General features: G+C 71.6%; 78 protein-coding genes, 5 tRNA genes and 1 pseudogene. 60 read left to right on the forward strand and 24 right to left on the reverse strand.

What is annotated here, in order from left to right; all coding sequences use genetic code 11:
* Positions 1 to 187 precede the first annotated feature (187 nt).
* Both ACWCP6_RS28890 and ACWCP6_RS28895 read left to right on the forward strand, forming a co-directional pair.
* Positions 188 to 3,268 carry a helix-turn-helix transcriptional regulator gene (locus ACWCP6_RS28890; protein ID WP_450935511.1) on the forward strand — a complete coding sequence of 1,027 codons (3,081 nt, stop codon included), beginning with the start codon at positions 188 to 190 and terminating at the stop codon, positions 3,266 to 3,268.
* A 63-nt stretch (positions 3,269 to 3,331) separates the two neighbouring features.
* Positions 3,332 to 3,505 (forward strand): DUF6191 domain-containing protein, encoded by a 174-nt coding sequence (locus ACWCP6_RS28895; protein WP_450935512.1) that lies wholly within the window; start codon positions 3,332 to 3,334, stop codon positions 3,503 to 3,505.
* A gap of 9 nt (positions 3,506 to 3,514) precedes the next feature.
* Here ACWCP6_RS28895 and ACWCP6_RS28900 read toward each other — a convergent pair whose 3' ends face one another.
* Complete coding sequence (locus ACWCP6_RS28900; protein ID WP_450935513.1) at positions 3,515 to 4,660, reverse strand: PQQ-dependent sugar dehydrogenase; 1,146 nt, start codon at positions 4,658 to 4,660, stop codon at positions 3,515 to 3,517.
* Positions 4,661 to 4,834: 174 nt separating this feature from the next.
* Positions 4,835 to 5,833 (reverse strand): aldo/keto reductase, encoded by a 999-nt coding sequence (locus ACWCP6_RS28905; RefSeq protein ID WP_450935514.1) that lies wholly within the window; start codon positions 5,831 to 5,833, stop codon positions 4,835 to 4,837.
* Between the two features lie 92 nt (positions 5,834 to 5,925).
* Here ACWCP6_RS28905 and ACWCP6_RS28910 point away from each other — a divergent pair, with 92 nt between their 5' ends.
* From ACWCP6_RS28910 to serA, 6 genes are all read left to right on the forward strand, one after another.
* Positions 5,926 to 6,879, forward strand: a complete 954-nt coding sequence (locus ACWCP6_RS28910; protein WP_450935515.1) for a 2-hydroxyacid dehydrogenase — start codon at positions 5,926 to 5,928, stop codon at positions 6,877 to 6,879.
* A gap of 398 nt (positions 6,880 to 7,277) precedes the next feature.
* On the forward strand, positions 7,278 to 10,184 hold the full coding sequence (locus tag ACWCP6_RS28915) for a putative bifunctional diguanylate cyclase/phosphodiesterase (RefSeq protein WP_450935516.1): 2,907 nt from the start codon (positions 7,278 to 7,280) through the stop codon (positions 10,182 to 10,184).
* A gap of 284 nt (positions 10,185 to 10,468) precedes the next feature.
* Positions 10,469 to 12,328 (forward strand): acetolactate synthase large subunit, encoded by a 1,860-nt coding sequence (locus ACWCP6_RS28920; protein ID WP_450935517.1) that lies wholly within the window; start codon positions 10,469 to 10,471, stop codon positions 12,326 to 12,328.
* Positions 12,329 to 12,351: 23 nt separating this feature from the next.
* Positions 12,352 to 12,876: an acetolactate synthase small subunit gene (gene ilvN / locus ACWCP6_RS28925; protein ID WP_003997672.1), complete on the forward strand. Its 525-nt coding sequence runs from the start codon at positions 12,352 to 12,354 to the stop codon at positions 12,874 to 12,876.
* A 138-nt stretch (positions 12,877 to 13,014) separates the two neighbouring features.
* Positions 13,015 to 14,013 carry a ketol-acid reductoisomerase gene (gene ilvC / locus ACWCP6_RS28930; RefSeq protein ID WP_450935518.1) on the forward strand — a complete coding sequence of 333 codons (999 nt, stop codon included), beginning with the start codon at positions 13,015 to 13,017 and terminating at the stop codon, positions 14,011 to 14,013.
* A 427-nt stretch (positions 14,014 to 14,440) separates the two neighbouring features.
* Positions 14,441 to 16,042, forward strand: coding sequence for a phosphoglycerate dehydrogenase (serA, locus tag ACWCP6_RS28935; protein WP_450935519.1), 1,602 nt, complete (start codon positions 14,441 to 14,443; stop codon positions 16,040 to 16,042).
* Positions 16,043 to 16,114: 72 nt separating this feature from the next.
* On the opposite strand, the gene ACWCP6_RS28940 is transcribed toward serA, so the two are convergent.
* Positions 16,115 to 17,647: an MFS transporter gene (locus ACWCP6_RS28940; protein WP_450935520.1), complete on the reverse strand. Its 1,533-nt coding sequence runs from the start codon at positions 17,645 to 17,647 to the stop codon at positions 16,115 to 16,117.
* Between the two features lie 135 nt (positions 17,648 to 17,782).
* Here ACWCP6_RS28940 and ACWCP6_RS28945 point away from each other — a divergent pair, with 135 nt between their 5' ends.
* Complete coding sequence (locus ACWCP6_RS28945) at positions 17,783 to 18,379, forward strand: TetR/AcrR family transcriptional regulator (protein ID WP_450935521.1); 597 nt, start codon at positions 17,783 to 17,785, stop codon at positions 18,377 to 18,379.
* Here the strand turns inward: ACWCP6_RS28945 and ACWCP6_RS28950 are convergent.
* Positions 18,368 to 19,525, reverse strand: a complete 1,158-nt coding sequence (locus ACWCP6_RS28950; protein WP_450935522.1) for a PucR family transcriptional regulator — start codon at positions 19,523 to 19,525, stop codon at positions 18,368 to 18,370. The genes ACWCP6_RS28945 and ACWCP6_RS28950 overlap by 12 nt on opposite strands.
* A 202-nt stretch (positions 19,526 to 19,727) precedes the next feature.
* Between ACWCP6_RS28950 and ACWCP6_RS28955 the strand changes: the two genes are divergently transcribed.
* From ACWCP6_RS28955 to ACWCP6_RS28985, 7 genes are all read left to right on the forward strand, one after another.
* On the forward strand, positions 19,728 to 20,654 hold the full coding sequence (locus ACWCP6_RS28955; protein ID WP_450935523.1) for a proline dehydrogenase family protein: 927 nt from the start codon (positions 19,728 to 19,730) through the stop codon (positions 20,652 to 20,654).
* Between the two features lie 34 nt (positions 20,655 to 20,688).
* Positions 20,689 to 22,320 (forward strand): L-glutamate gamma-semialdehyde dehydrogenase, encoded by a 1,632-nt coding sequence (gene pruA / locus ACWCP6_RS28960; RefSeq protein WP_450935524.1) that lies wholly within the window; start codon positions 20,689 to 20,691, stop codon positions 22,318 to 22,320.
* Positions 22,321 to 22,481: 161 nt separating this feature from the next.
* A complete protein-coding gene (locus ACWCP6_RS28965; protein ID WP_450935525.1) occupies positions 22,482 to 22,760 on the forward strand; it encodes a hypothetical protein in 279 nt (92 codons plus the stop codon).
* A 118-nt stretch (positions 22,761 to 22,878) separates the two neighbouring features.
* A complete protein-coding gene (locus ACWCP6_RS28970) occupies positions 22,879 to 23,412 on the forward strand; it encodes a GNAT family N-acetyltransferase (RefSeq protein ID WP_450935526.1) in 534 nt (177 codons plus the stop codon).
* A gap of 346 nt (positions 23,413 to 23,758) precedes the next feature.
* Positions 23,759 to 23,890, forward strand: a complete 132-nt coding sequence (locus ACWCP6_RS28975; RefSeq protein ID WP_450935527.1) for a hypothetical protein — start codon at positions 23,759 to 23,761, stop codon at positions 23,888 to 23,890.
* A 303-nt stretch (positions 23,891 to 24,193) separates the two neighbouring features.
* Positions 24,194 to 25,234 carry a 3-isopropylmalate dehydrogenase gene (locus ACWCP6_RS28980; RefSeq protein ID WP_450935528.1) on the forward strand — a complete coding sequence of 347 codons (1,041 nt, stop codon included), beginning with the start codon at positions 24,194 to 24,196 and terminating at the stop codon, positions 25,232 to 25,234.
* Between the two features lie 248 nt (positions 25,235 to 25,482).
* On the forward strand, positions 25,483 to 26,568 hold the full coding sequence (locus tag ACWCP6_RS28985; RefSeq protein ID WP_450935529.1) for a branched-chain amino acid aminotransferase: 1,086 nt from the start codon (positions 25,483 to 25,485) through the stop codon (positions 26,566 to 26,568).
* Positions 26,569 to 26,674: 106 nt separating this feature from the next.
* On the opposite strand, the gene ACWCP6_RS28990 is transcribed toward ACWCP6_RS28985, so the two are convergent.
* Positions 26,675 to 28,114 carry a cytosine permease gene (locus tag ACWCP6_RS28990; RefSeq protein ID WP_450935530.1) on the reverse strand — a complete coding sequence of 480 codons (1,440 nt, stop codon included), beginning with the start codon at positions 28,112 to 28,114 and terminating at the stop codon, positions 26,675 to 26,677.
* A 187-nt stretch (positions 28,115 to 28,301) separates the two neighbouring features.
* Between ACWCP6_RS28990 and ureA the strand changes: the two genes are divergently transcribed.
* From ureA to ACWCP6_RS29030, 8 genes are all read left to right on the forward strand, one after another.
* A complete protein-coding gene (gene ureA / locus ACWCP6_RS28995; RefSeq protein WP_450935531.1) occupies positions 28,302 to 28,988 on the forward strand; it encodes an urease subunit gamma in 687 nt (228 codons plus the stop codon).
* Entirely contained in the window at positions 28,988 to 30,688 is a 1,701-nt protein-coding gene (locus ACWCP6_RS29000) for an urease subunit alpha (protein ID WP_450935532.1), read from the forward strand. Before ureA ends, ACWCP6_RS29000 begins: the two co-directional genes overlap by 1 nt.
* Positions 30,689 to 30,780: 92 nt before the next feature.
* Positions 30,781 to 31,812 carry an agmatine deiminase family protein gene (locus ACWCP6_RS29005; RefSeq protein ID WP_450935533.1) on the forward strand — a complete coding sequence of 344 codons (1,032 nt, stop codon included), beginning with the start codon at positions 30,781 to 30,783 and terminating at the stop codon, positions 31,810 to 31,812.
* A gap of 24 nt (positions 31,813 to 31,836) precedes the next feature.
* Positions 31,837 to 32,439 carry a TetR/AcrR family transcriptional regulator gene (locus tag ACWCP6_RS29010; protein ID WP_450935534.1) on the forward strand — a complete coding sequence of 201 codons (603 nt, stop codon included), beginning with the start codon at positions 31,837 to 31,839 and terminating at the stop codon, positions 32,437 to 32,439.
* A 127-nt stretch (positions 32,440 to 32,566) separates the two neighbouring features.
* On the forward strand, positions 32,567 to 33,856 hold the full coding sequence (locus ACWCP6_RS29015; RefSeq protein ID WP_450935535.1) for an MFS transporter: 1,290 nt from the start codon (positions 32,567 to 32,569) through the stop codon (positions 33,854 to 33,856).
* Between the two features lie 285 nt (positions 33,857 to 34,141).
* Entirely contained in the window at positions 34,142 to 35,752 is a 1,611-nt protein-coding gene (cimA, locus tag ACWCP6_RS29020; RefSeq protein WP_450935536.1) for a citramalate synthase, read from the forward strand.
* Between the two features lie 82 nt (positions 35,753 to 35,834).
* A complete protein-coding gene (locus tag ACWCP6_RS29025; protein ID WP_450935580.1) occupies positions 35,835 to 37,214 on the forward strand; it encodes a hypothetical protein in 1,380 nt (459 codons plus the stop codon).
* Between the two features lie 96 nt (positions 37,215 to 37,310).
* Positions 37,311 to 38,105 (forward strand): VOC family protein, encoded by a 795-nt coding sequence (locus ACWCP6_RS29030; protein ID WP_450935537.1) that lies wholly within the window; start codon positions 37,311 to 37,313, stop codon positions 38,103 to 38,105.
* A gap of 125 nt (positions 38,106 to 38,230) precedes the next feature.
* On the opposite strand, the gene ACWCP6_RS29035 is transcribed toward ACWCP6_RS29030, so the two are convergent.
* The gene (locus ACWCP6_RS29035; RefSeq protein ID WP_450935538.1) at positions 38,231 to 38,842 is read right to left on the reverse strand and encodes a YceI family protein; all 612 of its coding nucleotides are present in this window, start codon (positions 38,840 to 38,842) and stop codon (positions 38,231 to 38,233) included.
* A 329-nt stretch (positions 38,843 to 39,171) separates the two neighbouring features.
* Between ACWCP6_RS29035 and ACWCP6_RS29040 the strand changes: the two genes are divergently transcribed.
* From ACWCP6_RS29040 to ACWCP6_RS29060, 5 genes are all read left to right on the forward strand, one after another.
* Positions 39,172 to 39,693, forward strand: a complete 522-nt coding sequence (locus ACWCP6_RS29040) for a hypothetical protein (protein WP_450935539.1) — start codon at positions 39,172 to 39,174, stop codon at positions 39,691 to 39,693.
* 98 nt (positions 39,694 to 39,791) lie between these two features.
* A complete protein-coding gene (locus ACWCP6_RS29045; protein ID WP_450935540.1) occupies positions 39,792 to 43,691 on the forward strand; it encodes an endo-alpha-N-acetylgalactosaminidase family protein in 3,900 nt (1,299 codons plus the stop codon).
* Positions 43,692 to 43,801: 110 nt separating this feature from the next.
* Complete coding sequence (locus ACWCP6_RS29050) at positions 43,802 to 46,156, forward strand: polysaccharide lyase 8 family protein (RefSeq protein ID WP_450935541.1); 2,355 nt, start codon at positions 43,802 to 43,804, stop codon at positions 46,154 to 46,156.
* Positions 46,157 to 46,320: 164 nt separating this feature from the next.
* Complete coding sequence (locus ACWCP6_RS29055) at positions 46,321 to 47,913, forward strand: acyl-CoA carboxylase subunit beta (protein WP_450935542.1); 1,593 nt, start codon at positions 46,321 to 46,323, stop codon at positions 47,911 to 47,913.
* Positions 47,914 to 47,950: 37 nt separating this feature from the next.
* Positions 47,951 to 48,205, forward strand: coding sequence for an acyl-CoA carboxylase subunit epsilon (locus ACWCP6_RS29060; protein ID WP_450935543.1), 255 nt, complete (start codon positions 47,951 to 47,953; stop codon positions 48,203 to 48,205).
* 172 nt (positions 48,206 to 48,377) lie between these two features.
* Here ACWCP6_RS29060 and ACWCP6_RS29065 read toward each other — a convergent pair whose 3' ends face one another.
* The 8 genes from ACWCP6_RS29065 to ACWCP6_RS29100 form a co-directional block, all read right to left on the reverse strand.
* A complete protein-coding gene (locus ACWCP6_RS29065; protein ID WP_450935544.1) occupies positions 48,378 to 48,959 on the reverse strand; it encodes a GTP-binding protein in 582 nt (193 codons plus the stop codon).
* Positions 48,940 to 49,545: a DUF742 domain-containing protein gene (locus ACWCP6_RS29070; RefSeq protein ID WP_450935545.1), complete on the reverse strand. Its 606-nt coding sequence runs from the start codon at positions 49,543 to 49,545 to the stop codon at positions 48,940 to 48,942. Before ACWCP6_RS29070 ends, ACWCP6_RS29065 begins: the two co-directional genes overlap by 20 nt.
* A 93-nt stretch (positions 49,546 to 49,638) precedes the next feature.
* The gene (locus tag ACWCP6_RS29075) at positions 49,639 to 50,052 is read right to left on the reverse strand and encodes a roadblock/LC7 domain-containing protein (protein WP_039658182.1); all 414 of its coding nucleotides are present in this window, start codon (positions 50,050 to 50,052) and stop codon (positions 49,639 to 49,641) included.
* 10 nt (positions 50,053 to 50,062) lie between these two features.
* Positions 50,063 to 53,320: a nitrate- and nitrite sensing domain-containing protein gene (locus tag ACWCP6_RS29080; RefSeq protein WP_450935546.1), complete on the reverse strand. Its 3,258-nt coding sequence runs from the start codon at positions 53,318 to 53,320 to the stop codon at positions 50,063 to 50,065.
* 361 nt (positions 53,321 to 53,681) lie between these two features.
* Positions 53,682 to 54,257, reverse strand: a complete 576-nt coding sequence (locus ACWCP6_RS29085) for a GTP-binding protein (RefSeq protein WP_450935547.1) — start codon at positions 54,255 to 54,257, stop codon at positions 53,682 to 53,684.
* Positions 54,238 to 54,648: a DUF742 domain-containing protein gene (locus ACWCP6_RS29090; protein WP_450935548.1), complete on the reverse strand. Its 411-nt coding sequence runs from the start codon at positions 54,646 to 54,648 to the stop codon at positions 54,238 to 54,240. The genes ACWCP6_RS29085 and ACWCP6_RS29090 overlap by 20 nt, the downstream gene beginning before the upstream one ends.
* A gap of 118 nt (positions 54,649 to 54,766) precedes the next feature.
* A complete protein-coding gene (locus ACWCP6_RS29095) occupies positions 54,767 to 55,180 on the reverse strand; it encodes a roadblock/LC7 domain-containing protein (RefSeq protein ID WP_450935581.1) in 414 nt (137 codons plus the stop codon).
* A 9-nt stretch (positions 55,181 to 55,189) separates the two neighbouring features.
* Positions 55,190 to 58,933 (reverse strand): nitrate- and nitrite sensing domain-containing protein, encoded by a 3,744-nt coding sequence (locus ACWCP6_RS29100; protein WP_450935549.1) that lies wholly within the window; start codon positions 58,931 to 58,933, stop codon positions 55,190 to 55,192.
* A 576-nt stretch (positions 58,934 to 59,509) separates the two neighbouring features.
* Between ACWCP6_RS29100 and ACWCP6_RS29105 the strand changes: the two genes are divergently transcribed.
* The 9 genes from ACWCP6_RS29105 (at position 59,510) to ACWCP6_RS29145 (ending at position 63,586) form a co-directional block, all read left to right on the forward strand.
* The gene (locus ACWCP6_RS29105) at positions 59,510 to 59,695 is read left to right on the forward strand and encodes a hypothetical protein (RefSeq protein ID WP_450935550.1); all 186 of its coding nucleotides are present in this window, start codon (positions 59,510 to 59,512) and stop codon (positions 59,693 to 59,695) included.
* A gap of 126 nt (positions 59,696 to 59,821) precedes the next feature.
* Entirely contained in the window at positions 59,822 to 60,598 is a 777-nt protein-coding gene (locus tag ACWCP6_RS29110; protein WP_450935551.1) for a fumarylacetoacetate hydrolase family protein, read from the forward strand.
* Positions 60,591 to 62,111, forward strand: coding sequence for a glutamate--tRNA ligase (gene gltX / locus ACWCP6_RS29115; protein WP_450935552.1), 1,521 nt, complete (start codon positions 60,591 to 60,593; stop codon positions 62,109 to 62,111). The genes ACWCP6_RS29110 and gltX overlap by 8 nt, the downstream gene beginning before the upstream one ends.
* Before the next feature lie 133 nt (positions 62,112 to 62,244).
* Complete coding sequence (locus ACWCP6_RS29120) at positions 62,245 to 62,997, forward strand: HAD family hydrolase (RefSeq protein WP_450935553.1); 753 nt, start codon at positions 62,245 to 62,247, stop codon at positions 62,995 to 62,997.
* Positions 62,998 to 63,083: 86 nt separating this feature from the next.
* Positions 63,084 to 63,155 (forward strand) — tRNA-Gln (locus ACWCP6_RS29125).
* A gap of 21 nt (positions 63,156 to 63,176) precedes the next feature.
* Positions 63,177 to 63,249 (forward strand) — tRNA-Glu (locus ACWCP6_RS29130).
* 61 nt (positions 63,250 to 63,310) lie between these two features.
* Positions 63,311 to 63,383, forward strand: a tRNA-Glu gene (locus ACWCP6_RS29135).
* Positions 63,384 to 63,414: 31 nt separating this feature from the next.
* Positions 63,415 to 63,486: transfer RNA gene (locus tag ACWCP6_RS29140), tRNA-Gln, on the forward strand.
* Between the two features lie 27 nt (positions 63,487 to 63,513).
* Positions 63,514 to 63,586 (forward strand) — tRNA-Glu (locus tag ACWCP6_RS29145).
* 178 nt (positions 63,587 to 63,764) lie between these two features.
* Here the strand turns inward: ACWCP6_RS29145 and ndgR are convergent.
* Positions 63,765 to 64,481, reverse strand: a complete 717-nt coding sequence (gene ndgR, locus ACWCP6_RS29150; RefSeq protein WP_058942291.1) for an IclR family transcriptional regulator NdgR — start codon at positions 64,479 to 64,481, stop codon at positions 63,765 to 63,767.
* Between the two features lie 182 nt (positions 64,482 to 64,663).
* On the opposite strand from ndgR, the gene leuC reads away from it, so the two are divergent.
* From leuC to ACWCP6_RS29170, 4 genes are all read left to right on the forward strand, one after another.
* Positions 64,664 to 66,094 (forward strand): 3-isopropylmalate dehydratase large subunit, encoded by a 1,431-nt coding sequence (gene leuC / locus ACWCP6_RS29155; RefSeq protein WP_450935554.1) that lies wholly within the window; start codon positions 64,664 to 64,666, stop codon positions 66,092 to 66,094.
* 20 nt (positions 66,095 to 66,114) lie between these two features.
* Positions 66,115 to 66,708 (forward strand): 3-isopropylmalate dehydratase small subunit, encoded by a 594-nt coding sequence (gene leuD, locus ACWCP6_RS29160; protein ID WP_450935555.1) that lies wholly within the window; start codon positions 66,115 to 66,117, stop codon positions 66,706 to 66,708.
* A 295-nt stretch (positions 66,709 to 67,003) separates the two neighbouring features.
* Positions 67,004 to 67,231 carry an SCO5555 family protein gene (locus ACWCP6_RS29165; RefSeq protein WP_450935556.1) on the forward strand — a complete coding sequence of 76 codons (228 nt, stop codon included), beginning with the start codon at positions 67,004 to 67,006 and terminating at the stop codon, positions 67,229 to 67,231.
* Positions 67,232 to 67,382: 151 nt separating this feature from the next.
* Positions 67,383 to 68,033, forward strand: a complete 651-nt coding sequence (locus ACWCP6_RS29170; RefSeq protein WP_450935557.1) for an HU family DNA-binding protein — start codon at positions 67,383 to 67,385, stop codon at positions 68,031 to 68,033.
* 109 nt (positions 68,034 to 68,142) lie between these two features.
* Here the strand turns inward: ACWCP6_RS29170 and ACWCP6_RS29175 are convergent, their stop codons facing one another.
* Positions 68,143 to 68,346 carry a hypothetical protein gene (locus ACWCP6_RS29175; protein WP_450935558.1) on the reverse strand — a complete coding sequence of 68 codons (204 nt, stop codon included), beginning with the start codon at positions 68,344 to 68,346 and terminating at the stop codon, positions 68,143 to 68,145.
* Between the two features lie 42 nt (positions 68,347 to 68,388).
* Positions 68,389 to 69,024 carry a 2-phospho-L-lactate guanylyltransferase gene (gene cofC, locus ACWCP6_RS29180; RefSeq protein WP_450935559.1) on the reverse strand — a complete coding sequence of 212 codons (636 nt, stop codon included), beginning with the start codon at positions 69,022 to 69,024 and terminating at the stop codon, positions 68,389 to 68,391.
* A gap of 235 nt (positions 69,025 to 69,259) precedes the next feature.
* Here cofC and ACWCP6_RS29185 point away from each other — a divergent pair, with 235 nt between their 5' ends.
* From ACWCP6_RS29185 to ACWCP6_RS29195, 3 genes are all read left to right on the forward strand, one after another.
* Positions 69,260 to 70,105, forward strand: coding sequence for a lysophospholipid acyltransferase family protein (locus tag ACWCP6_RS29185; RefSeq protein WP_450935560.1), 846 nt, complete (start codon positions 69,260 to 69,262; stop codon positions 70,103 to 70,105).
* Complete coding sequence (locus ACWCP6_RS29190; protein WP_450935561.1) at positions 70,102 to 71,139, forward strand: NAD(P)H-dependent glycerol-3-phosphate dehydrogenase; 1,038 nt, start codon at positions 70,102 to 70,104, stop codon at positions 71,137 to 71,139. Before ACWCP6_RS29185 ends, ACWCP6_RS29190 begins: the two co-directional genes overlap by 4 nt.
* 133 nt (positions 71,140 to 71,272) lie before the next feature.
* Positions 71,273 to 72,448, forward strand: coding sequence for a D-alanine--D-alanine ligase family protein (locus ACWCP6_RS29195; RefSeq protein ID WP_450935562.1), 1,176 nt, complete (start codon positions 71,273 to 71,275; stop codon positions 72,446 to 72,448).
* 16 nt (positions 72,449 to 72,464) lie between these two features.
* On the opposite strand, the gene ACWCP6_RS29200 is transcribed toward ACWCP6_RS29195, so the two are convergent.
* Together ACWCP6_RS29200 and ACWCP6_RS29205 are read right to left on the reverse strand one after the other, a co-directional pair.
* Entirely contained in the window at positions 72,465 to 72,941 is a 477-nt protein-coding gene (locus ACWCP6_RS29200) for a DUF3515 domain-containing protein (RefSeq protein WP_450935563.1), read from the reverse strand.
* Positions 72,942 to 72,961: 20 nt separating this feature from the next.
* On the reverse strand, positions 72,962 to 73,195 hold the full coding sequence (locus ACWCP6_RS29205) for an Lrp/AsnC family transcriptional regulator (protein ID WP_388628105.1): 234 nt from the start codon (positions 73,193 to 73,195) through the stop codon (positions 72,962 to 72,964).
* 232 nt (positions 73,196 to 73,427) lie between these two features.
* Between ACWCP6_RS29205 and ACWCP6_RS29210 the strand changes: the two genes are divergently transcribed.
* Together ACWCP6_RS29210 and thiD are read left to right on the forward strand one after the other, a co-directional pair.
* The gene (locus tag ACWCP6_RS29210) at positions 73,428 to 74,393 is read left to right on the forward strand and encodes a thiamine-phosphate kinase (RefSeq protein WP_450935564.1); all 966 of its coding nucleotides are present in this window, start codon (positions 73,428 to 73,430) and stop codon (positions 74,391 to 74,393) included.
* A 2-nt stretch (positions 74,394 to 74,395) separates the two neighbouring features.
* Complete coding sequence (gene thiD, locus ACWCP6_RS29215; protein WP_450935565.1) at positions 74,396 to 75,211, forward strand: bifunctional hydroxymethylpyrimidine kinase/phosphomethylpyrimidine kinase; 816 nt, start codon at positions 74,396 to 74,398, stop codon at positions 75,209 to 75,211.
* Here the strand turns inward: thiD and ACWCP6_RS29220 are convergent.
* The 3 genes from ACWCP6_RS29220 to rpmB all read right to left on the reverse strand — a co-directional run bounded on the left by ACWCP6_RS29220 (position 75,169) and on the right by rpmB (position 80,022).
* The gene (locus ACWCP6_RS29220) at positions 75,169 to 76,428 is read right to left on the reverse strand and encodes an FAD-dependent monooxygenase (RefSeq protein ID WP_450935566.1); all 1,260 of its coding nucleotides are present in this window, start codon (positions 76,426 to 76,428) and stop codon (positions 75,169 to 75,171) included. The two genes, thiD and ACWCP6_RS29220, sit on opposite strands and share 43 nt — an antisense overlap.
* A gap of 122 nt (positions 76,429 to 76,550) precedes the next feature.
* Positions 76,551 to 79,652: an ATP-binding protein gene (locus ACWCP6_RS29225; protein WP_450935567.1), complete on the reverse strand. Its 3,102-nt coding sequence runs from the start codon at positions 79,650 to 79,652 to the stop codon at positions 76,551 to 76,553.
* A gap of 184 nt (positions 79,653 to 79,836) precedes the next feature.
* Positions 79,837 to 80,022 carry a 50S ribosomal protein L28 gene (gene rpmB, locus ACWCP6_RS29230; protein ID WP_003957616.1) on the reverse strand — a complete coding sequence of 62 codons (186 nt, stop codon included), beginning with the start codon at positions 80,020 to 80,022 and terminating at the stop codon, positions 79,837 to 79,839.
* Positions 80,023 to 80,264: 242 nt separating this feature from the next.
* On the opposite strand from rpmB, the gene ACWCP6_RS29235 reads away from it, so the two are divergent.
* From ACWCP6_RS29235 to mutM, 9 genes and pseudogenes are all read left to right on the forward strand, one after another.
* A complete protein-coding gene (locus ACWCP6_RS29235; protein ID WP_450935568.1) occupies positions 80,265 to 81,956 on the forward strand; it encodes a DAK2 domain-containing protein in 1,692 nt (563 codons plus the stop codon).
* Between the two features lie 185 nt (positions 81,957 to 82,141).
* A complete protein-coding gene (gene recG, locus ACWCP6_RS29240; RefSeq protein WP_450935569.1) occupies positions 82,142 to 84,370 on the forward strand; it encodes an ATP-dependent DNA helicase RecG in 2,229 nt (742 codons plus the stop codon).
* A 350-nt stretch (positions 84,371 to 84,720) separates the two neighbouring features.
* Positions 84,721 to 85,317 carry a 16S rRNA (guanine(966)-N(2))-methyltransferase RsmD gene (gene rsmD, locus ACWCP6_RS29245; protein WP_450935570.1) on the forward strand — a complete coding sequence of 199 codons (597 nt, stop codon included), beginning with the start codon at positions 84,721 to 84,723 and terminating at the stop codon, positions 85,315 to 85,317.
* A gap of 26 nt (positions 85,318 to 85,343) precedes the next feature.
* Positions 85,344 to 85,826, forward strand: coding sequence for a pantetheine-phosphate adenylyltransferase (coaD, locus tag ACWCP6_RS29250; RefSeq protein ID WP_450935582.1), 483 nt, complete (start codon positions 85,344 to 85,346; stop codon positions 85,824 to 85,826).
* Between the two features lie 129 nt (positions 85,827 to 85,955).
* Positions 85,956 to 87,008: a cell division initiation protein gene (locus ACWCP6_RS29255; RefSeq protein ID WP_450935571.1), complete on the forward strand. Its 1,053-nt coding sequence runs from the start codon at positions 85,956 to 85,958 to the stop codon at positions 87,006 to 87,008.
* Between the two features lie 208 nt (positions 87,009 to 87,216).
* Complete coding sequence (locus ACWCP6_RS29260; RefSeq protein WP_450935572.1) at positions 87,217 to 87,861, forward strand: YceD family protein; 645 nt, start codon at positions 87,217 to 87,219, stop codon at positions 87,859 to 87,861.
* Positions 87,862 to 87,863: 2 nt separating this feature from the next.
* Positions 87,864 to 88,037 (forward strand): 50S ribosomal protein L32, encoded by a 174-nt coding sequence (gene rpmF / locus ACWCP6_RS29265; protein WP_028802425.1) that lies wholly within the window; start codon positions 87,864 to 87,866, stop codon positions 88,035 to 88,037.
* Positions 88,038 to 88,056: 19 nt separating this feature from the next.
* Positions 88,057 to 88,827, forward strand: a pseudogene (gene rnc / locus ACWCP6_RS29270) (ribonuclease III); the annotation flags it as partial.
* Between the two features lie 1,068 nt (positions 88,828 to 89,895).
* Positions 89,896 to 90,756, forward strand: a complete 861-nt coding sequence (gene mutM / locus ACWCP6_RS29275) for a bifunctional DNA-formamidopyrimidine glycosylase/DNA-(apurinic or apyrimidinic site) lyase (RefSeq protein WP_450935573.1) — start codon at positions 89,896 to 89,898, stop codon at positions 90,754 to 90,756.
* Here the strand turns inward: mutM and ACWCP6_RS29280 are convergent.
* Positions 90,729 to 91,172 (reverse strand): winged helix-turn-helix transcriptional regulator, encoded by a 444-nt coding sequence (locus tag ACWCP6_RS29280; RefSeq protein WP_450935574.1) that lies wholly within the window; start codon positions 91,170 to 91,172, stop codon positions 90,729 to 90,731. The two genes, mutM and ACWCP6_RS29280, sit on opposite strands and share 28 nt — an antisense overlap.
* Positions 91,173 to 91,275: 103 nt before the next feature.
* Between ACWCP6_RS29280 and ACWCP6_RS29285 the strand changes: the two genes are divergently transcribed.
* Positions 91,276 to 91,869 carry a flavodoxin family protein gene (locus ACWCP6_RS29285; RefSeq protein WP_450935575.1) on the forward strand — a complete coding sequence of 198 codons (594 nt, stop codon included), beginning with the start codon at positions 91,276 to 91,278 and terminating at the stop codon, positions 91,867 to 91,869.
* Positions 91,870 to 91,894: 25 nt separating this feature from the next.
* On the opposite strand, the gene ACWCP6_RS29290 is transcribed toward ACWCP6_RS29285, so the two are convergent.
* Positions 91,895 to 93,352: a CAP domain-containing protein gene (locus ACWCP6_RS29290; protein ID WP_450935576.1), complete on the reverse strand. Its 1,458-nt coding sequence runs from the start codon at positions 93,350 to 93,352 to the stop codon at positions 91,895 to 91,897.
* Between the two features lie 129 nt (positions 93,353 to 93,481).
* Here ACWCP6_RS29290 and ACWCP6_RS29295 point away from each other — a divergent pair, with 129 nt between their 5' ends.
* The 3 genes from ACWCP6_RS29295 to smc all read left to right on the forward strand — a co-directional run.
* The gene (locus tag ACWCP6_RS29295) at positions 93,482 to 93,766 is read left to right on the forward strand and encodes an acylphosphatase (protein WP_450935577.1); all 285 of its coding nucleotides are present in this window, start codon (positions 93,482 to 93,484) and stop codon (positions 93,764 to 93,766) included.
* A gap of 382 nt (positions 93,767 to 94,148) precedes the next feature.
* Entirely contained in the window at positions 94,149 to 94,358 is a 210-nt protein-coding gene (locus tag ACWCP6_RS29300; protein WP_450935578.1) for a hypothetical protein, read from the forward strand.
* A gap of 217 nt (positions 94,359 to 94,575) precedes the next feature.
* The coding region (gene smc / locus ACWCP6_RS29305) for a chromosome segregation protein SMC (RefSeq protein ID WP_450935579.1) at positions 94,576 to 97,969 on the forward strand (3,394 nt) is incomplete at its 3' end.

Consider the following 97,969-nt stretch of genomic DNA (forward strand, 5'->3'; position numbering starts at 1 on the left):
TCCGTGCGGCGCGCAAGGCCAGCCGTGCCGCACGCCGGTCACCCGGCCACGACACCGAGGGGCCGGTGAGTACGTCCTCACTGGACCGGGCCCGCATCACGTCCGCCGCATGACCACCGCGCCGCCGGTGCACCATGAACGATTGCCCAAAGGGATAACCACTGGGACGGCGTCGGAACCGTGTGCGATGCTCGGCGACGTGGAGACCCGGTCCGTCAGCCCCGTGTTCGTCGGACGCACCGACGAACTGGGCACGTTGAACGACGCGCTCGCCCGCGCCGCAGGCCCCGTCCGGGAGCCCGGCGCGGGCGAGCCGCAGGCCCTGCTGCTCGGCGGCGAGGCGGGCGTCGGCAAGTCCCGACTGATCGAGGAGTTCCTCGACGGGGCGTCCCGCACGGGCGCCGTCGTGGCGCTCGGCGGTTGCGTGGAGATCGGTGCCGACGGCCTGCCCTTCGCCCCGTTCTCGACCGCGCTGCGCGCCCTGCGCCGCCGGCTCCCCGACGAACTCGCCGCCGCAGCGGAGGGCCAGGAGGAGGAGCTGGCGCGGCTGCTGCCCGAGCTCGGCGAGGCTCCGCGCAGCCGGCACGACGAGGAGGGCACCGCCCGCCTCTTCGAACTCACCGCCCGCCTCCTGGAGCGCCTCGCCGCCGACCGCACCGTCGTCATCGCCCTGGAGGACCTGCACTGGGCCGACGCCTCCACCCGCCACCTCCTCGCCTACCTCTTCCGCACCCTGCGCACCGGCCGCCTCGTCATCGTCGCGACCTACCGCTCCGACGACATCCACCGCCGCCACCCGCTGCGGCCCCTCCTCGCCGAACTCGACCGGCTGCGCACCGTCCGCCGGATCGAGCTCGCCCGGTTCAGCCGCGACGAGGTCTGCCGCCAGATGGCGGGAATTCTCGCCGCCGAGCCCGAACAGGACCTCGTCGACGACATCTTTGAACGCTCCGACGGCAACGCCTTCTTCGTCGAGGAGCTGGCCGTCGCCGCCCACGAGGGGTGCTGCACCGGCCTCACCGACTCCCTGCGCGACCTGCTCCTGGTCCGGGTGGAACGGCTGCCCGAGGACGCCCAGCGGGTCGCGCGGTTCGTCGCCGAGGGAGGCTCCACCGTCGAGCACGCCCTGCTGGCCGCCGTGTCCGGGCTGCCCGAGGACGACCTGATCGAGGCGCTGCGCGCGGCCGTCGGCGCCAACATCCTCCTCGCCACCCCCGACGACGACGGCTACCGCTTCCGGCACTCCCTGGTCCGCGAGGCCGTCAGCGACGACCTGCTGCCCGGTGAGCGCTCCCGGCTCAACCGCCGGTACGCCGAAGCCCTGGAGGCCGACGCGACGCTCGTCCCCGCCGACCAGCGCACCACCCGCCTCGCCAGCTACTGGTACCACGCGCACGACGCCGCCAAGGCGCTCCCCGCCGTACTGCGCGCGTCCGTGGAGGCCCGCCGCCGGCACGCCTACTCGGAGCAACTGCGGCTCCTGGAGCGGGCCATGGAGCTGTGGGACGCAGCCCCGGAGGACATCCGCGCGGAGCTGCGCCCCGTCGACTACGCCGAGGTCTACCCCTGCCCACTGCCTGAACGGCTCGCGGGCGCCTCCGGCGGCTGCGACCCGGCCACCACCCCGCTCGCCTATCTCGACCTGATGGCCGAGGCCGCCGTCGCGGGCCGCCTCTGCGGCGAGCGCGACCGCGCAATGAAGATCACGAAGCGCGCCGTGCGGCTTCTCGAGGACGGCAGCGACCCGCTGCGCGCCGCCTGGTTCTGGGTCCAGCGCTCCCGCCTCGTGCAGAACCAGGGCCGCGGCGACGGCTGGCAGGAACTCGCCACCGCCCAGGAGCTGGTGCGCGGTCTGCCGCCCTCCGAGGTGCACGCCGACGTCCTCGCCAGCGTCGCCGCCTGGTCCATGCTGCACGCCCCGGGACCCGAGACCCTGGCCGCCGCCGAACGCGCCGTGGAGTACGCCCGCATGGTCGGGGCGAGCGAGATCGAGATGAACGCCCGGCTCACCCTCGGCGGCCTGCGGGTCGACGCGGGCGACGTCGACACCGGCCTCGCGGAGATGTACGAGGTCAAGGACGCCGTCATCGAGCTGGGCACCGCCTCCATCGTCGGCCGCAGTCATGTGAACCTGCCCTCCTCGCTGGAGAGCATCGGCCGCTCCCGCGAGGCCGTCGACATCCTCCGCGCGGGCGTCCGGCTCACCCGCAGATACGGCCTGCGCGACGCCGAGGCCTGGGTGTGGGGCAACCTCTCCGAATCCCTGTACGCCCTGGGCGACTGGGAGGAGGCCGCCGAGGCCGCCGGCACCGCCCTGCGCACCGGCCACAGCGCCAAACCACAGGGCTCTGGCGCGCTCCGGCTCGCCCATCTGGCGCTGTCCCGCGGCAGCCTGGGCGATGCGGCCCGCCTGCTCGCCCTCGCACACGGGCACTACGGCACGCACGACCCCATGCCGCAGAACTCCCTGCCGCTGGTGCGCATCGCCCTCGGCATCGCGGCCGGGGAGGGCCGCATCCTCGACGCCCGCGACGAACTCGACCGGGCGCTCGCCGCCGGCTTCCCGCCCGGCACCCAGCGCTACGGCTGGCCGCTGCTCCTCGCCGCCGCCACGGCCGAGGCCGACGCCCGCGGGCTGCCGCTCGCCGAGCCGGGCCGCGCCGCCGCCCTCGACCGCATTCGTGGCGCCGCCAGGACCCTGGCCACCGGGGTGCCGCTGTGGGTCGCGTACGACCTGTGGGTACGTGCCGAGCTGCTGCGCGCCCAGGGGGACGGCACCCCCGAGGCGTGGCTCGACGTCGTCACCGCCTTCGGCCCGCTGGAGCGTCCTTTCGAACTGGCCTGCGTACGCCACCGCCTCGCCGAGGCCCTGCTCACCGCGTCGGGCGCCGACGAGGACCGCGAGCGCGCCGCCGAACTGCTGCGCCAGGCACGGGCGGTGGCCGACCATCTGGGGGCCCGGCCGCTCGCGGACTCCGTCGCCCGCCTCGCCCAGCGCGCCCGCCTCACCCTCACCCGCTGCGAGGCCCCGGCCGCGGACCCCGTGGAGCGGCTCGGCCTCACCGGCCGCGAGCGCGAGGTCCTCCGCCTGGTCGCCGCGGGGCGCACCAACCGCCAGATCGCCGAGCACCTCTTCATCTCACCGAAGACGGCCAGCGTCCATGTCTCCAACATCCTGGCCAAGCTGGGGGTCTCGGGACGGGGCGAGGCGGCGGCGCTGGCCCACCGGCTGCAGCTGTTCGCGGCCGAGCCGGTGGCCGGCAAGTGACGGGGGACGGTTCCGCGGCGGCGCCGTTACGCTGGAAACGAGGACTCGGCCTGGGGAGGCACCGTGTTCAACCTGATCGAGGAGCTGTTCGCACCGGGACGCAGGCACACGGACGAGGAGCGCAAGCGGCTGGAACTCACCCGCGTCGACCTCAACGACGGTGACCCGGGGCGGGGTCCGATAGACCTGTCGTCGGGCAAGGTGGTCGTGCGGATGCCGCCCAGGAGCCAGGAGTGAGCCCCCGGTTCACTTGACCCGGACCTCCAGGATCCGGTCGTCCCCCTTCACCGGTGTGCCGCGGCCGTCCGTCTCGCTCGTCGTGAGCCACAACCGGTCGCCGCCCGCGGACACGACGGTGCGCAGCCGGCCGTACGTGCCGTGCAGGAACGCCTCGGGCTTCGGCTTGCCCGTGACGCCCCGGACCGGGATGCGCCACAGACGCTGACCCCGCAGCCCCGCCATCCAGACCGACCCCTCGGCGTACGCGATGCCGCTGGGCGAGGCGTCGTCGGTGCGCCACTGCGTCACCGGGTCGCGGAAACCCGCCTTGCCCGCGATGCCCTCGGCCTCCGGCCAGCCGTAGTTGCCGCCGGGCACGATCCGGTTCAGCTCGTCCCAGGTGTCCTGGCCGAACTCCGAGGCCCACAGCCGCTTGTGCTCGTCCCAGGCCAGCCCCTGCACATTGCGGTGACCGTACGAGTACACGTACGAGGACGAGCCGAACGGATTGCCCGGCGCGGGGCGGCCGTCCGGCGTCATCCGCAGGATCTTGCCGCCCAGCGACTTCTTGTCCTGCGCGAGGCCCCGGTCACCGGTTTCGCCCGTGCCCGCGTAGAGCATGCCGTCCGGGCCGAACGCGATCCGTCCGCCGTTGTGGATGACCCCCTTCGGGATGCCCCGCAACACCGTGTTGGGTGCCCCGAGTTGGTTCCCCGCGGGCCGCTTCTCGTCGTACAGCATCCGCGCGATGCGGTTGTCCGACGCCGTCGTGAAGTACGCGTACACCATGTGGTCGGTGGCGTAGTCGGGGGAGAGGGCGATGCCGAGCAGGCCGCCCTCGCCGCCGGGGGCCACACCGGGTACCGCGCCGATCTCCGTCCGCTTGCCGGTCCTCGCGTCGACACGGAGGATCGTGCCCTGGTCACGGGACGACACCAGCAGATCGCCGTCCGGGAGCGGGGCGAGGCCCCACGGGGACGTCAGCCCGTCGGTGACCGTGCGCAGCACCTTGACGGAACCCTTGGCCGGGGGCGGCTGCTCGACCGGGGCGCCGGTGCCGCCCGGCGACGCGGTGGAGCCGGCCTTGGCGGGCGGCGCCGCCGGGGCTCCGTCGCCGGAGGAGCAGCCCGCGGCCAGGACCACCACCGCGGCCGTGACGCAGCCCGCTGCCATGGCTCGACGTCGCACTGTGTGTTCCCTTCGCCGCAGGGCCCCCACTCTTCTAACACCCCTGGCGCCGCCGTGGTTCCCCTTTCGGGCACGAGGCACCCGCAGGGAGGATGCGCCCGTGGCCCGCGGTAGTGCCGCCCGGCCCGCGCCCGTGGCGCGCGGTTGCGCCGTCCCCCGTCAGTCCCAGGATCCGCGCGCCCGCGGCAGCCCGGCGATCTCCGCCAGGTCCTGCTCCGTCAGCCGCACCTCCGCCGCGCCGGCGTTCTCCACCGCCCAGCGCTCCTGTTTGGTGCCGGGCACGGGCACCACATGGCGGCCCCGGGTCAGGATCCAGGCCAGCGCCACCTGGGCCGGGGTCACCGACTCGCCGTGACGGCGGGCCACCCGGCGCAGCCCGGCGACGACGGGCTGGTTCGCGGCCATCATCTCCGCGGTGAAACGGGGATGCCGTGCGCGGAGGTCGTCCGGCTCGAACCCCTCGCCGGGGGTGAGCGTCCCGGTCAGGAAGCCGTTGCCGAGGGGCATCGCGGCGAGGAAGCCGACACCGCGGGCCGCGCACCACGGCAGCAGCGCGTCCAGGGCCTCCGGCGACCACACCGAGAGCTCGGCCTGCACGGCGCTCACCGGGAACACCTGCTGCACCCGCTCCAGTTGACGGATCGTTCCGTCATACAGCTGCCGGCCGACCCGGCGGCCGCCCCGCACACCCATCGCACACAGCCCGAGCGACCGCACCTTGCCCGCCGCGACCAGCTCGGCCATGGCGCCCCACGTCTCCTCGATCGGTATCTCCGGGTCGGCCCGGTGCAGTTGGTAGAGGTCGATGACGTCCGTCTGCAGACGGCGGAGCGACGCGTCGCAGGCGCGTTTCACATAGCCGGGGCGGCCGTTGGCCACGATGTGCTGCTCGCCCACGAGCAGCCCGCACTTGGTCGAGACGAAGGCGTCGCGCCGCCGCTCCCTGAGCACCCGGCCGATGAGCAGCTCATTGGTGAACGGCCCGTACATGTCAGCCGTGTCCAGCAGGCTGCAGCCCCGGTCCAGCGCCGCGTGCAGGGCCCGGATCGACTCCTCGCCCCGCTGTCGCGAGCCGCTGTACGCCCAGCTCATCGGCATGCAGCCGAACCCGATCGCGCCCACCTCGAGTGTCGCCGCGCCGATCGTCCTGCGCTCCACCTGGCCGAACCCTCCCCGTACCCGTCCGCCTTCTCCGCGGCTCGACCAACCTAACCTCTGCAGGTCCGCGGCCTTCGCATTAGCCTCCTGACATGACTGCAGACGTATGGCTCCCCATCCCTCCGGAGGAGATCGACGGGCTTCCCGAGGGCTTCAACTACCGTCTTTGGAACGGGGGCGAGCACGGCGATCAGCAGCTCCCCGCCGACCCCGCGGACTGCGTCTTCTACACCGTGCCGTACATGCGCCCCCAGCCCGTGAAGGTGCGCCCCCTGGAGGGGATGGCGCACCTGGAGGTGGTCCAGACCCTCACCGCGGGGATCGACGACGTCCTGCCGATGATGGGATCCCTGCGGCCCGGCGTGCGGCTGTGCAACGCGCGCGGGGTGCACGAGACGAGCACCTCCGAGCTGGCGCTGACGCTGATCCTCTCCTCGCTGCGCGGCATCCCCGGGTTCGTGCGCGCCCAGGACCAGGGCAGGTGGGAGCCCGTCTTCCGGCCCGCACTCGCCGACCGCAGCGTCCTGATCGTGGGGTACGGCTCCATCGGCGCCGCCATCGAGGACCGGCTCGTCCCGTTCGAGGTGGCGCGGGTGGCGCGCGTCGCGCGCTCCGCCCGCACCACGGCGCGCGGCCCCGTGCACCCGCTCGCCGACCTGCCGGGGCTGCTGCCCGAGGCCGACGTGGTCGTCCTGTCCATCCCGCTCACCGACGCGACCCGGGGCCTGGTGGACGCCGAATTCCTGGCCAGGATGAAGGACGGCGCCCTGCTGGTGAACGTCGCCCGCGGCCCCGTCGTCGACACCGAGGCGCTCCTCGCCGAACTGGAGTCCGGGCGCATCACCGCCGCCCTGGACGTGACCGATCCGGAACCGCTCCCGTCCGGCCACCCGCTGTGGCACGCTCCCGGAGTGGTGGTCAGCCCCCATGTGGGAGGCCCTTCCTCGGCGTTCCTGCCGCGCGCCAAGCGCCTGCTCGCCGCCCAGCTGACGCGGTACGCCGCCGGGGAGGACCTGCACAACGTCGTCCTCACCACCGGGGTCTGACGACGGCTCCGAACGGCTCGAAAGACCGGCGGCGCATGCCGCGGGCACCGTCCGCATTCCCCCGAATGCGGCGCGTGTCCATATTGCGGCACGTGGTCACTCAGAGTAGAGGACCTATGTCCCTGAGTGACGAGACTGGTGTATCGTCCCGGACAGGGGCTGCGCCGCGGACCATCAGGCGCGGGGGCTGATACCGGACAGCGAGGGGGGCGACGGGCGATGCACGGCCTGTGGACGAACCATCCGACGCGGCGGGGACGCCGACGGCGACTCCTGCGCCCGCCGGCGCACAGGAGCCGGCATGTCACCCACACCACCCGCAGGAAGCACACCCACCCACGCCACCGCAGCCCTGGTGGGCACCAGGACCCGGGGGCGCCGCGGACCGGGGCGACTCCGTGAGTGCCCCCGGAGCGCTGCTGACCCGCCGCCCGTTCACCGGCGGCGGCTCGGGACTGGTGCGCCAGCTCGTGCTGGCCCTGGTGTGCGCGGCATACGCCGCCGGGGCGGCGTTCGGCTGGGGCTCGGAGCGCATCGCGCTGATCATGGGCGACTTCGGGCTGAGCGCCGCGGCGTCCGCGGCGGCCGTCTCGTGCTTCTTCTACGCGCGCAGCCGGCAGAGCCGCTTTCGACCCGCCTGGCTGCTCTTCGCGCTGTCCTCCGGCATGGCGGCGCTCGGGAACGGCGTCTGGGGCTGGTACGAGGTCGTGCTGCACCGCCCCGTGCCGAGCCCCAGCTGCGCCGACCTGTTCTTCCTGTGCTTCGCGCCGCCCGCGATCGTCGGGCTGCTCGTCCTCGCCAAGCGACCGGTCACCAAGGCCGGCTGGATCTGCCTCGCGCTGGACGCCTGGCTGATCGGCGGCTCGCTGCTGACGCTCTCCTGGAGCCTCGCCCTCGCGCACACGGCACGCTTCCAGGGCCAGAGCGTGGCGCACGCGGCGCTCTCACTCGCGTATCCGCTGCTGGACATCGCCCTGGTGAGCATGGTCCTGGCGCTGCACTTCAGGCGCACGGCGGTGAACCGCTCCGCGGTGAACACGGCGATCGGTGCACTCGCGCTGACCGTGATGTGCGACGCCCTGTTCACCTCGCCGCTGCTGCACGACAGCTACCGCTCCGGTCAGCTCCTCGACGCGGGCTGGTTCGCGGGATCCCTGCTCCTCGCGTACGCCCCGTGGGTGGCCCCGCGGCGCGGGCAGCCGGACGAGGCGCACGAGCGCGTGCCGCACGTCCCCCGGCAGGCGGGGGCCGGCCCCCAGGCCGCGCACGGGTCCGGGCGCACCGCCAACGGACTCGCGGCCCCCCGGCCCATCGCGGGCTCGCTCGCCGCCCTCACCCCGTATCTGGCCGCCGCCGTCTGCACCCTGGGGATCCTCTACAACCTGCTGAACGGCCACCGGGTCGACCGCGTCGTGCTCTTCACCGCCTGCACGGTCGTCCTCGCGCTCGTGGTGCGCCAGGGCATCATGCTGCTCGACAACATCACCCTCACCCAGGAGCTGGCGCAGAAGGAGAACCACTTCCGCTCCCTCGTGCAGGGGTCCAGCGACGTCATCATGATCGCCGCGCCGAGCGGGGTGCTCCGGTACGTCAGCCCGGCCGCCGCCGGGGTGTACGGCCGCGAGGCGGACGACCTCGTCGGCTCCGAACTCGCCTCGCTCATCCACCCCGAGGACCTGGGACGCGTCGTCCACGAGGTGCGCCGCTTCCTCGCCGCCAGCCCCGCCGAGGAGCCCACCATGCGGATCGAGTGCCGTTTCCGGTCCGGCGGCGGTCAGTGGCTGAACGTCGAGTCCACGGTCAACCGCCACCACGGCGGCCTCATCTTCAACAGCCGTGACGTCACCGAACGGGTCAGACTCCAGGCGCAGTTGCAGCACAACGCCGAGCACGACCCGCTGACCGACCTGCCCAACCGAGCCCTGTTCACCGAACGCGTCGGCCAGGCCATCGGCGGGCGCCGCTCCACCGACCGAGGCACGGCGGTGCTCTTCATCGACCTCGACGGCTTCAAGGCCGTCAACGACACCATCGGCCACCAGGCCGGCGACGAGCTCCTCGTCCAGGCCGCACGCAGGCTCCAGGACGCCGTCCGGCAGGGCGACACCGCCGCCCGGCTCGGCGGCGACGAGTTCGCGGCGCTCATCGTCGGCGACGGCGGCCGCGACCAGACCGCCCGCGAGCAGCACATCCACGAACTCGCGGACCGGCTGAGAATCACCCTCTCGCAGCCCTACGTGATCGACGGCAACGATGTCCGGGTCGCGGCATCCATCGGCGTCGCCTTCGCCGAGCCGGGGCTGACCGCGGGCGAGCTGCTGCGCAATGCGGACCTCGCGATGTACCGGGCCAAGGCCGCGGGGAAGGGCCGTGTCGAGCTGTACGCCCCCCAGATGCAGGCCGACGTCGTCCGCAGGACGGAGCTGGCCACCCGTCTGCGCACGGCACTGCACGAGGGAGAGTTCGCGCTGCTGCACCAGCCCGTGGTCAGGCTCGACAGTGGCCGGATCATGGCGGTGGCCGCCCAGGCCCGCTGGCGTTCGGCCCAGGGCATCCTGTTCACCCCGGCCGAGTTCCTGCGCGTGGCCGACCAGTCGGACGGCAAGGAGGGCCGCGCGGCCGAGCTCGGCCGGTGGACCTTCGAGAAGGCCATCGAGCAGGCCGCCGAGCGAAGGGGTACGGGCGACGCCGTACCCGTGGTCGTCCGGCTCGGGTCCCGCCGTCTCCTGGACCGCTCCCTGCCGATCGGCTCCGTCGAGGCGCTGCTGACCCGGTACGAGCTGCCCTCCGGCGCCCTCGTGATCGAGCTCTCGGACAGCGACCCCACGGTGCCCCTGGACGAGCTGGAGCGCCGTCTGGCCGCCCTGCGGCGGCTCGGCGTCCGGATCGCCCTGGACGCCTTCGGCAGCGGCTATGCGGCCATCACGGCGCTGCGGCGGCTCCCCGTGGACGTACTGAAGCTCGACCGGAGCCTGATCGAGGGCGTCGTCGAGTCCGCGCGGCTGCACAAGATCACCAACGGGCTGCTGCGCATCGCCAACGACCTGGGAATGTGCTCGGTGGCCGACGGAGTGGACCTGCCCGAGCAGGTGGCCGCCCTGCGGTCCATGGGATGCACCCACGGCCTGGGGATGGCCTTCTCCGGGCCGCTCGACGAGTACCGGCTGCGCCGGGCGCTGGCCGTCGGCTCGATCCCCGTGCCGCTCGGTCCCGCCGAGCCGGTCTTCGCGGGCGGAACCGCGGGAAGCTATCCCGGCGACACCCTGTTGCGTTCACATGATGAGACTCCCGTCCCACCCACTTGACACGCCCCAGGGGCCGGGGAGAGGGTCAGTGCCATGCGCACCCGAATTCTCGTACTTGGAAAGCGCGTCGGCTGAAGCCGGTCCGCCCGACGGACCCGGCAACCCGCACCGACGCGCTCCCCTCGCTTGCCTCACGGCACGAGGGGTTTTTTGTTGCACCGACACTTGTCAGACTTAGAACAAAACCGAGCAATTCAGACACTCGGCAGCTCAGCAGGACCCCCGCAGGACCCAGTACGACCGCAGTACCGAGATCGCACCACACCCTCAGCATCGAGAAGAGAATGCCGATGACCGAGCAGGCCACCGGGGCCCACCATCCGCAGCCGCGGCCCCGTTCCGGAGGACAGCAGTCAGCGTCCGTCGAGCACGTCACGGGTGCGCAGTCCCTCATCCGTTCGCTCGAGGAGGTCGGCGCGGAGACGGTGTTCGGCATTCCCGGCGGTGCGATCCTTCCGGCGTACGACCCGATGATGGACTCCCGGCGCGTCCGTCACGTCCTGGTCCGCCACGAGCAGGGGGCCGGGCACGCGGCCACCGGCTACGCCCAGGCCACCGGCAAGGTCGGTGTCTGCATGGCCACGTCGGGCCCGGGCGCGACCAACCTGGTCACGCCGATCGCGGACGCCCACATGGACTCCGTCCCGCTGGTCGCCATCACCGGCCAGGTCTCCTCGAAGGCGATCGGCACGGACGCCTTCCAGGAGGCGGACATCGTCGGCATCACCATGCCGATCACCAAGCACAACTTCCTCGTCACCAAGGCCGAGGACATCCCGAAGACCATCGCGGAGGCCTTCCACATCGCCTCCACCGGCCGCCCGGGTCCCGTCCTCGTCGACATCGCCAAGGACGCGCTCCAGGCGCGGACCACGTTCAGCTGGCCGCCGGCCATGGACCTGCCGGGCTACCGTCCGGTCACCAAGCCGCACGCCAAGCAGATCCGCGAGGCCGCCAAGCTGATCACCTCCGCCAAGCGGCCCGTCCTGTACGTCGGCGGCGGTGTCCTCAAGGCCCACGCCACGGCCGAGCTGCGGATGCTCGCCGAGCTCACCGAAGCGCCCGTCACCACCACCCTGATGGCGCTCGGCGCATTCCCCGACAGCCACCCGCTGCACGTGGGAATGCCGGGCATGCACGGTGCGGTCACCGCCGTCACCGCGCTGCAGAAGGCCGACCTGATCGTCGCCCTCGGTGCCCGTTTCGACGACCGCGTCACCGGCAAGCTGGACAGCTTCGCCCCCTACGCCAAGATCGTCCACGCCGACATCGACCCCGCCGAGATCGGCAAGAACCGTGCCGCCGACGTGCCGATCGTCGGTGACGCCCGCGAGGTCATCGCCGACCTCATCCAGGCCGTCCAGAAGGAGTACAGCGAAGGCCACAAGGGCGACTACAGCGCCTGGTGGCGGGACCTCAGCCGCTGGCGCGACACCTACCCGCTCGGCTACGACCAGCCCGAGGACGGCTCGCTCGCTCCGCAGCAGGTCATCCAGCGCATCGGCGAGCTCGCACCGGAGGGCACGATCTTCGCGGCGGGCGTCGGTCAGCACCAGATGTGGGCCGCCCACTTCATCGGCTACGAGAAGCCGGCCACCTGGCTGAACTCCGGCGGCGCCGGGACGATGGGCTACGCCGTCCCGGCCGCCATGGGCGCCAAGGCGGGGATGCCGGACCGCCCGGTGTGGGCCATCGACGGCGACGGCTGTTTCCAGATGACCAACCAGGAACTGACCACCTGCGCCCTGAACAACATCCCGATCAAGGTCGCGATCATCAACAACGGTGCGCTCGGCATGGTCCGCCAGTGGCAGACCCTGTTCTACAACCAGCGCTACTCCAACACGGTGCTGCACTCCGGCCCGGAGGCCACCGGCAAGGAGCCCAGCGCCGGCACCCGGGTCCCGGACTTCGTGAAGCTGTCCGAGGCGATGGGCTGCCACGCCATCCGGTGCGAGCGCCCCGAGGACCTGGACAAGGTCATCGAGGAGGCGAACTCGATCAACGACCGTCCGGTCGTCATCGACTTCATCGTCCACGAGGACGCCCAGGTGTGGCCGATGGTCGCCGCCGGCACCTCCAACGACGAGATCATGGCCGCCCGGGACGTCCGCCCCGACTTCGGCGACAGCGAAGACGACTGAGCGCGAAAGAGAGCCACGAACACATGTCCAAGCACACGCTCTCCGTCCTGGTCGAGAACACGCCCGGCATCCTCGCCCGGATCGCCGCCCTGTTCTCCCGCCGCGGCTTCAACATCGACTCGCTCGCGGTCGGTGTCACCGAGCACCCCGACATCTCCCGCATCACGATCGTCGTGAACGTCGAGGACCTGCCCCTCGAACAGGTGACGAAGCAGCTGAACAAGCTCGTCAACGTCCTGAAGATCGTCGAGCTGGAGCCGGGCTCCGCCGTCCAGCGCGAACTCGTTCTGGTGAAGGTGCGCGCCGACAACGAGACGCGCTCCCAGATCGTGGAAATCGTCCAGCTGTTCCGTGCCAAGACCGTGGACGTCTCGCCCGAGGCCGTCACCATCGAGGCCACCGGGTCAAGCGACAAGCTGGAGGCGATGCTCAAGATGCTGGAACCGTTCGGCATCAAGGAGCTCGTCCAGTCCGGCACGATCGCCATCGGCCGCGGTGCCCGTTCGATCACCGACCGGTCGCTGCGCGCCCTCGACCGGTCGGCCTGAGGCACGGACACCGCAGGAGCACGACCGGAAACGAGCGGTCGGCCCGCGTCGACCGCCCGTATTCCGAGACCCCGGAACTTCCCCGCCCCCTCCCGCCGTACGGTGGGACGCACAACCAGCACACCAAGGAGAACCCCAGTGGCCGAGCTGTTCTACGACGCCGACGCCGACCTGTCGATCATCCAGGGCCGCAAGGTCGCGGTCATCGGATACGGAAGCCAGGGCCACGCCCACGCGCTCTCGCTGCGCGACTCCGGCGTCGACGTGCGTGTCGGTCTGCACGAGGGCTCCAAGTCCAAGGCCAAGGCCGAGGAGCAGGGCCTGCGCGTCGTCACCCCGGCCCAGGCGGCCGAGGAGGCCGACGTCATCATGATCCTCATCCCGGACCCGATCCAGGCCCGGGTCTACGAGGAGTCCATCGCCCCGCACCTGAAGGACGGCGACGCGCTGTTCTTCGCCCACGGGTTCAACATCCGCTTCGGCTTCATCAAGCCCCCGGCCGGTGTCGACGTCGCCCTGGTCGCCCCGAAGGGCCCGGGCCACCTGGTCCGCCGCCAGTACGAGGAGGGCCGCGGCGTCCCGGCGATTGCCGCCGTCGAGCAGGACGCCACCGGCAACGCCTTCGAGCTGGCCCTGTCGTACGCCAAGGCGATCGGCGGCACCCGCGCCGGCGTCATCAAGACGACCTTCACCGAGGAGACCGAGACCGACCTGTTCGGTGAGCAGGCCGTCCTGTGCGGCGGTGCGTCCGCGCTGGTCAAGGCGGGCTTCGAGACCCTGGTCGAGGCCGGCTACCAGCCGGAGATCGCGTACTTCGAGTGCCTCCACGAGCTGAAGCTGATCGTGGACCTGATGTACGAGGGCGGCCTGGAGAAGATGCGCTGGTCCGTCTCCGAGACCGCAGAGTGGGGCGACTACGTCACCGGCCCGCGGATCATCACCGACGCCACCAAGGCCGAGATGAAGAAGGTCCTGGGCGAGATCCAGGACGGCACCTTCGCCACCAACTGGATGAAGGAGTACGAGTCCGGTCTGCCGAAGTACAACGAGTACAAGAAGGCCGACGAGGACCACCTCCTGGAGACCACCGGCAAGAAGCTGCGCAAGCTGATGAGCTGGGTCGACGACGAGGCCTGATCACGCACGGCAGGGGCCGCTCCCATCGGGGGCGGCCCTTCGTGCAGCCACCGCGCCCCCTTCGCGCAGCCCGCTGCGCCCCGTCGCGCGGCCGCTGCACCCCCTTTCGGCGGCCCGTCCGTATGCGGCCCCGGACCGCGTACCGGCCGGTCCGGATGCGCCCGGTGCGCCCGCCGCACGGGGTCGGCCCGGGACGTTCGGCCATGTCGTACGGCGGTTGCACCCCCGTGCGTCGGCTTGTCCACTCCGTAGCGCCACGGAAGAGTGATCCTTCCGTGGAGGCGGAAAACGGACCGGCGACCGCCACTACACTTCTCAACAACAACGCGTCAGGCCCACAGCGTCGTGCGTCTTCCACGCGGCCAGTACCCCTCCACCGCCAGCGGCCGTCGGGACGGCCGTCCGCAATGGACTTGTGAGGACTCACGTGAGCACTGCGTCAACGAAACCCGTCGTACTCATCGCTGAAGAGCTGTCGCCCGCAACCGTCGACGCCCTGGGCCCGGACTTCGAGATCCGGCAATGCAACGGCGCGGACCGGGCCGAGCTGCTCCCGGCGATCGCCGACGTGGACGCGATCCTGGTCCGCTCGGCCACCAAGGTCGATGCCGAGGCGATCGCCGCCGCCAAGCGGCTCAAGGTCGTCGCCCGTGCGGGTGTCGGTCTCGACAACGTCGACGTGTCCGCCGCCACCAAGGCCGGCGTCATGGTCGTGAACGCCCCGACCTCCAACATCGTCACCGCCGCCGAGCTGGCCTGCGGCCTCATCCTCTCCACCGCCCGCAACATCCCGCAGGCCAATGCCGCGCTGAAGAACGGCGAGTGGAAGCGCTCCAAGTACACCGGCGTCGAGCTGGCCGAGAAGACCCTCGGCGTCGTCGGCCTCGGCCGCATCGGCGCGCTCGTCGCGCAGCGCATGTCCGCGTTCGGCATGAAGGTCGTCGCGTACGACCCGTACGTGCAGCCCGCGCGCGCGGCGCAGATGGGCGTGAAGGTCGTGACGCTCGACGAGCTGCTCGAGATCTCCGACTTCATCACCGTCCACCTCCCGAAGACCCCGGAGACTCTCGGTCTCATCGGGGACGAGGCGCTGCACAAGGTCAAGCCGACCGTCCGCATCGTCAACGCCGCGCGCGGTGGCATCGTCGACGAGGACGCGCTGTACTCGGCCATCAAGGAGGGCCGCGTCGCCGGCGCCGGCCTCGACGTCTACGCGAAGGAGCCCTGCACGGACTCCCCGCTGTTCCAGTTCGACCAGGTCGTCTGCACCCCGCACCTCGGCGCCTCCACGGACGAGGCCCAGGAGAAGGCGGGCATCGCCGTCGCCAAGTCGGTCCGTCTCGCGCTCGCGGGCGAGCTCGTCCCCGACGCGGTGAACGTCCAGGGCGGCGTCATCGCGGAGGACGTCAAGCCCGGTCTGCCGCTCGCCGAGAAGCTCGGCCGCATCTTCACCGCCCTCGCGGGCGAGGTCGCGGTCCGCCTCGACGTCGAGGTGTACGGCGAGATCACCCAGCACGACGTCAAGGTGCTCGAACTCTCCGCCCTGAAGGGCGTGTTCGAGGACGTCGTCGACGAGACCGTGTCGTACGTGAACGCTCCGCTCTTCGCCCAGGAGCGCGGCGTCGAGGTGCGTCTGACGACCAGCTCCGAGTCCCCCGACCACCGCAATGTGGTGACCGTGCGCGGCACCCTGGGCGACGGCCAGGAGGTAGCCGTCTCCGGCACGCTGGCCGGCCCGAAGCACCACCAGAAGATCGTCGCCGTCGGCGAGTACGACGTGGATCTGGCGCTCGCCGACCACATGGTCGTCCTCAAGTACGCCGACCGGCCGGGTGTCGTCGGCACCGTCGGGCACATCCTCGGTGAGGCCGGCATCAACATCGCGGGCATGCAGGTCGCCCGTGCCGGTGTGGGCGGCGAGGCGCTTGCCGTGCTGACCGTGGACGACACGGTGACGCAGGGCGTGCTCGCGGAGCTCGCCGCCGAGATCGGCGCGACGTCGGCCCGCTCGGTCAACCTGGCAGCCTAGGACGCGGTACGCCGTCGGGGCCCGGGTCACCGTTGTGGTGACCCGGGCCCCGCGTCGTTCTGCCGAGCGCCGTCAGACGGTGGACCGCCGTAGCGTCGTCGCCGCGAAGACGGCCGCGGCCAGCAGCAGCATCACTCCGGCGACCGCCGCCGCGTGCATCCCGTTCGTGAAGGCCTCCCGCGCGGCCGTCACCAGCGCATCGGCGGCCCGTCCCGGCAGCTGAGGGGCGACGGCGAGGGCACCGCCCAGGGTCTCGTGGGCGGGGGCGGGGGCGGACGACGGGATGTCGTGGCGGAAGACCGCCGTGCCGATGGAGCCGAGCACGGCCATGCCGAGCGCCCCGCCGAACTCCTGGCCCGTCTCGAGCAGCGAGGAGGCGGCACCCGCCTGCTCGACCGGCGCGGCACCCAGCGCCAGGTCGGTCATCTGCGACATGACGGTGACGATGCCGGAGGCGAGCACACCCGCACCGGCGAGCACCACCCACAGCGAGTCCGTCCCGGCGAGGGCGAGCAGCCCGTAGCCGCAGGCGCCGACGGCGAAGCCGCCCGCGACGACGAGGGCGCGGTTGACGCCCTTCTGCACCAGTGCGGTGGCCACCGGGGCCGCGGCTCCGATCAGCACCGAGGGGAGCAGCCCCCACAGCGCCGCCTCCATCGCGCTCTTCCCCAGCACCGACTGGAGGTACTGCGTCGTGAAGAACGCCGAGCCCATCATCCCGAAGGCGGAGACGAGGTTGAGCGCGATCGCCGGAGCGAAGCCGTGGCCGCGGAACAGCGCGGGGGAGACCATCGGCGATGCGGCGGTGCGCTGGCGGTGCACGAAGAGGGCGGCGAAGACCAGGCCCACGACCACGGACAGCACGTACGACGTCCTGAAGCCCTCGGACGGGATCTCCTTGAGGCCGTAGACGACCGGCAGGACGGCCGCCAGGGACAGCGGCACGCTCAGCAGGTCGAAGCGGCCCGGAGCGGAGCTCTTGAACTCGGGGAGCAGGAACGGCGCGAGCAGCAGCAGGAGCGCCATCGCGGGCAGGTTGACCAGGAAGACCGAGCCCCACCAGAAGTGCTCGACGAGGACGCCGCTCATCACCGAGCCGAGGGCGATGCCGCCGGTCATCACGGCGGACCAGATGCCGATGGCCTTCGCGCGTTGCCCGTCGTCCTGGAACATGGTGCGGATCAGGCCCATGGTCGACGGCATCAGGGTCGCGCCGCCGATGCCGAGCACCGCGCGGGCCGCGATGAGCATCTCGGCACTGCCCGCGTACGCCGCGCAGACGGAGGCGGCGCCGAACGCGGTGGCCCCGATCAGCAGGAGCTTGCGGCGGCCGATGCGGTCGCCGAGCGAACCCATCGTCATCAGCAGGCCGGCCAGCACGAACCCGTAGATGTCGAAGATCCACAGCTGCTGGGTGCCGCTCGGCCTCAGGTCCGCGCTGATCGCCGGGACGGCGAAGTACAGGACCGAGACGTCCATCGAGACCAGCAGCAGCGGAAGCATCAGGACGCCGAGGGCGGTCCATTCCCTGCGGCCTGCCAGGGGTGCGGTGGTGCTCGTCGTGGGTGCGCCCGAACTGGTCGACGGCGCGGTGGTGTTCGTCATGAGGAGGACTGTACGGGCGTCTTAAACGCTTGTCTAGTACGTGTGTCTAAGACGATCGTGTGTGACGTCCGTATGGGACGAGCGTTTGAGACATGCGTATGGGACGGGCGTATGGATCGGCGGTAGAGTGCGCTCATGGGACACCGCGAAGATCTGCTGGAAGGCGCCAAGCGCTGCCTTCTGGAAAAGGGGTTCGTGCGCACGACGGCGCGCGACATCGTCAAGGAGTCGGGGACCAACCTGGCGTCGATCGGCTACCACTACGGGTCCAAGGACGCGCTGCTTGCGCAGGCCTACATCTCGCTCGTCGAAGGCCTCGGGGACACCTTCGGCGACGGGGCGGCCACCGGCGCCACGGCGCCCCCGGGTTCGCTGGAGCGTTTCCGTGAGAGCTGGGCGACCGTGATCGCGAGCTTCCCCGAGTCCCGCGCGATCTGGCTGCTCAGCTTCGAGTTCATCCTGCAGGGCGACCGCATTCCCGAGGTGCGCAGACTGCTCATCGAGGCGCAGGGCGAGGGGCGCGCGGGACTCATCCCGATGTTCACCGGTGTCCCCGAGACCGACCTCGACAAGGAGACGGTCGACACCGAGGGCCGCTTCTACCAGACGCTCCTCAACGGCCTGATGCTCCAGTGGGTCTTCGATCCGGACTCCGCGACCACCGCCGATCAGCTCACCGAGGGCCTGCGGCGGGTCATGGAGCGGGAGCGCGGCGCGGCGTCAGAGGCGTGACGCCTTGAGCGTCATATGGAGCAGCAGCCGGTCCTCGCCGTCGTCCAGGTCGAGGCCGGTGAGCTGCTCGACGCGGGACAGCCGGTAGTACAACGTCTGCCGGTGGATGCCGAGTTCGGCCGCGGCCCGGCCCGCCTGGCCCGCACGGTCGAGGAACACCTCGGCGGTGCGCGCGAGTTCACGATGGGCGGGGGTCAACAGGGTCCGTACGACGGGATCGTGGGCCGAATCGCCGGGCAGTGCCGTCAGCAGACGGTACGGCCCGATGGCCGTCCACTCCGCGACCGGGCCCAGGGCCGGCTCGGCCAGCGCGGCGCGCGCCGCGGCCGACGCCTCCTGCCATGCGGCGCCCAGTTCGCCGAGGCCACGGCGCGGCGCGGCGATGCCTGCCGCGGGCGCCCCGCCTCTGATGCGGGCCGCGTCCCGCAGCCGTGCGGCGGCGGCCACCGCGGGGGCGAGCACGTCCGCCGACCGCAGCCGCACCAGCATCGCCACGCTCTGCCCGGCGATGCCCCACGGCACCGTGCACAGTGCGTCCACGCCCGGCACCGTCCGCGCCGCCGGCGCGTCCTCCGGGTCCGCGCCGGGCCAGGGCGCCACACACACCACGGTGTGCAGCCCCTCCGCCCGCGACCCCAGCGCCGTGCGCAGCGCGGCGAGCGCCATGTCCTGCTGCCAGCCCCGCTCGGCCGTCAGCACCGCCCGGAACTCGCGCGTCAGGTCCGCGCCGGCCTGCGCCTCGTCCGCGAGCAGGGCACCGATCCGCGCGGCCACCTCCATCGCCGCGTCCAGCTGCCGGCCCGACGGTCCGGGGTCCGCGTCCAGCAGCCATACGTACCCGAGGACGACACCCCGATGGCGCACCGGCAGGCAGATTCTGCCCCGCACCACCCCGGCCTCCGGTGCCGGCGGAATGTGCACCGGGCCGGTCGCCCGGGTGATGCCGAAGCTCTCGAACCAGTCGCGGACGGCGTCGGTGGAGCGGCGGGTCAGGATCGAACGGGTGCGGACGGGGTCCATCGCCGAGTCGTCGTCGCTGTCGTGGGCGCCGAAGGCGATCAGCCGGAAATCCCGGTTCTCCAGCGTCGCGGGGACGCCGAGGAGCGCGGAGATCTCGTCGACCAGTTCCTGGTAATCGCCCTTCATGCGGAACATTCTGCGCCACCGCGAGGCCCCCTTCAGACAAATGTCTGAGATCGCGGACACGGATGCGTGACACCTGTCGATGGCCGAGGATCAGAGGGATCCTTAGGTTTCACGGTGGTTCTCCGTGCCGTACCCGGACTGTTCCCACAAGGACCCGTCAGCTCCGGTATCCGGCCTGTCCTTACTCCCGTGGAGGTGCCCCGTGCTGGGTCCCGTGATCCTCGCCGCCTCGCGCAGCGACAAGATGCGTCGCCTGATCTCGGCGGCCCCGGTCACCAAGCAGGTGGTCGACCGGTTCATCCCCGGCGAGACCGTGGACCAGGTCGTGCCCATCGTCGAGGAGCTGACCGGCAAGGGCCTCGAGGTCACCCTCGACGTCGTGGGTGAGGACATCACCACGCCGGAGCAGGCCACCGCCGCCCGGGACGCCTACCTGGAGCTCATCGGCCGTCTCGAGAGCCTCGGCCTCGGAGCCAGGGCCGAGATGTCCGTCAAGCTCTCCATGTTCGGCCAAGCGCTGGAGGGCGGCCACGAGCTGGCCCTCGCCAACGTCCGCCCCGTCGTCGAGGCCGCCGCCCGGATCGGCACCACGGTCACCCTCGACGCGGAGGACCACACCACCCTCGACTCGATGTTCGCCATCCACGAGGAGCTGCGGAAGGACTTCCCGCAGACCGGATGCGTGATCCAGGCCTACCTCTTCCGCACCGAGGAGGACGCCCGCCGCCTCGCCGCCGCCGGCAGCCGCGTGCGCATCGTGAAGGGCGCCTACAAGGAGCCCGCCTCCGTCGCCCACCAGGACAAGGCCGAGATCGACAAGGCGTACGTCCGGATCCTCAAGATCCTGCTGGAGGGCGACGGGTACCCGATGATCGGGTCCCACGACCCGCGCCTGATCTCCATCACCCAGGAGCTGGCCCGCCGCGCGGGACGCAAGCTCGACGACTACGAATTCCAGATGCTGTACGGCATCCGCAGCGACGAGCACCTGCGGCTCGCCGCCGAGGGCCACCGGATGCGCGTGTACACCGCGTACGGCACCGACTGGTACGGCTACTTCATGCGCCGCCTCGCGGAGAAGCCCGCCAACCTCATGTTCTTCGCCCGCTCGATGATTTCCAAGGGCTGAGCCCACCCCCGCTCGCAAAGGAGTAACGGAACCCATGGACGCTGTGACCCAGGTCCCCACCCCTGTCAACGAGCCGGTGCACGGTTACGCCCCGGGCTCCCCGGAGCGCGCCCGGCTCGAGGCCAAGCTCAAGGAGCTGTCCGAGAACCCGATCGACCTGCCGATGACGATCGGCGGCGCTAAGCGGATGGGTGGCGGCGAGGCCGTCCAGGTCGTGCAGCCCCACAACCACAAGTCGGTGCTGGGCACCTTCCGCAACGCCACCCAGCAGGACGCCCAGGACGCCATCGACGCCGCCCTGGCCGCCGCCCCGTCGTGGCGCGCGATGTCCTTCGACGACCGTGCCGCGATCATCCTGCGCGCCGCCGAGCTGCTGGCCGGCCCCTGGCGCGAGACGCTGGCCGCCTCCACGATGCTCGGCCAGTCGAAGACCGCCCAGCAGGCCGAGATCGACACCCCGTGCGAGCTCGTCGACTTCTGGCGCTTCAACGTGGCCTACGCCCGGCAGATCCTCGCCGAGCAGCCGCCGGCGAACTCCCCGGGCGTGTGGAACCGTCTCGACCACCGCCCGCTGGAGGGCTTCGTCTACGCGATCACGCCGTTCAACTTCACGGCCATCGCGGGCAACCTGCCCACCGCCCCCGCCCTCATGGGCAACGTCGTGGTGTGGAAGCCGTCCCCGACGCAGACGCACGCCGCCGTGCTGCTGATGCAGCTGCTGGAGGAGGCCGGTCTGCCCAAGGGCGTCATCAACCTGGTGACCGGCGACGGCATCGCCGTCTCCGAGGTGGCCCTGAACCACCGCGACCTGGCCGGTATCCACTTCACCGGTTCGACCAAGACCTTCCAGTACCTGTGGAAGACGGTCGGCACCAACATCGAGAAGTACCGCTCGTACCCGCGTCTGGTGGGCGAGACCGGCGGCAAGGACTTCGTCGTCGCGCACCCGAGCGCCGACCGCGCCGTCCTCAAGACCGCGCTGACCCGCGGAGCCTTCGAGTTCCAGGGCCAGAAGTGCTCCGCCACCTCGCGCGCGTACATCCCGGCCTCGATCTGGAACTCCGGCTTCAAGGAGGAGTTCGCCGCCGAGGTCGAGGGCATCGCCATGGGTGACGTCACCGACCTGTCGAACTTCATCGGTGCCGTCATCGACGAGCGCTCCTTCGCCAAGAACAAGGCCGCCATCGACCGCGCCGCCGCGGACGACAGCTGCACGATCGTCGCGGGCGGCACGTACGACGACGCGGTCGGCTACTTCGTCCGTCCGACCGTCATCGAGTGCACCGACCCGGAGAACGAGGTCTTCACGACCGAGTACTTCGGCCCGATCCTCGCCGTGCACGTCTACGAGGACGACGCGTACGACGAGATGCTCACCCAGATGGAGTCGGTGTCCGACTACGCGCTCACCGGTTCGGTCGTCGCGAACGACCGCGCCGCCGCCGCGTACACGATGGAGAAGCTGCGCTACGCCGCGGGCAACTTCTACATCAACGACAAGTCGACCGGCGCCGTCGTCGGCCAGCAGCCCTTCGGCGGCGGCCGCGCGTCCGGCACCAACGACAAGGCCGGTGCCCCGCAGAACCTGATGCGCTGGACGCTGACCCGTGCGATCAAGGAGACGCTGGTCGCGCCGACCGACTACTCCTACCCGCACATGGGCTGAGGCCGCCGGCGGGCCCGTGTGCCCGCCCCGGCGTCCGCCACCCCGAGTTCCCGCCCCCGCCCGGTCCCCCCAAGGCCGGCCGGGGGCGGTTTCCATGCCCCGGGCTTAGGCTGCTGACAGGGGCGGGATGGCGACGAAGGGGGCTCGGAAAGGAGGCGGCGATGCCTGGTTCCACGTTCCTCGGCCACGCCCACGGGGCCGACGCGATCGAGCACGGCGACGCGGTGCGACTCGCCGGCGTCCTGCACGAGATGGCTGCCCTGCTCGCCATGTCCGGGCCGAACCGGCTCACGGACGCACAGGTCGGCGCGTTGTGCGGGGGGCGGATGCACGACCGCGAGGAGTTCACCGCATGGGTGCTCCGGGTGGCGCGGGAGCTCGACCACAGGACACAGGAGGCGCGCGCGACGGGCCCGTCGGGCGCCGGTCCTTCGCGATAGCCGCGGGGCGGCGTACGGCACGGGACACGCGGGATCCGGACCGGACGGCCGAGCGGCGGGACCTGCTGCGCCCCCCGGGACCATGTCGCACCGGGCGGCCCCTGCCGATACTGGACGGATGACCTTCCGCCTGAACACCGTGCACACGGCCGACCTCGGCATCGGTGAACTCCGCGCCGTCCGGACCCTGGTGGACGAGGCCTTCGAGGGGGACTTCGGGGACGAGGACTGGGAGCACGGGCTCGGGGGAGTGCACGCCGTGGTGCGGTGGGGCGCGGACGTCGTCGCACACGGAGCCGTGGTGCAGCGGCGCGTGCTGCACCACGGCCGCTCGCTCCGGGTCGGATACGTCGAGGCCGTCGCCGTACGGGCCGATCTCAGGCGCCGGGGCCTCGGAGGCCGGGTGATGGGGGAGCTGGAACGGGTGATCGACGCCGCTTACGCGCTGGGTGCGCTGTCCGCGTCGGAGGCCGGAGCCCCGCTGTACGCGGGCCGGGGGTGGCGGGTCTGGCCCGGGCGCCTCGGCACGCTGGGCCCGGACGGCGTGGTCCCACTCCCCGAGGAGGAGGGCACCACCTACGTCAGGGGCGGCGCCGCCCTCGACCCGGAATCCGCGCTCCTCTTCGACTGGCGGGACGGGGATGTGCTTTAGAGGGTGTCCTGCCGATCATGCCGGGCGCGCCCGAGGTATCCGGCGGCCGCGGCCGGTCGGGTGATCACTTGTGCGTCGGCCGATGGCCGGAAGACCCCAGGTCCGGGCCGTTTCGAAGGCCGCGAGGGCGCGGTCCGTCTCAGATAGTAGGAAGTCCGAGTAATTGTGGAGACAGATGCTCGGTCCTCGCTTAGCTTTGTAGGAGCCGAACGTCTCGCTCGATCAAGCGAATGCGGTCGAGAGCAGGCGCCCTCAGGCAGGTGATCCCTGCGGCGCGCGCTCCCCGCTCTTCCGGCGTCTCGCACACCCTCGCCGTACTCCCGGATCCACTTAGGAGTCGATCACCATGCCCGAGACGACCGTCCGCCGCCGAGTCCGTCACACCTCCCGTATGACCGAGTCCGAGCGCAAGAACGCCGCCGCCGCCCTCCAGCGTGCCCTCGACCGCAGGGACAACGGCGGCGAGACCGGGCACTGAGCGGCCCGTCCACTCGTCGGACAGTCACGCGCCTCGCCCGATCCCGAAGCGGTCGGCCCGTCGGGGCGCACGTCCGGCCATGCCCGTCCGGCTGACGCCGGTACAGCCCCTGTTGGCGGGGATCTCGCCCCAACGGGGGCCGTACCCATGGGTGGAGCCAGGCCGGCGAAACCCCGCGCAGGCGACCCCGCCGCTCGTGGCGCGCCCGGCTCCCTGTGCGACCCCGCCGAGCCCACGTTCAAGATCCGTCCGAATGGCGGACGGCTCGTGTCATTCCCTGGAACACGGGAGTAGGGTGCCGACATGTCTCGCAGCATCAATCTCGCAGTGATCCCCGGTGACGGCATCGGTCAGGAGGTCGTGGCCCAGGGCCTCAAGGTCCTGAACGCGGTGCTACCGCAGGACGTGAAGCTGGAGACCAAGCAGTACGACCTCGGCGCCCAGCGCTGGCACCGCACCGGCGAGACCCTGCCGGACGCGGAGCTGGAGCAGCTCAAGCAGCACGACGCCATCCTGCTCGGTGCGATCGGTGACCCGTCCGTGCCGTCCGGCGTGCTGGAGCGGGGGCTGCTGCTCAAACTGCGGTTCGCCTTCGACCACTTCATCAACCTGCGGCCGAGCAAGCTCTTCCCGAACACCACGACTCCGCTGGCCGGGCGCCCCGACATCGACTTCGTCGTCGTCCGCGAGGGCACCGAGGGCCCGTACACGGGCAACGGCGGTTCGCTGCGCACGGGCACTCCGGCGGAGGTCGCCACCGAGGTCAGCGTCAACACGGCGTACGGCGTCGAGCGTGTCGTCCGTGACGCGTTCGAGCGGGCCAATGCCCGTCCGCGCAGGAAGCTGACCCTCGTCCACAAGAACAACGTCCTCGTGTACGCCGGCCACCTGTGGAAGAACACCTTCGACAAGGTCGCCCAGGAGTACCCGGACGTCACCACCGACTACCTGCACGTCGACGCGGCGACGATCTTCTTCGTCACCCAGCCGGAGCGCTTCGACGTCATCGTCACCGACAACCTCTTCGGCGACATCCTCACCGACCTCGCCGCTGCCGTGACCGGCGGCATCGGCCTGGCCGCGTCCGGCAACATCAACCCCACCGGCGCCTTCCCGTCGATGTTCGAGCCGGTGCACGGCTCCGCGCCCGACATCGCGGGCACGGGCAAGGCCGACCCGACCGCGACGATCCTGTCCGTCGCCCTCCTGCTGCGCCACCTCGGCTACGAGTCCGAGGCCGGCCGCATCGAGGACGCCGTCTCCGCCGACCTGGCGGAGCGCGACGGCACGCCGCGCACGACGGACCGGATCGGCGACGCCCTCGCCGTACGAGTAGCCGGCTGATCCGGCGGATTCATCGAAAGCCGCCGGAGCCCACTGGGCACCCCGGCGGCTTTTCGTATGCGGCGCCGGGTGCCACCATCGACCCCTGGGCCGCAATCACGCTGTTCCGACCACGGTCCCCCACGCGCGATAATCGAACGTGGGGCCGCGGAATGCAGGGAAGCTCGGACGTCCTAGCAGTTGACACCCCGTGTCGACGAAGGCGTGAGCGCGGTCCGTTCCAACCACACGGTGAAGGACAAGCACTCATGACGACGCCCACGATCGAGCTCAAGCCCTCCTCGCACCCGCTGTCCGACGCGGAACGCGAAGCGATCCTCGCCAACCCCGGGTTCGGCCGCCACTTCACCGACCACATGGTGACGATCAAGTGGACGGAGGGTCGCGGCTGGCACGACGCCCAGCTGGTGCCGTACGCGCCGCTTTCGATCGACCCGGCCAACATGACCCTGCACTACGCGCAGACCATCTTCGAGGGCCTCAAGGCATACCGCCGTCCCGACGGCTCCGTCGCCACCTTCCGGCCGGAGGCGAACGGCGACCGCTTCCGGGCCTCGGCCCGCCGGCTGGCCATGCCGGAGCTGCCGACCGAGCTGTTCGTCGCCGCGTGCGACGCGCTCGTCAAGCAGGACATGGCGTGGGTGCCCGCGGACGGCGAGCAGTCGCTCTACCTGCGGCCGTTCATGTTCGCCACCGAGGTCGGCCTCGGCGTGAAGCCCGCGAACGAGTACCTCTTCATCGTGATCGCCTCGCCCGCCGGGGCGTATTTCAAGGGCGGCGTGAAGCCCGTCTCCATCTGGCTCTCCGAGGACCGCGTGCGCGCGGTCCCCGGCGGTATGGGCGACGCCAAGACCGGCGGCAACTACGCCGCGTCGCTGCTCGCCCAGGCCGAGGCCGCACGCCACGGCTGCGAGCAGGTCGCCTACCTCGACGCCGTGGAGCACAGGTGGGTCGAGGAGCTCGGCGGCATGAACCTGTACTTCGTGTACGGCGACAAGATCGTCACCCCTGAGCTCACCGGCTCGCTCCTCGCCGGCATCACCCGCGACTCCCTCCTCACCGTCGCCCGCGACCTGGGCTACGCGTCGGAGGAGGGCCGCATCTCCATCGACCAGTGGCAGGCCGACACGGAGAACGGCAGCCTGACCGAGGTCTTCGCCTGCGGCACCGCGGCCGTGATCACCCCGGTCGGCACGGTCAAGCGCTCCGGCACCGAGTGGAAGCAGTCGGGCGGCGAACCCGGCGAGGTCACGCTGAAGCTGCGCCAGGCCCTGCTCGACATCCAGCGCGGTGTCGCGGAGGACAAGCACGGCTGGATGCACGCCATCGACTAGGAGCACGTTCCGGCGGTGCCGGGCGGCCGCAACCCGCCCGGCACCGCCGGAGACCCATGACCAGGGGATGTCCGTGCCGGTCACCCCTGGTCCACCGGGACACCCCCTAGGGCACCAGTGCGGCGCCGGCCTCCTCCGCGGCCTCGTCGGACCGCGGCGCCGCCTGCGGCACCCGCGCCGTGAGCGCCGCATAGGCCACTCCGCCCACCAGCCCCGACAGCAGGAAGCTGCAGTCGACGCCTCCCGTGAGGGAGAGCAGGGGGCCCTGGTACGAGGGGAGGGAGACGCCGAGCAGGCCGACGCCGGCGCCGAGCGCCCAGGACACGGTGGCCCGGGGGTTCCAGCCCGCCCGGTACCAGTACACGCCGCCCCGGGAGCGGCGGTTGAACACCTGGAGGGCGTCGGCGTCGTACCGGCCGCGGCAGCGCACGAAGCCGGTCAGCGTGATCACCGCCCACGGTGTACCGATCGCGGTGAGCAGCAGCACGAACGACGTCATGGCGTCCTGCGCGTCCCACAGGAAGTGCCCCACGAAGACGCAGACCGTGGCGACGACGGCCACGGCGCAGGTGGCCCGGGCACGTGACGCCCTCGGCAGGATGGCGTCGAGGTCGAGGCCCATGGAGTACAGCATCAGTCCGGCGTTGCCGACCGACCCGGCGGACGCGGAGAGCAGCAGCGGCACCAGGTACCAGACGGGCGACGTGCTCACCAGCGGCCCCGCGTAGTCCAGGGCGGAGCCCGCGGCGAAGGCCGTGAAGGTGCCGAACAGCTGGGGCACCAGCAGACCCGCGATCAGTCCCAGCCAGGAGGCCTTCAGGATGCTGCGCGAGGAGTGCCGGGCCGGCGAGATGTAGCGCGTGTAGTCGCCGAGCAGCGTGATGAACGCGACGGGGCCGCTGAGTCCGGCCGCGACGAGCGCGAGCATCCAGGTCGGCCAGAAGGACCCGAGCAGATAGCCGCCGGAGTCCGCCAGCGCACCGGTCGAGAAGTGCGGCGCGTAGGCGACGACGCCCAGGACGAGCAGGGCGGTCATGCCGATGGAGAGGACCTTCGACATCCTCAGCAGGACCCGGTAGCCGTACACGGCGCCCGCGACGGTGGCGCCGGCCAGCACCGCGTACACGAGGGCGTACGAGGCGCCGCCCACCGGCAGCCCGAGCATGCGGTGCAGCGTGCCGACCATGACGTCGCCGCCGATCCACACGGTCAGCGCGGTGTAGCCGAGCGCGAGCAGCAGGCCGACGACCGAGCCGACGAGCCGTCCGCGCACGCCGAACTGCGCGCCCGACGAGGTGGACAGGTTGGTGGCGGTGCGCAGCGAGATCAGCGCGAGCGGCGCGGTGAGCGCGGTGCCGAGCACCGTGCCCGCGACGATGGCGGTGACGGACTGCCACCAGTTGAGCCCGAAGGACGGGGGCAGCCAGCCGAAGATGATGACACCGAGGCAGAGGTTCGAGCCGAGCAGGATCGAGACCAGATCCCGGGGGCCGCTGGTGCGTTCCTCGTCCGGGATGGTGTCGACACCGCGAGTTTCTATCGCCATGGGGGGCCTTTGTCGCTCGACGACGGGGGAAGTTTAGAGCGATGTTCAATGTGACTTACTCAATCAGTCCCGTCAACGTTTCAGTGTTGTGAATCTCAGGGTGTGGAAGGTTAGAGTGACGTTCTAAGCGAGCGTGCGATGCGTTCGCGGTCAAGTCACGGACGTTCGGACACGGAGGTGTGGTGGCGTGCGACTGACCCCCACGGAACGCGACCGGCTGCTGCTCTTCGGGGCCGCCGAGCTGGCCCGGGCCCGTAAGGCCCGCGGCCTCCGGCTGAACGTCCCCGAGACCGAGGCGCTGATCGCCGACACGGTCTGCGAGGCCGCCCGCGACGGCGCCCGCCTCGCCGAGGCCATCGAGCGCGCCCGCTCGGTCCTCGGCCCCGACGACGTCCTGCCCGGCGTGGCCGACATCGTCACGGAGGTCCATGTGGAGGCCGTCTTCGACGACGGCTCCCGGCTCGCGGTCGTCTCCGACCCGGTCACGGGCAGCGGCCTCGGCTCCGACGCGCCGGGCGCCCTGCTGCCGGGACCGGAGCACGCCGACCCGAAGGCACGCGTGACGCTGACCGTCCGGAACACCGCCACCGTCCCGGTCTCCGTCACCTCGCACTTCCACTTTTTCGAGGCCAACCCGCGCCTCGACTTCGACCGCGCGTCCGCCTACGGCATGCACCTCGCGATCCCGGCCGGCTCGTCCCTGCGGTTCGGGCCCGGCGAGAGCGTCGACGCGGGGCTCGTGCCCATCGGCGGCGCCCGGGTCGCGATCGGTTTCGCCGGTCTTGTGGACGGCCCGCTGGACGCGCCCGGCGCGAAGGAAGAGGCCCTGCGGCGCGCGGCGGCCTGCGGCTATCTCGGAGCGGAGGCGAAGTGATGGACCCCTACGAGTACGCATCGGTGCACGGCCCGCGCGCGGGCGACCGCATCCGGCTCGGCGACTCGGGCCTGACCATCCGGGTCGAGTCCGACGCGCAGCGTTACGGCGACGAGTTCCTGGCCGGATTCGGCAAGACCGCGCGCGACGGACTGCACCTCAAGGCCGCCGCCGTCCGCGAGACCTGCGACGTGGTCATCAGCAACGTCGTCGTCATCGACGCGGTGCAGGGCATCCGCAAGGTGTCCATCGGCATCCGCGAGGGCCGCATCTGCTCGATCGGCCGGGCCGGCAACCCCGACACCCTCGACGGCGTGGACGTCGTCGTGGGCACCGGCACCTCGATCGTGTCCGGCGAAGGCCTGATCGCGACCGCGGGCTCCATCGACACCCACGTCCACCTGCTCTCCCCGCGCATCATGGAGGCCTCGCTGGCCTCCGGGGTCACCACGATCATCGGCCAGGAGTTCGGCCCCGTGTGGGGCGTCGGCGTCAACTCGCCGTGGGCGCTGAAGCACGCCTTCAACGCCTTCGACGCCTGGCCCGTCAACATCGGCTTCCTGGGCCGCGGCTCCTCCTCCGACCCGGCCCCGCTGGTCGAGGCCCTCGCCGAGGGCGGCGCCTCCGGCTTCAAGGTCCACGAGGACATGGGCGCCCACACCCGCGCCCTGGACACCGCACTGCGGGTCGCCGAGGAGTACGACGTCCAGGTCGCGCTGCACAGCGACGGGCTGAACGAGTGCCTCTCCGTCGAGGACACCCTGAAGGTCCTCGAAGGACGCACCATCCACGCCTTCCACATCGAGGGCTGCGGCGGCGGACACGTGCCCAACGTGCTCAAGATGGCGGGCGTGCCCAACGTCATCGGGTCCTCCACCAACCCGACCCTGCCCTTCGGCCGGGACGCGGTGGCCGAGCACTACGGCATGATCGTCTCCGTCCACGACCTGAAGACCGATCTGCCCGGCGACGCGGCCATGGCCCGCGACCGCATCCGGGCCGGAACGATGGGCGCCGAGGACGTGCTGCACGATCTGGGCGCGATCGGCATCACCTCCTCCGACGCCCAGGGCATGGGCCGCGCGGGCGAGACCGTGCGCCGCACCTTTGCCATGGCCGGCAAGATGAAGGCCGAGCTGGGGCCCCTTCGTCCCCATGACGGTGCGGCCGGCGACGGGGACGGCGACGACAACGCCCGCGTCCTGCGCTACATGGCCAAGCTGACCATCAACCCGGCGATCGCCCACGGCCTCGCCCACGAGGTCGGCTCGCTGGAGCCCGGAAAGATGGCCGACATCGTGCTGTGGCGCCCGGAGTTCTTCGGCGCCAAGCCCCAGATGGTCCTCAAGTCCGGCTTTCCCGCGTGGGGCGTCACCGGCGACCCGAACGCGGCGACCGACACCTGCCAGCCGCTCGTCCTCGGCCCCCTGTTCGGCGGCCACGGCGCGACACCCGCCGACATCTCGGTGGCGTTCGTGTCGCAGGCCGCGGCCGCCCTCGGCACCGACCGGATGCCCACCCGCCGGCGGCGCGTCGGTGTCCGCGGCACCCGCGGTATCGGCCCCGCCGACCTGCTGCTCAACTCGCGCGTCGGCCACGTCGACGTGCACGGCGACACCGGCCTGGTCACCCTCGACGGCGACCCGCTCCGCTCCGAACCGGCCGAGTCCGTATCGCTCAACCGTCTCTACTTCCTCTGAGGTCCGAGACCGCCCCGGAGGTCCGCACCCGGACCCCGACACCACCCCGGACACCACCCCGGACGCCCGCCCCCAGCCAAGGACGTATCCCCATGACCGCTGCCGCAGACGGCTTCCGCATGCCCGCCGAGTGGGCTCCCCACGAGCGCACCTGGATGGCCTGGCCCAGCCCCAACCCGACCTTCACCGACGACGAGGAACTGGCCGAGGCCCGCCGCGCCTGGGCGGACGTGGCCCGCGCGGTCCGCCGCTTCGAGCCAGTGACCGTGGTCTGCGCCCCCGGTGACTCGGCGCCGGCCCGTGACCTTCTCGGCGACGGCATCGAGACCGTCGAGCGCGAGCTCGACGACGCCTGGATGCGCGACATAGGCCCCACCTTCCTCACCAACGACCGCGGTGAGCTCGCCGCGGTGGACTGGACCTTCAACGGCTGGGGCGCCCAGGACTGGGCCCGCTGGGAGCACGACTCCAAGATCGGTGCGTATGTCTCCGACCTCGCCGGGGCGCGGACGTACACCTCCACGCTGGTCAACGAGGGCGGCGCCATCCACGTCGACGGCGAGGGCACCGTGCTCCTCACCGACACCGTGCAGCTCGGCCCCGAGCGCAACCCGCACTGGACCCGCGAGCAGGTCGAGGCGGAGATCCACGCCCACCTCGGCACCCGCAAGGCGATCTGGCTGCCCCGCGGCCTCACCGGCGACTACGGCCGGTTCGGCACCCGCGGCCACGTCGACATCGTCGCCGCGTTCGCCGGCCCCGGCACCGTCGTCGTGCACAGCCAGCCCGACCCGGCGCACCCCGACCACGAGGTGTGCAAGGAGATCGCCGGCATCCTCAGGAGCGCGACCGACGCCTGGGGCCGCACCCTGGAGGTCGTCGAGGTCCCCGCCCCCACCAAGCTGGTCGAGGACGGCGAGTGGGTCGACTACTCGTACATCAACCACTACCTCTGCAACGGCGGTGTGGTGCTGTGCTCCTTCGACGACGAGCGCGACGAGCTCGCCGCGGGCATCTTCCGCCGGCTCTTCCCCGAGCGGACCGTGACCCTGGTGGACGCACGTACGATCTTTGCCGGGGGCGGCGGCATCCACTGCATCACGCAGCAGCAGCCCAGGATGTGACCATGCACTGACGGAGGAGGGCGAATGGCCGGTCCGGCCCGCGCGCGGAGGAACGCGCCGCCGCGCGAGGAAGTGCTGGCCGCCGCGATGGCGATGATCGCCGAACGCGGTCTGGAGAAGCTCACCATGGCCGCGCTCGGCCGCGAGGTCGGCATGAGCAGCGGCCATCTCCTCTACTACTTCCGCTCCAAGGACGAGCTGCTGCTGCGCACCCTGGAGTGGAGCGAGGGCCGGCTGGGCGCCGAGCGCGGCCGGCTCCTCGCCGGCCGGGGCACGGCGCCTGAGCGCCTCGACGCCTATGTCGACCTGTACGTCCCCGACGGCCACCGCGACCCCCACTGGACGCTCTGGCTGGAGGTCTGGAACCGCTCCCTCAACGCCGACGAGGAGGGCCGCGACCGCCAGGCCGCGATCGAGGGCGCCTGGCACCGCGACCTGGTGGCCCTCGTCGCCGAGGGCATCTCGCGCGGCGAGTTCCGCGCGGTCGACCCCGACCGCTTCGCCACCCGGCTGCGGGCGCTCCTGGACGGCTTCAGCATCCACGTCGCGATCGGGCTGCGCGGCAGCGCCCGGGACCTGGCCCTCGGCCACGTACGGGAGTTCGTCGACGAGGCGCTGCTGCCGTGACCGCCGCCGCGCCCCGGTGCGGCCCCGCCCGTACGGCCCGCCGTGAACGCAACGCACGCAAGTACGCAAGATCGTGACGTCCCGCGTCCTTGTCGTGACGCAGTGCGCTCGGGCACCGTGACCGGTCATGGGACGACAGCAGTGGAAGAAGATCTGGGTCGGCTCGGCCGGCAACATGGTCGAGTGGTTCGACTGGTTCGTGTACGCCAGCTTCGCCACGTACTTCGCGGGAGCCTTCTTCCCCAGCGAGAACCCCACCGCCCAGCTGATGAACACCGCCGGCATCTTCGCCGTCGGATTCTTCATGCGCCCGGTCGGCGGCTGGCTCCTGGGCAGGGTCGGCGACCGCAGGGGCCGCAAGGCGGCGCTCACCCTCACCGTCACCCTGATGTCGGCGTCCGCGATCCTCATCGCGATCGCGCCGACCTACGCGGTCGCGGGCTACGGCGGCGCACTGGTGCTGCTCGTCGCCCGGCTCCTCCAGGGCCTGTCGGTCGGCGGCGAGTACGCGGCCAGCGCCACCTACCTCACCGAGGCGTCCGACCCGAAGAAGCGCGGCTTCGCCTCCAGCTTCCAGTACGTGTCGATGACCGCGGGGCAGATCGTCGGCCTCGGCCTGCTGATCCTGCTCCAGCGCACCATGTCCGACACCGCGCTGCACAGCTGGGGCTGGCGCATCCCGTTCGTCGTCGGCGCCCTGGGCGCGGCGGTCATCTTCTACCTGCGCCGCTCCATGCTGGAGACCGAGGTGTACGAGGAGGCCGCGGCCGGCGCGGACCGGGGCACGCTGCGCGCCCTGTGGGGGCACCGGCGCGAGGCCTTCCTCGTCATCGCCCTCACCATGGGCGGCACCGTCGCCTACTACACGTACACGACGTACCTCACCAAGTACCTCTCGAACTCCGCCGGCCTGTCCAAGCAGACCGCGACCCTGGTCTCCTTCTGCGCCCTGATCGTCTTCGCCGCCCTGCAGCCCGTCGCCGGGCGTCTCTCCGACCGCGTCGGCCGCCGTCCCCTCCTGATCACCTTCGCGGTCGGCTCCACCTTCCTCACCGTGCCGGTCATGACCCTGCTGGGACACGCGGACGGCTTCTGGCCGGCGCTCGGCCTGTCCCTGCTGGCGCTGATCGTGGTCACCGGCTACACGTCGATCAACGCCTGTGTGAAGGCCGAGCTCTTCCCCACGGGCATCCGGGCCCTCGGCGTGGCCCTGCCCTACGCCCTCGCCAACGCGCTCTTCGGCGGAACCGCGGAGTACGTGGCCCTCTGGTTCAAGGACGCCGGCATCGAGTCCGGCTTCTTCTGGTACGTGTCGGGGTGCGCGGCCGTCAGCCTGGTGGTCTACCTGACCATGCGGGAGACGAAGGACCTGGACCTGACCGAGGCCGGTACCCGGTCCGAAGTGCCCGTATCGTGAGACCGCCGTCCGCCGGACGCGGTCCTTGTGGCAAACTGCCGGACATGTTCGCCGTCGCCATGATTATGGGCAACAGCGCGCCGGTCCGCAGTGACCGCTGACCCGCGGAAGACAATCCGCGACAGCGGCACCGTGTCCCAGACCCGCGCGCAGACCTCTCGCATCCGCGAGGGGTCTTTTCGTTTCCCGGCCCACCTCGCCGGGGGCGGCCCGCACGCGATGATGGGGACAGGTGGATCCAGAAGAGGTTTCCGGAGCCACTCACTCGACAGGAGTCAGACAGCCATGACGAGTCCCGGCCACCAGGCCACCGACGACAGTTTCCACGTCTTCGACACGACGCTGCGCGACGGCGCGCAGCGCGAGGGCATCAACCTCACCGTCGCGGACAAGCTGACCATCGCGCGGCACCTGGACGACTTCGGAGTGGGCTTCATCGAGGGCGGCTGGCCGGGCGCCAACCCGCGCGACACGGAGTTCTTCGCCCGCGCCCAGCAGGAGATCACCTTCCGGAACGCGCAGCTCGTCGCCTTCGGCGCCACCCGCCGCGCGGGCGGCAGAGCCGCCGACGACCCGCAGGTGAACGCCCTGCTGAACTCCGGCGCCCCCGTCGTCACGCTGGTCGCCAAGGCGCACGACCGGCACGTCGAGCTCGCGCTGCGGACCAGTCTCGAGGAGAACCTGGAGATGGTCCGCGACACCGTCTCCTACCTCCGCGAGAACGGCCGCCGCGTCTTCGTGGACTGCGAGCACTTCTTCGACGGCTACCGCGCGAACCCCGAGTACGCCAAGGCCGTCGTGCGCGCCGCCGCCGAGGCCGGGGCCGATGTGGTCGTCCTGTGCGACACCAACGGCGGCATGCTTCCCGCGCAGGTCCAGGCCGTCGTCTCCACCGTGCTCGCGGACACCGGCGCCCGGCTCGGCATCCACGCCCAGGACGACACCGGCTGCGCCGTCGCCAACACCCTCGCGGCGGTCGACGCCGGCGCCACCCATGTGCAGTGCACCGCCAACGGCTACGGCGAGCGCGTCGGCAACGCCAACCTCTTCCCGGTCGTGGCAGCCCTGGAGCTGAAGTACGGCAAGAAGGTGCTGCCCGAGGGCTCGCTGCGCGAGATGACCCGCGTCTCGCACGCCATCGCCGAGGTCGTCAACCTGACGCCGTCCACGCACCAGCCGTACGTCGGTGTCTCCGCCTTCGCCCACAAGGCCGGCCTGCACGCCTCCGCGATCAAGGTCGACCCGGACCTGTACCAGCACATCGACCCCGAGCTGGTCGGCAACCGCATCCGGATGCTCGTCTCCGACATGGCCGGCCGCGCCTCCATCGAGCTCAAGGGCAAGGAGCTCGGCGTCGACCTCGGCGGGGACCGCGAACTGGTCGGCCGCGTCGTGGAGCGGGTCAAGGAACGCGAGCTCAACGGCTACACCTACGAAGCGGCCGACGCCTCCTTCGAGCTGCTGCTGCGCGAGGAGGCCGAGGGCCGGGCGCGCCGGTACTTCCGCACCGAGTCGTGGCGCGCCATCGTCGAGGACCGGCCCGACGGCACCCATGCCAACGAGGCCACCGTGAAGCTGTGGGCCAAGGGTGAGCGGATCGTCGCCACCGCCGAGGGCAACGGCCCGGTCAACGCCCTCGACCGTGCCCTGCGCGTCGCCCTGGAGCGCTTCTACCCGCAGCTCGCGAAGTTCGAGCTCGTCGACTACAAGGTCCGCATCCTGGAGGGCAAGCACGGTACGCAGTCCACGACCCGCGTGCTGATCTCCACGACGGACGGCACGGGCGAATGGTCCACGGTCGGCGTCGCGGAGAACGTGATCGCCGCCTCCTGGCAGGCCCTGGAGGACGCCTACACCTACGGGCTGCTGCGCGTGGGGGTCGAGCCGGCGGAGTAGGCCGCCGCGCCGGGGACCGGTCCGGCGGGCCGGAGATCCGGCACCGGTGTCCCGACTGCGTTAGCGTCGACACATGAGGCACATGCGCCCGGCGACACGACTCCTCACCTCGCTGTCCGGACTTCTGCTGGCCCTGTGCGCCGCGACCTTCACGGCGCCGGGGGCACTCGCGGTGCCCTCGGTCAGTGATGTGTCGACCGTGGCCGACGCCTTCAAGAAGGGACCCGTGTACGTCGATCCGGCGGCCTCGGGCCAGCTGTCCACGGCCCAGGCGGACGTGCTCACGAAGAAGATCAAGGACGCCGGCAAACCGGTGTTCGTGGCCGTGCTGCCCGCGGACTTCCCGAAGACCGACCTCTTCACCGACCTGCGCACCAAGACCGGCATCACCGGCGTCTACGGCGTCCGGCTGGGCGACGCGTTCGACGCCCGCGCCGATCACACCGTGATGTCGCGGCAGGCCGTGCAGAACCTGGTGGGCAGCGTGCAGGGCGAGCCCGCCGCCACCCAGCTGACCGACTTCGTCGACACGGCCGTCGGCACCGCGCGCGGCTCGGCCCCCTCCTCGTGGGGCGATGGAGGCGGCGGGGTGTCGACCGGCGCGTGGATCGGCGTGGGTGCCGTCGTCGTGGCGGGCGCCGCGGGTGTGTACGCGCTCTCGCGGCGCAACCGGCGCCGGCACGAGGAGGAGCAGCGCCGCGCCCTCGAACGGCTCCGCGTGGTCGTCGACGAGGACATCACCGCCTTCGGCGAGGAGCTCGACCGGCTCGACTTCCACCCCGCCGAGGCGGGCGCAGACGACGCGATGCGCGCGGACTACGAGCGCGCACTCGACTCGTACGAGAAGGCGAAGCAGATCATGGCGGAGGCCCGGCGCCCGGAGGACGTGCGCGGGGTGACGGAGGCCCTGGAGGACGGGCGGTTCTCGCTGGTGCAGCTCGCCGCACGCCGGGAGGGCCGGCCCCTGCCGGAGCGCAGGGCGCCCTGCTTCTTCGACCCGCGCCACGGCCCGTCGGTCGTCGACGCCGCGTGGACGCCACCGGGCGGCGCGCCCCGTGAGGTGCCGGTCTGTGCCGCCGACCAGGCGCGCATCGCCGACGGAGCCGAGCCGATGGTGCGCCAGGTGGACACCGACTACGGCCGCCGTCCCTACTGGGACGCGGGCCCGGCGTACGGCCCCTGGGCCGGCGGGTACTTCGGCGGCGGACTGCTCCCGGGCCTCCTCGTGGGAACCCTGCTCGGCAACCTGATGTCCAGCCCGTCCTACGCCGCCGACTACGGCGCCGGTTACGGCGACTTCGGCGGCCAGTTCCAGGGCGGCGACTACTCGGGTTCGGACTTCGACCCGGGCGACTTCGGGGGCGGCTTCGGGGGCGGCGACTACGGCGGGGGAGGGGACTTCGGCGACGGGGGCGGCGGCGACTTCGGCGGAGGCGGGGACTTCGGGGGCGGCAGCTTCTAGGAGCTTCCCCCGCGCGCGCGTTCGCCGCGCGGGGCCGCCCGGGGGTGGCTAGCGTGAGGATCCGGATCGTCCGTCGGACAGGAAAGGGTCACGGTCATGACCGCACCGCCGGAGGGAACCCCGTGCTGGGCCGATGCGATGTTCGGCGACCTGGAGGGGGCGAAGAGTTTCTACGGTGGCGTCCTCGGCTGGACGTTCGGCGAGTCGGCGTCGGAGTTCGGCAACTACACCGAGGCGTCCAGCGACGGCAGGGCCGTGGCCGCCGTGGTGCCGCCGATGCCGGGGCAGGAGGGGCATGCAGCCTGGTGCCTGTACTTCGCTTCGGCGGACGCCGCCGCCACCGCCGAGCGGATCCGCGCCCATGGCGGCGAGGTGCTGATGGGGCCGATGCAGGTCGGCGACTTCGGCTCGATGGTCCTGGCCCGCGACCCGAGCGGTGTCGCCTTCGGGGTCTGGCAGGCGGGCACGCACGAAGGGTTCCAGGCGACGGGCGAGCCCGGGACGTACTGCTGGGCCGAGGTCTTCACCCGGCAGCCCGCGAAGTCGGACGCCTTCTTCACCTCGGTGTTCTCGTACGGAGCCCAGCAGGTCGTGGACGACGCGGTCGACTTCAAGCTCTTCAGGCTCGGCTCGGACACGGTTCTGGGCCGGATGAGGATGACCGACGAGTTCCCGCCGGAGGTGCCGCCGTACATCAACGTGTACTTCGGCGTGGACGACTGCGACGCCGCGGTGCGGCGGGCCACCGAGCGGGGCGCGATCCTCAGGTTCGGGCCGATGGACAGCCCGTTCGGCAGGTTCGCGGCCCTCAGCGACCCGCAGGGCGCGGCGTTCTCGGTGATCGACCTCGGCACCACGAAGGGCGAGATGCCCCAGCTGAAGGACGCGTGACCCTGCCCGCGTGACCCGGGCCGCCGGGCCCTGCCCGCGGGACGAAAGAGGAGCGCGCCGCGTGTCCCTCGCGGCGCGCTCCTTCACGGGGGCGTAGCCCCTTCCAGCGGGCTCGGTCACCCGGCTCAGCCGGCGTTCTTGATCGCCGAGATGTCGAAGAGCAGCTTGATCTTGTCGGAGACGAGGACGCCGCCGGTCTCCAGCGCGGCGTTCCAGGTCAGACCCCACTCGGAGCGCAGGAGCTCGGCCCGGCCCTCGAAGCCGACGCGCTCGTTGCCGAACGGGTCCTTCGCGGAGCCGTTGAACTCCAGGTCGATGGTGAGCGGCTTGGTCACGCCGTGGATCGTCAGGTCGCCGGTGATGCGGTAGTCCTCGCCCAGGGCCTCGGCCTTGGTCGACCGGAACGTCATCGTCGGGAACTCCTCGGTGTGGAAGAAGTCCGCGCTCTTCAGATGGCCGTCACGGTCGGCGGAGCCGGTGTCGATGCTGTCCATCTTGACGTCGATGGAGGCGGTCGAGCGGGACGGGTCCGCCCCGTCCAGGTGCAGCGAGCCGGTGAAATCGAGGAAGGAACCCTTGACGTTGGTGACCATGGCGTGGCGTGCCACGAAGCCGAGGGCCGAGTGGGACGGGTCGATCGAGTAGTCACCGGTGAGGGCGGCGAGATCCGGGCTGACGGCGACCGGCGCGGTGGCGGTGGCGGTCTTCGTGTCGTTCCTGCGGCCGAAGAGACCCATGACGTGCTCCTTGGGGGACGCGCTACGGCCTTGCGCCGAAGCTGTTGAACCTTCAACGACATCGACGGTAAACCCATTCCGTACAAGTTTCAACCTTGAGCGATCCGTGGCGGAGCGACTACGCAGCGATGGGTCCCGTCGCCCTCTGGCAGACGCGCATGGATCTCGGGCACCATCTCCCTGCTCCGCCTGCTCCGCCTGCTCCGCCTGCTCCGCCTGCTCCGCCTGCTCCGCCTGCTCCGCCTGCTCCGCCTGCTCCGCCTGCTCCGCCTGCTCCGCCCGTACCGCCGTAACGGTCCCCAGCACGGTCACCAGCAGGAAGGACTCCCATGCGCCAGCGCAGCATCCTCCGCACGGTCCTGGCCGCTTTCACCCTCGTACTCGCCGCCCTCTTCGCCCCCGGGTTCGGAGTCGTCAGCGGCGCGACCGACGCCTTCGCCGTCACCAAGATCAGCCACGCCACCGCGACCTCGATGTTCCGGGACGTCGGGATCACCTGGTCGTCCTCCGGCAACTGCTCGGACCGGAACAACCCCACCTGCACGTCCTTCGACCAGCTCAACCTCGCCACCGCCCAGGGCGCCCAGACCCTGAAGCGGGCCAGCGGATGCGCCCTCGACATCACCGGCGGCACCGAGACCGGGCACGCGAGCGGCACGTACTCGCACTGGAACGGCTACAAGCTCGACTTCGCCAAGTACACCTGTGTCGGCAGCTACATCAAGAACACCTTCGGCTACATCGGGCTGCGGGGCGACGGAGCGCCGCAGTGGAAGTCCGGCTCCGGCAACATCTACGCGGACGAGGGCAGCCACTGGGACGTGACGTACTACAACTGCGGCGGCTGCTAGGGCCGGCTTGGACTTCCGGGTGGCGGTTCTTGGACTGCCGCTGTCCGGAAGGCCCAACTCCGTTGACCGGCCGGGGAGTACGCCGATACCCAGTCCCCATGTCGCGAAGATTCCTCCCCCACGGCCGGCTTCGGGAGCGCCGGGGCGCCTCCGGGGCGTGCGCGTTCCTCGCCGCCTCGTCCGCCGTGTTCGCCCTGGCGGTCACCGCGCCCCCGGCCACCGCGCTCCCCGTCGTATCGCCCGCCGCCTCCGCCGAGAGGGCGGAGGGGACCGTGATCGGCTCCGCCCGGCTCGCCGTCGCCGTGGCCGACGACTTCCCGCGCGTCCTGTCGTACACGGACCGCGCCACCGGCGCCCGCATCCTCGGCAGCACCCGGCCCGTCACCTCCGTCACGCTCAACGGCAAGGCGTACGACGTGCAGGCCAAGGGCTCCCCGCGGACCACGGCGTCGACGGCCGCGTACACCCTGACCTTCCCCGACCTGCCCGGAGTGGAGCTCGACGCGAAGCTGTCCGTCGCCGGGCGCGCCACGACGTTCAAGGTGACGGCCGTCCGCGACACCGGCACCTTCCGGGTCGGGACGATCGACATCCCGGGGCACGACCTCGTCTCCGTCGGCAGCACCGATGGCGGTGCCGCGACCGCCTTCACCCGCCTGAGCACCGACTCAACCGTCCCCACTGCCGACGTGTTCGCCGAGGTCACCGGGTCCACCGCCCCCGATGCCTCGCCCGTCGGGGCCTCCTACGCGATCGTCAACACCGGACGGCTCGCCGCCGCGGTCGAGTCCGACTCGGCGTACGACAAGCCGAGCGGCGCCACCGGAGGCGACCACGCCCGGTTCTGGCACCAGGCCCGCAAGGAGGCCGACGGCTCCACCCGGGTCGGCGTGTGGTCGGGGCAGTGGACCTACCGCGGTGACGGCGCGCCCGAGCCCGCCAAGGGCGACGACCTGCCCTGGGCGAAGGTCGTCGTCACTCCCGACGCCAACGACGACGGCACGGTGGACTGGCAGGACGGCGCCGTCGCCTTCCGCTCCATCGGGATCACCCCGCAGGGCGCCGGCCGGACGCCCGACCGGGTCATCACGCACATCCCGTTCAACTTCGCCAGCCAGGCCACGCACCCGTTCCTGCGCACCCTCGACGACGTCAAGCGGATCTCGCTCGCCACGGACGGGCTCGGCCAGCTGGCGCTGCTCAAGGGCTACCAGTCCGAGGGGCACGACTCGGCCCACCCCGACTACGGCGGCAACATCAACAAGCGTGCGGGCGGTCTGAAGGACCTGAACACGCTGTTGAGGAGCGGCCGCAAGTGGGGCGCCACCTTCGGTGCGCACGTGAACGCCACGGAGGCGTACCCCGTCGCACACCACTTCGACGACAAGCTCGTCGACAGCACCAAGCCGGGCTGGGACTGGCTCGACCAGAGCTACGCCATCGACCAGCGCCGTGACGTCGACAGCGGCGACCTCGCCCGCCGCCTCAAGGAACTCCGGGACGAGACGGACCCCAACCTCTCGCTGATCTACATCGACGTCTACTACACGCACGGGTGGACAGCCGAGCAGACCGCGAAGGCCGTACGGGAACAGGGCTGGGACCTCGGCACCGAGTGGAGCGACAAGTTCGAGCGGGAGTCCCTCTGGTCGCACTGGGCCAACGACCTGGACTACGGCGGGCCCGCCAACAAGGGCCTCAACTCGAAGATCATCCGGTTCATCCGCAACGGCGAGAAGGACGTCTGGAACAACGACCCCGTGCTCGGCCAGACCGCCATCGCCGAATTCGAGGGCTGGACCGGCGAGAACGACTGGAACGCCTTCTACGACAACGTCTGGCAGCGCGACCTGCCGGCCAAGTTCCTCCAGCACCAGCGGATCACCCGCTGGGACGGGAACGACATCACCTTCACGGGCGGGCTGCGCGGCACCGTCGAGGACGGCAGACGGACGTTCTACGACCACGGCCGCAAGGTCCTCGACGGCACCGCCTACCTGCTGCCCTGGGACGGCGGCAGCAAGCTCTACCACTACAACAAGACCGGCGGTACGACGAGTTGGGCGGTGTCCGGCACCTCCTACACCGTCTACAGGCTCACCGACAACGGCCGGGTGAAGACCGGCACGGTGCGCGCCGAGGGCGGCAGGGTCACGCTGAAGGCCGAGGCGAAGCAGCCCTATGTGCTCTACCCGGCGCACAGCACGCCCCGGGCCGTCGACCCGCACTGGGGCGAGGGGACCCCTGTCGCCGACCCCGGTTTCAACGACGCGGGGCTGCGCGCCTGGGACAGGACCGGCACGGTCCGGCGGGACACCGACGGCAACGGCCGCAACAGCGCCGCGCTGACCGGCGGCGCCGCGGCGGCCGTCGCACAGCGGGTGAGCGGACTGGAACCGGGCAAGCGGTACACCGCGTCCGCGTGGATCGAGATCGAGCCGGGCAAGGAGCGGCACACGACGCTGAGCGCCGGCGGCCGGTCGGTCGCCCTCGACCGGTCGACGCTGGATAACACCCTCGCGGCCAGTGACTGGCACAGCACGTACATGCAGCGGGTGAAGGTCGCCTTCACGGCACCCTCGAACGGCGCGACCACACTGGAGGTCCGGGCCGCCGGGGGGTCGGACGCGCGGGTGCGGGTCGACGACGTGCGGGTGGTCGCAGGAGCCCCGGCGGCCGAGCCGGGCACCGTCGTCTCCGAGGACTTCGAGCACGTCGACCAGGGCTGGGGCCCGTTCGTGAAGGGCGGCGGCGGAGGTGTCACCGATCCGCGCACCCACATCGCGCAGAAGCACGCCCCGTACACCCAGGCCGGCTGGAACGGGAAGCTCGTCGACGACGTCATCGACGGCGGCGAGTCCCTGAAGACCCACGAGGGCAACAACGGCCTCGTGTACCGCACCACCCCCGCCACCGTGCCCCTGAAGGCCGGACACGCCTACCGGGTCGCGTACGACTACCAGTCGAGCCATGCGGGTGCCTTCGAGTGGGTCACTGGCTACGACCGGATCGCCGGCGGCGAGGCGCGCAGCGTCGAGACCCGGCGCACCCCGATCGGGCAGCGGAGGACGACCGGGCACTTCTCGGAGGAGCTCACCGCAGGCTGCGGGGACACCTGGGTCGGACTGCGGATGCGGGACGACGCCCCGGACACGGCGGACTTCGTCCTCGACGACTTCACGGTCACCGATCTGGGTCCGGCACACGAGCAGCCGGCCTGCGCGACCCTGCGGCTCGATTCCGCCGCGGGCGCCCTGGAACCCGGTGCGGGGAACGAGGTCACGGCGACGTTCACCAACTACGAGGCGACCGCGGCCTCCGGCGTCTCCGTCGCCCTGAAGCTCCCCGACGGCTGGAAGGCCGAGCCGGACGGACCGGTCACCGTGGACTCCGTCGCACCGGGTGCGGAGGCCACCGCGACCTGGCGGGTGACGCCGCCCGTCGACGCCAGGTATCAGGCGTACACGCTGAGCTCCGAGGCCGACTACAGCGTGGACGGCAGCAAGCGCTCGCTGTCCGCCGACACGACGGTCCGCACCCTCCCGCCGCCGCCCACGGCGGACTCCTGGGCGAGCGACCTCGACTGGGTGAGCGCCGACAACGGCTGGGGGCCGGTCGAGCGCGACCTCTCCAACGGCGAACAGGGCGGCGGTGACGGTGCCCCGCTGAAGATCGGCACGGAGTCGTACGCCAAGGGGCTCGGCATGCACGCGCCTGCCAGGGTGCGGTACTACCTCGGCGGCCGGTGCGCCTCGCTGACGGCCGAGGTCGGTGTGGACGAGGAGGAGAGGACGAGCGGCAGCGTCCGGTTCAGCGTGCTCGCGGACGGTGCCGAGAAGGTGAGGTCGCCCGTGCTCAGGGGGACGGACGGCCCCTGGTCGCTGAGCGCCGACACCGGCGGCGCGAAGTACGTCGACCTGGTGGTCGACGACGGCGGCGACGGCAGCGGCAACGACCACGCGGACTGGGGGAACGCCCGCTTCCACTGCGGGGGTTGAGCCTCCGCGCGATCGCTGCGAAAGGCCCCGCCGTTCTGCGGCGGGGCCTTTCGTCTCCTCCTCCGCCCGAGGTGTAGACAGCGCTTTCTATCGCCTGATAGGTCATGCCCATGACTCCGAACCGCCGCACGTTCCTCATCGCCGCGGCCGTCGCCGCGGGTGTGCCCCTGCTCGGCGCCACCGGCGCCGCACATGCGGCCGCGCCCCGACCGGCCGATGCCGACGATGCCTACGACGCCCTTCGGCAGCGCTGGCTGGAGATCGCGCTCGGCACCGGCTACGACGCGTCCGCCGAGCCCTACGCCTCCCGCCTCAAGGAGACCGGCGACCTCGCCCGCGGCTTCCGCGCCACCATGGCGCCCACCCCGGACTCGCTGTGGCCCGGCTACGCCTTCGACCCGCCCGCGGGCATCACCCAGAGCTACACCCGGCTGTGGACGATGACCCAGGCCTACGTCCAGCAGGGCACCGGACTCACCGGGGACCCCGGACTCCTCGCGGACGTGGTGCGCGGTCTCGACCACCTCGCCGCCGCCGTCTACCACGCGTCGACCACCCCCTACGGCAACTGGTGGGAGTGGCAGATCGGCAGCCCCCGCCTGCTGATGGACATCGTCGCGGCGCTGTACGACGAGCTCACCGACGACCGGCGCGCCGCCGCCTTCGCCGCCGTCGACCACTTCGTCCCCGACTCCGTGCTCGCCGGCTACAGCGGCACGTCCACCGGCGCCAACCGCGTCGACCTGTGCCGGTCCGTCGTACTGCGCGGCATCCTCGGCCGCGCACCCGGCAAGATCGAACTCGCCCGCGACGCGCTCTCCCCGGTCTTCCCCTACGTCACCGAGGGCGACGGGCTCTACGCCGACGGATCCTTCGTCCAGCACACCTGGATCGCCTACTCGGGGACGTACGGGCAGGTCATGCTCGACGGACTCGGACGGCTCTTCGGATTGCTCGCGGGGTCGCAGTGGGCCGTCACCGACCCGGGCCGGCAGGTCATCCTCGACAGCGTCGAGCACGCCTACGCTCCGCTCGTCCTCGACGGCCTGGTGATGGACAGCGTCAACGGCCGTGCCATCAGCAGGGGATACCTGAAGGCCGACGACCGCCACGTCATGCGCTCCGACCACTTCCACGGACAGGGCCTCATCGCGGCGATGGCCCTGCTCGCGGACGGGGCGAGCACGGCCGAACGAGAGCGGTGGCACGCCAGGATCAAGGGCTGGATCGAACGGGACACGGTCACGCCGATCCTCGGCGCACCGCAGTTCGGCGTCGCCGACCTGGCCCGGCTGCACGCCGTCGCCGCCTCCCCTGCGCCGGCCGCGCCCGAACCCGTCGGGCACCGGCTCTTCGCCGCCATGGACCGGGCCGTGCACCGGGCCCCCGGCTTCGCCGCCGGCATCTCGATGTCCTCGGAGCGGATCGCGTACTACGAGTGCGGCAACGGCGAGAACCCGCGCGGCTGGCACACCGGCGCCGGGATGCTCACCTGGTGGGCGAAGGGCGTCCCGAGCGACCAGTACACCGACTGGTTCTGGCCGACCGTCGACTGGTACCGGCTGCCGGGCACCACCGTGTCCACCAAGCGGCTCGCCGACAGGGAGGGCGGCGAGTGGGGCGCGGCCAGACCACCCGTGCAGTGGGTCGGCGGCGTCACCGACGGCGTGTACGCGGCGATCGGGCAGGAGGTCAAGGGGCTCTCCTCGACGCTGCGGGCCCACAAGTCGTGGTTCTGCGCCGACGACGCGATCGTGTGCCTCGGCGCGGGGATCACCGCCACCGACGGGGTGCCCGTCGAGACCGTCGTCGACAACCGCAACCTCGGCGAGGGCGGCACCCAGGCCTTCACCACCGACGGCCGCGACCGGCCCCGCTGGGCGCATCTGGAGGGCCACGGCGGCTGGGTCCTCCCCGGCGGAGCCGCACTGCACACCCTGCGCGAGGACCGCACCGGCGCCTGGTCCGACATCAACACCACCAGCACCACCGAGCGCCGTACCCGCCGCTGGCAGACCCTGTGGCTCGACCACGGCACCGACCCCACCGACGCCACGTATGCCTACGTGCTGATGCCCGGCGCCTCACGGCGGGCCGTCGCGGAGCGGGCCGCCGATCGGCACTGGCTCACCGTGCTCGCCAACGACGGCGCCTGCCAGGCCGTCGCCATCGCCTCGCGCGGCCTGACCGCGGCCAACTTCCGCCGTGCCGGTACGGCGGGCCCGCTCACCGCGTCCGCGCCCGCGAGCGTGCTCGTACGGCGCGGGGGGCGCACCGCCACCCTCGTGGTGAGCGAGCCGCCGCGCACCGGGCGGCCCGTGGAGATCGTCTGGGACCGGCCGGTGCACCGGGTCACCGCCCATGACGCATCGGTCGAGATACTCGAAACGGGCCGTAGGCTTCGGCTGCGCGTCACTCCGGGGGATGCCTGTGTAAGCCATCGGTGTGAGTTGGCCATCGGATGACGAACACCCTCATGATTGTGTGACCTATACAAAGCCAAAGGGCCTTGAGCAGTCACATGGGCTGCACAGCGCCGCGGTTCTGTTCGGGGGTACCAGGAAAACGGGCCGGAGACTGTACGGAGTCGACGGCCCGTTTTCCTTGGTGGGCTTCGTAAGGTCGCTACATGACCGTTTTGGACGAGACCGCTTCACCCGGGGGCGAACCCACCGATGCGCGGGGCCGCGTCGCCGAACTGCACGCGATCCGTGCCGACGCCGTGCGCGGACCGAGCGAGAAGGCGACCGAGGCGCAGCACGCCAAGGGCAAGCTGACCGCACGCGAGCGCATCGAGCTGCTGCTGGACCCGGGCTCGTTCAACGAGGTCGAGCAGCTGCGCCGGCACCGGGCCACCGGCTTCGGCCTGGAGGCCAAGAAGCCGTACACCGACGGTGTCATCACCGGCTGGGGCACCGTCGAGGGCCGCACGGTCTTCGTGTACGCCCACGACTTCCGGATCTTCGGCGGTGCGCTGGGCGAGGCCCACGCCACGAAGATCCACAAGATCATGGACATGGCCATCGCGGCCGGTGCCCCGCTGGTCTCCCTGAACGACGGCGCCGGCGCCCGTATCCAGGAGGGCGTCAGCGCACTCGCCGGCTACGGCGGCATCTTCCAGCGCAACACCCGGGCCTCGGGCGTCATCCCGCAGATCAGCGTGATGCTCGGCCCGTGCGCGGGCGGCGCCGCGTACAGCCCGGCCCTCACGGACTTCGTGTTCATGGTCCGCGACACCTCGCAGATGTTCATCACCGGACCCGACGTGGTCAAGGCGGTGACCGGCGAGGAGATCACGCAGAACGGCCTCGGCGGCGCGGACGTGCACGCCGAGACCTCCGGCGTGGCGCACTTCGCGTACGACGACGAGGAGACCTGCATCGCCGAGGTGCGGTACCTGCTGTCGCTGCTGCCGCAGAACAACCGCGAGAACCCGCCCGTCGTCGACTCCGAGGACCCCGCCGACCGGCGCTCGGACGTCCTGCTGGACCTGGTCCCGGCCGACGGGAACCGCCCCTACGACATGGCCAAGGTCATCGAGGAGCTCGTCGACGACGGCGACTACCTCGAGGTGCACGAGCGCTGGGCGCGCAACATCATCTGCGCGCTGGCCCGTCTGGACGGCCAGGTCGTCGGCATCATCGCCAACCAGCCGCAGACCCTCGCCGGTGTGCTGGACATCGAGGCCAGTGAAAAAGCTGCGCGCTTCGTCCAGATGTGCGACGCTTTCAACATTCCGATCGTCACCCTGCTGGACGTCCCGGGCTTCCTGCCGGGTGTCGATCAGGAGCACGGCGGAATCATCCGGCACGGAGCGAAGCTGCTCTACGCATACTGCAACGCGACCGTGCCGAGGATCTCGCTGATCCTGCGCAAGGCCTACGGCGGCGCGTACATCGTGATGGACAGCCAGTCCATCGGTGCCGACCTCACCTACGCCTGGCCGACCAACGAGATCGCGGTGATGGGCGCCGAAGGTGCCGCCAATGTCATCTTCCGCCGGCAGATCGCCGAGGCCGAGGACCCCGAGGCCATGCGCGCCCGCATGGTCAAGGAGTACAAGGCCGAGCTCATGCACCCGTACTACGCGGCCGAGCGCGGCCTGGTCGACGACGTGATCGACCCCGCCGAAACCCGCGAGGTCCTCATCCGGTCCCTTGCGATGCTGCGCACCAAGCACGCCGACCTGCCGTCCCGCAAGCACGGCAACCCCCCGCAGTGACCCTGCGACTGGCTTCTCTCACGGAGACGACACGCCCATGAGCACGAGCACCCCTGCCGGTACGACCCCGGCACAGCCCGCTTCGCAGCCCTCCTCGACGTCCGGTGACTTCCTCCGGGTGGAGAAGGGCCACGCGGAGCCGGAGGAGCTCGCGGCGATAACCGCGATCCTCCTCGCCCGCGCCGCCGCCCGCCCCGCCGAGGTCGCCACCACAGGCGGTCACTCGAAGGCCGGCTGGCGCCGCCTCGAACGCACGCCGGGCTTCCGCGCCCCGCACAGCTGGCAGGGCTGAGCCCCGTCGCACACGTCAGGTCCCGGTTCCCCAGGGGGAGCCGGGACCTTTGTGTTCCGCCGCCCGGGCCGGGGGAGGGGCTCGCACGCACCGCGTCCCGCTCGCACGTCGAAGGCCCCGCCACTCCCGGAGGAGTGGCGGGGCCTTCGACGTCGTCGCCGGGGCGGGCCGCCTAGCGGAGGCGGGCCATGAGGGCGTGCTCGACCAGCGTGATCAGCGCGCTCTTGGCGTCCGCGCGGTGGCGGGCGTCGGTGGTGATGATCGGGGTGTCGGGGCCGATCTGCAGGGCCTCGCGTACTTCGTCGGGGTTGTACGGCTGGTGTCCGTCGAAGCCGTTGAGGGCGATGACGAAGGGCAGGCCGGAGTTCTCGAAGTAGTCGACCGCGGGGAAGCAGTCGGCGAGGCGGCGGGTGTCGACGAGGACCACGGCGCCGATGGCGCCGCGTACCAGGTCGTCCCACATGAACCAGAAGCGGTCCTGGCCGGGTGTACCGAAGAGGTACAGGATCAGGTCCTGGTCGAGCGTGATGCGGCCGAAGTCCATGGCCACCGTGGTGGTGGTCTTGTCCCCGGTGTGCGTGAGGTCGTCGATGCCGGCAGAGGCCGACGTCATGACGGCTTCGGTGCGCAGCGGGTTGATCTCCGAGACCGCGCCGACGAACGTGGTCTTGCCCACGCCGAAGCCGCCCGCCACCACGATCTTCGCGCTGGTGGTCGACCGGGCGGATCCGCCGTTAGAGCTTGCGAAGTCCACTGAGCACCCTTTCGAGCAGTGTCACGTCTGGCTGGCCGCCGGCGTTCTCGTCGCCGCCGGGCTGATGGATGGCAACCAGGCCCGCCTCCGCCAAGTCGGCGACGAGAATCCTGGCCACGCCGAGGGGAATCGTCAGCAGCGCCGAGATTTCGGCGACCGACTTGATCTCACGGCAGAGGTTGCAGATCCGCTGATGCTCGGGCAGTTGGCCCTGCATCTGATGCGGCTGCGCGGTGGTGTGCACCAGCGCCTCGATGGCGAGCTGGTACCGCGGCCTGGTCCGACCGCCCGTCATGGCGTACGGACGCACCAGGGGGTTGTTCGCAGACCCGGCGGGCGCCGGCTCGGGTGTGCGTCGCTGTGGCTGCACCGGCTGGATCCGAGGTGCGGACGGCTGGTCGTACGGCCCCGGCTGCCGCTGCGGCGGCGGGTTGTACGCGGGACGCCTTCCGCTCGGCGCGGAGGGAAAGTTGTACCGGTTCTGCGAACCGTCAGCCTGACCGTGGCCCTGACCCTGGTCCTGGTGGTCCTGACCATGACCGTAGGGCCAGTTGGCCGACGACGAACCATGTGGGGGTGTTGCCACGACTTCCTCCTCCGACTGTGCCGGGCACCATCGCTGTGATGCCGCGTCCCGAAACCTTACGGCCACGGGACGCGAGTACGCACCGTTCGTTAGTTAGTTGAGAAGGCTTCCTTGGAGCTCCGCACGAAGATCCGGGGTGAGGACCGAGCCCGCCCGGTCCACCAGGAGCGCCATCTCGTACCCGATGAGACCGATGTCCGCTTCGGGGTGTGCGAGTACGGCGAGAGAGGAACCGTCGGAGATGGACATGATGAAGAGGAATCCTCGCTCCATCTCCACAACGGTCTGGTTCACGCTTCCGCCCTCGAAGATGCGGGACGCGCCCGCGGTCAGCGAGGTCAGACCGGAGGCGACTGCCGCCAGCTGATCGGCGCGGTCGCGCGGGAACCCTTCGGACATCGCCAGAAGGAGTCCGTCGGCGGAGACCACCACCGTGTGGGACACCCCGGGGGTGTTGTCCACGAAGTTGGTGATCAACCAGTTCAGGTTCTGTGCCGCCTGGCTCATCGGGCTCACACTAACGCTCCTGGTTGTAGGTGCTTTCAGGACCGAAGCCCTGGCCGTTCGTGTCACTACCTGCGGTGCGTCCCCGCTGTACGCCGCGGCGCAGGTTGCTCAGCCTGCCCCGGACGTCCTCGGGGGCGCGGGAGACCTGGGGGCCGCCCTGCGGGGTCTCTGCTGCGGTGCCCGAGACCAGATTGGCCTTGGGAACCCGTCGCGGCAGGCCGGAAGCAGTGACCCCGCCCGCCTTGGGCTTCCGCAGCTGCTCGGCGCGCTGCCACCGCTCGTCGTTGGCCGAGCGCCAGTCGCCTTCGTCGCTGCCGGCGTCCGCGGACTGACCCTGGTCCGCCGGCTGCTGCCGGCCGGTGTCCCGACCGGTGTCGGCCTGCCGACCGGAGTCCGTCTGCCACTGCTGACGGCCGGTGGGGGCGCTCGCCGGGCCGGCGGCGGAGCCGCGGCGCGGAAGGCCGGCGTCGGTCAGCCGGTGGGTGCTCGGGGTCGCGTCCGGACGGTCGAAGCCTACGCGCTCCTGCTCGGCCGCGTCAGCGCCCGGACCGGATTCCGGATCCGCAGCGTACTCGCCCCGGTAGGTCTCCTGGTACCCGTCCCGAGACGGCCACTCCTGCTGGTGGGAGCGCTCGTCGTAGCCGTTGTACGACTCCTGCGCACCCGCGGCGAGGTCCTGCTGAGGCGCCTCCGCATACGCGGTGTCCGAGTAGCCGCCCTGCGGCGCGTAGTACTGGTCGTCGTACGCGTTCGAGCGGTCGCCGCCGTACGTGTCCGTGCGTCCGCCGTCGTACGCCGTCGGCTGGTTGCCGTACGCGGTGCCCTGCTCGTCGTACGCCGTCCGCTGGTCGTACGCGGCCTGGCGGTCGTCGTATGCGGACTGCGGCTCGTCGTAGCCCTGCTGGGCCGCCTCGTCGCGGAACATCCCGTGTTCGTCGGTCTCGGGCTGGCCGACGGTCTGTGCCTCCAGGGCCTGACGGCGCCCCTCGCGCATCAGCGAGCGGCCGACGGGGTCGAGGTCCCGGATGTCGTCCGGTATCTCGTAGCGGCTGTCGTCGAAGCCGAGCTCGGCGGCCGTGCGCAGCGGCGGGGCCTCGTACGTGTCCTGCTGCGGGATCATCGACGACACGGTGAAATCGTCGCCCTGCGGGAGCTGTTCGCCGCCACCGCCGTGCGTGATCGCGTCCGGCAGCATGACCAGCGAGGTCGTACCGGCCTGCTCGCCCGAGGGGCGCAGCTGGACGCGGATGCTGTGCCGGTCGGCGAGGCGGCCGACCACGAAGAGGCCCATGTGCTGGGAGATCGCCACGTCCACGGTGGGCGGGTTGGCCAGCTTGTGGTTGAGCTCCGCGAAGTCCTCGGCGGCCAGGCCGATGCCCTTGTCGTGGATCTCGACCATCACACGGCCGTCGGGCAGACGGGTCGCGGTGACGCGGACCTTGGTCTGCGGCGAGGAGAACGTGGTGGCGTTCTCCAGCAGCTCGGACAGCAGGTGCACGAGGTCGGTCACGGCGCGGCCGTGGATGTCGGCCTCGGGGACACCCGACAGCTCGATGCGCTCGTACTGCTCCACCTCGGAGGAGGCGGCGCGGAGTACGTCGACGAGGGGCACCGGCTGGTCCCAGCGGCGGCCCGGCTCCTCGCCGGCGAGGATCAGGAGGTTCTCGCCGTTGCGGCGCATACGCGTCGCGAGGTGGTCCAGGCGGAAGAGGTTCTCCAGCTGGTCCGGGTCGGCCTCGTTGTTCTCCAGGTCGGTGATCAGGGTCAGCTGGCCCTCGATCAGGGACTGGTTGCGGCGCGACAGGTTGGTGAAGATCGCGTTGATGTTGCCCCGCAGCAGGGCCTGCTCGGAGGCGAGCCGGACAGCCTCGCGGTGGACCTGGTCGAAGGCGCGGGCGACCTCGCCGATCTCGTCCGTGGAGGTGATCGGGATGGGCTGCACACGGGTGTCGACGCGGCCGGGCTCGGTGCGCGACAGCTGGTCGACCAGCATCGGCAGGCGCTGCTCGGCGATACCGAAGGCCGCGGTACGCAGCTGGCGCATCGAGCGGCTCATCTGGCGGGCCATGAGCCCGGCCAGGATGAACGCGGCGAGCAGGGCGACGATCACGACGGCGCTGGTGGTGTACGTGGACCGCTGGGCGTCATCGGCGATGCCCGCGGCCTCGTTCACGGCCTTGTCGGCGAGATTGGACTCGATCTGGCGGTACGCGTCGAACTTGGCGGTGTTGACCGCCCACCAGCTCTCCTTGGTGATGCCCTGCTGGGCGAGGGCGACGCGGGCGCTCGGCTGCGTCGACGGCAGCGCGGACAGGCCCAGGACCATGCTCTGCGCGGACGGCGGCGGCACGAAGGGCTGGCCCTTGGCCTTGGCGGCGGCGGCCGCGTCCTCGGCGTGCTTCTTGCCGTCGGCCTTCAGCTTGGCGATGGCCGCCTGGAGGTTCTGGTTGTCCTGCTCGGTACCACCGGACTTGTACTCCTCGATGGCGATGCCCTCGAGGTAGGCGTACGAGCTGAGCGCCACGCGCTGCTTGTTGAGGCTCTTGGCGTCCGTGCCGGGCTTGACCAGCAGGTGCATACCGATGGAGCGCTCCAGCGACAGCGCGGCCTTGGACAGGGAGATGGCGTAGACGGTACGGCCGTAGCTGGTGATGTTGCCGGTACCGAGACCGAGCTCGTTGGCGAACTCCATCAGCGGGTGCTGGATCTGGACGTAGCCCTCTTCGGTCTGCACACCGTTCAGGCGCGAGGTGTAGGCGACCTGGCGCAGGCTCTGCAGGCCCGGCTCGACCTTGCGGAAGGCGGCCAGACGGCGCTTGAGGCCTTCCTTCTGCGGCATCTGGTCGGCGGCCTTGTCGAAGTTCGTCGCGGCCGCGTCGGTGGCCTTGCGGGCGTTCACGACGGCCGGGTCGGTCCGCCTGCCCTTGAGCAGCGGCTCCGCGGTGATGTCGCGTTCCTCGATGAGGGCCTGCCCGTAGGCGAGCGACGCCTGCACGAGGCGGGCGGTCTTCTCGGCGTCCTGGGCCTCGTTCCAGGTGTCGATGGAGCTCTTCACCTGGAAGCCGCCCATGACAAGGCCGACCAGCACGGGTATGAGCAGGATCGCGTTCAGCTTGGCCGGCACCCGCCAGTTCCGGGGGGTGAACTTGCCCCCGGCCGGAGGCAGCTGCTCGGATCCGGGCGCCTGCGCGGGTGACGCCGCCGCCCGGGGCGGCGGGGTGAAGTTGCCCCGCGCCGACGGCTCGGGACTGCTCTTGCTTCGCCTCACTCGACCAACAACCTCTCGGCGTCGGCACCAACCTTGTGCCGCTGGATCTCCGTGCCCTTGTCTACTGGGCAGTTCTGCGCATTCCAGCACGTCAGGCGGTGCTCTTCCAAACAGTGGGAAGTTGAAGTTCCAAGGGCTTCAGGCCCCGAAAAGCGCCAGATAAAACGGTCATAAAGAGCGAGCCCCGCCAAAAGGCGGGGCTGTTGTGCGCGCAGCGGGTTCGGCCGAGCGCGACGCGTGGCGGCGGCGCCGGAATTCTCTGTCGAAACGTTATGAACACCGGAGCCGACCGTGTCAAACGACACAGTCGGCCCCGGCGACCGGCTACGACAACTTCCGTATGCCGGGCCGTACTTGAGTGCTAGCGAAGCCGGGCCATGAGGGCGTGCTCGACCAGCGTGATCAGCGCGCTCTTGGCGTCCGCGCGGTGGCGGGCGTCCGTGGTGATGATGGGTGCGTCCGGGCCGATCTGCAGGGCCTCGCGTACTTCGTCGGGGTTGTACGGCTGGTGTCCGTCGAAGCCGTTGAGGGCGATGACGAAGGGCAGGCCGGAGTTCTCGAAGTAGTCGACCGCGGGGAAGCAGTCGGCGAGGCGGCGGGTGTCGACGAGGACCACGGCGCCGATGGCGCCGCGTACCAGGTCGTCCCACATGAACCAGAAGCGGTCCTGGCCGGGTGTACCGAAGAGGTACAGGATCAGGTCCTGGTCGAGCGTGATGCGGCCGAAGTCCATGGCCACCGTGGTGGTGGTCTTGTCCCCGGTGTGCGTGAGGTCGTCGATGCCGGCGCTCGCGGACGTCATGACGGCTTCGGTGCGCAGCGGGTTGATCTCCGAGACGGCGCCGACGAACGTGGTCTTGCCCACGCCGAAGCCGCCGGCCACCACGATCTTCGCGGAGGTCGTCGAACGCCCTCCGTCAGAGCTTGCGAAGTCCACTGAGCACCCTTTCGAGCAGTGTCACATCCGGCGCACCGCCGGCGTTCTCGTCGCCGCCGGGCTGGTGGATGGCGACGAGTCCGGCCTCGGCCAGGTCTGCGACCAGGATCCGGGCCACACCCAGCGGCATCTGCAGCAGGGCCGAAACCTCCGCCACCGACTTGACCTCGCGGCACAGGTGGCAGATCCGCTGGTGCTCGGGGAGCAGCCCCATCATCTGGGCCGGGTCCGCGGTGGTGCTCACCAGTGCCTCTATGGCGAGCTGGTACCGCGGCCGGGTCCGGCCACCGGTCATCGCGTAGGGACGCACCAGTGGCTGGTCGCCCTCATGTCCGTATGCCGCATGGTGAGCGGCACCATACGGATCGTGAGAGGCGGTGGGCGGGGTCATGAATCCTCCGGGCGGGACAGCAAGGTGTCGGCGTGCCGTCTGTCTGAGCCGGTGGGGGGAGTGTGATGACGGCCGGACGCTTGGTCGGTTCGTTCGGTCGAATGCAGCGGGCGTGGGGTCAGTGCAGCAGGCTGCCCTGCAGCTCGGCGCGCAGGTCTGGGGTGAGGACCGCGCCCGCGCGGTCGACCAGCAGCGCCATCTCGTAGCCGACGAGGCCGATGTCGCACTCCGGGTGGGCGAGCACCGCGAGCGACGAGCCGTCGGAGATGGACATGATGAACAGGAACCCCCGCTCCATCTCGACGACGGTCTGGTTCACGTCACCGCCCTCGAAGATGCGGGACGCACCCGCGGTCAGCGAGGTCAGACCGGAGGCCACGGCCGCCAGCTGGTCGGCGCGGTCGCGCGGGAACCCTTCGGACATCGCCAGAAGGAGTCCGTCGGCGGACACGACGACGGTGTGGGACACCCCGGGGGTGTTGTCCACGAAGTTGGTGATCAACCAGTTGAGGTTCTGTGCCGCCTGGCTCATCGGGCTCAACTAACGCTCCTGCTGGTGAGTGGGGCGGGGGTAGCTGCCCGTCTGACCGGTACCGGCCTGACGGCCCTGCTGGATGCCCCGTCGGAGATTGGTCAGCCGTCCGCGCACCTCGTCGGGTGCACGCGAGACCTGCGGGCCCGCCTGGTTCGACTGCTGCTGGGCCGTGCCCGCCACCAGGTTGGCGCGGGGCACGCGGCGCGGCAGTCCGGACGTGGTCACGCCGCCCGCGGAGGGCTGACGGACCCGTTCGGCCTGCCGGACGAGCTCGTCGTTCGGCGAGCTGCGCCAGGAGGCGGGATTCTGACCGTTCTGCCCGTCCGGGACCGCCGTGGGGGAGGCGGGCGACGGACGGGAAGCTGCTGCGGGGCCCTGCGGCCGGCGCTCCGGCTCGGGAGCGGGGCCGCCGGACTGCTGCTGGTTGAACCAGTTGGTCTCCAGCGTGTCGTAGAGCGGGGTGCGCCCGTCGCCGGGGCCCGAGGCCGGCGGGAGTGCCTCCGGCTCGGTCCGCGCCGGCTGCTGCGGGGCACCTCGGTCCGGACGCTGCGGGGCGGTGTCACGGGGACGGCCGCCGGCCGGACCCGGCCGCTCGAACTGGCCTGTGGAGCCCATGTCCTGCCGGCCCTGCTGCCGCTCGCCGTAGCCCGGCGCGGGGTACTGGCCGCTGGTGGAGGAGTCCTGCCGCGGTGCCGGGTACTGGCCGCTCGTGGAGGAGTCCTGCCGCGGTGCCGGGTACTGGCCGCTGGTGGAGGAGTCCTGCCGCGGCGCCGGGTACTGGCCGCTCGTGGAGGAGTCCTGCCGCGGTACGGGGTACTGCCCGGTGGACGCCGGGTCCTGGCCGCCGTACACATCGCCACGGACGAACTGCCCGGTGCCCTGCTGCGCGTTGTTCGTGGGGCGCGGGGCGTTGTAGTCGGGGCGGGCGAACTCGGCGGTGGAGCCCGGGCCGTGACGGTCGTCGACACGCGGGATCTGCGCCGTGGAGTCCGGCTCCTCGTGGCCGCGCGGGGCGTCGAGCGAGGCGCGCGGCACCGGCGGCTGCGCGGTGTCGTTGCCCCAACTCGGCGTACGCGGCTGCTGGTTGCCGCCCGGCAGCTCGGCGCGCGCACCGCCGCGCGGCGGCAGCTGCGGCCGGCGGCCACCCTGGTCACCGGCGTCGTTGGCACGCGGCTGCGGGACCTGGCCGCGGCCGGCGGCGGGACCGTCGCCGAAGCCGCCCTGGCGGTTCTGCTGGGACGCCGGGCCCTGGCCGAAGGCCGCCGCGGCACCCTGGCGGCCCTGCTGCGGGCCACCGAACGAGTCCTGGCCGCCGCCGAAGCCGGGGCGGTCCTGCGGGCCGCGCGGAGCGCCGCCCTGCGGGGCGGGCCGCTGCGGGCCGCCGTCCCGTCCGGGCAGCGCGGCTCGCGAACCCGTGCCCGGGACCTGGCGCGAGGGGGTCGAGCCGAGCAGTCCGGCACCCGCGGAGGGAGCGCCCGTGCCGGCGGCACGACGTGCGGCGGCGGCACCGGCCGCGGCCTGCGCGGCCGCCGGGCCACCGCTGGACGGGGGACCGCCGGCACCCGGCTTGCCGGGCTTCCTGCCGCCCTGGGCGACGTCGACGGGGAGCATGACCAGCGCGGTCGTACCGCCGGAGTCGGAGGGACGCAGCTGGATGCGGATGCCGTGGCGCTGCGACAGACGACCGACCACGAACAGACCCATGCGGCGGGAGACCGAGACGTCCACGGTGGGCGGCGACGCGAGCCGCTCGTTGATCGCGGCCAGGTCCTCGGGGGAGAGGCCGATACCGGTGTCGTGGATCTCGATGAGAACACGGCCGTCGGGCAGCGCGTGACCGGTGACCTTGACCTTGGTCTGCGGTGAGGAGAACGACGTGGCGTTCTCCAGCAGCTCGGCGAGCAGGTGCACGAGGTCGTTGACGACGCGGCCGGCGACCTCGGTGGAGGGCACCGCGGCCAGTTCGATGCGCTCGTACTGCTCCACCTCGGAGGCGGCGGCGCGGAGCACGTCGACCAGCGGGACCGGGCGGGTCCAGCGGCGGCCCGGCTCCTCACCGGCCAGAACGAGGAGGTTCTCACCGTTACGGCGCATACGCGTCGCGAGGTGGTCGAGCTTGAAGAGCGAGGACAGCTGGTCCGGGTCGGCCTCACGGGACTCGAGCTCGGAGATCAGGGACAGCTGACGCTGGATGAGACCCTGCGAGCGGCGCGAGAGGTTGGTGAACATCGCGTTGACGTTGCCCCGCAGAAGGGCCTGCTCGGCGGCGAGGCGGACCGCCTCGCGGTGCACGTCGTCGAAGGCCGCGGCCACCTGGCCGATCTCGTCCCGGGAGTGCACACCGACCGACTCGACGGAGGTGTCGACGTCCTGCGGGTCCGACTCGGACAGCTGCTTGACCAGCTCGGGCAGACGGTCCTGGGCGACCTTGGTCGCGGTGTCCTGGAGACGGCGCAGGGACCGGATCATGGAGCGGGCCACGACGAAGGCGCCGACGAGCGACACACCGAGGACGATGAGGATCAGCGCACCGTTGATGATCGCGTCGCGCTCGGAGGAGTTCCTCAGCTCACGGGCCTTCTGCTCCATCTCGTTGAGGAGCGTCAGCTCGATCTTGCCCATGGCCTGGATCTTGGTGGAGTCGGCGTCCATCCAGTCGCGGTACGAGCGCTTGCCGCGCTGCGACTGGAGCTTCAGCCCGTCCTCCTGCTTCAGCACACGCTGCGCGTAGGTGTCGGACTCCTTGATCGTGGCGTTGCCGTCGTCGATCGGCTTCAGCAGGTCGTCGGAGTTGCCCGCGTAGATGTTCTTGAAGACGTTGAGGTCGGCCTGCTCCTTGTTGTAGGCGGAGAGCGCGTAGCGCCGGTCCGTCTCCGAGAGCTTGCCGGGGTCGGTGTTGTTGGGCGGCAGCGCTGCGGCGATGACGGCACGCTGCACCGACGCGTACTCCTTGGCGGACGAGAACGCCGCCAGGGCACGGGTGCGCTGGATCATCTCCGGGCTGCTGGTCGCCTGCGCCATGTCCGCGGAGAGGCCCAGCAGCTGCGTGATCAGCTGGCTGTAGGCGTCGACCGTCTGGAGGGAGGAGTTGGGGTCCTGGTAGGCGCGCTCGCGGATGCTCTTGATCTCGGCGAGCTGGCCGGTGATCTGGACGACGTTGGACCGCACGCCCAGCAGACCGCTGTCGCTGCCGGCGTTGTCGATCTCCTGGGTGCCCTCGCGGAAGGACTGCAGGGCACGGTCGGTCTTGTCGCGGGCACCCGTGACGTCGAAGTCGCTGGGCTTGGCACCGTTGGCCAGCGGACCGGCCGAGCTGTCGCGCTCGTCCTGGAGCGCGGCGGCCAGCTGCGTAGCCTGCTTGGTCATGTCCGTCAGCAGCTTCATGTTGTCGAGCTGCTGGATCTCGTTCATCGAGTCGTTGATGCGCAGGGCACCCAGCGAGGTCGCGGCGACCACGGGGAGTGCGAGCAGCGAGACCAGACGGGTCGAGATGCGCCAGTTGCGCAGATGTATTCGGGAGCCGTTGCCGACCGACTCCTTCGACTCCTTGGGCTTCGGAGCCGGGCTCGATGTCGAGGCCACGGGCAGGGCGCCGCCCGACCGGCCCGGACGGGAACCTCGGTCACCGGAGTCGTTGGAAGTTACCGGTCCGGGGTTCTGGGCGTGCTGGGGCGAGGAGCCACGGTCGGTCCCGCCGTGCGGCTCCGGCTCCGCCGCAGCGCTGCCATCCCTCTTGAAACGTCCCTGCACTAGCGTCGCAACCTCTGGACCAGGCGCCCCTCCCGCATGACGGTTGGGACGGTGTCGGCGTCGTCGGGGCGCCTGCGCGCCCCCATTGGTGTGGTCGGTGGGTGACCGGCGCTGCTCCCCCCTTCCACCGCCGCTCGGCGCTGCTCTGCGCCCCTGCGCGCCGGCTCGATCCCGCGGCGGTCCCGGGAATTCCAGCACAGCCCGGGATCTCCAACAAGGCCCGCGCGTCAGGCCGTGACCAGAGTGACGCGTTGTAAGGGTCGTGTCACGAGACGTAGAAAGTGATCTCGCCCATAACGGACTTTTCCCGGCAACTCGCTCCGGTGAGCAGGGTGTCCCAGTCGCCATGATCGGGAGCGGAATGACTGCTTCAGTGGCGCAATGTCCGTTTCCGAGTATCTGGGGCATGGCCTGGAATGTCCCCTTTTGATCCCTGCTCCGTGAGCAAACTCACATGAGCAACCCGGGCTGTTCCTGCGTTTCGCAGGGAATTGGATGTTTAGCCTGACGCTTTACAAGGATGAAGTATTTGGCAACCGGCGCGCGGCGCCCCTAGCGACAGGGTCAGCACGGCAGATGAAGACCACGAGCATGTTCCGGAACATAGCCAACCCGCGGCGCACCACGCTGGCGCACCTTGAGGACGCCGGCGAACTGCAGACCCTGGAGGGACCGGAGCACGCCGTCGAGCTGCCGACCCGTACCGCCAACCCGCGCCGCACCGTCCTGATGGTGGCCCCCCAGCAGGTGCCCGCCGCATAGTTCCCGACGCTCCGCCGCGCGTCGCGTCCGGGTCGGGGCGCAGGTAATGCGCGGGGCAGGAGCCCCTTGCCGCGTTAGCCTGGAGCGTCAGACTCCAGCAAGCTCAGTGAGGGGCACAAGGCACCCGTGCGCATCGCCAGGTTCTCCATCGACGGCAATGTCGCCTTCGGCGCGGTCGAGGGCGACAGTCCCGACGAGTTCGTCCTCGACATCATCAAGGGCATCCCGTTCGCGGACTTCGAGCTCTCCGGCACGAAGGTCCCGCTGAGCAAGGTGCGGCTGCTGCCCCCGGTGCTCCCCAACAAGGTCGTGGCCTTCGGCCGCAACTACACGGAGCACGCGAAGGAGCTGGGCAACGACGTGCCCGACGCCCCCTTCGCCTTCTTCAAGCCGTCCACCTCCGTGATCGGCCCGGGCGACGCGATCGCCCAGCCCTCCTTCTCCGAGGAACTGCACCACGAGGCCGAGCTGGCCGTCGTCATCGGCCGTATGTGCCGCGAGGTCCCGCGCGAGCGGGTCAAGGACGTCATCCTCGGCTACACCTGCGCCAACGACGTCACCGCACGCGACGTGCAGCGGCGTGAGAAGCAGTGGGCGCGGGCCAAGGGCTTCGACACCTCCTGCCCCCTCGGCCCCTGGGTGGAGACGGACCTCGACCCCGCCGACCTCACCATCCAGTGCACGGTCAACGGCCAGCAGCGCCAACTGGGCCGCACCAGCGAGATGATCCACCCCATCGAGGATCTGATCGTGAACATCACCGAGGCCATGACGCTGCTTCCCGGCGACGTCATCCTCACGGGCACCCCGGCAGGGGTAGGCCCCCTCCATGTCGGCGACGAGGTCGCCGTCACCATCGAAGGCATCGGCACTCTCACCAATAAGGTGATCAAGCGTGGCTAACGGATCCTCCCCCAAGCTCTCGGATTCGCCCGAGCAGGGGGTACTCCCTCGCGTACGGTTCTGTCCCTCCCCGACCGGTAACCCGCATGTGGGCCTGGTCCGCACCGCTCTGTTCAACTGGGCGTTCGCGCGGCACACCGGGGGCACGTTCGTCTTCCGCATCGAGGACACCGACGCGGCCCGGGACTCCGAGGAGTCCTACCAGCAGCTGCTCGACTCGCTGCGCTGGCTGGGCTTCACCTGGGACGAGGGTCCCGAGGTGGGCGGCCCCCACGCGCCGTACCGTCAGTCCGAGCGCATGGACCTCTACAAGGACGTCGCGCAGAAGCTCCTCGACGGTGGCTACGCCTACCGCTGCTACTGCTCCACGGAGGAGCTGGACGCCCGTCGCGAGGCCGCCCGCGCCGCCGGCAAGCCGTCCGGCTACGACGGCCACTGCCGCGAGCTCAGCGCCGGCCAGGTCGAGGCCTACGAGGCGGAGGGCCGGGCGCCCATCGTCCGCTTCCGGATGCCGGACGAGCCGATCACCTTCAACGACCTCGTCCGCGGCGAGCTGACCTTCACACCGGAGAACGTGCCGGACTACGGCATCGTCCGCGCGAACGGCGCCCCGCTGTACACGCTGGTCAACCCGGTCGACGATGCGCTGATGGAGATCACGCACGTGCTGCGCGGCGAGGACCTCCTGTCCTCCACGCCGCGCCAGATCGCCCTCTACAAGGCGCTGAGCGAACTCGGCATCGCCAAGTCGGTCCCGGAGTTCGGGCACCTCCCGTACGTCATGGGCGAGGGCAACAAGAAGCTCTCCAAGCGTGACCCCCAGGCCTCGCTGAACCTCTACCGCGAGCGCGGCTTCCTGCCCGAGGGCCTGCTCAACTACCTGTCCCTGCTGGGCTGGTCGCTCGCCGCGGACCGCGACATCTTCACCGTCGACGAGATGGTCGCGGCCTTCGACATCAAGGACGTCAACCCGAACCCGGCCCGCTTCGACCTGAAGAAGGCCGAGGCGATCAACGCCGACCACATCCGGATGCTCGACCCCAAGGCGTTCGCGCAGGCCTGCGAGCCGTGGCTGCGCGCCCCGCACGCTCCCTGGGCGCCGGAGGACTTCGACCAGGCGGCGTGGGAGGCCATCGCACCGCACGCCCAGACCCGGCTGACGGTCCTGTCCGACATCACGCAGAACGTCGACTTCCTCTTCCTGTCCGAGCCGGTCCAGGACGAGGCGTCCTGGCAGAAGGCGATGAAGGAGGGCGCGAAGGACCTGCTGACGACGGCCCGCGCCAACCTGGCCGCGCTGGAGGGAGCCGGCTGGAACGCCGAGTCCCTCAAGGCGGCCGTCCTCGCCGCCGGCGAGGCCCACGGCCTCAAGCTCGGCAAGGCGCAGGCCCCGGTCCGCGTGGCCGTCACCGGCCGCACGGTGGGCCTGCCGCTCTTCGAGTCCCTGGAGGTCCTGGGCACGGAGAAGACCCTGGCCCGCATCGACGCCGCGCTGGCCAAGCTGCCCGCGTAACGCGCACGCCCCGAAGGGTCCGGAAGCCACGACGGCTCCCGGGCCCTTCGCGCGTCCGGGCCCCGGCTTCCCGCCGCCCCGGAAATCGCCGATCCCCGGGCCCCGGGACCCCTCCGGGCGTTACGGTCGGACCATGGAGATCAGAGCCGTGGTCTGGGACATCGACGACACGATCTTCGACTACGCGGGGGCCGACACCGCGGGCATGCGGGCGCATCTGGCCGCCGAGGGCCTGCTGGGGCGGTACGGGACGGCGGAGGCGGCGCTCACGCTGTGGCGGGAGCTCACCGACCGGCACTGGGCCCGCTTCGGAGCGGGCGCCGTCGGCTTCCAGGAGCAGCGCAGGGACCGCGTACGGGACTTCCTGGCCGTCGGTGGATCGGTGGCCGGACCCATGGACGACGCCGACGCCGATGCCTGGTTCGGCCGGTACGTACGCCACTACGAGGCCGCCTGGGCGCTCTTCCCGGACACGCTGCCCGCACTCGACGCACTGGCCGGCGACTACCGGCACGCCGTGCTGTCCAACTCCGCCCTGACCGCCCAGGACCGCAAGCTGCGCGCCCTCGGCGTCCGTGACCGCTTCGAGGCGGTCCTCTGCGCCGCCGAACTCGGCGTCTCCAAGCCCGCCCCCGAGGCGTTCCTCGCCGCGTGCGACGCCCTCGGGCTGCGGCCTTCCGAAGTGGCGTACGTCGGCGACCAGCCGGAGACCGATGCACGCGGCGCCAGTGATGCGGGACTGCTCGGGATCTGGCTCGATCGCAACGGATCGGGAGGGGTGCGCGAGGAGCTCCCGTCGGGCGTGCACCGCATCACCGGTCTCGCGGAGCTTCCCGGGCTGCTGCGCGCCGATACCCGTTTTGGAGCGCCGTCCACCTTCGGGTAATGTTCTTCCTGCGCCGCCCGAGAGGGCCGAAAGGCCGGGCCGGGAAGCGCACACCGAACAAACCCCCGCAGGGGGTTGAGTTTTGGTGGGGTATGGTGTAATTGGCAGCACGACTGATTCTGGTTCAGTTAGTCTAGGTTCGAGTCCTGGTACCCCAGCTCGCAGAGCTTCTCTGCAAAGCCCCCGTTGTGTAGCGGCCTAGCACGCTGCCCTCTCAAGGCAGTAGCGCCGGTTCGAATCCGGTCGGGGGTACAGATCCTTCCCGCGAGGGCAGTCGGGTCGCACCCGCTGTTGTCGATGCAGGATCGCTAGGGCCCCCGTTGTGTAGCGGCCTAGCACGCCGCCCTCTCAAGGCGGTAGCGCCGGTTCGAATCCGGTCGGGGGTACTGTCGGTGACTAGCTGGTCTAGACCACCGTTGGGCTATGGTGTAATTGGCAGCACGACTGATTCTGGTTCAGTTAGTTTAGGTTCGAGTCCTGGTAGCCCAGCTTGATCATGTCGTATGGCACGATCTTGCCCCCGTTGTGTAGCGGCCTAGCACGCCGCCCTCTCAAGGCGGTAGCGCCGGTTCGAATCCGGTCGGGGGTACACGAAGAGAAGCCCTCCCCATCAGGGGAGGGCTTCTTCGTCGTTCCTGCTCCTTCTCCTGCCGCTCCTGCCGCCGCTGTCGTCGCCCGGCGCGCTCCCGGCCCGCCGCGGCGTCGGGGCGGGCCAGGAACAGGGCCGGACGAGATCGGCCGGGGAGTGCGGCCGGGAGCGGGCGGGGTCAGCCGCTGCGGCGCAGGGCCTCCGACAGCCGGCCGGCCGCGTCGATGACCGCCTGCGCATGCATCCGCCCCGGGTGCCGTGTCAGCCGCTCGATCGGTCCGGAGACCGAGACGGCGGCCACCACACGGTTCGAGGGCCCCCGGACCGGCGCGGAGACCGAGGCCACGCCCGGCTCGCGCTCACCGATCGACTGGGCCCAGCCCCGGCGCCGTACGCCCGACAGTGCCGTCGCCGTGAAGCGTGCGCCCTGAAGGCCCCTGTGCAGCCGCTCCGGCTCCTCCCAGGCCATGAGGATCTGCGCCGACGAGCCCGCCTTCATCGTGAGCGTGGAGCCCACCGGGACCGTGTCCCTGAGGCCGGACAGGCGCTCCGCCGCGGCGACGCAGATGCGCATGTCGCCCTGGCGGCGGTAGAGCTGCGCGCTCTCGCCCGTCACATCGCGCAGATGCGTCAGCACCGGACCCGCCGTCGCCAGCAGACGGTCCTCGCCGGCCGCAGCCGCCAGCTCGGCGAGGCGCGGGCCGAGGATGAACCGGCCCTGCATGTCCCTCGCCACCATCCGGTGGTGCTCCAAGGCCACGGCGAGGCGATGTGCCGTGGGTCGTGCCAGTCCGGTCGCCGCGACCAGGCCCGCGAGGGTGGCCGGACCGGATTCCAGGGCGCTCAGTACAAGGGCTGCCTTGTCCAGAACGCCGACGCCGCTACTGTTGTCCATGCAACGATACTTGCGTCTCACTCTGTGAAACGCAAGTTCAATTTCGCCGAGAACTTGCGACCCTGGACACACAGCGGCCCGCGGACCAACGGGCCAGGTCGTCGGACGTCCGGTACGAGGGGCGGGCGCGCGGCACAGATCTCTAGTTGGGCCGGCCCAAGACGCCGGCCGAAGGGAAAGCGATGGGTAGGACACTCGCGGAGAAGGTCTGGGACGACCACGTCGTCCGGCGCGCCGAGGGCGAGCCCGACCTCCTCTTCATCGATCTGCACCTGCTGCACGAGGTGACCAGCCCCCAGGCCTTCGACGGCCTGCGCCAGAACGGCCGTCCGGTGCGGCGTCTCGACCTCACCATCGCGACCGAGGACCACAACACCCCCACCCTCGACATCGACAAGCCCATCGCGGACCCCGTCTCGCGCGCCCAGCTGGAGACCCTGCGCAAGAACTGCGCCGAGTTCGGTGTGCGGCTGCACCCGCTGGGCGACGTCGAGCAGGGCGTCGTCCACGTCGTGGGACCGCAGCTCGGCCTGACCCAGCCCGGCACGACCGTGGTCTGCGGTGACTCGCACACCTCCACGCACGGTGCCTTCGGCGCCCTGGCCTTCGGTATCGGCACCTCGCAGGTCGAGCACGTGCTGGCCACCCAGACGCTGCCGCTGGCCCGGCCCAAGACCATGGCGATCACCGTCGAGGGCGAGCTGCCGGACGGCGTCACCGCCAAGGACCTGATCCTCGCGATCATCGCCCGGATCGGTACCGGCGGCGGCCAGGGCTACATCCTGGAGTACCGCGGCTCGGCCATCGAGAAGCTCTCGATGGAGGCCCGGATGACCATCTGCAACATGTCCATCGAGGCCGGCGCCCGCGCGGGCATGATCGCCCCGGACGAGACGACCTTCGACTACCTGAAGGGCCGCGCGCACGCCCCCGAGGGCGAGGACTGGGACGCCGCCGTCGCGTACTGGAAGACGCTGCGGACGGACGACGACGCGGTCTTCGACGCCGAGGTGTTCATCGACGCCGCCGAGCTGTCCCCGTTCGTCACCTGGGGCACCAACCCCGGCCAGGGCGCGCCCCTTTCGGCGAGTGTCCCCGACCCGGCTTCGTACGAGGACGCTTCGGAGCGCCTGGCCGCGGAAAAGGCCCTGGAGTACATGGGGTTGACCGCCGGACAGCCGCTGCGCGACATCAAGGTCGACACCGTCTTCGTAGGTTCCTGCACGAACGGCCGCATCGAGGACCTGCGCGCCGCCGCGGGGCTCCTCCACGGCCGCAAAGTCGCCGACGGCGTACGGATGCTGGTGGTCCCCGGCTCCGCGCGGGTCGGTCTCCAGGCCGTCTCGGAGGGCCTGGACAAGGTCTTCAAGGACGCCGGTGCCGAGTGGCGCCACGCGGGCTGTTCCATGTGTCTGGGCATGAACCCCGACCAACTCGCCCCCGGCGAGCGTTCCGCCTCGACCTCGAACCGCAACTTCGAGGGCCGGCAGGGCAAGGGCGGGCGTACCCATCTGGTGTCGCCGCAGGTCGCGGCCGCCACGGCGGTCCTGGGCCACCTGGCCTCGCCCGCCGATCTGTCCGACGCCGACGTGCGTACGCCTGCCGGAGTCTGAGGAAGCGAGGACCTTCGATCATGGAAGCTTTCACCACCCACACCGGCCGGGCCGTCCCGCTGCGTCGCAGCAACGTCGACACCGACCAGATCATCCCCGCCCACTGGCTGAAGAAGGTCACGCGCGACGGGTTCGAGGACGGGCTCTTCGAGGCCTGGCGCAAGGACCCCGAGTTCGTGCTGAACCGGCCCGAGCGGCAGGGCGCCACCGTGCTGGTCGCGGGCCCCGACTTCGGTACGGGCTCCTCGCGCGAGCACGCCGTCTGGGCGCTCCAGAACTACGGCTTCAAGGCCGTGGTCTCGTCCCGTTTCGCCGACATCTTCCGCGGCAATTCGCTGAAGAACGGCCTGCTCACCGTGGTTCTGGAGCAGCAGGTCGTGGACCGGCTGTGGGAGCTCGTGGAGAAGGACCCGCAGGCCGAGATCACGGTGGACCTGGAGGCCCGTGAGGTGCGCGCCGAGGGCGTCACCGCCTCCTTCGAGCTGGACGAGAACTCCCGCTGGCGGCTGCTGAACGGCCTCGACGACATCAGCATCACGCTGCAGAACGAGCAGGACATTGCCGCCTACGAGGTGAAGCGGCCCTCCCACAAGCCGCGGACCCTCCAGGCCTGACGGCCGCGAGCCCGCCGCTCCCGAAGCCTCGTCGCCCGGGTCCGGCGGCCGGACGAACCCCCGATGTACCCCCATCCGTGCCACGGTTGGGGGTACATCCGTATGCGTGCTTCGCAGGCCTGCGCGGCGCCCCGAACGGCCCCGTCCGATGGCCCAACTCGCCTGACTTCAGGCCGTGATGAGGCCGAAACCCCCCTTGCGGCCCGACCCCCTGAAGGTCCGGGAAACGACGTCCGCGTACGGTAGTTGCCCCCCTGGGCAGGCGACAACTCGCCCCAGATGGCACAATCGGTGCATGGATCGTGACAGCCAACTCGAGCTCTACCAGGCGGTCGCGGCCCGGCTCAAGGAAGCGCACACAACTGTGCGCGCACTGCAAGTCCCGGAGGGCGTACGGATGGCGCTGACCCGGAAGCTGCTGGTCATTACGGCCGCGGCCAAGCACGATCTCGCCGGTGCGGCACGGCGTCTCGAGCGTTTCGAAGCCGACATCGACGAGGGCCGTTTCCCCGAAGACGCATGAGCGTCAAGTCGCGACGAACTGCGGCAACGCCGAGTTCGTTGCGGCACAAGGGTGATTAGCCCGTTTCGTGTTTGATTTGCGGTATATATCTGCCTAACGTGCGAAAAAGCTTGAACACATTCGTTCTGGCGATGTCTCCGAAGGGGAAGACGTGAACAAGGCGCAGCTCGTAGAAGCGATTGCCGACAAGATGGGCGGGCGTCAGCAGGCCGCTGACGCGGTCGACCACGTACTCGACGCCATCGTCCGCGCCGTCGTGAGCGGCGAGCGGGTGTCGGTCACCGGCTTCGGCTCGTTCGAGAAGGTCGACCGGCCCGCCCGTTACGCCCGTAACCCGCAGACCGGTGAGCGCGTCCGGGTCAAGAAGACCTCGGTTCCCCGCTTCCGTGCGGGCCAGGGCTTCAAGGACCTGGTGGGCGGCACGAAGAAGCTCCCGAAGGGCGGCGAGGTCTCCGTCAAGAAGGCCCCCAAGGGCAGCCTCATGGCCGTTGCGGCCAAGAAGGCCGCCGCCAAGAAGGCGACGGCGAAGAAGACCACCGCGAAGAAGGTCACCGCGAAGAAGGCGGCGCCCGCGAAGAAGGTCACCGCCAAGAAGACCGCCGTGAAGAAGACCACGGCCGCCAAGAAGGCGACGGCCGCCAAGAAGACCACGGCCAAGAAGGCGACGGCGAAGAAGACCACCGCCAAGAAGGCCACGGCCAAGAAGACCGCGCCTGCGAAGAAGGTCACCGCCAAGAAGGCGCCGGCCAAGAAGTCGTCGGCCCGCAAGACCACCGCCAAGAAGGCCACCGCCCGCGGTTGATCGGCACACTCGGGCAGTCACGCGCCGGGCCGGGCTCCTGCTGGGAGCCCGGCCCGCGGCGTGTGATCGGAGTGGTGGAAGTGCCTGGAGTGCCCCGCCCTCGGGGCCGTCAGAGCGTCTGAAGCGTCACCAGCGTGATGCGGCGTTCGTCGCCCTCGCCCGCCACCTCGAGGCGCACCCGCTGCCCCGGGCGCAGCAGCCGGAGGCCGCCCGCGTCGAACGCCGCGGCGTCGAAGGGCATCGGGGTGCCGTCGTCCAGCAGCACACTGCCGCTGCGGGTCTCGGGGTCGTACGTGTACGAGGTCGCCTGCATGGGGGAAGCGTAGGCGACCGGTCGTGCCGGTACATCCGGTGCTCAGTCCGTGATCAGCAGGCGGGCCGCCGCGGCCGCCGTGCACGGGCCGACTCCCAGGGCGAGCGCGGCCCGCAGGTCGTCGCCGGTGTCCACGTCCTGGCGCACGGAACCGACCCCCTCCACGGAGAGTTCCGCGGCCCCGGAAGCCCTGTGCCGCGCCCGTGAACCGGGGCCGAATGCCGGACGCAATTCCGTGCCGGCGCCGGCCGCCAGAAGCGTTGTGCCGATTCCGGCGGCATCCGACAGAAAAGCGCGCGGAAAGAGCGCCGCGGCATCGAGGACCCGAGCCAGCTCGGCCGGGCGCAGCGCGGGCAGATCGGCGTTCAGCGCGGCCAGCGCGGCGTCCGGGCGCAGCGCGCGGACCGCGGCCGCGCCGTGTACGAGCGCGGCGTTGAGACCGGCCGCCGGCAGGTCGGGGACGATCCGGGCGCCGAGCGCGGAGAGCTCCGCGCCCGCGGGGACGTCGTCCGTGACGACCACCACATCCCGCACCGCGCGGCAGGCCGTCGCCGCGCCCACCGTGTCCTGCGCGAACGCCAGGGCGAGCGAGGGGCGCACGTCGTCGCCCGCGGTGTCCGCCAGCCTGCTCTTGGCCCGCACGAGCGGCTTCAGCGGTATGACCAGGCTCCACTGCACCGGCGTTCCGTCCCTTCCCCAGTGCGCCCATTGTGACCTGCCCGGCCCGTCCCGCCGTGACCCGCGCGGCGGCAGGGGCGGTGGTTCCGTGCGGCGCGCCGTCGCATGTGAGGAGGCCCGCGAACCGCTGCCGGAGGCGGTGGGGGGTTGCGGGTGGGCGTACCGTGTTCTCGACAGACCGGCGGCCTGGGGCGACACTTGTGCGGCTGACCAGGTCCTAGAGGAAGGTGTCCGTGTGTCCCGCCGCAGAATCGGCTTCTGGTACCGCTTTGCAGCGGTTCTGTGCAAACCGCCGCTGGTGGTTCTGATGAAGCGGGACTGGCGCGGAATCGAGAACATTCCGGCCGAAGGCGGATTTATCACCGCGGTGAACCACAATTCGCATGTGGACCCCTTCGCCTACGCCCACTTTCAGTACAACACCGGACGGGTTCCGCGTTTCCTCGCGAAGGACGGCCTTTTCAAGAAGGGCTTCATCGGTGCGGCCATGCGCGGCACCGGGCAGATCCCCGTGTACCGCGAGAGCACGGACGCGCTGAGCGCCTTCCGGGCCGCCATCGACGCCGTCCAGCGCGGCGAGTGCGTCGCCTTCTACCCGGAGGGCACCCTCACCCGCGACCCCGACCTGTGGCCCATGACGGGAAAGACCGGCGCCGCACGCGTGGCCCTCGAGACCAAGTGCCCGGTCATCCCGATCGCCCAGTGGGGCGCCAACCTGCTGCTCCCGCCGTACGCGAAGAAGGCCCATCCGTGGCCCCGCAAGACGCACCAGGTGCTCGCCGGGCCGCCCGTCGACCTGTCGCGCTTCTACGACCGGGAGATGACCCCGGAACTCCTCAAGGAAGCCACCGAGACCATCATGGCCGCCGTCACCGCGCAGCTGGAGGTGCTGCGCGGCGAGAAGGCGCCCGAGCACGTCTACGACCCGCGTGAGGTGCGCATCGCCCAGCGCCGCAGGGCCGCCGCCCGGCGGCAGGGCGACGCCGGAGCGGCGGGCGACGCCGCCGGTGCGGCGGAGGCCGGCGACGCCGTGGACGGGGCGAAGGCCGCCGTCGGCGAGGACGCGGAGGGCGGCAAGTGACCAGTTCCCCCGAGTCCGGCCGGTCCGGCAGGCCCGTGAAGGCGGCCGTCTTCGGCACCGGTTCCTGGGGCACCGCCTTCGGCATGGTGCTCGCCGACGCGGGATGCGACGTCACCCTGTGGGGGCGCCGCGCCGCACTCGCCACCGCGGTCAACTCCGCCCGCACCAATCCCGACTACCTGCCCGGCATCGAGCTCCCCGAGAACCTCCGCGCCACCACCGACGCCGCCGAGGCCGCGGCCGGAGCCGACTTCACGGTCCTCGCCGTGCCCTCGCAGACCCTGCGCGGCAACCTCGCCGACTGGGCGCCCCTGCTGGCCCGGGACACGGTCCTCGTCTCCCTGATGAAGGGCGTCGAACTCGGCTCCGCGATGCGCATGAGCGAGGTCGTCGAGGACGTCACCAAGGTCGATCCGGAGCGCATCGCCGTGGTCACCGGGCCCAACCTGGCCCGGGAGATCGCCGCCCGGATGCCCGCCGCCGCGGTGGTCGCCTGCCGCGACGAAGCGGTCGCGCGGCGCCTCCAGGCCGCCTGCCACACCCCGTACTTCCGCCCCTACACCAACACCGACGTCGTCGGATGCGAACTCGGCGGCGCGGTCAAGAACGTCATCGGGCTCGCGGTCGGCATCGCCGACGGCATGGGCCTGGGCGACAACGCCAAGGGCTCCCTCATCACCCGGGGCCTCGCCGAGACGACCCGTCTGGGCCTGGCGATGGGCGCCGACCCGCTGACCTTCTCCGGACTGGCGGGCCTCGGCGACCTGGTGGCCACCTGCTCGTCGCCGCTGTCGCGCAACCACACCTTCGGCACCAATCTCGGCAGGGGCATGACCCTGGAGGAGACCATCGCGGTCACCAAGCAGACCGCCGAGGGGGTCAAGTCCTGCGAGTCGGTGCTGGATCTGGCGCGCAGGCACGGCGTCGACATGCCCATCACCGAGACCGTCGTCGGCATCGTCCACGAGGGCAAGCCGCCGGTGGTGGCCCTCAAGGAGCTCATGTCCCGCAGCGCCAAGGCCGAGCGGCACTGAACCGCGGACCCCGGGTGCCGTGCACCACCGCCCGGGGGCAGGAGCATTGCGCTCCGCCAACCGGCGGCGACGCTGAGCGACAGCGCCGCCGGGCACTGACGCCGCGCCTACCAGCAGGTACGCTCAACGCGATATGAGCAGCGAGATCTCCCCCCAGAGCCAGGGCCAGGGCCAGGACCGGACCCAAGGGCTCCGTAAGCCGCGCGTCGCCGTCGTGTTCGGCGGCCGCAGCTCCGAGCACGGCATTTCGGTCGTCACCGCGGGTGCCGTGCTGCGCGCCATCGACCGGTCCACGTACGACGTGCTGCCCATCGGCATCACGCGCGACGGCCGCTGGGCGCTGACCGCCGACGAGCCGGAACGCATGGCCATCACCGACCGGCAGATGCCGACCGTGGAGCAGCTCGCCGAGTCGGACGAGGGCGGCGTCGTCCTCCCCGTCGACCCCGGCACCCGCGAGGTCGTCTACACCGAGCCGGGATCGGTCCCCAAGGCGCTCGGCGAGGTCGACGTCGTCTTCCCGATGCTGCACGGCCCGTACGGCGAGGACGGCACCCTCCAGGGGCTGCTGGAGCTGTCCGGGACCCCGTACGTCGGCTCCGGTGTGCTCGCCTCGGCCGTCGGCCAGGACAAGGAGTACATGAAGCGGGTGTTCACCTCCTTCGGGCTGTCCGTCGGCCCGTACCTGGTGATCCGCCCCCGCGAGTGGGAGCGCGACGAGCCCGGGGCACGCAAGCGGATCGCCGAGTTCGCCGGCGAGCACGGCTGGCCGCTGTTCATCAAGCCCGCGCGCGCGGGCTCCTCCTTCGGCATCACCAAGGTCGACTCCTTCGACGGCCTCGACGAGGCGATCGAGGAGGCCCGCCGGCACGACCCGAAGATCCTCGTCGAGGCGCTGCTGCGCGGCCGCGAGATCGAGTGCGGCGTGCTGGAGTTCGAGGACGGCCCGCGGGCCAGCCTGCCCGCCGAGATCCCGCCGGTGCAGTCCCACGACTTCTACGACTTCGAGGCGAAGTACATCGACTCGGCGGACGGCATCGTGCCCGCGCCGCTCACCGACGAGCAGACCGCAGAGGTACGCCGGCTCGCCGTCGAGGCCTTCGAGGCCGCATCCTGCGAGGGCCTGGTCCGCGCGGACTTCTTCCTCACCGAGGACGGCGAGTTCGTGATCAACGAGATCAACACCATGCCCGGCTTCACGCCGATCTCCATGTACCCGCGCATGTGGGAGGCCACCGGGGTCGGCTACGCGGAGCTGGTGGACCGCCTCATCCAGGCGGCGCTGCGCCGCTCCACCGGGCTCCGGTAGCCCCGTCCCCACCCCTTCAGTCGGCGATCCCCTTGGGGATCGCCTTCTTGATGGGCGCCGCGAAGTCGGTGAGCGGCCCCGCGCCGTCACCGGCCCGCTGCTTCGGCAGCGTCACCTCGACATAGGCGCGGCGCAGCGTGGTCGTGAAACGCACCGACCCGTCGCTCTGCTTCTGCACGAGCCAGCCGACGCCGTTCGCGCCCACGCCGTACGCCGTCGCGTCGTCCATCGCCGCGGGCCGCTCGACACCGCAGCGCAGTATGATCGCCGGATCACCCCACCCCGCTGTGAGGTAGGAGTGCGGCGTCGGATCGTTCCTGTCGAGCCCGTCGACCTTGTCGGGGAGCCGTTGGTGCAGGTCACGGCAGAGCCGTGCCCCCTCGGCACCGGGTGAGGGAACCGTCGCCGGGTTGCCCGAGGGGGAGCAGCCCACGGCGGCGAGGAGCAGGGCGAGGCCGGGCAGGCCGATGAGCCGGTGACGCAAACTGTTCACCGGCCAAGGGTAGACGGGGGCTACAGATGGACGACCGGGCAGGTCAGCGTGCGCGTGATGCCGTCCACCTGCTGGACCTTGGCAACCACCATCCGACCCAGGTCGTCCACGGTGTCCGCCTGGGCGCGCACAATCACGTCATAGGGTCCGGTCACGTCCTCGGCCTGGATCACGCCGGGGATTTGGCTGATCGTCTCGGCGACGGTCGACGCCTTGCCGACCTCCGTCTGGATCAGGATGTACGCCTGTACCACGGAACCTCCAGGGCGGCCACGAGGATCATGTGGGGAGAAGGGACGCCACGGTATCGCGTCGCCGCACGCCGCGGGGAGACCCACGGAGGCTGTGGCGTGCTGGCCGGGGTGCACGGACCGAAACAAGTCGACGTTCACGTCGACCGTACCCAGGACAATGACGGCCCGCGAGCGCAGGTCGGCTGGCACAACCGGGACGAACAACCGGTGCGAAAGGGAAGGGTGAGGTGCGGTGAAGGGAACCGTCGGCGAGTTGGGGGAGTTCGGGCTCATCAGGGAGCTCACCTCGCGGCTCACCACGACCCCGGCGGTACGGCTCGGGCCGGGCGACGATGCCGCGGTGGTGGCAGCGCCCGACCGCCGGGTGGTGGCGAGCACGGACGTGCTGCTGGAGGGACGGCACTTCCGGCGTGACTGGTCCACGGCCTACGACGTGGGCCGCAAGGCCGCCGCGCAGAACCTCGCGGACATCGCCGCCATGGGAGCCGTGCCGACGGCGCTGCTGCTCGGTCTCGTCGTCCCCGCCGACCTGCCCGCGACGTGGCCGGTCGAGCTGATGGACGGCCTGCGCGACGAATGCCAGGTGGCCGGGGCGGCCGTGGTCGGCGGCGACGTCGTACGCGGCGACACCATCACCGTCGCGATCACCGCCCTCGGCGATCTGCGCAACCACGAGCCGGTCACCCGCGCCGGTGCGCAGCCCGGCGATGTCGTGGCGGTCACCGGCTGGTTGGGCTGGTCCGCCGCCGGGCACGCGGTGCTCTCGCGCGGCTTCCGCTCGCCCCGCGCCTTCGTCGAGGCACACCGCAGGCCCGAGCCGCCGTACCACGCGGGCCCCGCTGCTGCCGGGCTCGGCGCCACCGCGATGACCGACGTCAGCGACGGCCTGATCGCCGACCTCGGCCATATCGCCGAGGCCAGCAAGGTCCGCATCGACATCCGCTCCGGAGCCGTCGACGTGCCGTCGCAGATGAACGACATCGGGCAGGCCGTCGGTGTCGACCCGCTGCAGTGGGTGCTCACCGGGGGCGAGGACCACGCGATCGTCGCGACCTTCCCGCCGGACGTGAAGCTGCCCGCCCGCTGGAAGGTCATCGGCGAGGTGCTGAACCCCTCCGCGCTGCCCCAGGTGACCGTCGACGGGGCGCCGTGGACCGCCAAGGGCGGCTGGGACCACTTCGGGGACATCGAGGGCTGATCATGGGAACACCGGTACCGCCCAGGGTGCTCACCGTCGCCGGGTCCGACTCCGGCGGTGGCGCGGGCATCCAGGCCGATCTGAAGACGATGCTGGCGCTCGGTGTGCACGGCATGAGCGTGCTGACCGCCGTCACCGCACAGAACTCCGTCGGTGTGCAGGGGGCCTGGGAGCTGCCCGTGGAGGCGGTGCGGGCCCAGTACCGCAGCGTCGTCGACGACATCGGCGTGCAGGCCGTCAAGACCGGCATGCTGTCGTCGGCGCCGCTCGTGGAGGCCGTCGCCGCACTCGTCGCGGAGACCGGCGCACCCGTCGTGGTGGACCCCGTCGGGGTCTCCAAGCACGGCGACCCGCTGCTCGCCGCGTCCGCGCTGGACGCGGTCCGCACCCTGCTGCTGCCCACCGCGACGGTCGCCACCCCGAACCTCGACGAGGTCGCCCAACTCACCGGGGTGCGGGCGGAGTCCGAGGACGACCTGCGCCGCGCCGCGGCCGCCGTCCTGGAGTACGGGCCGCGCTGGGCGCTGATCAAGGGCGGGCACCTCGCAGGGGACGCCCTGGACCTGCTGACCGACGGCTCCGACGAGCACTGGCTGCGCGCGCCCCGCTACGACAACCGGCACACCCACGGCACCGGCTGCACCCTCGCCAGCGCGATCGCCTCGCAGCTGGCGAAGGGGGACTCCGTTCCCGAGGCCGTCACGGCGGCCAAGGCCTACGTCACCGGCGCCATCGCGGCCGGATTCCCGCTGGGTGCGGGCATCGGGCCGGTGGATCACGGGTGGCGGTTCCGGGCACCCGGGACGAGCGCCTCGTAGTCCTTGAGCACGATGCCGTTCGCCGCCTTCTCCGTCAGACGCTTGAAGAAGCCGGCCAGGAACCGCGAGCTCAGCAGCCGGTACGTACGGTCGCGGCTGCGGATCCTGCGCTCGGTCGGCGGGGCGAGGAACGGGCCCGCGTTGCCCGAGAGCTTCTGGCAGCCCTTGGCGTAGTCGCGGATCTCCGCCTCGTACGCGGCGAAGGCGGTCCGGTGGTCGCCGCCGGCCGTGGCCAGTTCACCGGCCAGCACATACGCGGCCACAAGTGCCGTACCCGTGCCGATGCCGCCCATCGTGGCGCCGTAGCCGGCGTCCCCGAGCAGCACCACGCGGCCCTGCGACAGCCGGTCGATGTGGATCTGGGCGATCGCGTCGAAGTACAGGTCGTCGGTGTCCCGCAGCGCGTCCAGGACCTGCGGGGCGTACCAGCCCATGTCCCGGAAGCCTTCCTCGAGGATCTTCTTCTGGGCGGCGGGGTCGTGCCGGTCGTAGGCGAGCTGCGGCGACTTAAGGACCAGGAACGCACCGGCGCTGTGCGGATCGCCGTCGTAGTTGCTGATGCCGAGCATGCGGCCCGGGTCGCTGTGGATCCGCGCGGTGCGGTTCAGGCCCAGGTGGTTGGGCATGGGGAACCCGGCCACGTAGTAGCCCAGGAACCGCAGGTACCGCGACTCGTCACCGAAGGCGAGACGGCGGGTGCGCGAGTGCAGGCCGTCGGCGCCCACCACGAGGTCGAAGCGCCGCGGCGCCCCGCGCTCGAAGGTGACGTCGACCCCGTCCGCGTCCTCGGAGAGGGAGGCGACCGAGTCCCCGAAGACGTACTCGACGTCGTCCCGGGTGCGCTCGTGCAGGATCGCCGAGAGGTCGGCCCGGTTGATCTCGACGTCGCCGCTCATCAGATACGCCGGGAGGTCGACGCGTTCGCGGTCCTCCGCGTCGACGATGGTCTGGCGGCCCATGTGGGTCTGGCGCCGGTGCACCTCGTCCCGGATGCCCGTCCGCTCCAGCACCGTGCGGTGCACGTGCCCGCGGAAGTCGACGGCGAAGCCGCCCTGGCGCAGTGCGGGCGCCTTCTCGACGACGGTGACCCGGGCGCCGTACCGGGCCAGCCAGAGGGCGGCGGCCGGTCCGGCGACGCTGGCGCCGGAGACCAGGACGCGGAGATGGCGGAGGGGGCCGGTGGCGGGGGAGTGCGACTGGTTCGCTGTGTTCGTCATGGTCATGAGGTTCGGGGACGGTGCTTACCGTCCGCGCACCGGTCGCTGACCGCCGCTGACCGTCCCCTGCGCGGCCGTCGCCGCGGCCGCCGGACTCCCCGTACGATCGCCGGCCGTCGCCCTCACGGTCCGTCGAGTGCCGCGGCACCCAGGGCCCGCCCCCGGGCGAAGGCCCTGTCGTACGCCTGCGGGGACAGCTCTTCGCACACCCGCCCGTGCACGGGTGCCACATCGGGATCACCGGCGATCAGCGTGCCGCGCAGCGCGTCGGCGGCGCCGAGCAGGACGGCCGCCCGCTCGGGTGTCTCGGCGACCGCCGCCAACGCCTCGGCGCACTCGGCGAGTTCGGCACCGGTGACGGCGGCGGACTCCGCCAGCAGGGCGCGGGCCTGCGCGAACCGTTCCCGGGCCTCGTCGACCTGCCCATCGGCGACGGCCGTGCGGCCCAGACCGACGAGGATCCGCGCGGTCTCGCCCACGCTGAACCAGTTGGCGGCACACGCCTCCAGGGCCTCCTCGTAGTGCACCCGCGCGCGGGCCGGGTCCCCCGACCGGCGCGCCGCGTCGCCGAGGCCGCGCCGGGCACCGGCCACCTTGTCGGGCACCCCGGCCGTACGGGCCAGCGCCTCGGCTCGCCTCAGGTGGCCCTCGGCCAGGGCGGGGTCGCCGAGCCGCAGCAGAACGGCTGCCCGGCGCAGCAGCAGATCGGCGGTCTCCTCGGGCGCCGCCAACTCCCCGACGTGTCCGAGCCCTTCGTCGATCAGCTCCAGCGCCCGCGCCCGCTCTCCCCGCCAGTCCGCGAACATGCCCAGCGGATCCAGGCAGTTGGCCATGCCCCAGCGGTCACCGGTGCGGCGGAAGCCGTCCAGCGCGCGGCCGAACGCCGCCTCGGACGCGTCGGTGCGCGCCGTGAACAACTCCTGGAAGCCCTCCGCGACGTCCAGCAGCGCAAGGCCCCACGGATCGTCGCCGATCTGGATGCGGGCCCGCTGCCGGTCCGCCGGACGCGGGCCGCCCGCCAGCGCCCACAGCACCATCGTGAACGGCAGCCGCAGCCGGCGGTCCAAGCCCTGGAGGAGGGCGCCGACCCGCTCGATGCGCTCCGGCTCCGCCGGGTCGTCGCCGTTCCCGGTGACCGTGTTGAGGACGCACAGGACGTACTCCTCGACCAGGCCGTCCGGCGGCTCGGGGCCGACGGCCGCGAGCAGTTCACGGGCGAGCCCGGTCTGCTCCCCGTGCAGACCGCGCAGCCGCCAGAACCACGACAGCGCGGCCATCAGCCGCAGGGCGCTCCCGGTGGCCGACCCGGCCAGGTGCCGCAGGGCGGCCTCCAGGTTGCCGTGCTCGGCGTCCAGCCTCGCCAGCCACGGCAGCTGCCCGCCGCCCCGCAGAAGGGGCTCGGCCTCCTCGGCCAGGCGCAGGAAGTACGCCGCGTGCGCGTCCCGCAGCCCCTCCCGCTCGCCCTCCTCGGCAAGCCGCTCGGCGCAGAAGGCCCGGATCGTCTGCAGCATGCCGTAGCGCCCGTCGGCCACCTCCACGAAAGACTTCTCGGCGAGCGAGGCCAGCAGGTCCTCCGGATACGCGACGCCGCACACCGCCTCCACGGCGTCCAGGCCCGCCCCCGACGGGAACACGGTCAGCCGCCGTGCCAGCTCCCGCTCCTCGTCGTCCAGCAGCTCCCAGCTCCACTCCACGACCGCACGCAGCGTGCGGTGCCGGGGGGCCTTGGTGCGGTCGCCGCGGGACAGCACCCGGAACCGGCCGTCGGCCGCATCGCCGCCCAGCCGTTCGGTGAGCCGGACGGACAGTTCGCCGAGGGTCAGCGTCCGCAGCCGGGCCGCCGCCAGCTCGATGGCGAGCGGCAGCCCGTCGAGGGCCGCACAGACCGCGGCCACGCGCCCGTGGTCCGCCCCGGGCACCGCGTCCGGACGCACGGCGGCGGCCCGGTCCAGGAACAGCCGCACCGCGGGCCCGGCCGGCAGCGGGGGCACCGGGCACAGAGCCTCGCCCGTGATGCCCAGGGACTCCCGGCTGGTGGCGAGCACCCGTACGCCCGGGCAGGCGCCGAGCAGCAGCGCGGTGATCCGGGCGGCCTCCTCGACGACGTGCTCGCAGTTGTCCAGGACGAGCAGCAGCGTGCGGTCCTCCAGAGCGGTGAGCAGCCGCCCCGTGGCGTCCGTGCCCTGCGCCCGCAGGCCGTCGCGCACCCCCAGCGCCCCGAGGAGCGCGTACGGCAGACGGGACCCGTCGCCGAGGGGAGCCAGCTCGACGTAGCAGACGTCCTCGCCGGAGCCGTCGCCGCGGACCCCGCGGGCGCCGGGTTTCCGCGCCCGGTCCGCCCACGCGCGGGCCGCCTCGATCGCGAGCCGGGTCTTGCCCGCGCCGCCCGGCCCCGTCAGCGTCACGAGCCGGGTCCGCGCCAGCAGCTCGTCGATCCGGGCGAGCTCCTCCTCACGCCCCACGAAACGGGTGAGCTGCGCCGGCACCCCCTGCTGCCGTACGGGCTCCCGGCCCTGGAGCAGCTCGCGGTGCAGGGCCGACAGCTCCGCCGACGGGTCCGTGCCCAGTTCGTCGGCAAGGGTGCGGCGCGCCGCCTCGTACACCGTCAGCGCCTCCGCCGGCCGCCCGGCCGCGTGCAGCGCCCGCATCAGCTGCCCGTACAGGCGCTCGCCCAGCGGGTGCGCGGCGATCAGTTCGCGCAGCTCGGGTACGAGCGCGGAGCCCCCGCCGAGGGCGAGATCCGCCTCGATCCGGTCCTGCACGGCGGCGAACCGCAGCTCGTCGAGGCGGGCCACGAGGGCCTGCCCGTCGGGCAGGTCGGCGAGGGCCGGGCCCCGCCACAGGCCGAGCCCCTCACGCAACAGCCCGGCGGCCCGGCCCGCATCCCCGGCCGCGAGCGCCCGCCGTCCCTCGCGGGCCAGCCGTTCGAAGCGGTGCACGTCCACCGTGTCGGGATCCACCGCGAGCCGGTAGCCGGTAGCGGTCCCGGCTATCTCCAGGCCGAGGCGCCGGCGCAGCCGGGACACCTGGGACTGCAGCGCGTTCGCCGCGCCGGAGGGCGGCTCGTCCCCGTAGAGCCCGTCCGTCAGCCGGGCCGTCGGGACGCTACGGCCCGCGTCGAGCAGCAGCAGCGTGAGCAGCGTGCGGGGGCGCGGACCACCGGGGTCGAGAGGGGAGCCGTCGCCGGAACGCACGTCGAGGGGGCCGAGGATGCCGAAGTGCACCCGGTGATTCTGGCAAAACCACCGGTGGGAGGGCGCCCGAACGCGGCGACAGGGTCGCGATCACGCCCCACGGCATGGGACGGAACATGCCGAACCGCAGGCGAGCGGACACACGAAAAAGCCGGCCCACCCGAAGGTGGACCGGCTTCACAGCAACCAGCTAGGTGGCCGCGCTGCGATTGCGTCAGCGCGAGACCTTGCCGGCCTTGATGCACGAGGTGCAGACGTTGAGCCGCTTCGGCGTCCGCCCGACCACGGCACGCACGCGCTGGATGTTCGGGTTCCAGCGACGGGACGTACGGCGGTGCGAGTGCGAAATGTTGTTGCCGAAGCCCGGCCCCTTGCCGCAGACGTCGCAGTTGGCAGCCACGGGTCACTCCAAAGACTTCAGATGCACTTACGGTTGAATCCCGGCATGCCGGGATCGAGTGATCTGGTTGGCGTTGCCAGGGGTATGGCCCGATTCGGATCGGACAACCGGAGCAGCATACAACGGCTGCGTCGGTACAACGAAACTACCATGGTCGGCCCGGCCCCCGGCCCGGGCCCTCTTCCGCCCGGGCCCCGGCCTGGGTCTACGCTGCGTCCCAGTCCAGCAGCAAGGAGGCGCAGGTGCCGCAGGTGCCGGAGACCCTCGACGCCGTCGCGGTGCGTGCCTGGTGCGGTCTCGCACTGGACGCGCTGGGACGGGCCCGCGAGGAGATCGACGCGATCAACGTCTATCCGGTCGCCGACGGGGACACCGGCACCAATCTCTTCCTCACCCTGGAGTCGGCCGCACAGGCCGTCGAAGCGGTCTTCACCGGCCTCGCCCCGCAGCGGCCCTCGCTGGCGGAGGCCGTGCGCGCGATGGCCCACGGCGCCCTCATCGGGGCCCGGGGCAACTCGGGCACCATCCTCGCGCAGCTGCTGCGCGGCATGGCACAGGTGCTCGCCGCCGACGGCGACGCGGCCCGCACCGACGGCCACGGGCTGCGGCTCGCACTGCGCCGTGCCGCCGAGTCCGCGTACGAGGCCGTCGCCCACCCCGTCGAGGGCACCGTCCTGAGCGTCGCCGCCGCCGCGGCCGACGCCGCCGACGGGGCCGAGGGCGACTGCGGCACGGTGGCCCGCGCCGCCTACGAGGGCGCATGCGCCGCCCTGGCCGCCACACCCGCCCAGCTCGCCGTCCTGGAACGCGCGGGCGTCGTCGACGCGGGCGGCCAGGGACTCGTCGCCGTGCTGGCCGCGCTCGCCCGGACCCTCACGGGCGAGGACCCGGCCGCAGGGGCCCCCGAACCCGCCCGCGCGGGCGACGCCTCCGCCCGGGTCCCGCACCCCACGCGCGCGCAGGAGCGCCGGGAGGCGTGCGGTGACGGCCCCGACACCGGCGGCCCCGCCTTCGAGGTGATCTATCTCCTGGAGGCCGACGACACCGCGGTCGACCGGCTGCGCACCCGGCTCGACGCGCTCGGCGACTCGCTCGTCGTGGTCGGCGGCGACGGCCTGTGGAACGTCCATGTGCACGTCGACGACGCGGGCGCCGCCGTCGAGGCGGGCGTCGAGGCCGGGCGGCCGTACCGCATCCGCATCACCCACTTCGGCCTGGGCGACGCACACATCGCCGCGCCGGACACCGCGAGCCGGCCGCCCAGGGAACGCACCCAGCGCGCCGTCGTGGCCGTCGTACCCGGCGAGGGCCTGGCCGGCCTCTACACGGAGGCCGGGGCCACCACCGTGCTCGCCCGCCCCGGCGAGCCCCCCGCGAGCGGCGAGCTGGCCGAGGCGATCCGCGAGGCCCACGCGCGCGAGGTCGTGCTGCTCCCGAACGACGCCGAACTGCGCCACACCGCCGCGGCGGCGGCCGAGCAGGCCCGCGCCGACGGAGTGCGCGTCGCGCTCATCCCCACGCGCTCCGCCGTGCAGGGCATCGCCGCGCTCGCCGTCCACGAGCCGGAGCGGCGCTTCGACGAGGACGTCGTCGCCATGACATCGGCGGCCGGGGCGACCCGGTACGCCGAACTCGCCGTCGCCGAACGGCAGGCCTGGACCATGGCCGGCATCTGCCAGGCGGGCGACGTGCTCGGCCTCATCGACGGCGACGTCGCCGTCATCGGCTCCGAACTCGCCGCCACCGCCGAGACCGTCCTCGACCGCATGCTCGCCGCCGGCGGCGAAATGGTCACCCTCGTCCTCGGCGAGGACGTGCCCGACACGCTGGCCGACGGTCTCGAACGGCACGTGCGCGAAGCCCATCTGGCGGTGGACACCGTGGTGTACCGGGGCGGCCGCCGGTCGGCCCTGCTGCTCATCGGCGTGGAGTAGACCTCCTCGGCGCGGAGCGGTCAGGGGCGCCCGTGCCCACGGGGCGGGCGGTGCGTCGACCGGGGGGCGACGCCGTCCGGGCCGGCCCGGAGACCCCCGGGGGGGGCGGAACCCCGTGGACACGCGAGGGACGGAAGGGGCGGGGCAGGGGGAGAAGCGCCCCGCTGTCACCGGCGTGGTGTGCAATGGATTCCGTGCCCACGCTGGAAGAACCCCTGAAGAAGGTGGTCGGCCCCGCCACCGCGAAGGTGATGGCCGAACACCTCGGCCTGCACACCGTCGGCGACCTCCTGCACCACTATCCGCGGCGCTACGCCGAACGCGGTGAGCTGACCCGCCTCGCCGACCTCCCCCTGGACGAGCACGTCACCGTGGTCGCCCAGGTCGCCAGTGCCCGCATCCTGAAGTACGGCGGCGGCAGCGGCCAGCGCCTCGAGGTCGTCATCACGGACGGCAGCGGCCAGCTCCAGCTCGTGTTCTTCGGCCGCGGCGTCCACAAGCCGCAGAAGGACCTGCTGCCCGGCACCCGCGCGATGTTCGCCGGCAAGGTCTCGGTCTTCAACCGCAAGCTCCAGCTGGCGCACCCGGCGTACGAACTGCTGCGCGGCGACGGCGAATCCGCCGAAGCCGTCGACTCCTGGGCGGGGGCGCTCATCCCGATCTACCCGGCCACCGCCAAGCTGGAGTCCTGGAAGATCGCCAAGGCGGTCGACGCGGTGCTGCCGAGCGTCCAGGAGGCCGCCGACCCGCTGCCGCCCGCGCTGCGGGAAGGCCGCGGCCTGGTGCCGCTCGCCGAGGCGCTGGTGAAGATCCACCGGCCGCGGACCAAGGCCGACGTCGCCGACGCGCGTGCCCGCCTCAAGTGGGACGAGGCCTTCGTCCTCCAGGTCGCCCTCGCCCGCCGCCGCCACGCCGAGGCCCAGCTCCCGGCCGTCCCCCGCAGGCCCGGGCCCGACGGCCTGCTCGACGCCTTCGACGCCCGCCTCCCCTTCACCCTGACGGAGGGGCAGCAGAAGGTCTCCCGGGAGATCTTCGACGACCTCGCGACCGACCACCCGATGCACCGCCTGCTCCAGGGGGAGGTGGGCAGCGGGAAGACCATGGTGGCCCTGCGCGCGATGCTCGCCGTGGTGGACGCCGGCGGGCAGGCCGCGATGCTCGCGCCCACCGAGGTGCTGGCCCAGCAGCACCACCGCTCCATCACCGAGATGATGGGGGAGCTGGCCGAGGGCGGGATGCTCGGCGGGGCGGAGCAGGCCACCAAGGTGGTGCTGCTCACCGGCTCCATGGGCGCCGCCGCGCGGCGGCAGGCACTGCTCGACCTGGTCACCGGCGAGGCCGGGATCGTCATCGGCACGCATGCGCTGATCGAGGACAAGGTGCAGTTCCACGACCTGGGGCTGGTCGTGGTCGACGAGCAGCACCGCTTCGGCGTCGAGCAGCGCGACGCCCTGCGCGGCAAGGGGCACTCCCAGGGGGAGAAGCGGACGCCGCATCTGCTCGTCATGACGGCCACGCCCATTCCGCGCACGGTCGCGATGACCGTCTTCGGCGACCTGGAGACCTCGGTCCTCGACCAGCTCCCCGCCGGCCGCTCGCCGATCGCCAGCCATGTCGTGCCCGCCCAGGACAAGCCGCACTTCCTCGCCCGCGCCTGGGAGCGCATCCGTGAGGAGGTGGCGAACGGCCACCAGGCGTACGTGGTGTGCCCCCGCATCGGCGACTCCGCCGACGAGAACGGCGGCACGGCCGAGGCCGGCAAGAGCGCCGGGAAGTCCCCCGAGGACGAGGCCGAGAAGCGGCCCCCGCTCGCGGTTCTCGACGTGGCCGAGGACCTGGCGCAGGGCGCCCTGCAAGGGCTGCGGGTCGAGGTGCTGCACGGCAGGATGCAGCCCGACGACAAGGACGCGGTGATGCGCCGCTTCGCCGCCGGCGGGACGGACGTCCTCGTCGCGACGACGGTCATCGAGGTCGGCGTGAACGTTCCCAATGCGACGGCGATGGTGATCATGGACGCCGACCGGTTCGGCGTCTCGCAGCTGCACCAGCTGCGCGGCCGTGTCGGCCGTGGCTCCGCACCCGGACTCTGCCTCCTGGTCACCGAGATGCCCGAGGCGAGTCCCGCCCGGGCCCGGCTCGGCGCCGTCGCCGCGACACTCGACGGCTTCGAACTCTCCCGTATCGACCTCGAACAGCGCCGCGAGGGCGACGTACTCGGCCAGGCCCAGTCCGGCGTCCGCTCCTCACTGCGGGTGCTCGCCGTCATCGACGACGAGGAGATCATCGCCGAGGCCCGCGCAGAGGCCACGGCCGTCGTCGCCGCCGACCCCGAGCTGGAGCGGCTGCCCGGCCTGCGCACGGCCCTGCAGGCCCTGCTGGACGAGGAGCGGGAGCAGTACCTGGAGAAGGGCTAGGGCCTGTCGTCACATTCCCGTCCGCCCCGCGACGCCCGGCACGCCCCCCACTGCCTCAAGGGCGTGGGAGGTACCCCCACTCGCCGCACCGGGCGAAAGCCCGAGTACGTCCAGTACGAGGACTTCCGCCCGGCACTCCCCCAGCCTTCGGCCGGGGGGACCCCCAGAGCACGCACCGGACGCCGCGGAGCCGCCCTTCGGGCGACGACGGGAATGTGACGACAGACCCTGGGGAGCCCCGGGTGCCGGGCGCCGACGGGGAAAACGGCACCACGGCTCGGCTCGCCCCGCGGCTGGCCATATCGTGGAGCTGACACGACCCACCCCCCAGCGAAGGACCCGAGGCCACCATGACCCGCGTGATCGCCGGCCAGGCCGGCGGGCGGCGCCTGGCGGTGCCGCCGGGCACCGGCACCCGCCCCACCTCCGACCGGGCGCGCGAGGGCCTCTTCTCCACCTGGGAGTCCCTGCTCGGAACGCTCCACGGCATCCGCGTCGCCGATCTCTACGCGGGCTCGGGCGCCGTGGGACTGGAGGCCCTGTCCCGGGGCGCCGCCCACGTCCTGCTCGTCGAGGCCGACGGCCGGGCGGCCCGTGTCGTCCGGGACAACGTCCGCGCGCTCGGCCTCCCCGGCGCCGACGTACGGGCGGGCAAAGCCGAACAGATCGTCACGGGACCGGCGCCCGGAGAGCCGTACGACGCGGTCTTCCTGGACCCGCCCTACGCCGTCCCGGACGACGATCTTCGCGAGATTCTGCTCACACTCCGCACTCGGGGCTGGCTCGCGGACGACGCCCTCGTCACCGTGGAGCGCAGCACCAGAGGCGGCGAATTCGCGTGGCCGGACGGCTTCGAAGGCCTGCGGGCCCGTCGCTACGGCGAGGGCACGTTTTGGTACGGTCGCGCCGCCTCTACGTGCGACAACGCATCAGCAGCCGCACCATGACCGGACCGGAGAGCGAGGAACCACAGTTGCGCCGCGCCGTCTGTCCGGGGTCGTTCGACCCCATCACCAACGGACACCTCGACATCATCGCCCGCGCCTCCAAGCTGTACGACGTGGTGCACGTCGCGGTGATGATCAACCAGTCCAAGAAGGGCCTGTTCAGCGTCGAGGAGCGGATCGAGCTGATCCGCGAGGTCACCGCCGAGTTCGGCAACGTCGAGGTGGAGGCCTTCCACGGCCTTCTCGTCGACTTCTGCAAGCAGCGCGACATCCCCGCCATCGTCAAGGGCCTGCGCGCCGTCAGCGACTTCGACTACGAGCTGCAGATGGCCCAGATGAACAACGGCCTCTCGGGCGTGGAGACCCTCTTCGTGCCCACCAACCCCACCTACAGCTTCCTGTCCTCCTCGCTCGTCAAAGAGGTCGCCGCCTGGGGCGGCGACGTCTCCCACCTGGTGCCGCCGCCCGTTCTGGAGGCCCTCACCGAGCGCCTCGGCGAACGCGACTGAACTGATAGCCCGTCACCCGGTGTCGGGCGCCGCCCGACTGCCCGTACAGTCGCCCTTGTCCGTCTCCCACCGCGCCCGTACACAAGGCCGGTGGGATCCGTCCCAGGCACAGAGAGTGGCGAGCACACGGTGGACGTGCAGAAAAAGCTCGATGAGATCGTCGCGGCGGTCGGCAGCGCCCGGTCCATGCCCATGTCGGCCTCGTGCGTGATCAACCGCGCCGAGCTGCTCGCGATGCTCGAGGAGGTGCGCGCGGCCCTGCCCGGCTCCCTGGCGCAGGCCCAGGAGCTCATCGGCGGCCGCGAGCAGATGGTGGAGCAGGCCCGGCAGGAAGCCGAGCGGATCATCGAGACGGCGCACGCCGAGCGCGGCTCCCTGATCTCCGACACGGAGGTCGCGCGCCGCTCCCAGGCCGAGGGCGACCGCATCCTCGCCGAGGCGCGCCAGGAGGCCGAGGAGATCCGCGCCGAGGCCGACGACTACGTCGACTCCAAGCTCGCGAACTTCGAGGTCGTGCTCACCAAGACGCTCGGCTCGGTCGGCCGCGGCCGCGAGAAGCTGCTCGGCACCGGGCCGGGCATCGACGAGCACGGCTACGAGGACGAGGACGCCCCCGAGCGCAGCCAGGACCCCGAGACCCTGCGCCGCACCGCCGACGAGTACGTCGATGTGAAGCTCGGAGCGTTCGAGGCGGTCCTCGCCAAGACGCTGGAGGCCGTCGGCCGGGGCCGCCAGAAGCTCCACGGGCGGATCGCCACGGACGAACTGGGCAGCCTCAGCGGCGACGCGATGCTCCAGGGACACGCCACCGACGCCGAGTACCTCGCCGAGCTTGCGCAGATCGGCGAGGCCGAGCAGCCGCAGCAGCCGCAGCCGGCCCGCGAGCCCGCCGTGGCGCAGATCCCCGCCCAGCAGTCGTACGGGCAGCAGGACGCCTACGGCTACCAGCAGGAGCCGTACGCCTACGGCGGGCAGGACCCCTACGGGTACCAGCAGCAGGCCGATCCGTACGCCGCCTATCCGCAGCAGGGCTACGACCCGAACCAGGCCTACGACGCGAGCCAGGGCTACGGGCGTCCCCAGCAGTCCCAGGACGGGGCCGGCGCGCTTGACGAGACCAGCCTCTTCGACACCGGCATGATCAGCGCCGAGCAGCTGCGCCAGTACGAACAGGGGCGCTGAGCCGGACCGTCACGGCGCGCGGGAGAGGGGCGTACCGGCCCCTGCCGATGCGGATTGGGCCGACGGCGAAAGGTCCAGTATCCTGGCTCTTCGGTCGCGTGTGCACTGCGCTGCCTTCGTGGGCTCCACAGGCGTCCGCGATCCTGGCTGCCCGTTTCGGGGTGGCCGCCCCATGAGCTCCACTCGATTTTGAAGACCGAAAGCAGGAATGGCCCTGAACGCCCGCCTCGACCACCGCAACCCCCTCGTGTTCGACACACACGAGCTGGGACGGCGTCCTGGTGCGCTCCAGCGCCTGACCCGCCAGGTCGACACCCCGAAGGACTTCGGTATCGAAGGGGTCGTCGGAGTGCCGGAAGGCGCCCCGCTGGAGCTCGAACTCCGACTCGAGTCGGTCATGGAAGGTGTGCTTGTCACAGGCACCGCCCGTGCGGCCGCCGAGGGGGAGTGCGTAAGGTGTCTGGAGCCGCTGGAGCTGGAGCTCGAAGCGGACTTCCAGGAGATGTTCTCGTACCCTGACGCCGACGACCGGGGCCGCATGATCGCGGAACCGGGCGACGACGCCGAGGAAGACGAGGACAGGCTCTTTCTCGAGGACGGCCTGTTCGACCTCGAACCTCTGCTGCGTGACGCGGTGGTGCTCGCACTGCCGATGCAGCCGGTGTGCCGGGAAGACTGCCCGGGCCTGTGTTCCCAGTGTGGGGCGCGGCTCGCGGACGACCCGGACCACCACCATGACGCCGTCGACATTCGTTGGGCGGCACTGCAGGGACTCGCCGACTCCGTTCAGGGCGGCGAGAAGGACGAGATGAGCGGCGCCGAAGCGGGCGTCGACGAGAAGCAGGAGAAGTAGCCGTGGCTGTTCCGAAGCGGAAGATGTCGCGCAGCAACACGCGCCACCGCCGGTCGCAGTGGAAGGCTGCGGTCCCCACCCTGGTTGCGTGCGAGCGCTGCCACGAGCCCAAGCAGCAGCACATCGCGTGCCCCGCTTGCGGCACCTACAACAAGCGCCAGGTCCTCGAGGTCTGAGCGGCTGGTGAGAGGCTCCATGTCTGACGCCAAGGCGGACTCAAACGCCAGGAAGAAGGCGGACAACACGGCCTCGTCCCACACGCTTCTGGAAGGGCGGCTCGGCTACAAGCTCGAGTCCGCCCTTCTGGTGCGTGCGCTGACCCACCGTTCGTACGCGTACGAGAACGGCGGTCTGCCGACCAATGAGCGGCTCGAGTTCCTCGGGGACTCCGTGCTCGGACTGGTCGTGACGGACACGCTGTATCGCACCCACCCCGACCTGCCCGAGGGCCAGCTGGCCAAGCTGCGGGCCGCGGTGGTCAATTCGCGTGCGCTGGCGGACGTGGGGCGCGGGCTCGAACTCGGTGCCTTCATCCGGCTCGGCCGGGGCGAGGAAGGCACGGGCGGCCGGGACAAGGCCTCCATCCTTGCCGACACCCTTGAAGCGGTGATCGGCGCGGTCTATCTCGACCAGGGGCTCGATGCGGCGGCGGAGCTGGTGCACCGCCTGTTCGACCCGTTGATCGAGAAGTCCTCGAATCTGGGCGCGGGACTGGACTGGAAGACCAGCCTCCAGGAGCTCACCGCGACCGAGGGGCTCGGCGTGCCCGAGTACCTGGTCTCGGAGACCGGCCCGGACCACGAGAAGACCTTTACTGCTGCCGCCCGCGTCGGAGGCGTCTCGTACGGCACCGGCACCGGCCGCAGCAAGAAGGAAGCGGAGCAGCAGGCGGCCGAGTCCGCCTGGCGCGCGATCCGCTCCGCGGCGGACGAGCGGGCGAAGGCGGCCGAAGAGGCCGCCGCGGCCGCGGGGGGGGGCGGGGGCGGCCGCGACCGTTGCATCGGGTGGGCCGACACCCCCAGCGAGGCCGCGAGGCGGCCCCCCAACCGCGCGGGGCTGCGCTGCGGCGGGGGGCGGGGGGGGGGTGCGGGGCCTCCGCGCCCCCCGCGGCCGCGGCGGCGGCCGGGGCCGCCGCCAAGCAGACAGAGGGAAGCACCGACGCCCCCTCGACGTCCGCCTGACCCACCCCTTCCGAGTGCCCGCCCCTTTCCGGGGGCGGGCACTTGCGCATTCCGGGTCGGTTGGTTCCCCGGCACACGGTGAGCCTGCGGCGCTTGGGCGGGTGCGCCGTCTGTGGGTGGTGGGTCGGGTGCGCGTGCGGTCTGCGGTGCTTGGCGGGTGCGCCGTCTGTGGGTGGTGGGTCGGGGGCGCGTTCGCTCTGCGGTGCTTGGCGGGTGCGCCGTCTGCTCGTGGTGGGTCTTGCCCGCGCCCCGGCCTGCGGCACTCGGGCGGGTGCGCCGCCTGTGCGTGGTGGGTCGGGTGCGCGCCGGGACCTCCGTCCTCGGACCGGCGCGCCTGCGTCACACGTTCAGACACTCGGCACTTGCGCGCCGGCCGCTGCGGGCGGAGGTCCCGCCACGCCCCCTGCGGCCGGTTCGGCGGGTTTCCCGCCGCGGGGCGGGCTGCCGTTTCCGCTCCCGCTGTGGAGCTGCGCCGACGGCAGTCGGTCGGCCGCGGCAGTGCGAGGGCCCGCCGCCGGTCCCGTTCCCGCTGTGGGCATGCGTTCCGCCTGGGGCGATGGGGGTCCCCCCTGCTCGAGCGCAGCCGAGAGCTTGGGGGAGGGTGGGCACAGCCCCGGTGCCGGGTGACTGTGCGGGAGGCGTGCGCGTGGTGCCGAGTAGGCGGGGCGCCCCCGGTGCCGGGTGCCGGGTGCTGCTGGAGGAGGCCGGATGTGGTGCCGGTGGGGTGGGAGAGGGTGGCGCTCCCATGTCGGGGGCAAGGAGGAGGGCCGGGCGTCGGGCCGCGGTCGGGTGGCGGAGAATTGGGGGGTGCACCGGTTCGGGGGTGCGGGGCCGTGGGCGAGAGGGGAACGCGATGCCGGAGCTGCCGGAGGTCGAGGTCGTGCGGCGGGGCCTGTCCCGCTGGACAGCCCACCGCACCGTGGCCGACGTGGAGGTCCGCCACCCCCGCGCCGTGCGCCGCCACCTCGCCGGCCCGGAGGACTTCGCGCTCCGGCTGAAGGGCGAGCGCCTCGGCGAGCCGAACCGCCGCGGCAAGTACCTCTGGCTCCCGCTGGAGACCCAGGGCATCGCGATCCTGGCCCACCTGGGCATGAGCGGGCAGCTCCTGGTCCAGCCCCACGACACCCCGGACGAGAAGCACCTGCGCATCCGTATCCGCTTCGACGACGTCCAGGGCACGGAACTCCGCTTCGTGGACCAGCGCACCTTCGGAGGACTGTCGCTCCACGAGACCACGCCGGACGGTCTGCCGGACGTCATCGGGCACATCGCCCGCGACCCCCTCGACCCGGAGTTCGACGACGCGGCCTTCCATCTGGCGCTGCGCCGGCGCCGTACGACGATCAAGCGTGCCCTGCTCGACCAGTCACTGATCAGCGGGGTCGGCAACATCTACGCGGACGAGGCCCTCTGGCGCGCCAGGCTGCACTACGAGCGCCCCACGGCGACCTTCACGCGCCCCCGTACCGCCGAACTCCTCGGCCATGTGCGGGACGTGATGAACGCGGCCCTGGCCGTCGGCGGCACCAGCTTCGACAGCCTGTACGTGAACGTCAACGGTGAGTCCGGCTACTTCGACCGGTCGCTCGACGCGTACGGGCGCGAGGGCGAGCCCTGCCGCCGGTGCGGGACCCCGATGAGGCGCCGGCCCTGGATGAACCGGTCCAGCTACTTCTGTCCCCGCTGTCAGCGGTCCCCGCGCGCGGTGTCGTAGCGCTCCTGCGCCTGGAGAACCTCGTCCATCCGGTCCTCCACGAGTTCGATGAGGGCCTTGAGCCGTTCCGTCACCTGCCGGCCCAGCGGGGTGAGTTCGTAGTCCACGCGCGGCGGGTTCGTGGGCTGCGCGTCCCTGTGCACCAGGCCGTCGCGCTCCAGTGCGTGCAGCGTCTGGGACAGCATCTTCTCGCTCACGCCGTCGACCCTGCGACGCAGCTCGTTGAAGCGGAAGGTGCCGTCGTGCAGCGCCCCGAGGGTGAGCGCTCCCCAGCGCCCGGTGACGTGCTCCAGCGTGCCGCGCGAGGGGCACGACCGCGAGAACACGTCGTACGGGAGAGCCGCGCCGGACGGGTCGCTCTCCGTACAGACGGTCGACTCGCTGCCGGCGGCCGACCCACTCGCGAGGGAATCCATACCCCTCACCATACTCCGGGGCAGCGCTGTGTGCAGGGTTGCGCTAACTAGAAGTTAGTGCTTTTCTTTTTTCATCGTTCACGAGCTGCTGAGGAGCTTTTCCATGACCAGCCCCGTCGTTTCCATCGCCTACCACTCCGGTTACGGCCACACCGCTGTGCTCGCCGAGGCCGTCCGGGCCGGGGCCGTGCAGGCCGGGGCCGCCGTTCACCTGATCAGGGTCGACGAGATCACCGAGGACCAGTGGGCCCTGCTCGACGCGTCGGACGCGATCGTCTTCGGCTCGCCCACCTACATGGGCACCGCGTCCGGTGCCTTCCACGTCTTCGCCGAGGCGACGTCGAAGCGCTGGTTCGGCAGCGACTGGAAGGACAAGCTCGCCGCCGGATTCACCAACTCCGGCTCCAAGAGCGGCGACAAGCTGCACACGCTGCAGTTCTTCCAGACGCTCGCGGCGCAGCACGGCATGAACTGGGTCAGCCTCGGTCTGCACCCGGGCTGGAACACCAGCGAGGCCTCCGAGCACGACCTCAACCGCCTCGGCTTCTTCGCCGGCGCCGCGGCCCAGAGCAACAACGACGAGGGTCCCGACGGCGTGCACAAGGCCGACATCGCCACCGCGGAGCACCTGGGCCGCCGTGTCGCCGAGACCGCGAGGATCTTCACGGCCGGCCGTGCGGCGGTGGCCGGCGCCTGAGCCGTCCACCGCCGGGACGGGCGGCTCAGAAGCCGAAGTCCCCGGTCCACCAGGGGCCGCCCGATCCGAGGACCACGCCGACGCCCGCCGTCCGGTACTGACAGTTGAGGATGTTGGCGCGGTGCGCGGGGGATGCCATCCAGGCGTCCACCACGGCCTTGGCGTCGAACTGCCCGCGGGCTATGTTCTCGGCGCCCAGATTGCCGATCCCGTCCTGGGTGGCGCGGTCCCACGGGGTCCGGCCGCCCGGGTCGGTGTGGCCGAAGAACCCGCGGGCCTTCATGTCCGCGCTGAACTTCTCCGCGAGGTGGTTGAGCGAGGAGCTCGAGGTCAGATCCACACACCCGGCCTTGGCCCGCTCGTCGTTCACCAGGCGGAGCACCTCGGCCTCGGCGGCGTCGGCGGAGACGGTCGTCTTCGACGGCGCCGCGGCGGACGCGGACGCGGTCGGGGCCGCGGGCGTCGTCGGGGACACGGTGGGCGGCTTGGGGGCCGTGGTCCCCGCGTGGCTGGGGGACACGGCCGGGGGCTTCGGCTGCGTGGTCGCCGTGTGCGTCGGCGTCGGGGTCGCCGGCTTGGGCGGTGTGGTCGCCTCGTGCGTCGGAGTCGCGGTCGGCTTCGGCGGCTTGGGCGGGGTGGTCGCCTTGTGCGTGGGCTTCGCGGTGGGCGACTTGGGCGGGATGGTCGCCTTGTGCGTGGGCGTCGCGGTGGGCTGCGTGGTCGCCTCGTGTGTCGGCGTCGGCTTGGGCGGGGTGGTCGCCTTGTGCGTCGGCGTCGCGGTGGGCGGCTTCGGCGAGGCGGGCACCTTGTGCGTCGGCGACGCGGAGTGCGTCGTCCTGCGGGGCGCCGGAGCGGCCGGCGTCGGGCTCTTCGGCTTCCTCGGCGAGGACGCGGACGCGGAGGCGCTCGGGGTCGCCGCCGGCTTCTTGGGGGCGGCGGGCCGGGCGAAGTGCGTCGCGCTCTCCCCGCGCGAGGGCTCCACGGCAGGCGCGCCGGGCGCCTTGCCCGCGCGGCTCGGCGAGTGCGAGGGGCCGACCTTGGCGGGGCCATCCGTGCCGCCCTGCGGCTCCACACTGCTCGTGGGCGTGCCCGCGGCGGACTGCACACGGTCCTCGCCGGTGAAGTTGAACGTGCCGCCGCCCGGCAGCACGCCCGTGGTCACCGCGACGACACCCAGGGCGACCGCCACGGATATGCCGAGCAGACCGGTGCGCACGGGGCCGGACGGACCCTTCCGGTTGCGGTTCCCGTCGGCGGCGCCCCCGTCTCCGCCGGATCCGTCCCCGGCGGAGCCGTCGACGGCATAGAGATATGCGTCACTCTCGGCCGTGTCGTACGCACGGTCGTTCCCGTGGAACGCCTGACCGGCACGGTCGTGCGAAGGGGTCTCCCCGGTGTATCCGTCGGTGCTCTGCGAGCCCGTGGTCCCTGCGGCGCGGCTCATGGCGGCGCGGCCGGCGGCGGTGCGTCGGTGGCGTCCCATATCTGGCCTTCCTCGTCCTTGCGGTCAACGTGCTCACCCGAACGAGTGAGGCGATTTGCGACGAGACGGTACCTCATGACCGAACCGGGCAAAGCGCCCTGTGACCAATCAGCCAGCTAGCGTGCACCCATGAACGAAGACGTCAGGCTCACCGCATGGGTGCGCGGCCGTGTACAGGGAGTGGGTTTCCGCTGGTACACGCGCGCCAAAGCGCTGGAGATCGGCACATTGAGTGGCTTTGCTCTCAATTTGGAGGACGGGCGGGTTCAGGTCGTCGCGGAGGGCCCCCGGGCGGACTGCGAGGCGTTGCTCGCCTGGCTCCGGGACGAGAGCGACACACCCGGGCGCGTCACCGGCGTCACGGAGATCTGGGACATCCCGCGCGGCATCTACGACGGCTTCGCCGTCCGCTGAGGACAAACGCCGAGGCCACGGCAGCCACCGGCCCGGGGACATGCCTCCGGCATCTGCGTCCGGCAGGAATGGCCTGGTGGTTGCCAAGAAACGCTTGCCGTGGCAGGCTCCGCAGGGAAGGATGATCTCTACGCCCCCCGGGGCCCGAAGGACAGGCCGGTCAGCGCGTTCCGCGGCCGTGAGCCCCCGGGTCGCCCACTTCTACGGGGCGTGATCGTGTTGACCGTCAAACTTTTTGGTGAGACGCTGGAAGCCCCGCGCACCTTGGCTGTTTGGCATGTATGAACGGCAGCAAAACTGAAGAGTGCCAAGCACCGCGGGTGCGAATCCCTCTCGACCCACACCGATTCGGTCGGTCACTCAGTGTGGAGGACCATCCATCATGGCAAAGGCGCTTCTCGGTTACGTCGGCGGCTCCGATCCGCGACTCCTCGCCGAGATGCGACGGCTCCAGCAGCGCGTACAGGACCTGGAATCCGAGCTCGGACGAATCCAGGCGGAGAACGACGCGCTGACGGCTGCCGCAGCTCACCACGGCGACGCACTCCTCGAGAGCATCGACGTACCCCAGGCGGAGCCTGCGCTCACCTGACCACTTCTGATTGAACTCGTCTACAGGTGGTCGGACTGTCCGTGTCAGCCGCTTGTCCGCATTGCAAGGGACGCTCCGGCGTCCCTTCTTTCTTGCCGGCGGCGCCCCCGTGCACCCGGCCTCCATGTCCTTTAACCCCTGATGTGCCCTGCGCGTTCATGGGTGAAACCGCGCGTTCACCGAGTGGGCCGGACGACGGGAGGTAGAGTCCAGCGGCGTGCACCTCAAGGCCTTGACCCTGCGTGGCTTCAAGTCGTTCGCGTCGGCCACGACGCTGCGGTTCGAGCCGGGCATCACGTGTGTCGTCGGACCCAACGGGTCCGGCAAGTCCAACGTCGTGGACGCGCTGAGCTGGGTCATGGGCGAACAGGGCGCCAAGTCGCTGCGCGGCGGCAAGATGGAGGACGTCATCTTCGCCGGGACCACCGGCCGCCCGCCGCTGGGCCGCGCCGAGGTCTCCCTCACCATCGACAACTCCGACGGCGCCCTGCCCATCGAGTACGCCGAGGTCACCATCACGCGGATCATGTTCCGCAACGGCGGCAGCGAGTACCAGATCAACGGTGACACGTGCCGTCTGCTCGACATCCAGGAGCTGCTGTCCGACTCCGGCATCGGCCGCGAGATGCACGTCATCGTCGGACAGGGCCAGCTGGACTCGGTCCTGCACGCCGACCCCATGGGCCGCCGCGCCTTCATCGAGGAGGCCGCAGGCGTCCTCAAACACCGCAAGCGCAAGGAGAAGGCGCTCCGCAAACTCGACGCGATGCAGGCCAACCTGGCCCGCGTCCAGGACCTGACGGACGAGCTGAGGCGGCAGCTGAAACCGCTCGGCCGGCAGGCCGCGGTCGCACGGCGGGCCGCCGTCATCCAGGCCGATCTGCGCGACGCCCGGCTGCGGCTGCTCGCCGACGACCTCGTACGCATGCGCGCGGCACTGCGCGCCGAAGTCGCCGACGAGGCCGAGCTCAAGCGCCGCAAGGAGACCACGGAGGCCGAGCTCAGGGCCGCGCTCACCCGGGAGGGCCGGCTGGAGGACGAGGTGCGCCGCCTCGCGCCCCGGCTGCACAACGCCCAGCAGACCTGGTACGAACTCTCGCAGCTCGCCGAGCGCGTACGCGGCACCGTCTCGCTCGCCGACGCCCGCGTGAAGAGCGCCACCTCCGCACCGCCCGAGGAACGGCGGGGCCGGGAGCCCGAGGACATGGAGCGCGAGGCCGCGCGCGTCCGCGAGCAGGAGGCGGAACTCGAAGCCGCGCTGGAGGCGGCCGAGCGCGCCCTCGACGACACCGTCGCGCACCGGGCGGAGCTGGAGCGCGAGTTGGCGGTCGAGGAGCGTCGGCTGAAGGACGCGGCCCGGGCCATCGCGGACCGCCGCGAAGGCCTTGCCCGGCTGAACGGCCAGGTCAACGCGGCACGTTCGCGTGCCGCGTCCGCCCAGGCGGAGATCGACCGTCTCGCCGAGGCCCGCGAGGAGGCGCGCGAGCGAGCCGCCGCGGCCCAGGAGGAGTACGAGCAGCTCCAGGCGGAGGTCGACGCACTCGACACCGGCGAGCAGGACCTCGCCGCCCGGCACGAGAGCGCAAAGCGCGCCCTGGCCGACGCCGAGGCCGCGCTCGCCGAGGCCCGCGAGGCGGTCACCACCGCCGAACGCAAGCGCGCCGCAACCGCCGCCCGCCACGAGGCACTGGCCCTGGGCCTGCGCCGCAAGGACGGCACCGGCGCGTTGCTCGCGGCCCGGGACCGGCTGACCGGACTCCTCGGGCCCGCGGCCGGACTCCTCTCCGTCACCCCGGGCTTCGAGGTCCCACTGGCCGCGGCCTTCGGCGCGGCCGCCGACGCCCTCGCGGTCTCCACCCCGACGGCGGCGGCGGAGGCGATCCGTCTGCTCAGGAAACAGGACGGAGGACGGGCCGCGCTCCTGGTGGCGGGGGAGCCCGGCGCACCGGGCACGGGGGCTGCGGACACGGCGGGGCCGGCGGAGCCCGCGCAGGACGGGCCCATGCCTCCCGGCGGGGCGCGACCGGCCGCGGAGCTGGTGCGCGGCCCCGAGGAGCTGATGGGCTCGGTGCGCCGGCTGCTGCGGGACATCGTGGTCGTCCCCACCCTCGAGGACGCCGAGGACGTCGTCTACGCGCACCCCGGCCTGACCGCGGTCACCGCCGACGGCGACCTTCTCGGGGCGCACTTCGCGCACGGCGGCTCCGCCGGGGCCCCGAGTCTGCTCGAGGTGCAGGCGTCCGTCGACGAGGCCGCGGCAGAGCTGGAGAGGCTCGCCGCCCAGTGCGAGACCCTGACCGTGCGCCAGCACGAGGCCGCCGCGCACCGCACGGAGTGCGCCGCGCTCGTCGAGGAACTGGCCGAACGCCGTCGCGCGGCCGACCGCGAGAAGTCGGGTGTCGCCCAGCAGCTCGGCCGCCTGGCGGGCCAGGCCCGTGCCGCCGCAGGCGAGGCGCAGAGGTCGGCCGCGGCGGCCGACCGCGCCCAGGAGGCCCTGGACCGGGCGGCCCAGGAGGCGGAGGAACTCGCCGAGCGGCTGGCGGTCGCCGAGGAGCTGCCCGTCGAGGAGGAGCCCGACACCCACGTACGCGACCGGCTAGCCGCCGACGGGGCCAATGCCCGGCAGACCGAGATGGAGGCGCGGCTCCAGGTACGTACCCATGAGGAGCGCGTGAAGGGGCTTGCGGGCCGGGCCGACTCCCTCGACCGCGCCGCCCGCGCCGAACGCGAGGCACGGGCGCGTGCCGAGCAGCGCCGGGCACGGCTGCGCCACGAGGCGGCGGTCGCGCAGGCCGTCGCGGACGGCGCCCGCCAGCTCCTCGCGCACATCGAGGTCTCCCTGGTCCGCGCCGACGCAGAACGCACCGCGGCCGAACGGGCCAAGGCCGAACGGGAGCGCGAGCTCGCCGCAGCCCGTACGCAGGGCCGTGACCTCAAGGCCGAGCTCGACAAGCTGACCGACTCGGTCCACCGAGGGGAGGTGCTGGGCGCCGAGAAGCGGCTGCGCATCGAACAGCTGGAGACCAGGGCGCTGGAGGAGCTCGGCGTCGAACCCGCCGGGCTCGTCGCGGAGTACGGCCCCGACCTGCTCGTACCGCCGTCGCCGCCCGCCGAGGGCGAGGAACTGCCGGACGACCCCGGGCACCCGCGCAATCAGCCGCGCCCCTTCGTCCGGGCCGAGCAGGAGAAGCGGCTGAAGGCGGCCGAACGGGCCTACCAGCAGCTCGGCAAGGTCAACCCGCTGGCCCTGGAGGAGTTCGCCGCGCTGGAGGAGCGGCACAAGTTCCTCAGCGAGCAGCTGGAGGACCTGAAGAAGACCCGCGCCGACCTGCTGCAGGTGGTGAAGGAGGTCGACGAACGCGTCGAGCAGGTCTTCACCGAGGCCTACCGGGACACGGCCCGGGAATTCGAAGGGGTGTTCAGCAGGCTCTTCCCGGGCGGCGAGGGGCGGCTCGTGCTGACCGATCCCGACAACATGCTCACCACCGGTGTGGATGTGGAGGCGCGACCGCCGGGCAAGAAGGTCAAGCGGCTGTCGCTGCTGTCGGGCGGTGAGAGGTCGCTGACCGCCGTGGCCATGCTGGTGTCGATCTTCAAGGCCCGCCCCAGCC

Source organism: Streptomyces sp. NPDC002004 (assembly GCF_053593975.1).

Coding starts and splice junctions, on each gene's coding strand:
- ACWCP6_RS28890 (WP_450935511.1), top strand. CDS start 188: ATGCTCGGCGACGTGGAGACCCGGTCCGTCAGCCCCGTGTTCGTCGGA.
- ACWCP6_RS28900 (WP_450935513.1), bottom strand. CDS start 4,660: ATGGCAGCGGGCTGCGTCACGGCCGCGGTGGTGGTCCTGGCCGCGGGC.
- ACWCP6_RS28910 (WP_450935515.1), top strand. CDS start 5,926: ATGACTGCAGACGTATGGCTCCCCATCCCTCCGGAGGAGATCGACGGG.
- ACWCP6_RS28920 (WP_450935517.1), top strand. CDS start 10,469: ATGCCGATGACCGAGCAGGCCACCGGGGCCCACCATCCGCAGCCGCGG.
- ilvN (WP_003997672.1), top strand. CDS start 12,352: ATGTCCAAGCACACGCTCTCCGTCCTGGTCGAGAACACGCCCGGCATC.
- ACWCP6_RS28940 (WP_450935520.1), bottom strand. CDS start 17,647: ATGACGAACACCACCGCGCCGTCGACCAGTTCGGGCGCACCCACGACG.
- ACWCP6_RS28945 (WP_450935521.1), top strand. CDS start 17,783: ATGGGACACCGCGAAGATCTGCTGGAAGGCGCCAAGCGCTGCCTTCTG.
- ACWCP6_RS28950 (WP_450935522.1), bottom strand. CDS start 19,525: ATGAAGGGCGATTACCAGGAACTGGTCGACGAGATCTCCGCGCTCCTC.
- pruA (WP_450935524.1), top strand. CDS start 20,689: ATGGACGCTGTGACCCAGGTCCCCACCCCTGTCAACGAGCCGGTGCAC.
- ACWCP6_RS28965 (WP_450935525.1), top strand. CDS start 22,482: ATGCCTGGTTCCACGTTCCTCGGCCACGCCCACGGGGCCGACGCGATC.
- ACWCP6_RS28970 (WP_450935526.1), top strand. CDS start 22,879: ATGACCTTCCGCCTGAACACCGTGCACACGGCCGACCTCGGCATCGGT.
- ACWCP6_RS28975 (WP_450935527.1), top strand. CDS start 23,759: ATGCCCGAGACGACCGTCCGCCGCCGAGTCCGTCACACCTCCCGTATG.
- ACWCP6_RS28980 (WP_450935528.1), top strand. CDS start 24,194: ATGTCTCGCAGCATCAATCTCGCAGTGATCCCCGGTGACGGCATCGGT.
- ACWCP6_RS28985 (WP_450935529.1), top strand. CDS start 25,483: ATGACGACGCCCACGATCGAGCTCAAGCCCTCCTCGCACCCGCTGTCC.
- ACWCP6_RS28990 (WP_450935530.1), bottom strand. CDS start 28,114: ATGGCGATAGAAACTCGCGGTGTCGACACCATCCCGGACGAGGAACGC.
- ACWCP6_RS29000 (WP_450935532.1), top strand. CDS start 28,988: ATGGACCCCTACGAGTACGCATCGGTGCACGGCCCGCGCGCGGGCGAC.
- ACWCP6_RS29005 (WP_450935533.1), top strand. CDS start 30,781: ATGACCGCTGCCGCAGACGGCTTCCGCATGCCCGCCGAGTGGGCTCCC.
- ACWCP6_RS29010 (WP_450935534.1), top strand. CDS start 31,837: ATGGCCGGTCCGGCCCGCGCGCGGAGGAACGCGCCGCCGCGCGAGGAA.
- ACWCP6_RS29015 (WP_450935535.1), top strand. CDS start 32,567: ATGGGACGACAGCAGTGGAAGAAGATCTGGGTCGGCTCGGCCGGCAAC.
- cimA (WP_450935536.1), top strand. CDS start 34,142: ATGACGAGTCCCGGCCACCAGGCCACCGACGACAGTTTCCACGTCTTC.
- ACWCP6_RS29025 (WP_450935580.1), top strand. CDS start 35,835: ATGCGCCCGGCGACACGACTCCTCACCTCGCTGTCCGGACTTCTGCTG.
- ACWCP6_RS29030 (WP_450935537.1), top strand. CDS start 37,311: ATGACCGCACCGCCGGAGGGAACCCCGTGCTGGGCCGATGCGATGTTC.
- ACWCP6_RS29035 (WP_450935538.1), bottom strand. CDS start 38,842: ATGGGTCTCTTCGGCCGCAGGAACGACACGAAGACCGCCACCGCCACC.
- ACWCP6_RS29040 (WP_450935539.1), top strand. CDS start 39,172: ATGCGCCAGCGCAGCATCCTCCGCACGGTCCTGGCCGCTTTCACCCTC.
- ACWCP6_RS29045 (WP_450935540.1), top strand. CDS start 39,792: ATGTCGCGAAGATTCCTCCCCCACGGCCGGCTTCGGGAGCGCCGGGGC.
- ACWCP6_RS29050 (WP_450935541.1), top strand. CDS start 43,802: ATGACTCCGAACCGCCGCACGTTCCTCATCGCCGCGGCCGTCGCCGCG.
- ACWCP6_RS29055 (WP_450935542.1), top strand. CDS start 46,321: ATGACCGTTTTGGACGAGACCGCTTCACCCGGGGGCGAACCCACCGAT.
- ACWCP6_RS29060 (WP_450935543.1), top strand. CDS start 47,951: ATGAGCACGAGCACCCCTGCCGGTACGACCCCGGCACAGCCCGCTTCG.
- ACWCP6_RS29075 (WP_039658182.1), bottom strand. CDS start 50,052: ATGAGCCAGGCGGCACAGAACCTGAACTGGTTGATCACCAACTTCGTG.
- ACWCP6_RS29090 (WP_450935548.1), bottom strand. CDS start 54,648: ATGACCCCGCCCACCGCCTCTCACGATCCGTATGGTGCCGCTCACCAT.
- ACWCP6_RS29095 (WP_450935581.1), bottom strand. CDS start 55,180: ATGAGCCAGGCGGCACAGAACCTCAACTGGTTGATCACCAACTTCGTG.
- ACWCP6_RS29105 (WP_450935550.1), top strand. CDS start 59,510: ATGAAGACCACGAGCATGTTCCGGAACATAGCCAACCCGCGGCGCACC.
- ACWCP6_RS29120 (WP_450935553.1), top strand. CDS start 62,245: ATGGAGATCAGAGCCGTGGTCTGGGACATCGACGACACGATCTTCGAC.
- ndgR (WP_058942291.1), bottom strand. CDS start 64,481: ATGGACAACAGTAGCGGCGTCGGCGTTCTGGACAAGGCAGCCCTTGTA.
- leuC (WP_450935554.1), top strand. CDS start 64,664: ATGGGTAGGACACTCGCGGAGAAGGTCTGGGACGACCACGTCGTCCGG.
- leuD (WP_450935555.1), top strand. CDS start 66,115: ATGGAAGCTTTCACCACCCACACCGGCCGGGCCGTCCCGCTGCGTCGC.
- ACWCP6_RS29165 (WP_450935556.1), top strand. CDS start 67,004: ATGGATCGTGACAGCCAACTCGAGCTCTACCAGGCGGTCGCGGCCCGG.
- ACWCP6_RS29175 (WP_450935558.1), bottom strand. CDS start 68,346: ATGCAGGCGACCTCGTACACGTACGACCCCGAGACCCGCAGCGGCAGT.
- ACWCP6_RS29195 (WP_450935562.1), top strand. CDS start 71,273: ATGAGCAGCGAGATCTCCCCCCAGAGCCAGGGCCAGGGCCAGGACCGG.
- thiD (WP_450935565.1), top strand. CDS start 74,396: ATGGGAACACCGGTACCGCCCAGGGTGCTCACCGTCGCCGGGTCCGAC.
- ACWCP6_RS29220 (WP_450935566.1), bottom strand. CDS start 76,428: ATGACGAACACAGCGAACCAGTCGCACTCCCCCGCCACCGGCCCCCTC.
- recG (WP_450935569.1), top strand. CDS start 82,142: ATGGATTCCGTGCCCACGCTGGAAGAACCCCTGAAGAAGGTGGTCGGC.
- rsmD (WP_450935570.1), top strand. CDS start 84,721: ATGACCCGCGTGATCGCCGGCCAGGCCGGCGGGCGGCGCCTGGCGGTG.
- ACWCP6_RS29260 (WP_450935572.1), top strand. CDS start 87,217: ATGGCCCTGAACGCCCGCCTCGACCACCGCAACCCCCTCGTGTTCGAC.
- mutM (WP_450935573.1), top strand. CDS start 89,896: ATGCCGGAGCTGCCGGAGGTCGAGGTCGTGCGGCGGGGCCTGTCCCGC.
- ACWCP6_RS29280 (WP_450935574.1), bottom strand. CDS start 91,172: ATGGATTCCCTCGCGAGTGGGTCGGCCGCCGGCAGCGAGTCGACCGTC.
- ACWCP6_RS29285 (WP_450935575.1), top strand. CDS start 91,276: ATGACCAGCCCCGTCGTTTCCATCGCCTACCACTCCGGTTACGGCCAC.
- ACWCP6_RS29290 (WP_450935576.1), bottom strand. CDS start 93,352: ATGGGACGCCACCGACGCACCGCCGCCGGCCGCGCCGCCATGAGCCGC.
- ACWCP6_RS29295 (WP_450935577.1), top strand. CDS start 93,482: ATGAACGAAGACGTCAGGCTCACCGCATGGGTGCGCGGCCGTGTACAG.
- ACWCP6_RS29300 (WP_450935578.1), top strand. CDS start 94,149: ATGGCAAAGGCGCTTCTCGGTTACGTCGGCGGCTCCGATCCGCGACTC.